Origin of the sequence: Nonomuraea sp. NPDC049750 (genome assembly GCF_040659625.1) — a bacterium.
Taxonomy (GTDB): Bacteria; Actinomycetota; Actinomycetes; order Streptosporangiales; family Streptosporangiaceae; genus Nonomuraea.
This window is the reverse complement of sequence record NZ_JBFANB010000019.1, coordinates 1-115,343: the sequence shown is the minus strand read 5'-3', so window position 1 is coordinate 115,343 and position 115,343 is coordinate 1. Positions and strand designations below refer to the sequence as shown.

At 69.4% G+C, this 115,343-nt stretch carries 97 protein-coding genes, 2 pseudogenes and 1 riboswitch (1 of these 100 running past the window's edge); of the genes and pseudogenes, 46 read left to right on the top strand and 53 right to left on the bottom strand.

The features are described 5' to 3' along the window. From AB0J16_RS38265 to AB0J16_RS38255, 3 genes are all read right to left on the bottom strand, one after another. On the bottom strand, positions 1 to 6,851 hold the 5' portion of the coding sequence (locus tag AB0J16_RS38265) for an RHS repeat-associated core domain-containing protein (protein WP_358549099.1). The gene continues 2,047 nt to the left of window position 1, outside the view; 6,851 of the gene's 8,898 nt are visible here — the first part of the coding sequence; its start codon is at positions 6,849 to 6,851; its stop codon lies beyond the left edge, outside the window. Further along, positions 6,848 to 7,363 (bottom strand): hypothetical protein, encoded by a 516-nt coding sequence (locus AB0J16_RS38260; protein ID WP_358549096.1) that lies wholly within the window; start codon positions 7,361 to 7,363, stop codon positions 6,848 to 6,850. Before AB0J16_RS38260 ends, AB0J16_RS38265 begins: the two co-directional genes overlap by 4 nt. A gap of 730 nt (positions 7,364 to 8,093) precedes the next feature. Next, complete coding sequence (locus tag AB0J16_RS38255; protein WP_358549093.1) at positions 8,094 to 9,290, bottom strand: ISAs1 family transposase; 1,197 nt, start codon at positions 9,288 to 9,290, stop codon at positions 8,094 to 8,096. A 231-nt stretch (positions 9,291 to 9,521) separates the two neighbouring features. Here AB0J16_RS38255 and AB0J16_RS38250 point away from each other — a divergent pair. The 5 genes and pseudogenes from AB0J16_RS38250 to AB0J16_RS38230 form a co-directional block, all read left to right on the top strand. Next, positions 9,522 to 9,886 (top strand): annotated as a pseudogene (locus AB0J16_RS38250) (helix-turn-helix domain-containing protein); the annotation flags it as partial. A gap of 406 nt (positions 9,887 to 10,292) precedes the next feature. After that, the gene (locus AB0J16_RS38245) at positions 10,293 to 11,408 is read left to right on the top strand and encodes a substrate-binding domain-containing protein (protein WP_358549090.1); all 1,116 of its coding nucleotides are present in this window, start codon (positions 10,293 to 10,295) and stop codon (positions 11,406 to 11,408) included. 73 nt (positions 11,409 to 11,481) lie between these two features. Continuing rightward, positions 11,482 to 12,234: an ATP-binding cassette domain-containing protein gene (locus tag AB0J16_RS38240; RefSeq protein WP_357940942.1), complete on the top strand. Its 753-nt coding sequence runs from the start codon at positions 11,482 to 11,484 to the stop codon at positions 12,232 to 12,234. Beyond that, on the top strand, positions 12,231 to 13,493 hold the full coding sequence (locus tag AB0J16_RS38235; protein ID WP_358549087.1) for an ABC transporter permease: 1,263 nt from the start codon (positions 12,231 to 12,233) through the stop codon (positions 13,491 to 13,493). The genes AB0J16_RS38240 and AB0J16_RS38235 overlap by 4 nt, the downstream gene beginning before the upstream one ends. 35 nt (positions 13,494 to 13,528) lie before the next feature. Then, complete coding sequence (locus AB0J16_RS38230; protein WP_358549084.1) at positions 13,529 to 14,734, top strand: ROK family transcriptional regulator; 1,206 nt, start codon at positions 13,529 to 13,531, stop codon at positions 14,732 to 14,734. Here AB0J16_RS38230 and AB0J16_RS38225 read toward each other — a convergent pair. Then, the gene (locus AB0J16_RS38225; protein ID WP_358549081.1) at positions 14,731 to 15,510 is read right to left on the bottom strand and encodes a neutral zinc metallopeptidase; all 780 of its coding nucleotides are present in this window, start codon (positions 15,508 to 15,510) and stop codon (positions 14,731 to 14,733) included. The genes AB0J16_RS38230 and AB0J16_RS38225 overlap by 4 nt on opposite strands. 142 nt (positions 15,511 to 15,652) lie before the next feature. After that, positions 15,653 to 16,504 (bottom strand): neutral zinc metallopeptidase, encoded by an 852-nt coding sequence (locus AB0J16_RS38220; protein ID WP_358549079.1) that lies wholly within the window; start codon positions 16,502 to 16,504, stop codon positions 15,653 to 15,655. A gap of 142 nt (positions 16,505 to 16,646) precedes the next feature. Between AB0J16_RS38220 and dxs the strand changes: the two genes are divergently transcribed. Together dxs and AB0J16_RS38210 are read left to right on the top strand one after the other, a co-directional pair. Then, positions 16,647 to 18,527: a 1-deoxy-D-xylulose-5-phosphate synthase gene (dxs, locus tag AB0J16_RS38215; protein WP_358549304.1), complete on the top strand. Its 1,881-nt coding sequence runs from the start codon at positions 16,647 to 16,649 to the stop codon at positions 18,525 to 18,527. 87 nt (positions 18,528 to 18,614) lie between these two features. Continuing rightward, positions 18,615 to 20,081 (top strand): amino acid permease, encoded by a 1,467-nt coding sequence (locus tag AB0J16_RS38210; protein ID WP_358549076.1) that lies wholly within the window; start codon positions 18,615 to 18,617, stop codon positions 20,079 to 20,081. 27 nt (positions 20,082 to 20,108) lie between these two features. On the opposite strand, the gene AB0J16_RS38205 is transcribed toward AB0J16_RS38210, so the two are convergent. The 4 genes from AB0J16_RS38205 to AB0J16_RS38190 all read right to left on the bottom strand — a co-directional run bounded on the left by AB0J16_RS38205 (position 20,109) and on the right by AB0J16_RS38190 (position 24,052). Further along, entirely contained in the window at positions 20,109 to 20,501 is a 393-nt protein-coding gene (locus AB0J16_RS38205; protein WP_358549073.1) for an SSI family serine proteinase inhibitor, read from the bottom strand. Positions 20,502 to 20,606: 105 nt separating this feature from the next. Then, positions 20,607 to 22,700, bottom strand: a complete 2,094-nt coding sequence (locus AB0J16_RS38200) for a 3-hydroxyacyl-CoA dehydrogenase NAD-binding domain-containing protein (protein ID WP_358549070.1) — start codon at positions 22,698 to 22,700, stop codon at positions 20,607 to 20,609. Next, positions 22,697 to 23,881, bottom strand: coding sequence for a thiolase family protein (locus AB0J16_RS38195; protein WP_357940958.1), 1,185 nt, complete (start codon positions 23,879 to 23,881; stop codon positions 22,697 to 22,699). The genes AB0J16_RS38200 and AB0J16_RS38195 overlap by 4 nt, the downstream gene beginning before the upstream one ends. A 39-nt stretch (positions 23,882 to 23,920) precedes the next feature. Further along, entirely contained in the window at positions 23,921 to 24,052 is a 132-nt protein-coding gene (locus tag AB0J16_RS38190) for a hypothetical protein (RefSeq protein ID WP_358549067.1), read from the bottom strand. Positions 24,053 to 24,793: 741 nt separating this feature from the next. Here AB0J16_RS38190 and AB0J16_RS38185 point away from each other — a divergent pair. The 5 genes from AB0J16_RS38185 (at position 24,794) to AB0J16_RS38165 (ending at position 31,990) form a co-directional block, all read left to right on the top strand. Continuing rightward, complete coding sequence (locus tag AB0J16_RS38185; RefSeq protein WP_358549064.1) at positions 24,794 to 25,966, top strand: hypothetical protein; 1,173 nt, start codon at positions 24,794 to 24,796, stop codon at positions 25,964 to 25,966. A gap of 104 nt (positions 25,967 to 26,070) precedes the next feature. After that, positions 26,071 to 27,063, top strand: a complete 993-nt coding sequence (locus AB0J16_RS38180) for a LacI family DNA-binding transcriptional regulator (RefSeq protein ID WP_358549061.1) — start codon at positions 26,071 to 26,073, stop codon at positions 27,061 to 27,063. Between the two features lie 122 nt (positions 27,064 to 27,185). Then, positions 27,186 to 27,962, top strand: coding sequence for a sugar phosphate isomerase/epimerase family protein (locus AB0J16_RS38175; RefSeq protein WP_358549059.1), 777 nt, complete (start codon positions 27,186 to 27,188; stop codon positions 27,960 to 27,962). 3 nt (positions 27,963 to 27,965) lie between these two features. Further along, positions 27,966 to 29,234, top strand: a complete 1,269-nt coding sequence (locus tag AB0J16_RS38170) for an alkaline phosphatase family protein (RefSeq protein WP_358549056.1) — start codon at positions 27,966 to 27,968, stop codon at positions 29,232 to 29,234. 86 nt (positions 29,235 to 29,320) lie between these two features. Next, entirely contained in the window at positions 29,321 to 31,990 is a 2,670-nt protein-coding gene (locus tag AB0J16_RS38165) for a PEP/pyruvate-binding domain-containing protein (protein ID WP_358549054.1), read from the top strand. A gap of 88 nt (positions 31,991 to 32,078) precedes the next feature. Here AB0J16_RS38165 and AB0J16_RS38160 read toward each other — a convergent pair whose 3' ends face one another. From AB0J16_RS38160 to AB0J16_RS38140, 5 genes are all read right to left on the bottom strand, one after another. Continuing rightward, positions 32,079 to 33,008: a sugar phosphate isomerase/epimerase gene (locus tag AB0J16_RS38160; RefSeq protein WP_358549051.1), complete on the bottom strand. Its 930-nt coding sequence runs from the start codon at positions 33,006 to 33,008 to the stop codon at positions 32,079 to 32,081. Beyond that, positions 33,005 to 34,132, bottom strand: a complete 1,128-nt coding sequence (locus AB0J16_RS38155; RefSeq protein WP_358549301.1) for a DUF993 family protein — start codon at positions 34,130 to 34,132, stop codon at positions 33,005 to 33,007. Before AB0J16_RS38155 ends, AB0J16_RS38160 begins: the two co-directional genes overlap by 4 nt. Positions 34,133 to 34,161: 29 nt before the next feature. Then, a complete protein-coding gene (locus tag AB0J16_RS38150; RefSeq protein ID WP_358549049.1) occupies positions 34,162 to 35,307 on the bottom strand; it encodes a Gfo/Idh/MocA family oxidoreductase in 1,146 nt (381 codons plus the stop codon). Positions 35,308 to 35,379: 72 nt separating this feature from the next. Then, a complete protein-coding gene (locus AB0J16_RS38145) occupies positions 35,380 to 36,606 on the bottom strand; it encodes a ribonuclease D (protein WP_358549046.1) in 1,227 nt (408 codons plus the stop codon). A gap of 45 nt (positions 36,607 to 36,651) precedes the next feature. Next, positions 36,652 to 37,248 carry a DUF3000 domain-containing protein gene (locus AB0J16_RS38140; RefSeq protein ID WP_225289305.1) on the bottom strand — a complete coding sequence of 199 codons (597 nt, stop codon included), beginning with the start codon at positions 37,246 to 37,248 and terminating at the stop codon, positions 36,652 to 36,654. Positions 37,249 to 37,828: 580 nt separating this feature from the next. On the opposite strand from AB0J16_RS38140, the gene hemE reads away from it, so the two are divergent. Beyond that, positions 37,829 to 38,851, top strand: coding sequence for a uroporphyrinogen decarboxylase (gene hemE / locus AB0J16_RS38135; protein WP_358549043.1), 1,023 nt, complete (start codon positions 37,829 to 37,831; stop codon positions 38,849 to 38,851). An 18-nt stretch (positions 38,852 to 38,869) separates the two neighbouring features. Here hemE and AB0J16_RS38130 read toward each other — a convergent pair whose 3' ends face one another. Next, complete coding sequence (locus AB0J16_RS38130; RefSeq protein WP_358549040.1) at positions 38,870 to 39,817, bottom strand: DUF4349 domain-containing protein; 948 nt, start codon at positions 39,815 to 39,817, stop codon at positions 38,870 to 38,872. Between the two features lie 127 nt (positions 39,818 to 39,944). On the opposite strand from AB0J16_RS38130, the gene hemG reads away from it, so the two are divergent. The 5 genes from hemG (at position 39,945) to AB0J16_RS38105 (ending at position 45,893) form a co-directional block, all read left to right on the top strand. After that, positions 39,945 to 41,360: a protoporphyrinogen oxidase gene (hemG, locus tag AB0J16_RS38125; protein WP_358549037.1), complete on the top strand. Its 1,416-nt coding sequence runs from the start codon at positions 39,945 to 39,947 to the stop codon at positions 41,358 to 41,360. After that, positions 41,353 to 42,054: a hydrogen peroxide-dependent heme synthase gene (gene hemQ, locus AB0J16_RS38120; RefSeq protein WP_358549034.1), complete on the top strand. Its 702-nt coding sequence runs from the start codon at positions 41,353 to 41,355 to the stop codon at positions 42,052 to 42,054. Before hemG ends, hemQ begins: the two co-directional genes overlap by 8 nt. Positions 42,055 to 42,600: 546 nt before the next feature. Then, positions 42,601 to 43,368 (top strand): hypothetical protein, encoded by a 768-nt coding sequence (locus AB0J16_RS38115; protein WP_358549032.1) that lies wholly within the window; start codon positions 42,601 to 42,603, stop codon positions 43,366 to 43,368. Between the two features lie 469 nt (positions 43,369 to 43,837). Then, positions 43,838 to 45,067, top strand: a complete 1,230-nt coding sequence (locus tag AB0J16_RS38110) for a transposase (RefSeq protein ID WP_358549029.1) — start codon at positions 43,838 to 43,840, stop codon at positions 45,065 to 45,067. Position 45,068: 1 nt separating this feature from the next. Next, entirely contained in the window at positions 45,069 to 45,893 is an 825-nt protein-coding gene (locus AB0J16_RS38105) for a patatin-like phospholipase family protein (RefSeq protein ID WP_358549026.1), read from the top strand. A gap of 289 nt (positions 45,894 to 46,182) precedes the next feature. On the opposite strand, the gene msrB is transcribed toward AB0J16_RS38105, so the two are convergent. Together msrB and folP are read right to left on the bottom strand one after the other, a co-directional pair. Continuing rightward, a complete protein-coding gene (msrB, locus tag AB0J16_RS38100; protein ID WP_225289313.1) occupies positions 46,183 to 46,584 on the bottom strand; it encodes a peptide-methionine (R)-S-oxide reductase MsrB in 402 nt (133 codons plus the stop codon). A gap of 680 nt (positions 46,585 to 47,264) precedes the next feature. Further along, the gene (folP, locus tag AB0J16_RS38095; RefSeq protein ID WP_358549024.1) at positions 47,265 to 48,050 is read right to left on the bottom strand and encodes a dihydropteroate synthase; all 786 of its coding nucleotides are present in this window, start codon (positions 48,048 to 48,050) and stop codon (positions 47,265 to 47,267) included. 776 nt (positions 48,051 to 48,826) lie between these two features. On the opposite strand from folP, the gene AB0J16_RS38090 reads away from it, so the two are divergent. The 4 genes from AB0J16_RS38090 to ligD all read left to right on the top strand — a co-directional run bounded on the left by AB0J16_RS38090 (position 48,827) and on the right by ligD (position 61,040). Next, positions 48,827 to 52,318 (top strand): LamG-like jellyroll fold domain-containing protein, encoded by a 3,492-nt coding sequence (locus AB0J16_RS38090; protein ID WP_358549021.1) that lies wholly within the window; start codon positions 48,827 to 48,829, stop codon positions 52,316 to 52,318. A 34-nt stretch (positions 52,319 to 52,352) separates the two neighbouring features. Continuing rightward, positions 52,353 to 59,411, top strand: a complete 7,059-nt coding sequence (locus AB0J16_RS38085; RefSeq protein ID WP_358549018.1) for a polymorphic toxin-type HINT domain-containing protein — start codon at positions 52,353 to 52,355, stop codon at positions 59,409 to 59,411. After that, entirely contained in the window at positions 59,408 to 59,794 is a 387-nt protein-coding gene (locus AB0J16_RS38080) for a hypothetical protein (protein ID WP_358549015.1), read from the top strand. The genes AB0J16_RS38085 and AB0J16_RS38080 overlap by 4 nt, the downstream gene beginning before the upstream one ends. 238 nt (positions 59,795 to 60,032) lie before the next feature. Continuing rightward, a complete protein-coding gene (gene ligD, locus AB0J16_RS38075) occupies positions 60,033 to 61,040 on the top strand; it encodes a non-homologous end-joining DNA ligase (RefSeq protein WP_358549012.1) in 1,008 nt (335 codons plus the stop codon). A gap of 46 nt (positions 61,041 to 61,086) precedes the next feature. Here the strand turns inward: ligD and AB0J16_RS38070 are convergent, their stop codons facing one another. Together AB0J16_RS38070 and AB0J16_RS38065 are read right to left on the bottom strand one after the other, a co-directional pair. After that, complete coding sequence (locus AB0J16_RS38070; protein ID WP_358549009.1) at positions 61,087 to 61,938, bottom strand: alpha/beta hydrolase; 852 nt, start codon at positions 61,936 to 61,938, stop codon at positions 61,087 to 61,089. Next, positions 61,913 to 62,401, bottom strand: coding sequence for a hypothetical protein (locus AB0J16_RS38065; RefSeq protein ID WP_358549006.1), 489 nt, complete (start codon positions 62,399 to 62,401; stop codon positions 61,913 to 61,915). The genes AB0J16_RS38070 and AB0J16_RS38065 overlap by 26 nt, the downstream gene beginning before the upstream one ends. 311 nt (positions 62,402 to 62,712) lie before the next feature. Between AB0J16_RS38065 and AB0J16_RS38060 the strand changes: the two genes are divergently transcribed. Both AB0J16_RS38060 and AB0J16_RS38055 read left to right on the top strand, forming a co-directional pair. Then, a complete protein-coding gene (locus AB0J16_RS38060) occupies positions 62,713 to 63,210 on the top strand; it encodes a hypothetical protein (RefSeq protein WP_358549003.1) in 498 nt (165 codons plus the stop codon). Positions 63,211 to 63,287: 77 nt separating this feature from the next. Next, positions 63,288 to 63,962, top strand: coding sequence for a class F sortase (locus AB0J16_RS38055; protein WP_358549000.1), 675 nt, complete (start codon positions 63,288 to 63,290; stop codon positions 63,960 to 63,962). Here AB0J16_RS38055 and AB0J16_RS38050 read toward each other — a convergent pair. The 3 genes from AB0J16_RS38050 to AB0J16_RS38040 form a co-directional block, all read right to left on the bottom strand. Then, entirely contained in the window at positions 63,959 to 66,055 is a 2,097-nt protein-coding gene (locus AB0J16_RS38050; RefSeq protein ID WP_358548998.1) for an acyl-CoA dehydrogenase, read from the bottom strand. The genes AB0J16_RS38055 and AB0J16_RS38050 overlap by 4 nt on opposite strands. Before the next feature lie 101 nt (positions 66,056 to 66,156). Beyond that, positions 66,157 to 67,353, bottom strand: a complete 1,197-nt coding sequence (locus AB0J16_RS38045) for a TDT family transporter (RefSeq protein ID WP_358548996.1) — start codon at positions 67,351 to 67,353, stop codon at positions 66,157 to 66,159. Positions 67,354 to 67,489: 136 nt separating this feature from the next. Continuing rightward, entirely contained in the window at positions 67,490 to 68,497 is a 1,008-nt protein-coding gene (locus AB0J16_RS38040) for a GlxA family transcriptional regulator (RefSeq protein ID WP_358548993.1), read from the bottom strand. Positions 68,498 to 68,579: 82 nt separating this feature from the next. Between AB0J16_RS38040 and AB0J16_RS38035 the strand changes: the two genes are divergently transcribed. Next, a complete protein-coding gene (locus AB0J16_RS38035) occupies positions 68,580 to 69,101 on the top strand; it encodes a helix-turn-helix domain-containing protein (RefSeq protein WP_358548991.1) in 522 nt (173 codons plus the stop codon). Positions 69,102 to 69,502: 401 nt separating this feature from the next. On the opposite strand, the gene AB0J16_RS38030 is transcribed toward AB0J16_RS38035, so the two are convergent. Both AB0J16_RS38030 and AB0J16_RS38025 read right to left on the bottom strand, forming a co-directional pair. Continuing rightward, positions 69,503 to 70,759, bottom strand: coding sequence for a helix-turn-helix transcriptional regulator (locus AB0J16_RS38030; RefSeq protein ID WP_358548988.1), 1,257 nt, complete (start codon positions 70,757 to 70,759; stop codon positions 69,503 to 69,505). Between the two features lie 660 nt (positions 70,760 to 71,419). After that, entirely contained in the window at positions 71,420 to 72,211 is a 792-nt protein-coding gene (locus tag AB0J16_RS38025) for a type II CAAX endopeptidase family protein (protein ID WP_358548985.1), read from the bottom strand. A gap of 127 nt (positions 72,212 to 72,338) precedes the next feature. On the opposite strand from AB0J16_RS38025, the gene AB0J16_RS38020 reads away from it, so the two are divergent. Both AB0J16_RS38020 and AB0J16_RS38015 read left to right on the top strand, forming a co-directional pair. Next, positions 72,339 to 73,478: a sensor histidine kinase gene (locus AB0J16_RS38020; protein WP_358549298.1), complete on the top strand. Its 1,140-nt coding sequence runs from the start codon at positions 72,339 to 72,341 to the stop codon at positions 73,476 to 73,478. Next, on the top strand, positions 73,475 to 74,107 hold the full coding sequence (locus AB0J16_RS38015) for a response regulator transcription factor (protein ID WP_358548982.1): 633 nt from the start codon (positions 73,475 to 73,477) through the stop codon (positions 74,105 to 74,107). The genes AB0J16_RS38020 and AB0J16_RS38015 overlap by 4 nt, the downstream gene beginning before the upstream one ends. A gap of 8 nt (positions 74,108 to 74,115) precedes the next feature. On the opposite strand, the gene AB0J16_RS38010 is transcribed toward AB0J16_RS38015, so the two are convergent. The 6 genes from AB0J16_RS38010 to AB0J16_RS37985 all read right to left on the bottom strand — a co-directional run bounded on the left by AB0J16_RS38010 (position 74,116) and on the right by AB0J16_RS37985 (position 79,742). Further along, positions 74,116 to 74,994: a tetratricopeptide repeat protein gene (locus AB0J16_RS38010; RefSeq protein WP_358548979.1), complete on the bottom strand. Its 879-nt coding sequence runs from the start codon at positions 74,992 to 74,994 to the stop codon at positions 74,116 to 74,118. Positions 74,995 to 75,011: 17 nt separating this feature from the next. Continuing rightward, the gene (locus AB0J16_RS38005; protein WP_358548976.1) at positions 75,012 to 76,451 is read right to left on the bottom strand and encodes an aldehyde dehydrogenase family protein; all 1,440 of its coding nucleotides are present in this window, start codon (positions 76,449 to 76,451) and stop codon (positions 75,012 to 75,014) included. 119 nt (positions 76,452 to 76,570) lie between these two features. After that, the gene (locus AB0J16_RS38000; protein ID WP_358548974.1) at positions 76,571 to 77,035 is read right to left on the bottom strand and encodes a hypothetical protein; all 465 of its coding nucleotides are present in this window, start codon (positions 77,033 to 77,035) and stop codon (positions 76,571 to 76,573) included. 109 nt (positions 77,036 to 77,144) lie between these two features. Next, positions 77,145 to 78,080 (bottom strand): hypothetical protein, encoded by a 936-nt coding sequence (locus AB0J16_RS37995; protein ID WP_358548971.1) that lies wholly within the window; start codon positions 78,078 to 78,080, stop codon positions 77,145 to 77,147. Next, on the bottom strand, positions 78,077 to 78,403 hold the full coding sequence (locus AB0J16_RS37990; RefSeq protein ID WP_358548969.1) for a hypothetical protein: 327 nt from the start codon (positions 78,401 to 78,403) through the stop codon (positions 78,077 to 78,079). The genes AB0J16_RS37995 and AB0J16_RS37990 overlap by 4 nt, the downstream gene beginning before the upstream one ends. Before the next feature lie 25 nt (positions 78,404 to 78,428). Next, positions 78,429 to 79,742 (bottom strand): transposase, encoded by a 1,314-nt coding sequence (locus tag AB0J16_RS37985; protein WP_358548966.1) that lies wholly within the window; start codon positions 79,740 to 79,742, stop codon positions 78,429 to 78,431. Positions 79,743 to 79,795: 53 nt separating this feature from the next. Here AB0J16_RS37985 and tnpA point away from each other — a divergent pair, with 53 nt between their 5' ends. Beyond that, complete coding sequence (gene tnpA, locus AB0J16_RS37980; protein ID WP_358548964.1) at positions 79,796 to 80,173, top strand: IS200/IS605 family transposase; 378 nt, start codon at positions 79,796 to 79,798, stop codon at positions 80,171 to 80,173. Between the two features lie 331 nt (positions 80,174 to 80,504). Beyond that, positions 80,505 to 81,212: a peptidoglycan editing factor PgeF gene (gene pgeF / locus AB0J16_RS37975; protein WP_358548961.1), complete on the top strand. Its 708-nt coding sequence runs from the start codon at positions 80,505 to 80,507 to the stop codon at positions 81,210 to 81,212. Between the two features lie 235 nt (positions 81,213 to 81,447). On the opposite strand, the gene AB0J16_RS37970 is transcribed toward pgeF, so the two are convergent. Continuing rightward, positions 81,448 to 82,662: an MFS transporter gene (locus tag AB0J16_RS37970; RefSeq protein WP_358548959.1), complete on the bottom strand. Its 1,215-nt coding sequence runs from the start codon at positions 82,660 to 82,662 to the stop codon at positions 81,448 to 81,450. 73 nt (positions 82,663 to 82,735) lie between these two features. Between AB0J16_RS37970 and AB0J16_RS37965 the strand changes: the two genes are divergently transcribed. Then, on the top strand, positions 82,736 to 83,578 hold the full coding sequence (locus AB0J16_RS37965) for a LysR family transcriptional regulator (RefSeq protein ID WP_358548957.1): 843 nt from the start codon (positions 82,736 to 82,738) through the stop codon (positions 83,576 to 83,578). 73 nt (positions 83,579 to 83,651) lie between these two features. Then, positions 83,652 to 83,939: pseudogene (locus AB0J16_RS37960) on the top strand (transposase family protein); the annotation flags it as partial. An 80-nt stretch (positions 83,940 to 84,019) separates the two neighbouring features. Here the strand turns inward: AB0J16_RS37960 and AB0J16_RS37955 are convergent. From AB0J16_RS37955 to AB0J16_RS37945, 3 genes are read right to left on the bottom strand one after another with little or no spacing between them, the layout of a single operon-like run. Beyond that, positions 84,020 to 84,373, bottom strand: a complete 354-nt coding sequence (locus AB0J16_RS37955) for a hypothetical protein (RefSeq protein WP_358548955.1) — start codon at positions 84,371 to 84,373, stop codon at positions 84,020 to 84,022. Between the two features lie 26 nt (positions 84,374 to 84,399). After that, on the bottom strand, positions 84,400 to 85,608 hold the full coding sequence (locus AB0J16_RS37950; RefSeq protein WP_358548953.1) for an ATP-dependent DNA ligase: 1,209 nt from the start codon (positions 85,606 to 85,608) through the stop codon (positions 84,400 to 84,402). Next, a complete protein-coding gene (locus AB0J16_RS37945; RefSeq protein WP_358548951.1) occupies positions 85,605 to 86,327 on the bottom strand; it encodes a pyrimidine reductase family protein in 723 nt (240 codons plus the stop codon). The genes AB0J16_RS37950 and AB0J16_RS37945 overlap by 4 nt, the downstream gene beginning before the upstream one ends. A 224-nt stretch (positions 86,328 to 86,551) precedes the next feature. Between AB0J16_RS37945 and AB0J16_RS37940 the strand changes: the two genes are divergently transcribed. After that, entirely contained in the window at positions 86,552 to 86,956 is a 405-nt protein-coding gene (locus tag AB0J16_RS37940) for a hypothetical protein (protein WP_358548948.1), read from the top strand. A 191-nt stretch (positions 86,957 to 87,147) separates the two neighbouring features. Here AB0J16_RS37940 and glgX read toward each other — a convergent pair whose 3' ends face one another. Next, a complete protein-coding gene (gene glgX / locus AB0J16_RS37935) occupies positions 87,148 to 89,253 on the bottom strand; it encodes a glycogen debranching protein GlgX (protein WP_358548946.1) in 2,106 nt (701 codons plus the stop codon). A gap of 33 nt (positions 89,254 to 89,286) precedes the next feature. Next, a complete protein-coding gene (locus tag AB0J16_RS37930; protein WP_358548943.1) occupies positions 89,287 to 89,712 on the bottom strand; it encodes an OsmC family protein in 426 nt (141 codons plus the stop codon). A 153-nt stretch (positions 89,713 to 89,865) separates the two neighbouring features. Here AB0J16_RS37930 and AB0J16_RS37925 point away from each other — a divergent pair, with 153 nt between their 5' ends. Next, on the top strand, positions 89,866 to 90,423 hold the full coding sequence (locus tag AB0J16_RS37925; RefSeq protein ID WP_358548938.1) for a sigma-70 family RNA polymerase sigma factor: 558 nt from the start codon (positions 89,866 to 89,868) through the stop codon (positions 90,421 to 90,423). After that, entirely contained in the window at positions 90,423 to 91,319 is an 897-nt protein-coding gene (locus AB0J16_RS37920) for a maleylpyruvate isomerase family mycothiol-dependent enzyme (protein WP_358549295.1), read from the top strand. The genes AB0J16_RS37925 and AB0J16_RS37920 overlap by 1 nt, the downstream gene beginning before the upstream one ends. Before the next feature lie 175 nt (positions 91,320 to 91,494). Here the strand turns inward: AB0J16_RS37920 and AB0J16_RS37915 are convergent, their stop codons facing one another. Beyond that, a complete protein-coding gene (locus AB0J16_RS37915) occupies positions 91,495 to 92,841 on the bottom strand; it encodes an ankyrin repeat domain-containing protein (protein ID WP_358548936.1) in 1,347 nt (448 codons plus the stop codon). A 128-nt stretch (positions 92,842 to 92,969) separates the two neighbouring features. Between AB0J16_RS37915 and AB0J16_RS37910 the strand changes: the two genes are divergently transcribed. After that, positions 92,970 to 93,674, top strand: coding sequence for a DUF1707 domain-containing protein (locus AB0J16_RS37910; RefSeq protein ID WP_358548933.1), 705 nt, complete (start codon positions 92,970 to 92,972; stop codon positions 93,672 to 93,674). Here the strand turns inward: AB0J16_RS37910 and AB0J16_RS37905 are convergent. Then, entirely contained in the window at positions 93,657 to 94,067 is a 411-nt protein-coding gene (locus AB0J16_RS37905) for a nuclear transport factor 2 family protein (protein WP_358548930.1), read from the bottom strand. The genes AB0J16_RS37910 and AB0J16_RS37905 overlap by 18 nt on opposite strands. Before the next feature lie 86 nt (positions 94,068 to 94,153). On the opposite strand from AB0J16_RS37905, the gene AB0J16_RS37900 reads away from it, so the two are divergent. Then, positions 94,154 to 94,714, top strand: a complete 561-nt coding sequence (locus tag AB0J16_RS37900) for a TetR family transcriptional regulator (RefSeq protein ID WP_358548927.1) — start codon at positions 94,154 to 94,156, stop codon at positions 94,712 to 94,714. A 3-nt stretch (positions 94,715 to 94,717) separates the two neighbouring features. On the opposite strand, the gene AB0J16_RS37895 is transcribed toward AB0J16_RS37900, so the two are convergent. The 5 genes from AB0J16_RS37895 to AB0J16_RS37875 form a co-directional block, all read right to left on the bottom strand. Continuing rightward, positions 94,718 to 95,512, bottom strand: coding sequence for a sirohydrochlorin chelatase (locus tag AB0J16_RS37895; RefSeq protein WP_358548924.1), 795 nt, complete (start codon positions 95,510 to 95,512; stop codon positions 94,718 to 94,720). Positions 95,513 to 95,535: 23 nt separating this feature from the next. Beyond that, positions 95,536 to 96,264, bottom strand: a complete 729-nt coding sequence (locus AB0J16_RS37890) for a phosphoadenylyl-sulfate reductase (RefSeq protein WP_225289346.1) — start codon at positions 96,262 to 96,264, stop codon at positions 95,536 to 95,538. Continuing rightward, positions 96,261 to 96,431 (bottom strand): Insertion element protein, encoded by a 171-nt coding sequence (locus AB0J16_RS37885; protein WP_358548921.1) that lies wholly within the window; start codon positions 96,429 to 96,431, stop codon positions 96,261 to 96,263. The genes AB0J16_RS37890 and AB0J16_RS37885 overlap by 4 nt, the downstream gene beginning before the upstream one ends. Beyond that, positions 96,428 to 98,101: a nitrite/sulfite reductase gene (locus AB0J16_RS37880; protein WP_358548918.1), complete on the bottom strand. Its 1,674-nt coding sequence runs from the start codon at positions 98,099 to 98,101 to the stop codon at positions 96,428 to 96,430. Before AB0J16_RS37880 ends, AB0J16_RS37885 begins: the two co-directional genes overlap by 4 nt. 108 nt (positions 98,102 to 98,209) lie before the next feature. After that, a complete protein-coding gene (locus AB0J16_RS37875) occupies positions 98,210 to 98,293 on the bottom strand; it encodes a putative leader peptide (protein ID WP_311132608.1) in 84 nt (27 codons plus the stop codon). A gap of 242 nt (positions 98,294 to 98,535) precedes the next feature. Here AB0J16_RS37875 and AB0J16_RS37870 point away from each other — a divergent pair, with 242 nt between their 5' ends. From AB0J16_RS37870 to glyA, 6 genes are all read left to right on the top strand, one after another. Then, entirely contained in the window at positions 98,536 to 99,312 is a 777-nt protein-coding gene (locus AB0J16_RS37870) for a TIGR03084 family metal-binding protein (RefSeq protein WP_358549292.1), read from the top strand. 33 nt (positions 99,313 to 99,345) lie between these two features. Beyond that, complete coding sequence (locus tag AB0J16_RS37865) at positions 99,346 to 99,720, top strand: YccF domain-containing protein (protein WP_358548915.1); 375 nt, start codon at positions 99,346 to 99,348, stop codon at positions 99,718 to 99,720. Between the two features lie 90 nt (positions 99,721 to 99,810). Next, a complete protein-coding gene (locus AB0J16_RS37860; protein WP_358548912.1) occupies positions 99,811 to 100,716 on the top strand; it encodes a YihY/virulence factor BrkB family protein in 906 nt (301 codons plus the stop codon). Between the two features lie 14 nt (positions 100,717 to 100,730). Beyond that, positions 100,731 to 101,606, top strand: a complete 876-nt coding sequence (locus tag AB0J16_RS37855; RefSeq protein WP_358548909.1) for a serine/threonine-protein kinase — start codon at positions 100,731 to 100,733, stop codon at positions 101,604 to 101,606. Further along, on the top strand, positions 101,554 to 102,168 hold the full coding sequence (locus tag AB0J16_RS37850) for a hypothetical protein (protein WP_358548906.1): 615 nt from the start codon (positions 101,554 to 101,556) through the stop codon (positions 102,166 to 102,168). Before AB0J16_RS37855 ends, AB0J16_RS37850 begins: the two co-directional genes overlap by 53 nt. Before the next feature lie 45 nt (positions 102,169 to 102,213). Continuing rightward, positions 102,214 to 102,295, top strand: a riboswitch (ZMP/ZTP riboswitch). Between the two features lie 25 nt (positions 102,296 to 102,320). Then, the gene (gene glyA / locus AB0J16_RS37845; protein ID WP_358548903.1) at positions 102,321 to 103,574 is read left to right on the top strand and encodes a serine hydroxymethyltransferase; all 1,254 of its coding nucleotides are present in this window, start codon (positions 102,321 to 102,323) and stop codon (positions 103,572 to 103,574) included. A gap of 96 nt (positions 103,575 to 103,670) precedes the next feature. Here glyA and AB0J16_RS37840 read toward each other — a convergent pair whose 3' ends face one another. The 6 genes from AB0J16_RS37840 to AB0J16_RS37815 form a co-directional block, all read right to left on the bottom strand. Then, on the bottom strand, positions 103,671 to 104,954 hold the full coding sequence (locus AB0J16_RS37840; RefSeq protein WP_358548901.1) for a hypothetical protein: 1,284 nt from the start codon (positions 104,952 to 104,954) through the stop codon (positions 103,671 to 103,673). Next, a complete protein-coding gene (locus AB0J16_RS37835) occupies positions 104,951 to 105,955 on the bottom strand; it encodes a serine hydrolase domain-containing protein (RefSeq protein ID WP_358548898.1) in 1,005 nt (334 codons plus the stop codon). The genes AB0J16_RS37840 and AB0J16_RS37835 overlap by 4 nt, the downstream gene beginning before the upstream one ends. Beyond that, entirely contained in the window at positions 105,952 to 106,191 is a 240-nt protein-coding gene (locus tag AB0J16_RS37830) for an IclR family transcriptional regulator C-terminal domain-containing protein (protein ID WP_358548895.1), read from the bottom strand. The genes AB0J16_RS37835 and AB0J16_RS37830 overlap by 4 nt, the downstream gene beginning before the upstream one ends. A 280-nt stretch (positions 106,192 to 106,471) precedes the next feature. After that, the gene (locus tag AB0J16_RS37825; protein ID WP_358548892.1) at positions 106,472 to 107,773 is read right to left on the bottom strand and encodes a CHRD domain-containing protein; all 1,302 of its coding nucleotides are present in this window, start codon (positions 107,771 to 107,773) and stop codon (positions 106,472 to 106,474) included. Between the two features lie 169 nt (positions 107,774 to 107,942). Further along, complete coding sequence (locus tag AB0J16_RS37820; RefSeq protein WP_358548889.1) at positions 107,943 to 108,665, bottom strand: zf-HC2 domain-containing protein; 723 nt, start codon at positions 108,663 to 108,665, stop codon at positions 107,943 to 107,945. Continuing rightward, entirely contained in the window at positions 108,662 to 109,210 is a 549-nt protein-coding gene (locus AB0J16_RS37815) for a sigma-70 family RNA polymerase sigma factor (RefSeq protein ID WP_357941099.1), read from the bottom strand. Before AB0J16_RS37815 ends, AB0J16_RS37820 begins: the two co-directional genes overlap by 4 nt. Before the next feature lie 297 nt (positions 109,211 to 109,507). On the opposite strand from AB0J16_RS37815, the gene rsgA reads away from it, so the two are divergent. After that, positions 109,508 to 110,605, top strand: coding sequence for a ribosome small subunit-dependent GTPase A (gene rsgA, locus AB0J16_RS37810; protein ID WP_358548886.1), 1,098 nt, complete (start codon positions 109,508 to 109,510; stop codon positions 110,603 to 110,605). Positions 110,606 to 110,622: 17 nt separating this feature from the next. After that, positions 110,623 to 111,252 (top strand): phosphoribosyltransferase family protein, encoded by a 630-nt coding sequence (locus AB0J16_RS37805; RefSeq protein WP_358548883.1) that lies wholly within the window; start codon positions 110,623 to 110,625, stop codon positions 111,250 to 111,252. 180 nt (positions 111,253 to 111,432) lie between these two features. Here AB0J16_RS37805 and AB0J16_RS37800 read toward each other — a convergent pair whose 3' ends face one another. Continuing rightward, entirely contained in the window at positions 111,433 to 111,909 is a 477-nt protein-coding gene (locus tag AB0J16_RS37800) for an ATP-binding protein (RefSeq protein WP_358548881.1), read from the bottom strand. A 131-nt stretch (positions 111,910 to 112,040) separates the two neighbouring features. Here AB0J16_RS37800 and AB0J16_RS37795 point away from each other — a divergent pair, with 131 nt between their 5' ends. Together AB0J16_RS37795 and AB0J16_RS37790 are read left to right on the top strand one after the other, a co-directional pair. Further along, positions 112,041 to 112,928 (top strand): helix-turn-helix transcriptional regulator, encoded by an 888-nt coding sequence (locus tag AB0J16_RS37795; RefSeq protein WP_358548878.1) that lies wholly within the window; start codon positions 112,041 to 112,043, stop codon positions 112,926 to 112,928. A gap of 116 nt (positions 112,929 to 113,044) precedes the next feature. Further along, positions 113,045 to 113,278 carry a DUF397 domain-containing protein gene (locus AB0J16_RS37790; RefSeq protein WP_225289364.1) on the top strand — a complete coding sequence of 78 codons (234 nt, stop codon included), beginning with the start codon at positions 113,045 to 113,047 and terminating at the stop codon, positions 113,276 to 113,278. Between the two features lie 300 nt (positions 113,279 to 113,578). Here AB0J16_RS37790 and AB0J16_RS37785 read toward each other — a convergent pair whose 3' ends face one another. From AB0J16_RS37785 to AB0J16_RS37775, 3 genes are all read right to left on the bottom strand, one after another. Beyond that, a complete protein-coding gene (locus tag AB0J16_RS37785) occupies positions 113,579 to 113,890 on the bottom strand; it encodes a WhiB family transcriptional regulator (RefSeq protein WP_080036407.1) in 312 nt (103 codons plus the stop codon). Positions 113,891 to 113,991: 101 nt separating this feature from the next. After that, entirely contained in the window at positions 113,992 to 114,861 is an 870-nt protein-coding gene (locus AB0J16_RS37780) for a sucrase ferredoxin (protein ID WP_358548875.1), read from the bottom strand. A 106-nt stretch (positions 114,862 to 114,967) separates the two neighbouring features. Beyond that, entirely contained in the window at positions 114,968 to 115,237 is a 270-nt protein-coding gene (locus tag AB0J16_RS37775; RefSeq protein ID WP_358548872.1) for a glycerol-3-phosphate dehydrogenase C-terminal domain-containing protein, read from the bottom strand. Positions 115,238 to 115,343 lie beyond the last annotated feature (106 nt).

Sequence of the window (115,343 nt, the reverse complement as noted above, 5' to 3'; positions counted from 1 at the left end):
TCCTTGGTGAGCCGGTTCAGGTCGTCGTAGCTGTAGGTGCGGCGCGCACTGTTCGCGCCGTAGGTCATGCCGGTCAGGCGATTGGCCTTGTCGTAGGTGTAGTCGATGGTGGTGGCGGAGACGGGGTCCACCGATTGGGTGAGCCGGTCGCCGTTGTCCCAGGTGAAAGTGGAGGTGCCGGTGCCGTCGGTGCGCTGCACGAGCCTGTTGTCGGCGTCGTAGGCGTAGACGTTGAGGTCACCGGCGACGGCGCTGCTGGACTTGAGCAGTTGGCCGCGGTCGTTGAAGGTGAAGGTCAGATCGTCCGCGGTGATCATCTGCCCGGCCTGGTCATAGCCGAACGTCTTGGTCTTGGTCGCGACCTCTGCGCCGGCGCCGGTCTGCTTGATGAGCCGGTTCAGTTCATCGAAAGTGCGCTCGACCCGTACCCCGCCGGGGGCCACGCTGACAGTCGCGTTGCCGCCCGCGTCGTAGGTGAGGGCCCAGGTGCGGTCCTTCAGATCGGGGTGCTGGGCGGTGGCCGGCTCGGTGACCGTTTCCACCAGCCCGAGGCTGTTGTAGGCAGTGAAGGTGGAGTGACCGCGCCCGTCAGTGACGCGGGTCTGCGCGCCGGTGGCGTCGTAGCCGAAGCCGGTGGTGATCTGCTCGGTCGCGGAGACCGGCTCGACCAGCTGGGTCAGGCGGTTGGCCGCGTCGAAGGATCGGGTGACGGTGTGCCCCTCACCCGAGGTGCTGCTGATCGAGTTGCCTGCCAGGTCGTAGCCGGTCTTCCGGGTACGCAGCACCGTGCCGTTGGCGTCCAGTTCGCGGGTTTCCGTCTCACGGCCGGCCAGGTCGTAAAGGGCCTGGGAGGTGAGCCCGAGTGCGTTGGTGGTCGTGGTGGGCCGTCCGGCCAGGTCGTAGCCGAAGGTGGTGGCGTTGTCGAGCGCGTCGGTGTGTTTGATCAACGCACCGGTCGCGTCGTAGGCGCGGAGAGAGGAGTCACCGGTGGGCCGGGTGCTCTTGGTCAGGCGCCCCGCGTCATCGTATTCCTGGTTGGTCACGTAGATGCCCGGTGTCGGCTTGCGCTCGATGGTGGACAGCGTGATCTGCCGCCCGAGGTCGTCGTAGGTGGCCTCGGACCGTGCCCCGTTCGGGTCTACGGTCCATAACGATTCACCGAGGAGGTCATAACCGAACGTCCACGTCCCCGCCGCGGCTCCGTTCGCGGGCGGATCAGTGATCTTCACCTTGTGGCCCAGCACGTCGTAGAGGGCAGTCGTGATCTGGCCCCGGGGATCGGTCGCCTTGATCATCTGACCGGCCGCGTCATATTCCGCGGTTGCGGTCGGGGTGATCGGCTGTCCGCCGGACGGGGTGTAGGCCGGGAGGGCCTGCATGGTCACGCGCCCGGCCCGGTCGTAACTCACCGTACTGGTGCGGCCTGCGGGATCGACCTGGTGGGTGCGTTCGCCGAAGCTGTCGTAGCCCAGCTTGGAGGTGGGTCGTTCAGTGACGGCGGCGCCGCCATTGCGTTCCACCTGGACGGCGGGGAGCTGCAGCCGCACCGGCAGCCTGGCCGCGTTGTAGGTCACACTGGTGGTGAAGTCGGCCGCGTTGGCGCCCGTGGCGTTGCCACGCGGGTCGGTCATCGCGGTCACCAGTCCCCGATCGTCCACTGTCAGCGTGGTGATCAGGTCGTCGCCGTCGTTGTGGACAGTCTGCCGGATCGGCTGGTCCAGCACGTCGTACTCATATTCGGAGACCTCGCTCCGGCTGGTACCCGCGCCGGTACGTGTCGCCTTGATCGCGTTGTTGTTCGCGTCATAGACGAAGCTGATCTTGCGCGCCAGCGTCTGTGGGTCCACCACCTGCGAGGTGGGACGCCCGGCCGCGTCGTAGGCGACATCGGTGCGCAACGTGCCGCCATCAGTAGTCTGCCGGGTCACCTGTGCGGCCGCATCGTACACCCGAGATTCCAGCACGACGTCCCGGCCGGTGGCAGAGCCGTTCAGCTTGGCGCCCTTGGCGATCTCCTCGAAGGGCAGGTTGTCGGCGTAGTAGGTGTAAGCGGTGGTGCGCCCCATCGCGTCGGTCTCGGACGCGAGCCGGCCCGCCGGGTCGTAGGCGGCCGACTTCACCACCACGTCAGTGGCCGGCTGCGGGGAGAGAGGGCTGCCCGTCCACCCCTTCAACACCGTGGTGGCAAGCTCGCCGCGCGGCGTGTAGGTGTAAGCCAGCGTGGCACCGCGTGTGTCAGTGGACGTGACCTTCAAGCCCTTGGCGTCGTAGCCGAACCTCGTGACCCCGCCTTCGGCGTCGGTGACCGTCTCCTGCCGGCCGTAGGCATCGTAGGTGTAGGTCGTCGTCCGGGCCGCGTCGCCGCCCGTCAGGTCCGCGTTGGTCTCGGTCAGCAGCAGCTCGTCGGCGTCGTAGGTGGCCGAGTACTTCAGCGTGTGGGTCTTGCCGTCGACGTCGTTCTTGACCTCGGGGCTGGTCTTGGACAGCAGCTTGCCCAGACCGTCGTACGTGGTTGTGGTGGTCACTCCTTCGGGGTACGCCTTGGAGATCTCGGTGGTCGAGATCATCCGGCCGAGCGCGTCGTAGGTGTTCTTCCTCACCAGCCCGGACGGTAGCGTCTCGCTGGCCAGGTCACCGGCGGCGCTGTAGGCGTAGACGGTCTCGTTGCCCTTGAAGTCCTTGTCCGACTTCACCAGTCCCGCCGGCATGGTCCCGCCGCCGACCGCGGGCTCGCTACCGTCGGTGTACGTCTTGCTCGTGCTGCGCCCGGCCGGGAAGTCTTCCGTGGCCGGAGTGATGGTCTTGATCTCGTCACCGAACTGGTTGTACGCCCACGAGGTCATGTAGGTCTCATCGCTTGCCGAGGCCGATCGGCCGTCGCGCTGGCCGATCTTCGAGTCGTTGCGCGGGTCGAACGGCTTGTCGATGTCGAGGAAGTAGTTGTAGTACTCCGTCGAGCAGTTCGCGCCGGCCGTCCGGCAGGTCTTCCTCGACAGCTGGTTCCCACGGGAGTTGTAGGTCGCCTCGGTTACGTTGCCATTCGGGTCGAACACCTTGGCCGGATATCCGCCTACGTCGTAGGCCCACTTCGTGGTCGCGCCGACCTGGTCGGTCACCGAGACCTGCCGGTAGCCACGCTGCGCGTCGGCGACATAGGTGACGACGCCGTTGTGCGGGTCGGTCACCGTCACGGTGGCGAAGGTGGAGATGGTGGTCTGCTTGGCGTACACCGGGTCCGAAAGCTTCCACGTGCCGCCATTGGCGTCGGTGTGCGTCACCAACCGGCCACCATCGGCGTTGTAGACGTTGACCGCCCACGCTCGCCCTGACGGCTTGGTCACCTTGGTCAGCTGCGGCTGCGGCTTCCCCGCTGCGAAGTGCCGCCGTACGGCCGTCTCGCCCAACGGCTTGCCGTAAATCGCGACCTCGTCGATGTCGCCGTTGAACGGGAATAGCGCGGTGCTGGTCGTGGTGGACGGCCAGGCCGTGGAGGCGTACCCGGAGCCGATCCGGGCCTCCACCATGTCACCGTGCTGGATCTCCCCGGCCAGCGTGCCCGCCGCGGCACCGTCCAGGTACAGCGTCTGGGTGTGCTCGGCGGGGGCCGTGCTCGAGGCGGGTTTGGTCTCCACCGACGACAGCACCACATGGTGCCAGGCTCCGTCGTTCACGACGCCGGTCGAGGTGATCGGGGTGTGCGCGACAGTGGACTGGCCGGTGAAGAACTGGCCGCGCAGCTTGCCGTCGGTGCCGACGTACATCGCCGGGATGAACTCCGACGGCGTGCTGTCACCCGAGCTCTGCATCCCGATGACCGTGCCGGACGCGGTGGTCCTGAACCACGCCTCCACGGCCAGGTCGCCGCCCTGACCGCTGATCGCGTTGCGCGGCAGTTGCACGAAGGTCGAGGTCGTCGCTCCCTTGAAACGCATCGCGGTGTCCGGCGATCCGGCCAGTGCGCCCGGCACCTGGGCGCCGAGGTCGGCCGGGGTGGAGCCGTTCAGCTTGGCCTGCTCCTCGGTGATGTTCCAGCCCGCCGCGCTCGCGACGGTGGTGCCCGTACGGGTCTCGCTCTCGTTCAGCCGGTAGTAGTACTCCGGCCCCGAATCGGTGACCACGCTCTTGTACCGGGAGGCCGTGCCGTACCCGTAGGTCGTGCAGGCCGTCGCCGAGGTCGGCGGGCACATCTTGACCAGTTGATCGCCCTCATAGGTGTAGGTCCAGGTCAGCGGGTTGCCGTCCACCGGGTCGGTGGACACGCTCGCCACGTGGGCGCCTGCCCAGGTGAACGTCAGCGACCTGCCGCCCGGTGCGGTCACCTTGGTCAACTTGCCGCCACCGTCACGGCTCAGCTCCTGCGCCCGCCCCCGATGGTCGGTGATCTTGGTGAGGCGGCCGGACGCGTCGAACCAGTAGGAAGTGGCCGACTTGTCCATCAACCGCCAGCCGCCCGCCTGCTCGGCGGCCATCGTCGCGAACGTCCCCGACGGCGGCGCGTACGAGCCGTTGGCCGTCGGAGCGAAGCGCAGCTGCTCCCCGCTGGGATAGGTCACCAGCAGACTTTCGGTGGGCTCCACCTCGATTCGCATGTCCCATCGGGTCGTCCAGCCGGAGCCGAACATGCCGTCGGTGCGCGGGTCAAGGCTGTTGTACGTACGGCTGACCGACAGCGGCGGCCCCACCGTTGCCACCGAAGCGTCCGTCACCTCGTGCGCGTAGTTGCCGGAAACGTGGTTGAACTCGCGGTCCTGCGTGCCACCGGCCAGCAACCCGTTGATGTTCGCCTGCTCCGGTACCAAAGTGAAGGTCCGCCAGGAGGATGTGACCGTGGTGTAGGTGGTGGCGGCCTTCGCCATCCACGAGTACGTCTCGCCCCACTTCAACCGCTCGTCGACGACCTGCCAGGCACCCGCCGTGGTCCAGTCCTCGGTCTCGGCCGCGGAGTCCTTGCACCAGCGCCAGTTCGGTGCGCTGCCCGCGCAGATCTGGAACCAGTACTTGACCTCGCCCTTGTTGAAGGGCCGCGCGTTCGCCGACAACACCGGCGTCAACGAGCCCACCTGGCTGTTGTTCGCCGGGGAGAACGACTCGAACGGCAGCGCCGCCACGGTCGCGTACACCCAGTCCGACCAGGGACCCGACACTCCCGAGGTGGTCGTGGCCCGTGCCCGCCAGCGGATGTGCCAGCCGTCGGTCAGCTTGTCAGCCGGTACGGCCGCCCAGGCGTTGGTGCCGGAGGCATACTCCTTGTCCGAGGAGCCCGACCAGATCAGGCCAGTGCCCTCGTCACCGGTGGCCGGGTCGTGCTCCACCTCGACATTGAGCTTGCTGGGCCGGTTTTCTGGATCGGTCACCTTGGCGTACATCCATGGCGTCAGCGACTCCGCGGTCCACGACGTCGTGCCGCGAATCGCCGGGTTCATCCCCAGGCCGTCGATGCTGGGCTTGCGGAGGTCCACCACGGCGTTCTGCCAGGGGGACCATGTGCCTTCCGCGCCGGCGGTGGTGATGCCGCGTACTCGCCAGCGGATCTTCATGCCGTCTGTCAGTTTCGTGGCTGGGATCTGTATCCAGGCGTTGCCGCCGGAGGCGTAGGAGGTGGTGGCCTTGCCGGACCAGATTTGGCCCGTACCCTGCGCAGGGACGGCCGGGTCGTGCTCGATCTCGGCGCCCAGCACCAGCTTCGATCCGCCGGCGTCGGTCACCTTCGCATAGAGCCATGGTGTGGCTGAGGCTAGTGTCCACGAGTCAGTGCCGCGGGTGGCGGGCACTGCGCCCAGGCCGTTACCCGCTGTGCCGCTGACCGTTACGGTGGACTCCTGCCATTCCGACCACGGACTGGCCACTCCGTCAGCGGTGGACGCCCTCACTCGCCAGCGGATCAGCCAGCCGTCTTTCAGCTTGCCGGCCGTCACTGCGGGGGTCTGCAGCCAGCATGTGCTGGTCGGGTAACAGCCGCTGGATGACAAAGAACCTGAGCCGGACCAGATCAGGCCCGTGCCCTGCGTGGTGACCGAAGGGTCGTGTTCGACCTGTGCCTCCAGGCGCAACGGGCGCGACTCCGGATCGCCGCCGTAGGCGTAGAAGGTCGGCTGCGTTGACGGCAGCGTCCACAAACCGGCCACCTGCTGTCCTGGGGAGGCCGACATCTCTGACACCACTGGCTTGGAGGTGTCCACTCGTCCGGCCTGCCATTCCGACCACGGACTGGCCACTCCGTCAGCGGTGGACGCCCTCACTCGCCAGCGGATCAGCCAGCCGTCTTTCAGCTTGCCGGCCGTCACTGCGGGGGTCTGCAGCCAGCATGTGCTGGTCGGGTAACAGCCGCTGCTGGACATCGCGCCGTTTCCGGACCAGATCAGCCCCGAGCCCTGGCCCGCTGCCGACGGGTTGTGCTCGACCTCCGCCTCCAGCCGCAACGGGCGCGACTCCGGATCTCCACCGTAGGCGTAGAAGGTCGGCTGCGTGGACGGCAACGTCCACAAACCGGCCACCTGCTGTCCTGGGGAGGCCGACATCTCTGACACCACCGGCTTGGAGGTGTCCACCCGTCCGGCCTGCCACTCCGACCACGGGCCCGACACCTGGCTGGAGGTGGACACGCGCACGCGCCAGCGGATCAGCCAGCCGTCCTTGAGCTTGCCGGCCGTCACTGCGGGGGTCTGCAGCCAGCATGTGCTGGTCGGGTAACAGCCGCTGCTGGACATCGCGCCGTTTCCGGACCAGATCAGCCCCGAGCCCTGGCCCGCTGCTGACGGGTCGTGTTCGACCTGTGCCTCCAGCCGCAACGGGCGCGACTCCGGATCGCCGCCGTAGGCGTAGAAGGTCGGTTGGGTGGACGGCAGCGTCACAAACCCGCCACCTGCTGGCCGGGAGAGGCCGACATCCCCGACACCACCGGAAGCGCGGCGGCCGTGACAGCCTGCGTCCGGGTTGCCTTCGCATCGTCCTGTGCCGCGCTTCCCCGGGAGACCTTGTGCAGGCCGGCGCTCTCAGCGTGAACACGGGTCTGTCGTCCATTGTTCGTCGCTTGTGCTGATCCGGCGGCGTCGGGGGACGATTCCCAGGGCAGCGGCGGCGGGGTGTTCAGCCCGTCCGTGGCCGGCTCGTCCACCATCTCGCGCGGCTGCTCCAGCGGAAGCGAGCCCTTGGGCCGCTTCTTGCCAGCGTCCTTCGTCTTGTCCTCGATCTTCGGCTGAGTGGCGGCCGGGTCGACGAGGTGCGGCAGGTTCGCCGCGGTTCCGGAACCCTGGACGGGGGCGGCGTCGGCGGAACCTGAAGCTGGTGAGCCGGGAATCGCCAGCCGGTTCGGCGACGGGTCCACGACGATCGCCTGTGCCTGCAGCCCGAGAATCCCCGGCATGAGGATCATGGTCACGACCACGGCGAGGCGGCTCAGCCACCTCGATGGTCCACCCCGCCCGGTACTGAGCCGAGTCCGACCCAGCACACCCGCACCCGTCTGAGCACGCTGCATGGCCACGCCCACACTCCCCGTAGACCGGGCGCATCCCCGTAAGCGCCGCATAAAGAACACCACAGATATACACAGACAAGACGAACCATGAATAGATCTTGACAAGGTGATCACTGTTGGTGCAGTAGGCCGACAATTTGCAGCGCCAAAGGTGATTCGGGCAGCTCACACGTATGAGGCCAAAACGGAGATGTGACGTAGGTCACACGGGAAGTTTGAATTACCCAAAGGGGCATGCAAATTCTGTAGCTTCCTCGTCACAATGCGTCTCGTATGGTCGGTACTCTTGCCGGCGGCAGGCATCCCAAGCCGGGCCGATGCCCCGCCGAACAGGCAAAGAAGCGCATCACGTCATTCCGCTAAAAAGCGACTGGGGGCGTTCGCGTCGAGATCAATAGCATTCGGTCCCTGCCTTTACCGGCTGCTCGTGGCGAGGGCGTGGCCGATCATCTCCGCAGCATGAATGGTGATATGAGCAGGTCAGGACCGTGATTGAATTCCTGTGATGTTGCGCGGCGCCACCGTACCGCCTGCGCGCAGTTGATTGTCTAGAGAGAAGAAAACACAGGCAGTTAACCATTTGAATGGACAAGCTGTTGGCAGGGCTGAAGCGTTCTCACGTGGTGAGACCGAGTAGCTGAAGACCGTCGGCGGGATGGCTGCGGTAATGGTCGGTGGCGGCGGCAATGTTGGTCCAGCCGATGAGGCGGGTCAGGCCGATGGCCAGGTTGCGGAGGCTGGCCAGGATCCGGGGCGCGGCGCCGGTGCGGACCTTGCAGGCATCTTCGCGGTAGGTGACGTCGCGGATGTGGTGCAAGGCCTCGATGCCCCAATGTCCGCGGATCAGAGCGGCGAGTTGGGTGTGGGCGACCCGACCGGGCGGCAGGCTGGTGATGGCGTAGATCGTGACGATGGTGGTCTTGCCGGTCCGGTGGTGGGTGCGGCGGCGTTTGACCTGGATGGCCTGTAGTGCGTGAGGGAAGGGCAGGTGGGGGCGGACGGTGCAGATCTTCATGCGGCGGATCTCGCGGCGGCCGTGCCCACGCTCATCGGTGCGGTCGTTGAGGATCGCTTCGCGCCAGGGTAGGGATTTGAGCCTGCGGTGGAGGGAGGGCTGGTTGCCTTTGGCGATGAAGAGGAAGTGACCGCCGGCGGCGACGATCTGCCGGGCGTGGTCGTGCTGGGTGTGCAGGGCGTCGGCGGTGATGACCATGCTGGACAGGTCCAAGCCGCCCAGGAGGGGCGTGAAGGCGGGGATCTCGTTGCTCTTGGCCTCGACCTGGCGTTGAGCGAGCACGATTTGGGTGTCGTGACGGACAGCGGCCAGCAGATGGGTGACGTCGTCGCTGGTGCGGCTGCCGCGGAGTGTCTTGCCGTCCACGGCGAGGCCGAGTAGGGGTGTTCTGGCGGTCGCGGTTGTATCCGTGGTCGCCTGAGGCGGGTGGCAGGTGGTCAGTGCGGCGAGGTAAGCGCAGGTCGCAACGTCGAAGGTGTCGCCATCCAGGCGGGCCAGTAGTCGTCCCAGGGTGCTGGAGGCCAGGCGGATGGTGGTCGGGAGGCCGAGCTTGGCGCGTAGGGCGGGGTCGTATCCGGCGATGAATCGGGTGATCTTCGTCAGAGATGTCGCTCCGCCGAGCACGGCGAGCAGGGATAACGCGAGCAGGGGACCGAGTCGGTAACGGCGTCCTCGGCGGCTGCGTGGGTCGGGGACGGCATCCAGCACTGCGGCCAGGGTGGGTAGGTCGGAGGTCGGGTCGGCGAAGGGGACGTGCTCCAGGTGGCGGGAGAGCACGTCGATCGTGGATGATGGCACGCGAACGCGGCCCCTGTTCTTGATCGACTGGCTTAGACACCGACGATCATGAGGGGTCGCGTTTGTCATCTCCGCGCCGGGGCGCCCTCAACCACCTGTCCGACCCAGGGGTGCAGCCGTCTCACCAGTCGAGAACGCTTCGGCCCTGAAGCTGTTGGAGCGGCAACTTGGCCCTGGACAACGGAGGCCAGAAGATCGGGAAGGTGTCATGGACCCGATCCTGCGGTCCCGGTGGAGGGTTGGGCGGTGATCCGCCGGTTGCCCGGGCCGAGGGTATGCCGATCAAGGCGATCGCGCGGCGTCTGGGCATCGCCAGGAAAACGGTGCGGCGCGCATTGGCGGCCGAGAAGCCGCCGAAGTATCGGCGGCCGGGCAAGGGCTCGATCGTGGACGCAGTGGAACCGCAGATCGGACGGCTGGTGCGGCATGGCCGGACATGCCGGCGACGGTGATCGCCGAGCGGATCGGCTGGCGGCGGTCGCTGACCGTGCTCAGGGGCTGCGTCCGGCAGTTTCGGCCGGGGTTCCGGCCTGCCGGTGCTGGTCCCGGTCTGCGGCTACGCGCCCTGGCTGCTGGCCTGGATGATCCCGTCGCGGGCGGTTCTGGACACTTGTCCATGACGACCTCATCCTCGATCTTCAGCAGGGCGCTTGGATGGCTTCTGGCGGTGGCCGTTCGATCTGGGCGCGAAGATCGGGTTTTGTGTAGACGATCCAGGCTCGTGACGGGTACCTGCCTGCGCGGCCAGTCGGTCGGCTCGGGCGTCGGCGGGACGCGGGGTGGCCGGCTACCGCTCTGGGGGTGGCCACCCTGCTGCTCCCACTGGCCATCTATCGCTCACACGCTCAGCGGACGGTGAACTTCCGATGTCAGGCGCGTTTCTAGATTGTTATCCGCAACAACAAACTCCCCCCTCCATAGGTCTTCCAAAGCAGGCCGTCCCGGAATACGTTGCCGCAAACAACATTCATCCGGGCCCTCCGGAAGAAAGGACCCTGCACTATGCGCAAGGGGATCCTCAGCCTGACCGCCGCGGCCGCCGTTCTAGCCCTCGGTCTCACCGCCTGCGGGGGCAACAGCGGTCCGACCTCGTCCACGTCTTCCGCGCAGAGCACACAGAGCTCGCAGAAGGCCGGCAAGATCGGCGTCATCCTGCCCGACAGCAAGTCCTCGGCCCGCTGGGAGACGGCGGATCGCAAGTACCTGGAAGAGGCGTTCAAGGCCGCCGGGGTGGCCTACGACATCCAGAACGCCCAGAACGACAAGACGGCCTTCCAGACCATCGCCGACCAGATGATCACCAACGGCGCCACCGTGCTGATGATCGTCAACCTCGACAGCGGCACCGGCAAGACGGTCATCGACAAGGCCAAGTCCCAGGGTGTGGCGACCATCGACTACGACCGGCTGACGCTGGGTGGCGGCGCCGCCTACTACGTGAGCTTCGACAACACCAAGGTCGGCACCCTGCAGGGCGAGGGCCTGGTCAAGTGCCTGACCGACAAGAAGGCCAGCAAGCCGATCATCGCCGAGCTCAACGGCTCGCCGACCGACAACAACGCCACCCTCTTCAAGGCCGGGTACGACGGCGTGCTCAAGCCCAAGTACGACTCGGGCGACTACGTCAAGGGCCCCGACCAGTCCGTGCCCGACTGGGACAACGCCCAGGCCGGCACCATCTTCGAGCAGATGCTGACCAGCGCGCCGAAGATCGCCGGTGTGCTGGCCGCCAACGACGGTCTCGGCAACGCCGCCATCACGGTGCTGAAGAAGAACAACCTCAACGGCAAGGTCCCGGTGACCGGCCAGGACGCCACGGTCCAGGGTCTGCAGAACATCCTGGTAGGCGACCAGTGCATGACCGTCTACAAGGCCGTCAAGAAGGAGGCCGACGCGGCGGCCAAGCTCGCGGTCGCGCTGGCCAAGGGCGAGAAGCCCGCGGCGAGCAGCAGCGTCAAGGACCCGCAGACCAACCAGGACGTGCCGTCCGAGCTGCTCGACCCGCAGCCGATCTACCTCGACAACGTCAAGGACGTCGTGGCGGACGGTTACGTGACCAAGGAGGAGCTGTGCACCGGCGACTTCGCCGCCAAGTGCACCTCAGCCGGCATTCAGTAGGAAAGTAAGAAAGCAGAACCGGGTACGGCCGCGACCTACACAGGGCGGCCGTACCCCTCCCCAAGGGAGCCTCATGACCCCCCTGCTCGAAGTGCGCGGGATAGACAAGAGCTTCGGCCCGGTACAGGTCCTGCATGACGTCACCTTCGCCGCCAACCCCGGCGAGGTGACGGCCCTGGTCGGCGACAACGGCGCGGGCAAGTCGACGCTGGTCAAGTGCATCGGCGGCATCTACCCGATCGACGGGGGCGACATCCTCTTCGACGGCCGCCCCGTCCAGGTGCACGGCCCGCGTGACGCCGGTGAGCTGGGCATCGAGATCGTCTACCAGGATCTCGCCCTGTGCGACAACCTCGACATCGTCCAGAACATGTTCCTCGGCAGGGAACGCCGCAGCGGGCTCGTGCTCGACGAGGCGTCGATGGAGGAACTGGCCACACAGACGCTCGACGGACTGTCCGTCCGTACGGTGAAGTCCATCAGGCAGCAGGTGTCCAGCCTGTCCGGCGGTCAGCGCCAGACGGTGGCCATCGCCAAGGCCGTCCTGTGGAACAGCAAGGTCGTCATCCTCGACGAGCCGACGGCCGCCCTCGGCGTCGCCCAGACCGCGCAGGTGCTGGAGCTGGTACGCCGGCTCGCCGACACCGGCCTGGCCGTCGTTCTCATCTCGCACAACCTGAACGACGTCTTCGCCGTCTCCGACCAGATCGCGGCGCTCTATCTCGGCAGGATGGCCGCGCAGGTCAGGACCGCCGACGTGACGCACGCGCAGGTCGTCGAACTGATCACATCCGGCCGGAGCGGAGACCTGGGGATCGCGCAATGAACAAGGTCAAGGAACTCCCCGGCGAGGCGATCGTCACCGCGACGCGGTCGCCGTCGATCGGGCACAGCGTCACCGCCTACATCGAGCGGGTACGCGGCGGCGACATGGGCGCGCTGCCGGCCGTACTCGGCCTGCTGGTGCTCTGCACCGTCTTCGCCATCGCACGTCCCGCCTTCCTCACGGCGATCAACGTCGCGAACCTGTTCACCCAGGGCGCCGCGGTCACGGTGATCGCGATGGGCCTGGTGTTCGTGCTGCTGCTCGGCGAGATCGACCTGTCGGCCGGTTTCGCCAGCGGCGTGTGCGCGGCGGTGCTCGCGGTGACGCTGACCAACATGGGCCTGCCCTGGTACGTCTGCGTGGGGGCGGCGATACTCACCGGCGTCGTCATCGGCACCGTGCTCGGCACACTGGTGGCCAAGGTGGGCATACCGTCCTTCGTGGTGACACTGGCCGCCTTCCTCGCCTTCCAGGGGCTGGTCCTGGTGCTGGTCGACGAGGGGACGAACATCTCGATCCGGGATTCCGTCATCGTCGCCATCGCCAACAAGAACCTGCCGGTCTGGCTCGGCTGGGCGCTCTTCGCGGCCTGCGTGGCGAGCTACGCGGCCCTCCAGCTGTTCAGGGCCCGCAGGCGGTCCAAGCGCGGGCTGGTGGCCGACCCGATCTCGCTGATCGCCGCCCGCGTGGGCGCGCTGACGATCATCGGGGGCGTCCTCGTCTACGTGCTCAACCTCGAGCGCTCCCGCAACCCGGCCATCAGCTCGCTCATGGGCGTGCCGATCGTGGTGCCGGTGATCCTCGTGCTGCTGGTCGTGTGGACGTTCGTGCTCCGCCGTACCGCGTTCGGCCGGCACATCTACGCGGTCGGCGGGAACGCGGAGGCGTCCCGCAGAGCCGGTATCAGCGTCGACCGGATCAGGATCAGCGCGTTCGTGATCTGCTCCGCGATGGCCGCCGTCGGCGGCATCGTCGCCGCCTCCCGGGCCAGCTCGGTCGACCCGAACACCGGCGGCAGCTCCGTGCTGCTGTACGCGGTCGGCGCCGCGGTGATCGGCGGCACCAGTCTGTTCGGCGGGAAGGGGCGGGTCCTCGACGCGGTACTCGGCGGCGCCGTGGTCGCGGTGATCGAGAACGGCATGGGCCTGATGGGGTACGGTGCGAGTGTGAAGTACCTGGTCACGGGGTTCGTTCTGCTCCTGGCCGCGGGTGTCGACGCTCTGGCGCGCAAGCGGGCGGCAGCCGCTGGTCTAAGGTGATCAGCGACTCTCACCCCTTTAAGGAAGCCCAGACGATGCGTGCCGGTCCCTCCCAGGAGGACATCAGGCGTCACAACCTCGGCGCCCTGTTGCGACACGTCCATCTGGGCGGGCCGACCTCGCGCGCCGAGCTGACGTCGAAGATGGGCCTCAACCGCAGCACGATCATGGCGCTCACCTCCGACCTCACCGCGGCCGGGCTGGTACGCGAGGAGCTGCCGCGCGAGACCGGCCGCGCGGGCCGCCCCTCGCTCGTGGTGCGTCCCGAGTCGGCGCGGGTCTACGTGTTCGCCTTCGACGTGGGCCCGGACCGGCTGGCCGTCGCGCGGGTCGGGCTGGGCGGGGTGATCCTCGACCGCAGGGAGGCCGTACGGTTGCGCGGCCCGTTCGAGCTGGAGGAGCTGGCCGGGATCCTGGCCGGCTTCGCCCGGCAGATGCGGCGCAAGACCAGGGCCGACACGGTCTGCGTCGGCGCGGCCGCGGCGGTCGCCGGCGGGGTGCGCAAGGGCGACGGCATGATCAGGTTCGGCCCGAACCTCGGCACCGAGGAGGTGCCGTTCGGTGAGGAGCTGGGCCGCAGGCTGGGCCTGGGCCTGCCCGTGAGCGTGGGCAACGACGCCAACCTGGCCGCGCTGGCCGAGCACAGCCGCGGCGTCGGGGCCGCCGTCAGGGACCTGATCTACCTGCACGGAGACGTCGGCATCGGCGGCGGGATCATCGCGGGCGGTCACCTGCTGGGCGGTCACGACGGCTACGGCGGCGAGGTCGGCCACATGGTCGTCAACCCCGGCGGGCGGGCCTGCGGCTGCGGTTCGCACGGCTGCCTGGAGGCCGAGGTGGGGGAGCGGGCCCTGCTGGAGACCGCCGGCCGGCTGGCCGGCGAGCAGCACGGCAGGGACGCGGTGCGCGCCGTGGTCGACGCCGCCGACCGGGGCGACATCGTGGCCCAGGAGGCGCTCAAGAAGGTCGGCGACTGGCTCGGTGTGGGCGTCGCCAACCTGGTCAACATCTTCAACCCGGAGATGGTCATCTTCGGCGGGATGCTGCGGGAGATCTATCTCGGTGCGGCCGCTCAGGTACGCACCAGGCTGACGCTGCACGCGATGGCGCCGCAGCGAGAGAAGCTGCGGCTACGCACCTCGGCCCTGGCCGACGACGCGACGCTCGTGGGCGCGGCCGAACTGGCCTTCGCCCACGTGCTCGCGGACCCGCTGGAAGTGCTGGCCAGGGCCAACGCTTAGGAGACCCGGCTCTTCGACGCGGTCCAGGTGTTGCAGTACCGGGCCGATCCGCCGCTGTAGCCGCGGTCCTGCCAGTAGGCGAGGTTGGCCGGCTTGCCGTGGACCTTGCTCTCCCCGGCCCTGCTCACGGCGTCGGTCCACTCGTCCCAGGTGATGCCCGGGTCGATGGAGTCGAGCGTGGAACTGTAGAAGACGCCGGCGAAGCACTCGGCCTGCATCTCCAGGCGGTGGCTGAGTATCGTGCGCGCGCTGCCTCCGGCTCTCCAGTAGAGCCTGTTCTGCTCGTCCAGCATGCCGCTGAGCTGCTGCACGTGGTGGCCCCACTCGTGGGCGACGGAGTGCGCGATGTTCATCCGGAACGGGTCCTGCAGGTCCCGCTTCATGATCCGGATGGCGATCGTCCGTTGCGCCGGGCAGTACTGGGCGCCGTTACTGGTGATCTTGCCGCAGACCGATCCGCTGCCGGTCGTGATGGCGATCTTCGGAGGGCTGTAACGCAGCCCGGCGGCCTTGAACCTGGTGGCCCAGAAGGTGTTGGCGCACCTGGCCATGGCCCGGTGGAAGGTCTTGAGTGAGGCGGCGCTGCCCTTGCGGATCGCGGGGATCGCGCACGACTGCGGCGACGGGGTGCCGGACCGATAGATCTTGTTCTTGGCCAGTACGGCGGGCGGCGCGATCTGCGCGACCTGCGGGGCCGTGGTCTCCGCGTTGGCCGTGCCAGATAGGGCCAAACCCACGACCATGCCGACAGATGCGGCGATAAGGGGTATACGCACGATCGCGGATACTAGACCACTAGGTGAGGCCCTGTTCGCGAGACCTGTGCTTTGTCCGGAAAGCGCAATGCGGCCGCGCCGTAGGGCGCGGCCGCATCACAGCGGGAGAACGTTCAGAGTGGAGAACGTTCAGAGTGGAGAACTAGGCGACGGTGCGCGACGACGCGGCCCAGGTGTTGCAGGAGCCGGGGGACGCCGAGCCGTAGCCGCGGTTCATCCAGTACGCCTGCGACGGGCCACGGCCGTGGTCGTTCTGCGGCCAGCCCTTGGCGCCGTTCTTGCGGAACCAGTTGACGGTGTAGTCCCACTCACCCGAGTCGACGGGCAGCGTGCCCTCGACCGTGCGCATGAAGACCGAGGAGAAGCACTCCGCCTGCAGCTCCGAGCGGCGCGAGAGCGCGAGCTGGCCGGACCTGCCGCTGGAGTTCCTGGCGGCCCAGTAGTAGTTCCAGATGCCCGACATGTTCTGCACGTGGTGGCCGTACTCGTGGGCCATCAGCCGGGTGATGCCCAGCGCGAACGGCTGGCGCAGCTGAGACTTGGTGATCAGCATGTACATCGTGCGGTCGGTCGAGCAGTAGATGCCGTCGGCACCCGTGCTCCACGGGCCACAAGGGGTGCGGACCTTCCTGGTGATGATGCGCAGCCGCGGCTTGCTGAAGGAGAGGCCGGCCTTGCGGAATTGGGTGGCCCAGGAGCGGTTCAGGCAGTTCGTCACGGTCGAGAGGAAGCGCTTGTACGCCGTCGTGCTGCCCTTGGGCAGGTTGCCGGGCGAACAGTTGGAGCTGGCGAGCCGTCCCGTCCGGTACAGCGGGCTGGCCGTCGCGGCGGCCTTGCCGCGAGGGGGCGCCGCCTGCTGAGCGGCTGGCGGAACGACCTGCTGACCTGCGGAGACCGGCTTGACATCGGCTGTCGCCGTTCCCGCGCCGGCCAGCGCGATAACCGCGCCTGCGGCCACAAGGGACGACAGCTTCTTCATGGGGAGAGTGTTCATAGTGAAGGAAAGACTAGGTCAAGATCGGACATATGTGGGTGGATTTGACTCTATGGAGCTCGATGGAGTCAGCAAGGCAGGCACGAACTAGACTCGATCGGGTTAGCGCACAGGAGCAGAGGGGATCGCATCCGTGAGCGGGTTGCTGGGCTCGGTAAAGGGACCACACGACGTCAAACGCCTGGATGCAGAGGAGCTGCCGCAGCTAGCGGCGGAGATCCGTGACCTGCTCGTCGACTGCTGCGCCCGGTTCGGCGGCCATCTCGGCCCCAACCTCGGTGTGGTGGAGCTCACCATCGCGCTGCACCGCGTCTTCGACTCGCCGGGCGACCCCATCGTCTGGGACACCGGGCATCAGTCGTATGTTCATAAATTGCTCACCGGCCGGGCCGCGGGCTTCGGCGCGCTGAAGCAGGAGGGCGGCCTGTCCGGCTACCCGAGCCAGGCCGAGTCCGAGCACGACTTCGTCGAGAACTCCCACGCCTCCACCGCGCTGTCCTACGCCGACGGCCTGGCCAAGGCGTTCAAGCTGCGCGGCGAGCACGACCGCACGGCCATCGCGGTGATCGGCGACGGCGCGCTGACCGGCGGCATGGCCTGGGAGGCGCTCAACAACATCGCGGCGGGCAAGGACCTGCGGCTGGTCATCGTCGTCAACGACAACGGCCGCTCCTACTCGCCGACGATCGGCGGCCTGGCCTCCCACCTGTCCTCGCTGCGGGTCAACCGCCGCTACGAGGACATGCTCGAATACGTCAAAGACAAGATCGGGAACGTTCCCGTGCTCTACGACGCGCTCCACGGCATCAAGAAGGGCGTCAAGGACGTCCTGGCCCCGCAGGTCATGTTCGAGGACCTCGGCCTGAAATATGTCGGGCCGATCGACGGCCACGACGAGCAGGCCATGGAGGCGGCGCTGCGCAAGGCCCGCGACTTCCGCGGCCCGGTCATCGTGCACGCCCTCACTCAGAAGGGCCGCGGCTACTCGCCGGCCGAGAACCACGACGAGGACCAGTTCCACTCGCCCGGCGCCTTCGACCGGGCCACCGGCGCGGAGAAGCCCAAGGGCCGCATCTGGACCAACGTGTTCAGCGAGGAGCTGGTCAGGCTCGGCAAGGACCGCGAGGACCTGGTCGCCATCACCGCCGCGATGCTCCACCCGACCGGCCTGGCCGCCTTCGCCGAGGCCTACCCCGAGCGCATCTACGACGTCGGCATCGCCGAGCAGCACGCCCTGACCAGCGCGGCCGGGCTGGCGCTCGGCGGCATGCACCCGGTCGTCGCCGTCTACGCGACCTTCCTCAACCGGGCCTTCGACCAGCTGCTCATGGACGTGGCCCTGCACCGGCTGCCCGTCACCGTGGTGCTCGACCGGGCCGGCGTCACCGGCGACGACGGCGCCAGTCACAACGGCATGTGGGACCTGTCGATCCTGCAGGTCGTCCCCGGCCTGAAGATCGCCGTGCCGCGTGACGGTGAGCGGCTGACCGAGCTGCTCGGCGAGGCCGTGGAGGTCTCCGACGGCCCGACCGTGCTGCGCTTCCCCAAGGGCCCGGTCGCCGAGCCGATCGAGGCCGTCGGCAAGCTGGGCACGATGGACGTGCTGCGCGCGGGCGAGCCCGACGTGCTGCTGGTGGGTGTCGGCCCGATGGCGCGGATCTGCATGGACGCCGCCCTCCTGCTCGACGCGCAGGGCATCTCGGCGACCGTGGTCGACCCGCGCTGGGTCAAGCCGCTCGACGAGGCGCTCGTGGCCGCCGCGAGCGCCCACAAGCTGGTCGCCGTCGTCGAGGACAACGGCCGCGTGGGCGGCGTCGGTGACGCGGTGTCCCGCCTGCTGCGCGACGCCGACGTGGATGTGCCCGTACGCGGCTACGGCATCCCGCAGCGCTTCCTCGACCATGCCAAGCGGGCTGCGATCCTCGGCCAGATCGGGCTGACCGGCCAGGACCTGGCGCGCGAGATCACCGAGGCGATCGCCAAGCGGAGCAGCCCCATCGAGAGCCAGTCCGCGCCGCACTGACCGGCGGCTGAAGCCCGCGCCGGGCTGATCGCCCTGGTCACCCCCCGGACAGGCATGATCACCCAGAGGTGTGGGAAGACGCTGGGTGTGGACATCTTTCGCACCAAGAGCGTCGAGCAGTCGATCCTCGACACCGAAGCCCCCGAGCATCGGCTGCGAAAGCGACTGACCGCCGTCGACCTCACGGTCTTCGGCATCGGCGTCATCGTCGGCACCGGCATCTTCGTCCTCACCGGCCGCGTGGCCAAGGAGACGGCCGGCCCGGCGGTGGCGCTCTCCTTCGTCGTGGCCGCCGTCGTCTGCGGCCTGGCGGCGCTGTGCTACGCGGAGTTCGCCTCGTCGATCCCCGTGGCCGGGTCCGCCTACACCTTCTCGCTGGCCACGCTGGGCGAGTTCCCGGCCTGGGTCATCGGCTGGGACCTGATGCTGGAGATGGCGCTGGCCGGGGCGGTGGTGGCGGTCGGCTGGTCGGGCTACTTCGCGTCGCTGATGTCCTCGGTGGGCCTTGAGCTGCCCGCGTGGATGGCGGGGGAGAGCCCCCTGGTCAACCTGCCCGCGATGGTCATCGTGCTGATCCTCACCGGCGTCCTGACCGCCGGGATCAAGCTGTCGTCGCGGGTCAACCTGGTCATCGTCACCATCAAGGTGGCGGTGATCCTGCTCGTCATCGTGGCCGGGCTGTTCTTCATCAACTCGGCCAACTACTCGCCGTTCATCCCGCCGCCGGTGTCCACGCCGGGGGTTGAGGGGTTGAAGGCGCCGCTGATCCAGGTGCTGTTCGGCATCACGCCCGTCGCCTTCGGCGTGATCGGCATCTTCTCGGCCGCCGCGATCGTGTTCTTCGCCTTCATCGGCTTCGACATCGTCGCCACCGCCGCCGAGGAGACCATCAGGCCGCAGCGCGACCTGCCGCGGGGCATCATCGGCTCCCTGGCCATCTGCACCGTCCTGTACGTCGCGGTGTCGCTGGTCGTGGTCGGCATGCAGCGCTACGACAAGCTGAGCGAGAAGGCGCCGCTCGCCGACGCCTTCACCGCGGTCGGGCAGTCCTGGGCGGCCACGCTGATCAGCATCGGCGCGATCGCCGGCCTGACCACCGTGGTGATGATCCTCATGCTGGGTCAGAGCCGGGTGCTGTTCGCCATGTGCCGCGACGGGCTGCTGCCGCGCGCGCTGGCGAAGGTCCACCCCAGGTTCGGCACGCCGGCCCGGCTGACGATCATCATCGGGCTGGTCACCACGCTGCTGTCCGGGTTCATCTCGCTCGGCGCGCTGGCCGAGCTGGTGAACATCGGGACGCTCTTCGCGTTCGTGGTGGTCTCGGCCGGTGTGATCGTGCTCCGTCGTACACAGCCGGACCTGCACCGGGCCTTCCGTGCGCCGATGGTGCCGCTGCTGCCGATCCTGTCGGTGCTGGCCTGTCTCTACCTGATGCTCAACCTGCCGGTCGAGACGTGGCTGCGATTCCTGGTGTGGCTGATCATCGGTGCCGTGCTCTACTTCGCCTACGGCTACCGCCACAGCCGGGTCCAGGTGACCGGCCCGAAGGGGTAGGCGCCCGGGGCGCCCACCCCTCGGCGGTCAGGCGGCCGGCGGTCTGACGGTGAAGACCGCTCCGCCCGCCGCCTTCATCCGGCAGGAGTTGGAGAAGACGTACGTCCATCGCAGCGATGTCCCGCGCCACTTGCCCACCACCACGACGGTGTGCGGCTGGTACTCGTCGGTGCACACCGGATTGGGCACCACGTTCAGCTTGCTCGGGTCGCCCTTGACCTTCCGCAGCAGGTCGCAGGCCGCGGCGGGGGTGGGGTGGCTGCCGCCGTCGGGGTCACAGGTGAGGGTGGCCCCCTTCGGCAGGCCGTCCACCACGACAACGATCTTCAGTGTCGACTTGGGGGCCGTTTCGGCGAGTGCGGGGGTCGCCGTCACCAGCGCGGCTGCGCACAACGCGATCGTGCCGACTGCTCTCATCATGGATCTTCTCCGTTCGTAGCGCGGCGAACACGCTACGTGACGGATCGCCGGACCTTGGGAGGCCCGCCGGACGGGCCTCCCAAGATTCGGTCAAGCCGACCCGTCTCAGGCGGGCACGGAGGCGGTGCCGGGCGGGAGGAAGCGCGGCTGGGCCAGACCCGACCTGTCCAGGTACGGGGTGATCCCGCCCAGATGGAACGGCCAGCCCGCGCCGAGGATCATGCACAGGTCGATGTCCTGCGCCGCCGCGACCACGCCTTCGTCCAGCATGATCTGAATCTCCTCGGCCAATGCCCGCAGCACGCGCAGTCGTACCTCGGCGGCGGTGGAGGCTGCCGAGCCGCCCGCGAACAGCGCCACCGCCTCGGGGTCGAGCGAGAAGTCGGGCAGATAGACGCCCGGCTTGCCGGAGGCGACCAGCTTGGCCATGTTCGCCGAGACGCCGAAGCGCTCGGGGAAGGCCGCGTGCAGCGTCTCGGCCACGTGCAGGCCGACGGCCGGCCCCACGAGCTGGAGCAGCGCGAACGGCGTCATCGGCAGCCCGAGGTCGTCGAGCGAGTGCTCGGCGACCTCCAGCGGCGTGCCCTCGTCGACCGCGGCGATCACCTCGCCCATGAACCGGGTGAGCAGCCGGTTCACCACGAACGCCGGAGCGTCCTTCACCAGCACCGACGACTTCTTCAGCGTCCGGCCCACGGCGAAGGCGGTGGCCAGCGTCGCGTCGTCGGTCGCGGGCGCCTTGACGATCTCCAGCAGCGGCATCACCGCGACCGGGTTGAAGAAGTGGAACCCGACCAGCCGCTCCGGACGCTCCAGCGCGGCGCCCATCTCGGCCAGCGAGAGCGAGGAGGTGTTGGTCGCGAGCACGCAGTCAGCCGAGACCACCGCCTCCACCTCCGCGAACACCTGCCGCTTGACCGACATCTCCTCGAAGACCGCCTCGATGACGAAGTCGGCGTCGGCGAAGGCATCCTTGGTCAGCGAGCCGGTCACCAGCCCCTTGAGCCGGTTGGCCTGGTCGGCCGAGACGCGGCCCTTGGCGAGCAGCTTGTCGACCTCGGCGTGCACGTGCCCCACGCCCTTGCCGAGTCTGCTCTCGTCGAGGTCGGTCAGCACGACCGGCACCTCCAGACGGCGGGCGAACAGCAGCGCCATCTGCGAGGCCATCAGCCCCGCGCCCACCACGCCGACCTTGGTCACCTTGCGGGCCAGCGCGGGGTCGGGGGCGCCCGCCGGGCGCTTGGCCCGCCGCTGCACCAGGTCGAAGGCGTAGAGCCCGGCCCGCAGCTCGTCACCCATCAGCAGGTCGGTCAGCGCCTCGTCCTCGGCGGCGAAGCCCTCGTCGCGCGCGGCAGTACGGGCCAGGGAGATCAGGTCGAGCGCCCGGTAGGGCGCGGGGGAGGCGCCACGCAGCTTCATGTCAACCAGGAAACGCGCGTCGGCGACCGCCTTGTCCCAGTCATCGTCCGCGTGCGAGTCGCGCGCCACGACAGTGTCGCCGGTGAGCACCCGGGCGGCCCAGCGCAGCGACTCCTCCAGGAAGTCGGCCGGCTCGAACATCGCGTCGGCGACGCCCAGCTCGAACGCCTGGGCGCCTTTGAGCATCCGGTTCTGCGACAGCGGGTTCTCGATGATCAGCTTGATCGCACGGGCCGGGCCGATCAGGTGCGGCAGCAGCTGCGTACCGCCCCAGCCCGGCACCAGCCCGAGGAAGCACTCGGGCAGCGCGATGGCCGGGACACCCGAGGAGATCGTCCGGTAGGTGCAGTGGAGGGCCACCTCCAGGCCGCCGCCCATCGCCGCGCCGTTGACGAACGCGAACGACGGGATCGGCAGCTCGCCCAGGCGGCGGAACACGTGGTGCCCCAGCGCGCCGATGGCCCGCGCCTCATCGCGCGAGGCCATGGTCGTCGCGCCCTTGAGGTCGGCGCCGACCGCGAAGATGAACGGCTTGCCCGTCACGCCCACGGCGGCCAGGTCGGTGCGGGCGGCGATCTCGGACAGCGCGCCGTTCAGCGCGAACAGCCCATGCGGGCCGAAGGTGTTGGGCTTGGTGTGGTCGAAGCCGTTGTCGAGGGTGATGAGCGCCATCGTGCCGGCCCCGCCGGGCAGCTCGACGTCGCGGACCAGGGCCTTGGTGACGACTTCGCCGGTGTCGCGCTCGGTCAGCAGCGAGCGCCAGGTGTCGAGGTTGCTCATGCCAGGTTCTCCCAGATCACGGTGCCGCCCATGCCCATGCCGACGCACATGGTGGTGATGCCATAGCGAACGTCGGGGCGCTCGCCGAACTGCCGCGCGAGCTGCGTCATCAGCCGCACGCCCGAGGAGGCCAGCGGGTGGCCGAAGGCGATGGCGCCGCCGTAGGGGTTCACCCGCGGGTCGTCGTCGGCGATGCCGAAGTGCTCCAGGAAGGCCAGCACCTGTACGGCGAAAGCCTCGTTGATCTCGAACAACCCGATATCGGAAATATCGAGATTTGCCAGGCGGAGCGCCCGCTCGGTGGACGGGATCGGACCCACGCCCATCACCTCGGGATCCACCCCGGCGAAGGCGTAGGAGACCAGCCGCATCTTCGGTGCCAGGCCCAGCTCGGCGGCCGTCTCGGCGGCGGCCACGACGCAGCCGGTGGCGCCGTCGTTGATGCCCGAGGAGTTGCCCGCCGTGACGTTGCCGTGGGCGCGGAAGGGCGTCTTGAGCGCGCCCAGCCCGTCCAGCGTGGTGCCGGGGCGCGGCGCCTCGTCCTCGACCGCCAGGCCCCAGCCCCGCTCGGCCGTCCTGATCGCCGTGGGGACCAGATCGGGCTGGATCCGGCCGTCGGCGTACGCCTTGGCCACCTTCTCCTGCGACAGCACCGCGTAGGCGTCGGCGCGGTCCTTGGTGATCGTGGGGAAGCGGTCGTGCAGGTTCTCGGCCGTCATGCCCATGACCAGGGCGCTCGGGTCGACGAGGCGCTCGGACAGGAACCTCGGGTTCGGGTCGACGCCCTCGCCCATCGGGTGGCGGCCCATGTGCTCGACACCGCCCGCGATGGCCACGTCGTACGCGCCGAACGCGATGCCGCCCGCGACCGTGGTCACCGCGGTCATCGCGCCCGCGCACATGCGGTCGATCGCGTAGCCGGGCACGGTCTTGGGCAGCCCGGCCAGCACCGCCGCCGAGCGGCCGATGGTCAGGCCCTGGTCGCCGATCTGGGTGGTCGCGGCGATCGCGACCTCGTCCACGCGCTCCGGCGGCAGCCCCGGGTTGCGCCGGATCAGCTCGCGGATGACACGGACGACCAGGTCGTCCGCGCGGGTCTCCGCGTACATGCCCTTGGGCCCCGACCGGCCGAAAGGTGTGCGTACGCCGTCGACGAACACGACGTCACGAGAGGAAGGCACGGATTCGCTCCTCGTTGCTCGGCAGTTACCGCGCCTATGCTACTCGTCAGTAACCACGCTGCGGACGAGGTCCGTGCCCGCCGCCGTGCCCGCCGGCAGCCGGCGCCTCAGTGACCCGGCTATCCCGTCGGCGAAGCCGTACAGGCCCGCCTCGCGGAACGGGCGTGGCACCGTACAGCGTCGCCGCCCGCCCGCGGCCGACGAAGAGCCTTCTGAGCGCCCGCGGCGGCGTCCTGGGCGGGCTGGCGTACAACTCAGCGTTCGCGTCTGCCTACGGCCCGCACGCGCGCCCCAGACGGTCTGGGTGAGCGTCGGCGCGGCGAGGGAAGAGCGTGAGCGCGAGTACGGCAGGCGGCAGGCTCTGTCCGCGCGCCGGGACCCGTTCGGCGAGCGATGGGGAGGAGGCGATCGGCGCGAGCGATCCGGGGGCGTGAGGATTGGGGGGAGGCGATCGGCGCGAGCGAGTCGGAGAGCGTGACGATCGCCGGCGGGCGCGCGGCGCGCGCCCGCGCGCGCAAAACGGTCAGCGCCGGGGCGCCGGGAGGGGGTGTGGTCTCGGTCGTAGGGGTCATGATCTCGTTACTGCGCGTGACCGCGTCCTGAGTTCCGGTCTTTTGGGTGGAGCTCCCGATTGGACCGAAACTCCAGTCCTGATCGAGATCAGCGCCGTCATGCGCGGCCTTTGCTGGCTTTAGGTGGGCCGTGTCCCATTACCGTGCGTATAGGGCTGGAGCAGGTGCGTGGTCATGTGCAGGCAACCTTCGGGCATACCCCTCGGGGGGTCTGCCGAAACGGGAGATAAGAGTTGTGACACCAGCTTATTTATGAGCATCCTGTGAAATTTCCGGACAAGTGGTGGAGAAGTCTGTTAGGAAGGGTCGCGGTCCAGATTCGTATTAGAGAGGTTCCATCGTGGCGCGCGACGAGAACGACAGGCCATATGAGGATGGGCAGGGCAGGTCGGCGAACCCGGAGCTGACCGGCGACGTTCTGTCTCCGCGCTGGAGCACGGACGACACCGACGAGCAGCCGGCCATTGTGGTCTCGGGCAATGAGACCTACATTCTCCCGCCGGACAAGGGCGCGCCCGAGTTGTACATCCCGCCGTCCGAGGGGCAGCACCGCGCGACGGGCGCCGAGGGTGAGCTGTACACGGGTGACCCGGCCAGCGGCCCCCTCTACGGGGATTCGCTTTACACGGGTGGTGACCAGCTGTACGCCGGTGACGCGCCCAGCGGGCCGCTTTACACGGGCGATGTGCAGAGTGGGCCGCTCTACTCCGGTGACACCGGCGAGCCGCTCTACTCCGGTGACACCGGCGTGCCGCTCTACACGGGCGACGCTGAGAGTGGGCCGCTTTACCCGGGCGACGCGCCGAGCGGGCCCCTTTACACCGGTGACCAGCCGAGTGACGCCTACCTCCCGCTCGACAAGAGCTACGGGTCCTCCTACGACGATGACGAGCCCGCGGAGCCCAAGCGCGGCTTCCTCGGCTCCGGCTGGACCGACGGCTCCCAGGGGGGCGGTCACCAGGCCGAGGGCGACAAGGAGGTGCGCCGCCGTACCAAGGTGCTGCTCATGGCGGCCGTCGCGGTCGTCGTGCTCGGCGCGGGGGCCGGCTGGATGCTGACCGGTACGTCCTCCGACGACCCGTGCCAGAGCGGGAAGTGCGCCAGCGCCGAGCAGGTGAGCGCGCCGGCCGCCTCTCCCACGGACTCGGAGCCGACCGACGCCGAGGAGGAGGCCACCGACCCCACGGAATCGGACTCCCCGGAGCCGACCGCGTCGGCCACCGCCGCCCCGTCGCCGACCGCCGCCCGGGTGCGCGCGACCCGTACCCCCTCGCCGCGGGCCACCCGCACGCGCATCGGCGAGCCGACCGCCAAGCCGAGCACCCGGGCCACCAGGGCGACGCAGGACACGATCAAGGACACGGACACCGGCACCACGCAGAAGCAGGCGACGCAGGAGCCGCCCAAGGAGACCAGCCAGCCGACGCAGGCGGTCCAGCAGACGCAGGCTCCGGTGCCGGCTCCGACGGAGACCAAGAAGGGCCTGTTCGACATCCTGTTCCCGTGGGGATGAAGTCCTTCGGCGGTGACTTCCTGTCGCGCCGGCCCCGAGACGTGTAAGGATGCGGACCCAGGTGCCGGTCTGGCACACTGGGAAACCGCTTTCCGGGAGGTCTCGTGGTCACGCTGGAAGACGTCGCCAAGCAGGCGGGCGTCTCACTCGCCACCGCCTCGCGGGTGCTCAACGGCAGCACCCGCCAGGTGGGCGCCGACCTGCGGGCCCGCGTCGAGCGAGCCGCGTACGAGCTGGGCTACCGCGCCAACATCGCGGCGCAGACACTGGCCCGCGGGGCGAGCAACGTCATCGGCATCGTGGTCCACGACCTGACCGACCCCTACTTCGCGGCGCTGGCCGACGGCGCGATGCGGGCCGCGGCCGGCGAGGGCCTGCTGGTCATGGTGGGCACCACGCACCGCGACCCCGAGCAGGAGATCGCCTACGTGGCGACGCTCAACGCCCAGCGCGTACGCGCCGTGCTGCTGGTCGGCTCCCGCGTCGCCGACCCTGAGGTCACCGAACGGCTCCGCGTCGAGCTGGACCGCTACCGGGCCAGTGGCGGGCGGGCCGCGTGTGTGGGCCAGGACCTGCTCGGCGTCGACACGGTCGCGCCCGCCAACCACGAGGGCGCCGCCGCCCTGGCCCGCTCGCTGGCCGGGCTGGGCCACACCCGCTTCGCCGTACTGGCCGGGCCGCCGCGCCTGATGACCGCCCGCGACCGCTGCGCCGGGTTCGTGTCGGCGCTGGCCGAGCTCGGCCTGCCGGAGCCGCGCGTCATCGAAGGGCCCTTCGACCGCGACGGCGGCTACCGGGCGGCCCAGGAGACGGGGGACGCGACGTGCGTGTTCGCCGTCAACGACGTGATGGCCGTGGGCGCGCTCGCCGCCTACCGTGAGCGGGGGATCCGGGTGCCGGACGAGGTGTCGGTGGCCGGCTTCGACGACATCGCGACGCTGCGCGACCAGGTGCCCGCGCTGACCACGGTACGGCTGCCGCTGCAGGACATGGGCGCCCGCGCGCTTGAGCTGGCCCTGGCGGCGGAGGAGGAGCCGACGGTGGAGCAGGTGCCGGGTGAGGTGGTTTTGCGCGAGAGCGTACGGGCGCTGCGCTGAGCTTCGCCATACAGGGCGTGGACAGGGGCGCTTCCGCAAGGGACGCGCCGTACAAGGCGTGGTCAGGGGCGCTTCCGAAGGGGAGGCGCCGCACAGGCGGGACGGTCGCTCGGGAGGGCGTTATGAAACTGGCGGTCAGCACGCTCGGGATGCCGGGCGACGGGCTCGACAGGGCGATCGAGGTGGCGACCGCGCAGGGTTGCCAGGGCCTGGAGCTGCGGTTGCACCCCGATACCGGCGTACACCGGGGTCTGTCGGCGGACGAGCGGTCGTCGGTGCGGCAGCGGGTCGAAGCCGCAGGTCTGGAAATATCGGCTCTCGCCGGATATGTCGGCGTATGTGAGCCGGGCCCTGACGAGCCCGTCGTCGAGGCGCTCGTTGCGGACCTGACGCTCGCGGCCGACCTCGGCGCCCCGGGCGTCCGGGTGTTCCCGCGTGGCGAGGACCCTTCTATCGGAGCGCGCAGGCTCAAAGCGGTCTCCGCCACGGCCGCCGGACTCGGTCTGCGGGTGCTCGTCGAGACGCACGACCAGATGGCCACCGGCGCGGCCGTCGCGCGACTGCTCGACGAGGCGGCCTGCCCGGAGACCACCGGCGCGCTCTGGGACGTGCTCCACCCTTGGCGCCACGGCGAGTCCCCGGCCGACACCCTGGCCCTTCTCGGCCCGCACCTCGCCTACGTCCAGGTCAAGGACGCGGTCTCCGCCCAGGACACCACGCCGGTGCCGATGTGGAGCGGCACGGTGCCGCTGGACGAGTCCGGTGAGCTGCTGCGCTCGTGGGGCTACTCCGGGTGGGTGTCGCTGGAGTGGGAGCGCACCTGGTATCCCCAGGTCGCACCGGTAGAGGAGATACTGCCTGGGGCCGCGGAGTGGGTGCGGCGTTTCAGGAGGGAGTAATCAGTGACGAGCGACCCGGTGAGGGACCCAGCGAGCAATCCGGTGGGCAACCCGGCGAGCGACTCGATGACGGACCCAGCCAGGGGGCCAGTGAGCGACAAGGTGCTGGTGGTCGGTATGGACGGCCTGCGCTTTGACCGGCTGGTCGCGCTGGAGCCGCCGGTGCTGAGCGGGCTGATGTCGGCGGGGGCGTATGGGACGAGCCTGCTCCCGTACGGCGAGGCCGCCGCCCCCCGTACCGAGTCCCCCGGCGAGATCGTCCCCGAGGGCACCGCCGCTTCGGGCGAGGGAGCTGGCACTTCAGGCGAAGACATCACCTCGGGTGAGGACACCGCCACCTCGGGCGGGGGCGCTGGCAGTTCGGGGGAGATCTCCTCCAGCAGTGCCGCTTCGGACCTGGTCTCCTCCAGGCGGGTCATCAGGTCGCGGACCGATTCCGGGCCGGGGTGGTCGTCCATCGCCACCGGGGTGTGGCCCGACAAGCACGGCGTTGTGGACAACGCATTCACCAGCCCCCAATTCGCGAAATATCCTGACTTCTTGACGCGCGCCAACACGGCCCGCCCCGACCTGACCACCGCGGCGTTCTTCTCCTGGGCGGCGCTGGCGGACCACGGCGCGTTCGGCCCGGCCATCGGCACGCGCCTCGCCCTGGACGGCTACGCGATCACCTGGCCGACCGCCGACAAGCAGGTAACCGCGGCCGCCGAGAACCACCTCGCGAACACCGGCGCCGACCTCACCTTCGTCTACCTCGGTGAGACCGACGAGGTGGCCCATGACCTCGGCCCGCACTGCCCCGAGTACACCGAGGCGCTGCACACCCAGGACGCCTACCTCGGCCGCTTCCTCGACGCGATCCGGGACAGGCCGACGTTCGCCGGCGAGCGCTGGACCGTGCTGGTCACCACCGACCACGGTCACGTCGACGAGGGCGGCCACGGCGGCACCTCCATCGAGGAGCGAACGGTCTTCGTCATCGCCGCCCGCCTGAACATGGACCTGGGCGGCACAGATCTCAGCGGCACAGACCCCAGCGGCCTGGAGCTGGACGGCGCGGAGTTGGGCGGCCCGGACCTTAGGGGCATGGACCTCAGAGGTGCGAACCCCGGAGGCGCGAATCTGGGTGACACGGACCTGGGCGCCGGCGAGCTGGGCGGTCCCGGCCTCGGCGGCCCGAGGCTGGTGGACGTCGGCCCGACCGCGCTGGCCCTGCTCGGTATCGAGCCCGACCCCGCCTGGGGCCTCGACGGTGTGCCGCTGGAGGTGTGAGCGACGCCACTGTTCATCAAGTGTTGAATTCTTTGCCGTAAAGCGTGAAACTCATAACGAGACGCTGAACGGTGGGAGTACACCCGATGACGACGGCACTGGACTTTTCCGACATCGACGGCGGCATGCTGGCCGAAGTCGGTGGCAAGGCGGCCAACCTCGGTGAGCTGACCCGGGCCGGGCTCCCCGTCCCGCCTGGCTGGGCACTCACCACCGAGGCGTACCACGAGGTGGCACAGGCGGCGGGCCTGGACGACGTCATCGCGACCGGCGGCCCGGGCCTCGCGGAGGCCGCCAGGACCCGGCTCCTGGGGGCCCCGATCCCCGGAGCCGTCGCGCGGTCGATCCGCGAGGCGTACACCAGACTGAGCCAGACAATGCACCAGGACGCGGCGCCGGTCGCGGTGCGGTCCTCGGCCACGGCGGAGGACCTGCCGTTCGCCAGTTTCGCCGGTCAGCAGGACACCTACCTCAACGTCGTCGGCGCCGACGACGTGCTCGACGCCGTACGCCGCTGCTGGGCCTCGCTCTGGACCGACCGCGCCGTCGCCTACCGCGACTCCAACGGCATCGACCACGCCTCCGTACGGCTGGCGGTGGTCGTCCAGGTCATGGTCGACGCGCGGACGGCCGGCGTACTGTTCACCGCCAACCCGCTCACCGGCCGCAGGCACGAGGCCGTCATCGACGCGAACCCCGGGCTCGGCGAGGCCGTGGTCTCCGGCGCCGTCAACCCCGACCGGTTCGTCGTCGACGCCGCGAGCGGCGAGATCCTCGACCGGCACGCGGGCGACAAGCGGCTGACGATCCGCGCCCTGCCCGGCGGCGGCACGGAACGCGTCGAGTCCGCTCACGACGGCTTCTGCCTGACCGATGAGCAGGTACGCGACCTGGCCGCGATTGGCACCCGCGTCGAGGACCACTACGGCGCGCCGCAGGACACCGAGTGGGCCATCGACGCCGACGGCGCGCTCTGGCTCACCCAGGCCAGGCCGATCACCACGCTCTACCCGCTGCCCGAGACCACCAGGCAGGGCCTGCGGGTCTACTTCTCCATCAACGTCGCCCAGGGCGTCATGGGCCCGCTCACCCCGATGGGGCTGTCCGCGTTCCGACTGCTCAGCTCGGGTGCCGCCGGGGTGTTCGGCTATGGCCCGGCCAAGGCGCGTGATGGCGCGGCGTTCATGTTCGAGGCGGGGGAGCGCGTCTGGCTGGACCTCACCACGGCCCTGCGCAGCCGCATGGGCCGGGCGATCATGCCGCGCGCCCTGCTGATGGGCGAGGCCAGGGCCGGGGCGGTGCTGACGGACCTGTTCGAGGAGCCCCGGTTCTCGGTGATCCAGACCTCGCGCCGGCCGTTCTTCCGCGCGGTGGCGCACTTCGCCCGTCGCGTACACGCCCCGAAGCGGCTGCTCCAGGCGCTGACCCGGCCCGATCGGGCGATCGCCTACACCAGGCGGATGGGCGACGAGCTGGACCGGCGGCTGCGGGTGCCCGGCTCCGCCACGCCCGTCCAGCGGCTCGACCACGCGGAGCGGATGCTCAGCACCGCGTTCCCGGCGATCGTCTCGCTCATGCCGATCGCGGTCGCCGGTTACGGGCTGTTCGCGCTGGCCTCGAAGCTCTCCGGCCTGTCCATGAGTGACATGCAGGACGTGCTCCGCAGCGTCCCCAACAACCCGACCACCGAGATGGACCTCGAACTCTGGGCGCTGGCGACGCGCGTCGAGCCGGAACCGTTCAGGAACGAGCCGGTGAGTGAGCTCGTACGCCGCTTCAGGGCCGGCGAGCTGCCGCCGAAGGCCCAGCAAGGGATCACTGCTTTTCTGGATAAGTACGGGCATCGCGGCATCGCCGAGATCGACCTGGGCGTCGCGCGCTGGTCGGAGGACCCGACACACATCCTGGGCGTCCTGGCCAACTACCTGCGCATGGAGGGCGGCGCCGACCTCGCGCCCGACGCGCTGTTCGCCAGGGGAGCGGCCGAGGCCGAGGCGGCCGTCGCGCGGATCGTGGCGACCGCTCGCCGCAAGGGCGCGCTCCGGGGGGCTGTCGCCCGGTTCGGGCTGCGGCGGACCCGGATGTTCGCCGGGGTACGCGAGATGCCGAAGTTCTACCTGGTGAAGACCCTGGCCGCGATCCGGCGGAGTCTGCTGGTCGTCGGCGAGCACCTGGTGACCACCGGCGTGCTGGACGCGGCGGACGACGTGTTCTACCTGCGGATCGAGGAGGCGCGGTCGGCCCTGGACGGGGGCGACCTGCGTACCACGGTGATCGAGCGGCGGGCGGCCTACGAGCGGGAGTCACGCCGCAGGCACGTGCCGAGGATCATGCTGTCGGACGGCACCGAGCCCGAGGCTCTGGCGGCCCCCGCGGCGGCCGGTGCGCTGATCGGCAGCGCCGCCTCCGCGGGCACGGTCACCGGCCGCGCCAGGGTGGTGCTCGACCCGGTCGGGGCGCACCTGGAGCCGGGCGAGATCCTGGTCTGCCCGTCGACCGACCCCGGCTGGACGCCGCTGTTCCTCACGGCGGGCGGGCTGGTGATGGAGATGGGCGGCGCCATGTCGCACGGCGCGGTGGTGGCCCGCGAGTACGGCATCCCGGCGGTGGCCGGCGTCCCGGACGCCACCCACCGCATCGTCACCGGCCAGGAGATCACCGTGAACGGAGCCGCGGGCACGGTGACGATCACCGAGGCCCCGGACCCGGCTGACGAAGCCGCGGTACGGGACGAACCGGCCGCCAGCCCGGCCTGACCCGGAGAGGCGGCGCGGGACGAACCGGCGGCCAGCCCGGCCTGACCCGGTCGGGGTCAGGAGCGGCGGCACAAGACGCCCGGCCGGGTCAGGCGGACACCACCTGGGCGTAGCGGTGCTTCATGGTGGCCACGATCTCGTCCGGGTCGGCGGCCCAGACGTCGGCGTTGAAGATCTCCACTTCGACGTCCCCGGTGTAACCGGCCGCGGCCACGGCGCGGGTGATCGGCGGGAAGTCGATCACCCCGTCGCCCATCATCCCCCGCCCCAGCAGCACGTCCGCCGGAAGCGGCTGCAGGTAGTCGCACACCTGGTACGACGCGATCCGGCTGCCGGCCCTGGCGATCTCCTCGAACAGCCGCGGGTCCCACCACACGTGGAAGGTGTCGACCACCACCCCCACCTGCTCCTCCGGATACGGCAGACACAGGTCGACCGCCTGGGCCAGTGTCGACAGGACGGCCCGGTCGGCGCAGTACATCGGATGCAGCGGCTCCAGTGCCAGCTTGACGCCCCGCTCGCCGGCGTACGGGGCCAGTACCTCCAGCGCCTCGGCCACCTGCTCACGGGCCCCGGCCAGATCACGCGAGAACGGCGGCCCCGCGCCGTCGAGGTCGGCCGGCAGCGGTTCACCCGGCCGCACGACCGGCAGCGGTTCGCCGGGCCGTACACCCGGCAGGCCGCCGACGACCATGACCAGGCAGGCCGCCCCCAGCTCGGCGGCCTCGTCGATGGCCCGCCGGTTGTCGTCGAGCGCCGCCTGACGGGCCGTCCCGCCTAGTGCCTGGCCGCTCGTGCCGGGGGCTGGGTCGGCGGGGGCAGTCAGGAAGCCGCCACGGCAGAGCGACGACACGCGCAGCCCGGCGTCGCGGACCAGCTTGACGCTCTCGGCCAGCCCCTGCTCCGCCACCTCCTCACGCCACAGCCCCACGGCCTCCAGGCCGTGCCGTACGCAGCCCTCGACGGCCTCCGCCACCGACCACCGTTTGGTCGTCCGCTGGTTCAGGGAGAGGCTCACAGCCCGTTCACCTCCAGCAGCGCCTTCATCTTCCGTACGGCCAGCTCCTGGTCGGCCAGCAGCCCGGCCTGGTCGGCCAGGCGGAAGACCTCTGACAGGTGGACCAGCGAGCGGGCCGACTGGGCGCCGTTCACCATGGCGAACGCGTCCTGGTGGCCGTTCAGCCAGGCCAGGAAGACGATGCCGGTCTTGTAGTTGTACGTCGGCGTCTCGAAGATCTTCCGGGACAGCGGCACGGTCGGCGCCAAGATCTCATCGTAAAGTGCGAGATTTCGGGCGGCCTCCGCGCCGGTGCTCTGTTCGGCGGCATCCAGCGCCCGCAGGGCCGCGGCCGCCGCCGGCGCGATCGCGTCGAAGATGCCCAGCAGCGCGTGCGACCCCGATTTGATCAACGACGGATAGTTGAAGTCGTCGCCGGTATAGAGCCTGACTCCGGCGGGCAAGGCGGCCCGCAGGCCCACCTCGTGCTCCTCGTCGAGCAGCGACACTTTCACGCCGTCCACCTTCGAGGCGTGCGCGTGGATCAGCTCCAGGAACGACTCCGTGGCCGCCGCCACATCGGCGGAGCCCCAGTATCCGGCCAGCTGCGGATCGAACATCGGGCCGAGCCAGTGCAGGATCACCGGCCGCTCGGCCAGCCCGAGCAGCTCCCCGTACACCTGGTGGTAGTCCTTGGGCCCGCTCGCCACCCGCGCGAGCTGCCGCGAGGCCATGATGATCGCCCCGGCGCCCGCGGCCTGCACGGTCTCCAGCTGCTCGGTATAGGCGGCGGTGATCGCGCCCAGGTCGGCGGCGTCGGGGGCGTGGTCGGTGCCCGCGCCGCAGGCCACCAGCGCGGCGGGGTCGCCGAACGAGCGGGCCTCGGCGGCGCTGCGCCGGATGAGCTCCTTGGTGGCGGCCCAGTCCAGGCCCATGTTGCGCTGGGCGGTGTCCATGGCGTCGGCGACGCGCAGGCCGTACGACCACAGGTGCCTGCGGAACCGGAGCGTGGCGTCCCAGTCGACGGCGGCGGGGGAGCCGGGCGTGTTGTCGCCGAGCGGGTCGGCCACCACGTGCGCGGCCGCGTACACGACCCGGCTCGACGCCGGGGCGTCGACGACGGGCCAGGTCACGGGCTCGCGCAGCGCGTACGCGCCGCCGGGCAGGTCGATGATCACAGGTGCGGCACCTCGATCCGGCGGCCCTCGGCCGAGGAACGCAGGCCCAGCTCGGCCAGCTGCACGCCGCGCGCGCCCGAGGCGAAGTCGTTCGGGAACGGCGCGTCCTCGCACACGTGGCGGACGAACCCCTCCCACTGGATCTTGAAGCCGTTGTCGAAGTCGGCGTTGTCCGGCACGTCCTGCCAGCCCTCGCGGAAGCGGGCCGTGGCGGGCAGGTCGGGGTTCCAGACCGGCTTGGGGGTGGCTGCGCGGTGCTGGAAGCGACAGTTGCGCAGGCCCGCGACCGCGCTGCCGTGCGTGCCGTCCACCTGGAACTCCACCAGCTCGTCACGGTTGACGCGGACGGTCCAGGAGGAGTTGATCTGGGCGATCACGCCGCCGGCCAGCTCGAAGATCCCGTACGCGGCGTCGTCGGCGGTGGCCGCGTAGGTCTTGCCCTGCTCGTCGACCCGCTGGGGAACGTGCGTCACGGCCTTGGCGTAGACGGACTCGACACGGCCGAACAGGTTCTCCATCACGTAGTGCCAGTGCGGGAACATGTCGAGCACGATGCCGCCGCCGTCCTCGGCCCGGTAGTTCCACGACGGCCGCTGGGCCTCCTGCCAGTCGCCCTCGAACACCCAGTAGCCGAACTCGCCCCGGACTGAGAGGATCTGGCCGAAGAAGCCGCTGTCGATGAGCCGCTTCAGCTTGAGCAGGCCCGGCAGGAACAGCTTGTCCTGCACCACGCCGTTCTTGACACCCTTGGCCTTGGCCGCCTCCGCCAGCGCGACCGCCTCCTGAACGGACTCGGCCGTGGGCTTCTCGGCGTAGATGTGCTTGCCGCCCTCGATGGCCTTGAGGACCGCCTTCACCCTGGCGCTGGTGACCTGGGCGTCGAAGTAGATGAGGTTGTCGTCGTCGGACAGCGCCGAGTCGAGGTCCGTGGTGTAGCGGGAGATGTGGTGCTCGGCGGCGATCCGGGAAAGCTTGTCCGCGCTCCTGCCCACCAGGACCGGCCTGAGCTTGACCCGGCTGCCGTCGGACAGGACGACCCCGCCCTGCTCGTTGATGGCCAGGACCGATCGGACCAGATGCTGGCGGTAACCCATCCGGCCGGTGACGCCGTTCATCACGACGCCAATGGTGCGCACGCTCATGAGGATCCTTTCGCGGAAAGCGCTTTCCCGAACGGTAAGGCCGCCCCCGTGGGGGCGTCAAGTGGGCCGTACCTAGAGCTCGCCCTTGCTTTCCAGCCGGGCCAGCGCCTTGGCGAGCGGATGGGCGGTGAGGGAGAGCTGCCATTCGCGGGCGCCGAGCCCGCGCAGCCGGTCGGTCACGGTCTCGTCGGTGATCTCCACCGGCGGCTCCCAGGTGAGTCTGCGGACCGCGTCGGGCTGCAGGAGATTCTCCGTCGGCATCCGATGCTCGTCGGCGAGCGCGGCCACGACGGCGCGCGCCGCGGCCAGCCGCTTGGCCGCCGCAGGATCGCGGTCGGCCCAGCGGTTGGCCGGGGGCGGCCCGTCGCCGGGCGTGCTCGGCTGCGGCAGCTGGGACTCGGGCAGCCCGCGCGCCCTGCTGACCGCGGCCAGCCAGTCGGTCATGTGCCGGCGCGCGCTGCGACCGGTGAACGCCGAGATCTCGGTGAGCGCCTTCTTGGTGCGCGGCACCTCCAACGCGGCCGTGACGATCGCCGAGTCGGGCAGCACCCGGCCGGGCGCCAGGTCGCTCTCCTGGGCGATGCGGTCGCGCATGGTCCACAGCTCCCGCACGATCGCCAGCGCCCGCATGTTGCGCACCTTGTGGATGCCCGACGTACGCCGCCACGGATCGGAGCGGGGCACCGGCGGCGGGGTGTTGAGCACGGCGGCGAACTCCTCGCGCGCCCACTCCAGCTTGCCGCTCTCCACCAGCTCGCCGTGGAGCACGTCGCGGAGCTCGACCAGCACCTCGACGTCGAGCGCCGCGTAGCGCAGCCAGTCTTCGGGCAACGGCCTGGTCGACCAGTCGGCCGCCGAGTGGCCCTTCTCCAGCCGCAGCCCCAGCACGGTCTCGACCATCGTGCCGAGCCCCACCCGCTCGTAGCCGAGCAACCGGCCCGCCAGCTCGGTGTCGAACATGTCACGCGGCCTGAACCCGACCTCCAGCAGGCACGCCAGGTCCTGCGACGCGGCGTGCAGCACGATCTCCGCGCCCGAGACGGCCTCGTCCAGCTCCGACAGGTCGGGGCAGGCGATCGGGTCGATCAGCGCGCTGCCCGCGCCCGCCCGGCGCAGCTGCACCAGGTACGCGCGGTTGCCGTAGCGGTAGCCGGAGGCCCGCTCGGCGTCGACGGCCACGGGACCAGAGCCCGCCCGGAAGGCCGCGACGACGCGCGCCAAAGAGGCGCCGTCTTCGACGACCGCCGGGATGCCCTCGCGTGGCTCCAGCAGTGGGACGACGGTTCGTTCTTCTGTCATGAGATCACCGTTCTCATGACGCTTGTGCGGTATTGACTGGTGCCCTCACTTCGTACGGTCACTCTCCGGATCTTCACGTCGGCGTGGCATGGCGGCCACGTCGGGAGGGAGCGGCGGGATCCCCGCCGCCAGGCACATGAGGTCACACCAGGCTGCGACATGGCCGGAGAGATCCTCATGCGCGGGCGACCAGGACGCCCTCAGCTCTAGCTCGGTGGTGACCGGGTCTTCGGCCTTGTTGCCGAATCCCTCGGACACGGCTCTAGTCACGGTACCGCCAGCGGCGGAGTAGTCGGCCTGATGAGCCTCTAGCGCTTCGGTGAGCCAGCTCCACGCGACGGGGCCGAGCAGGGGGTCGGAGGTGATCTCCGGCTCCATGTCGGCCCTGACATAGGCGACCAGCCGGAACGGACCCTCCCAACCGCGCTGGCCGTCGGGGTCGAAGAGCAGGATCAGCCTGCCGACCGCGAGTTCGTCGTCCTCGCGGTAGACCGAGGCGCCGATCGCGGCCGAGAAGGGGGCCAGCCGCTGGGGCGCGGGCAGGTCTTCGAGCTCGATCTCCGGCCTGACCTCGGCCTGGCGCAGGCTGTCGACCGCACGCCTGAAGGAGGCGGGGGCCGGCGGCTGCTCACCGAGGGTCATAGCCGAAGCGTAGGTCGAAGACGGGCGGAAGGGGACCACGGGGGTGCTCATAGTTCGCGATCAAACCGATGCCATAGCCAGCTGACGGACCGGCAGGGTGATCCCGCCCAGGACGATCGCGTGGCCGCAGTCGACACAGGCCCACTCCGGACACTCGCCCGGCTCGTGCCCATCGAGACACGGAGGCTGCTCGAACAGCCGCATGCCGGCGCAGGGAGCGCAGTGCTCACTGCGGTGTTCTGGGGAACCCCACAACGCGGTCATCGCACCGGAGCCTTTCTTCGGGTCGTCGCTCCGACGTTGGCACGGCACGCTGACAATTCGCCGCAACGCGCTCGGCGTGTCCCGAAAGTGGATGCTGAATCGATGCCGCGCGGTGGCTTGGCCAACTTTTGGTCCAGACGAGACCGGCTTTCTGGTCGCCCATGGGGTGTGTTCGACCCGTGTGGGGCGCCGATGCCGAGCCGACCGGTAAACATCCATCTGGCTATCTGATCATGATTTTGGTCATTCAATGCATACTTTTCCGACACGTCGCGCCGGTGAACGGACCGGCACGAGGTCATGGGACCCTTGAGAGGTGAATCTCGCCGACTCAGCGTTCCTTCGCGCCTGCCGCCGTCAGCCCGCACCGCACACCCCCGTCTGGTACATGCGGCAGGCCGGGCGGTCGCTGCCCGAATACCTGAAGGTTCGCGAGGGCGTGCCCATGCTGACCGCGTGCGCGACACCCGACCTCATCGTCGAGATCACCCTGCAACCCGTCCGCCGCTATGGCGTCGACGCGGCCATCTTCTTCAGCGACATCGTCGTGCCGCTCAAGGCCATCGGCATCGACCTCGACATCAAGCCGGGAGTCGGCCCGGTCGTGGCCGACCCCATCCGCGACGCCGCCGGAATCGACGCGCTGCGCCCGCTGGAGCCCGGCGACGTCCCCTACGTGAGCGAGGCGATCCAGGCACTGACCGGCGAGCTGGGCGCCACGCCGCTGATCGGCTTCGCGGGCGCGCCCTTCACGCTCGGCTCCTACCTCATCGAGGGCGGGCCGTCCAAGAACCACGACCGCACCAAGGCCATGATGTACGCCGAGCCCGCGCTGTGGCACGCGCTGATGGACCGGCTCAGCGCCATCGTCCTGGAGCACCTGCGCATCCAGGTCCGGGCCGGGGCGTCGGCCGTCCAGCTGTTCGACTCGTGGGTGGGGGCGGTGGCCCCCGAGGACTACCGCGAGTTCGTCCTGCCCCACACCCGCCGCATCTTCGACGGCCTGGCCGACCTCGACGTGCCGCGCATCCACTTCGGCGTGGGCACCGGCGAACTGCTGGGCCTGCTCGGCGAGGCCGGGGCCGACGTGGTGGGCGTCGACTGGCGGGTGCCGCTCGACGAGGCCGCCCGCCGCGTGGGGCCGGGCAAGGCGCTGCAGGGCAACCTCGACCCCGCCATCCTGCTGGCCCCGTGGGAGGTCGTCGAGCGCAAGGCGCGCGAGGTGCTGCGCCGGGGCGAGGCGGCCGAGGGCCACGTGTTCAACCTCGGCCACGGCGTGCTGCCCTCGACCGACCCCGACCAGCTCATGCGGCTCACCGATCTGGTTCACGGAGCCTGAGTTCCAGCTCGGGCTCGTTCACGAAGCCTGAGTCTCCACGGGGGTCGCCGCTGCTGGGCGGGCCGGGCGGCGCCGCCGTGCCAGGACGACCGTCAGAACGATCACCGGCACGACCACGATCATCCAGGGCAACAGCACCCCGACGACCGTCAGCGCGACCTTCACGGCCCCGACCAGGCCCCTCCAGCCCGACTTCAGGCCGCCGAGGAAGCCTGCGGGCTCCTCAGACGGCTCGTTCACGACCGCGACGGGGCCGACCAGCCGGAGCGTGAGCGTGGCCATGCCGACCTGGGTGGCCAGCTCCTTCTGCTGTGACTGCAGCGACTCCAGGTCCGCCTCGCGGTCGGAGATCTCCCGCTCGACCTGCAGCACCTGGCCGATCGTGTCGGCCTTCTTCAGCAGCGTACGCAGCGAGTCGAGCGCCTGCTGCGCCGACTTCAACCGGCTGTTGACGTCGGCCACCTGCAGCGTGACGTCCTGGGTGCCCTGCTGGACCGACAGCTGCTTGCCCAGGTTCTTGCCGAGCGCGGCGAGCACCTCGCCGTAGCGGGCGGGCGGGATCTTGAACTCCAGCAGGGCGCTGGCCTCGCTGCCCTCGGCCGAGTTCGACTCCTCTTTCGACAGGTAGCCGCCGGCCGTGGTGACGATCTGCTTGGCCTGGAGCGCCGCTCCCGTGACCTCCTTGGCGCGTACGGTCATGCTCGCCGTGTAGATGACCTGGCGGTCCTGCTGGGTGACCTTGACCTTCGAGGCGATGTTCTCGACGGACTTGGGGGCTTTTCGTTGCGGGGTGGAGGCGCTGTCCTGGGCGGCCTTCGACTCTGTCTGGCCGGACGCCGCTTCAGGCGCCACCGCCGGGGCCCCGGCCTGGCTGGACTGAATGTTCGACTGGCCACCGCCGCAGCCGGACAGGACCAGGATCGCGCAGGCGGCTGATAACGCGACGCCGTACCGGAATCTCTCCATGCACCTAAGACGGGCGGTGGCTCCGGCGGGTTTGACCACGGGCGTCACGGTCAGGTCACATGCTTGATCCAAAAGTGGGTTCCCCCGGGGGGCTGGGCGAGCGCCACAGACGGTAGCGTCGGGAGGCGTGGCAGGGAAACAAGCGCACGTGGTCGTCATCGGGGGCGGGATCTCCGGCCTGGCCGCGGCGTGGCACCTCAGACAGGGCGCGGGCGAGCGCGTGAAGGTGACCGTGCTGGAGGGCAGCCCGCGCATCGGCGGCAAGCTGCTCGTCTCCGAGGTCGCGGGCATCGACGTCGACGCCGGCGCGGAGTCCATGCTGGCCAGACGGCCCGAGGGCAAGGAGCTGGCCAAGGCCGTCGGGCTCGGCGACGACCTGGTGGACCCCGGCACCACCCGCGCCGCCGTCTACAGCAGGGGCGCGCTGCGGCCGATGCCCAAGGGGCAGGTCATGGGTGTGCCCGCCGACCTGATGGAGCTGGTCAGATCCGGCATCGTGTCGCCCGGCGGGCTGGCGCGCGTGCCGCTGGACCAGATCCTGCCCCCCACGCTGGTACGCACCGACGTCTCCGTCGCCTCCTACATCAGGGCCAGGATGGGCGGCGAGGTGCTCGAGCGGCTGGTCGACCCGCTGCTCGGCGGCGTCTACGCGGGCCGGGCCGAACGGCTGTCGCTGGAGGCCACGATGCCGGCGATCGCCGCCGCCGCGCGCTCCGAGCGTTCGCTGCTCGCGGCGGCCAGGCAGATCGTGGAGGAGGCGCCCCGCGACGCGGGACCCGTCTTCACCTCGCTCAGGACCGGGATCGGCAGCCTGCCGGATGCGGTCGCCAAGGCGTCGGGCGCCGACATCAGGACCGGTGTGACCGTACGCGAGCTGCACCGGACCGAGCACGGCTGGCGGCTCGTGACCGGCCCCGTGCCGCGCCCCGAGGTCATCGAGGCCGACGCGGTGATCGTCGCCGCGCCGGGGCCCGCCGCCGCCAGGCTGCTGCGCGCCGAGGCGCCCAAGGCGGCGATCGAGCTGGACCGCATCGACTACGCCAGCATGGCCATCGTCACCCTCGCCTACGCCGTCGACGCCTTCCCCACACCGCCGACGGGCAGCGGCTACCTCGTCCCGCCGGTCGAGCGGCGGCCGGTCAAGGCGGTGACGTTCAGCTCGGTCAAGTGGCCGCACCTGGCCGGCGATCTGGTGGTGGTGCGCTGCTCCATCGGCCGGATCGGCGAGGAGCAACTGCTCCAGCGCGACGACTCCGAACTCGTCTCCCTGGCCACGGCCGAGATGGGCGACGTCATGAGCGTACGCGGGCTGCCGGTCGACACCCGGGTCTCGCGCTGGGGCGGGGCGCTGCCGCAGTACGACGTCGGCCACCTCGACCGGGTGGCCCGGATCCGCGCGGCGGTCGCCGTACAGCCCGGACTGGCGGTGTGCGGGGCGGCCTACGACGGGCTCGGCATCCCCGCGTGCGTCTCCACGGCCCGCACGGCGGCGGCCCGAATTCTGGACCACCTCTCGCCGGAAGGACAATGGACCCATGACTGAGGGCGCACCGCGGCCGAAGGCCCGCGATCTGAACCAGGTGATCCGCTACACGATGTGGTCGGTCTTCAAGGCCACCGACCCCTGCCCCGCCAACCGTGACAGCATGACCGGCGAGGTCACTGAGCTGCTCGAACAGGCGGCGCTGAAAGACGTTGTGACCCGCGGCCTCTATGACGTGGCGGGGTTCCGGGCCGACGCCGACTACATGTTCTGGTGGCACGCGCCGACGGCCGAGGACCTCCAGGACGTCTACTCCCGTTTCCGCCGCACCGCGCTCGGCCGCCACAGCGCGCCGGTCTGGTCGGCGATGGCGCTGCACCGGCCGGCCGAGTTCAACAAGTCCCACATCCCGGCCTTCCTGGCCGAGGAGGAGCCGCGCGCGTACGTCAGCGTCTACCCGTTCGTCCGTTCGCTGGAGTGGTACCTCCTCGACGACGCCGAGCGGCGCTCGATGCTGGCCGAGCACGGTCACATGGCGCGTGACTACCCGGATGTCCGCGCCAACACGGTGTCCTGCTTCGCCCTGAACGACTACGAGTGGATGCTCGCCTTCGAGGCCGACGAACTGCACCGGATCGTCGACCTGATGCGCCACCTGCGGGGCGCCAAGGCCCGCGAGCACACGCGCATCGAGGTCCCCTTCTACACGGGCGTGCGCAAGCCCGTTCAGGAGCTCATCGCGGCGCTTCCGTAACACCAACCTCCCTGTTCACAGGCGCCCCATGTTGGGGATCCAACTGAATTGATCTACCGCTTCTTGCCACAATCGTGGGAATCCCTTACCTGTGCGGGGCCGAGGGTGTCACGTTCCAAGGGGGCGGGCCGGGTGCGGCGGTCGGAAGGGCACACCTCTGGGCGACACGCGGCGGATCGTGATGATCTACGGATCAAGCCGGGACGGCAGCGGTCGGACGCGCCTGCGCTGGGATGGGGGCGGTCCGATGCGCCTCCGTCGGGTCGAGAGCGGTCCGACACACCTGCGTCGGGTGGGGAGTGGTTCGACGCGCCTCCGTCAGGACGGGGGCGGTCCGATGCGCCTTCGCCGGGTCGGGAGTGGTTCGACGCGTCTTTGCCGGGCCGCCCGGAGCGACGCGGGGAGGCCCGGCAAGCGCCCGGCCACGGGTCGCCGGGGAGCTCGCCGCGCAGGTCACGGCATGTCGGGCGGCGGCGTCGTACGAAGGCTCGGCGGCCGTGGGTCTTGGGGTTGTCGGCGGGGGCGTTGGTGCTGGCAGGAGCGACCTTGGGGCTGCTGGGCACGGACGACCTGTTCGCCGGTCCACTCGCTGGCCCGCTCGCCGGTGGCCTGACGGCCCGATCGGACGCGAGCGGAGGTGCGGACACCCGTGCGGCCGCGGACCCGAGCCCGCGTGAGGGTACGAGCTCAGGTGCGCACAGGGGAGCGGGAAAGCATGGCCAGGCCCTCGCGGAGGGCGGCGCGACCCGCATCCCGATGAGCGTCACCCCCACCCCACTGGGCGGAGGCGCGCAACGTTCAGGCGGTTCGACGCACGACACCCCGGCCTCGAAGGCCCCTCCGGCCGGCGCCACGCCGGGCTCCGTGACGGGGAGCGACCCCCAGGCCGAAGCGCCCGCGGACAGCGGCACCGTGGATCCGTCGGCCGTCGATTCGTGGCTCGGAGATTCGTCGACCGGGGACGACGGGTCCGACTACAAGGCGGATGGTCCCTCGATGCACACCGACCAGAAGGCGGCCGAATACTTCCGCACGCACTGGCCCGCGGACGACAAGGCATCCAAACGCCTCAAGGACATCCGCACCATAGGCGGATATCTCCGCCTATACACCGACCTTCCAGAGTCGGCCGGAAATTCCAGCCAAGCCATCACGCTGTGCGAACGCGGCCTGCAGTACCTGAGGGAGAGCGGCGAGACGAACCCGATCATCTTCGTCCAGGCCAAGTTCGGTGAGAACGGCAACCCGGTCCTGGCCAACATCCTCGGCCCCACCGACAAGACCTGCCGCGTCACCCACCCCGAACCCGACTAATGCGACGCCCATGAACGCTCGCCGGGTATCCGTTCTTCCGCCCTCCTTTGGAGGGGGCGTCTCTGCCTTGGGGGCCTCGGCCGTGATGGGCAGGTGTCTCTCCCCTGGGACCTCTGCCACGACGGGCGGTGTTCCATCTCACCCCCGGAGGCGTTTGTCTCCCCAGGGACCCCAGCTACGACGGACCGTCACAAGAGACTGAAACGGTCGCGTGACGAAGCCCCGCCCAGGGAACCATTGCTGGGTGACCCGGCCATCCCCACCAGGAAGACGATCGACTCGCGGCCGGTTGGGAATTACAACGAATTCGGTAGCGAGCGAGGGGCCTTCATCTGAATGGTGGCGCGGAGACCCGGTCCTTCAGGGCTAGGAGGAAGCGCCACCCCTCCTCTCGAAAACAGTATGGAAAGACTCTGTCACGTTCGGTTGCATGTGCGGTGGGTGATGATCCTGTGACAGGAGGTGTGCGATGGCGATCCGCCGCTCCGCCACCAAACGCCACGGCCTGCCCACCATCGTGCAACTGCGGCTCATGCCCGCCCCGGCTCAGGCTGAGGCGCTGGCCGCAGCGGTGCTGTTGTGCAATCAGGCGGCGACCGTCGTCTCCCGGCTGGCCTGGCAGCACCGCACTTTCGCTGTGGTGGAGTTGCATCGGCTGGCCTACTACGAGGTGCGCGGGCAGGTGGCCGGGCTGGGCGCGCAAGCGGCCGTGCGGGCGATCGCCCGGGTCGCCGGCGCCTACGCCAACCGGCGCGCCAGCAAGAAACGCGCCCACATCTTCCGCGCCCACGGCGCCGTCCCCTACGATGCCCGTCTGATGAGCTTCAACCGTGACGCCCGCATCGTGTCGCTGTGGACCCCCACCGGCCGCGTCACCGTCCCCTACACCGGCCGACCAGAAGACCTCAAAGCCATCGAGGCGCTGCCGATGGGGGAGGCCGACCTGATCTACCGTCGCGGCCGGTGGCTGCTGCAGGTCGCGCTCACCCTGCCCACACCGGCGGTGCGTGAGCCGGTCGGCGGCTTCGTCGGGGTGGATCAAGGAGTGGCGAACCTGGCGGTCACCTCCGACGGCGCGGTGCTGCCCGGCCCAACACTGCCGGGGCCGATCGGCGGCAACGGCCATGTCCGCACCCTGCGCGAGCGGCGGCACCGCCAACGCCGCCGGTTGCAGGCGAAGGGCACGTCTGCGGCTCGGCGGGTGCTGCGCCGTCTGTCGGGTCGTGAGCACCGGATGATGACCGACCTCAACCACCAAATCTCGACGTTTGTGGTGCGTGAAGCCGAACGCACCGGCCGCGGCATCGCCCTGGAAGACCTGCAGGGCATCCGCAGCCGGGTAAGGGCTCACCGGCTCCAGCGGCGCACCCTGCACAGCTGGGCGTTCGCCCAGCAGATCACCTTCACCCGCTACAAGGCCGCCCGAGCCGGGATCGCCTTCGTCCTGGTCGACCCCGCCTACACCTCCCAGGCCTGTCCAGAATGCGGGCACATCAGCAGGGCGAATCGACCCGCGCGGGGACGGTTCGTCTGCACCAGGTGTGGCCTCGCTGGGCACGCCGACCACATCGCAGCCCGCAACATCGCCACACGCGGCATAGCGGGCTGGGCTGCCATCAACCAGCCACACGCTACCGGCCTCCCCTCACCCAGACGGGACCGCGAGAGCAAACCCCCAGCTTCAGCTGGTGGTAGTTGATATGAGCGAGATCAAGCGGGCACTGGTGATGGGCGGCGGCGGGGTCGCCGGGATCGCGTGGACCACCGGCGTGCTGGCCGCCCTGGCCGCCGGGGGAGTGGACGTGGCCGCCTCCGCCGACAAGGTCATCGGCACCTCGGCGGGATCCGTCGTCGCCGCGCAGGTCACCAGCGGTCTGTCGCTGCCCGGCCTCCTCGAACGCCAGACCGACCCCGCCCTCCAGGCACCCGAACTCCCGAGTGGCGTCCCCCTGGACCAGGTGTGGGCGACCATGCAGGAGGTCTACGAAAGCACGGAGGACCCGGCCGAGCAGCGGCGCAGGTTCGGCGCGCTGGCCCTGGCCGCCGACACCGTCGGCGAGCCCGAACGCCGCCGGGTGATCGAGGGGCGCCTGCCCGTCCACACCTGGCCGGAACGCGACCTCGTGATCGTGGCCGTGGACGCGGTCACGGGCGAGCCCGCCCTGTTCGGGCCCGGCTCGGGCGTGGCGCTGGTCGACGCGGTCGCGGCGAGCTGCGCGATTCCGGTCATCTGGCCGCCGGTGACGATCGACGGCGTGCGTTACATCGACGGCGGCATGCGCTCGATGACCAACGCCGACCTCGCCTCCGGGTACGACCGGATCCTCATCCTCGCCCCGATGCCCGAGCTCGCCTCCGAGCCCGCGGTGACAGGCGGGAAGGTCGAGGTGATCGAGCCCGACGAGGCGTCACAGGCGGCGGTCGGCGCCGACCCTCTCGACCCCGCCGTGCGGGGCGCCAGCGCCGAGGCCGGCTACGCCCAGGGCACCGCCCTCGTCGCCCGCGTCGGCGCGCTATGGACATGACCGTCCGCCTCGCCGCCCTGTGGGCACGACCGCCTGCGTCGCAGCGTCGCGGACATGACCGCCTTCGTCGGCCGCGTCGCCGCGCTGCGGACATGACCGAACTCGTGCTCGTCCCTGGCCGCCGGGAGAGCTAGCGCACGCGTGTGCGGGTCTTGAAGCACACTTCGCACCGCTGGGTCACGACGCGGCCGATGGCCTCGATCGTGTGCCAGCGGTGACGAAGATGAACAAGATTCACAGCGGAGTACTTACCCGCTCCACGCGCTCGATACGCGGTGTCGCCGGTCGTTCACGCGCTGGGTTCGAGCCGCAAGGACACGGAGTTGATGCAATAACGGTCGTCCGTGGGCGTGGCGTACCCCTCGCCGTGGAAGACGTGCCCCAGATGAGAGTCGCACCGCGCGCAGCGCACCTCGGTACGCACCATGCCGTGGCTGGCGTCCTCGATCAGCCGCACCGCGTCCGAATCCGACGGCTGGAAGAAGCTCGGCCACCCGCAGTGCGACTCGAACTTCGTGTCCGACCGGAACAACTCGGCCCCGCACGCCCGGCAGGAGTAGACGCCCTCGGTCTTGGTGTCGACGTACTCGCCGGTAAACGGACGCTCGGTGCCCGCCTCCCTGAGGACGTGGAACTCGTCGGGAGAGAGCTGGATCCGCCACTCGGCATCGCTCTTGACCACCTTTTCCATGCTTCCAGCGTACGAGATCCGGCAAAAAGAGATCTCCGTTGGGTGAAGCATCCCTTCTGGGGCCAATCTGCGTCTTTGACGACAAGGGGGTGTCATCACCTCCTGCCCAGAGGTGAGATCACTCGCCGGATCGCCTGCGCGGCACAGCCCACGCCCGTGCTGGCGCCGCCGGCGATCCGAAGACCGGCCGGGTGGCGCGCCAGCGCCCGGAACGGTGGCGAGTGATCTTTTGGTCCGTCCCGTCGAGCGCCGGTCCCGCCACCGCGCCCGCTCCGGGCCGGACCACCTCACATCAACATCATTGGTCTCTTTACGGCAAGCACGGTCAGCCCCGGTCGCCGCAAGGGGCGGGGCATGGGCCAGCCGTCCGGTTCCGTGGGCGCGCGTAGGGCGTCACCGAGATGTGGTCGAACGTACCGGCACGAACGGCATCACGGCAGCGTGCCCTGGAGCAAGTTTCCCGAGCTGAGCACCGCCGTGTCATCTCGCTTTTAAGGCTTTTTGGGAGACCCCACGGGCCGGGCGCCGCACTGCGTGCCGTTGGCCCGCTGGACTCGCCGAGCCCACGCACCGGCCGGGCGCCTCAGCAAACGTCCGCCAAGCCACCGGCCCAACTCGCTTGACGCTCGCCCTTCGGGTGCCACGCATTGGGCGGGCGGCTTGGCTTCCGTCGCCCAGATTTACGCCAAACCGAGCAGTGATTCCGCCGCTCTCATCGCAGTGACATTCCCGGCGACATCATGGACTCGCACGACCCGCGCGCCCTGATGAACGCACATCGTGTTCGCCGCGATCGTTCCCGCCTTCAGTGCTTCGCTGTCTCGTGCTACCCCGAGGCTTTCCCGAATGAAATGCTTGTTGCTGCACGCCACGAGTACGGGATATCCGAGCGCCGCGATCTCTCCCAGGCGGCGGGTTATCGTGTTCGAGTGCTCGGTGTTCTTGTTCAGGTCGTGCCCCGGATCGATGAAGATCTTCTCCGGTTTGATGCCATGTCCAACCGCGGCGTCCGCCCGTTCGCGAAGGAATTCCGTCACCTCGCTGACGACATCCCCATATTGGGGGCTCGCCACCACCTCTCCCGGCCCGCCGATGCTGTGGGTAATGACAACGCTCATCCCCGTCTCGGCGATAAGGCTCGCCATCCCCGGCGAACGGAGCCCGTTCGTGTCATTGATCACATCGGCACCCGCTTTGTAGGCCGCCTCCGCGACCTCCGGCAGGTGAGTGTCCACGCTGATCACGGCGTCGCTCTTCTCCCGAATGCCCTTGATCACCGGCACCACTCGGTCCATCTCTTCCGCCCCCGACAACGGTGGCTGATCAGAGCGGAACGCCCGGCCCCCTACGTCAAGCCATTCCGCGCCATCCCGTAGCGCCCGCTCCGCCGTCGCGATCGTCTCACCAAGCTCCATCGACCGATTCGGATCCAGGCCCGAGTTCGGCGTGCGATTCACAATGCCCATCACGACTATGTGTCGCGCTAGATTGAATTCTCGCCGTCCCACTCTCCGTATCGGCGCGATGAGCTTGGGGTGGTACATCTGCATTACGTTCAACTCCGTCTGAAATTAATGATCCAGCGCAGCGCCATGAAGGGGCTGATGGATCCCAGCCCGATCAAAACCACGTTGCCTGCTGCCAGCCCTTTCTTCATCGCTCGCCTCAGTCGCTACGTCACTCGCGGTCGTAGTCCAGCGCGGCCGGGTACCGTCCGTGGATCTCCACCACCATAACTTCAACATCGACCTTGAGCGACGGCCGAACTACGTGCGCGCCTCATCGTCAAATTTCCCTTATCAGGGCGGCTACACCGCTGCGCCGCGCGGACACGCGGCCTGGGGGCCGGTCTCACACCTTCGGCCGCACCGTCGCCGGCCGAACTCATACACCGCTCCCGTGGACGCGACCTGGGCGCCGCTACAACCCCTGCGGTACACGCGCGGCACCATACCGCAGAGGTTTACCTCGCTGGCGTGGCCGGACGCGGTACGTCACCGGCATACCGGGCCGACCGGCCTGTCCCGTGTACGGCGAAAGTGAGACAAGGACCGCGCGGCCGTACGGCGAACGTTTAGGCGATCTTCATCCGTCGGGTTGACGCCCTGATTTCCGACTCTTTCTATAAATGGTCCCGGCACTCTCGGGATGTGGCGTGCGGGCATCGGGACGGCACCCGTCCTCTGGCGCGGCGGAACCGACGAGTACTCCGCGCACTTTCGCAGATCCTCTGGAGGGCCCGATGCGCCGTTCCCCCCGCGGGGCAGTTCTCGCCGTGGTCATGTCGCTGCTGGCCGGTACGTTCGGTCCCCCGGGAACCGCGAGCGCCGCGGTGGCGGCCAGGGGCGAACCGCCGGCACAGAGCGAGCCGGCACAGAGCGAGCCGGCACAGAGCGAACGGGAGGCCCTGGACCAGGCCCGGAGCCAGAAACAGCACGTCGAGGTGCTGTCCCTGCGTACGGAGAACCGCCAGGTGTTCGCCAACCCCGACGGCTCGTTCACCTCGGAGACCTCGGCCCTGCCCGAGCGGGTACGGCGGGGCGCCGGCTGGGCCGACGTCGACCCGACGCTGGTCTTCGCGGCGGACAGCACTGTGCGGACCGTGGCGACCCCGCTGGAGATGACCTTCTCCGGCGGCGGGACGACCGCGCTGGCCACCATCGGGACGGGCGGGCGTTCGGTCGCGATGACCTGGCCGGGGACCTTGCCGAAGCCGGTGCTCGAGGGGGGCACCGCGACATACGGCGAGGTGCTGCCAGGCGTCGATCTGAAGGTGACCGCGTCGGTAACCGGCTTCTCCGAGGTACTCGTCGTCAAGAACAAGGCCGCCGCCGCCGACCCCGCGCTGGCGAAGCTCACCTTCGGCATGCGCTCGAACGGGCTGGCCGTGCGCGAGACGGCGACCGGTGGCCTGAGCGCCGTGACCGAGACGGGGACGGAGCTGTTCCACGCGCCCCCGCCCCGCATGTGGGACTCCTCAGGTACAGCTTCCGGGCCGTCGCCGCTGGTGGCCGGGCCGAAACGGGAGGGCCGGCAGGCGGTCATGGCTGTGGACGTGACCCGGGACCGTATCGCGATCACGCCGGACAAGAGCCTGCTCACCGGGCCCGGCACGACGTATCCGGTGTACATCGACCCGCAGTGGTCGGGATCCAAGCTGGCCTGGACGTATGTCGACAAGTCCTATCCCGCTCAGGAGTACTGGAACTCCAGCCACATGGCGGAAGCGGGTGACTACGGCGGCGGGGTCAAACGGTCGTTCTTCCGGATGGACTCCAACAACGTCAACGGCAAGCACATCCTCAAGGCGACGTTCCGGATCACGCAGATCAAGTCCTGGGGCTGTACCTCCGACCCGCAGGCCGTGCAGCTCTGGCTGACCGGCGGCATCTCCAAGTCGACGAACTGGAGTCACCAGCCGTCCTGGGCCGACTGGCAGGACAGCGTCTCCTCCGACGCCGGTTACAGCTCTTCCTGCCCGGACAAGGGCATCGAGTTCAACGTGACCGGCGCGATCGTCAAGGCCGCCAAGTCGGGCTGGTCGAACACGACGTTCGGGCTGAAGGACTACGACGACACCGGCAGCAGCGTGTGGGGGTGGAAGGGCTTCAGCTCCTCGCCGAAGCTCGTCATCGACTACAACACCCCGCCGTCGGCGCCTTCGGGCGTGGGCACCTATCCGGCGACGCCCTGCGTCACGGGAGCCGCCCGGCCGGCGGTCAACGCCGGTGACGTGGAGAACCCGCTCCAGCTGAAGGCCCGGATCTACGACCCGGACAAGGCGAACGACGGGGTGCGGGCGGAGTTCGTCATGCACCGCTACAACGCGGGCACCGGCGCGTGGGACGACATCACCTCGACGCTGCCCGGCGGCGGGAAGACCGCCTACAAGTACACCACCTCGGCGACCGACCACTCCATCAAGCTGGCCAAGCTGGTCACCGGGCAGAGCTACTCCTATCGGGTGAAGGCCTACGACGGCACCGACTCCAGCGGGTGGAGCAAGTGGTGTGAGTTCACGGTCGACACGGTGGACCCGGCCAAGCTGCCGAAGGTGAGTTCGGCCGACTATCCAGCCGGCACCCCTGACGACTGGCAGGGCGGCGTGGGCTGGGCGGGCGGCTTCACGCTGGCTCCCGGTGACGGCGAGAGCGACGTGACGGCCTTCAGGTACGCGATCGATGATCCGGCCGAGGCCACCCCCGCGACCCAGGTGTCGATCCCGGCGGGCCAGACCTCCGCCAACGTGCGGGTCGCGCCCCGCCACGACTGGCTGAACGCTCTGTACGTCTACCCGGTCGACCGGGCGGGCAACGTCGGCAAGACCCCGGCCGTCTACTCCTTCTACGTCAAGGCCGGATTCGACCCGGTGGGGCACTGGCGGATGGACGAGGGCGGCGGATTCACGGCCGGTGACTCCTCGGCGACGCCGCACCCGGTGACGTTCGCCGGCGGCGCGAGCTGGGCCGGGGGCCGCGTGGCCGGTGGGGTGCACTTCGACGGCGCCACCGGCTACGGCAGCACGGACGGCCCGGTGGTGCACACCAACAGGAGCATGAGCGTGGCGGCCTGGGTGCTGCTGTCGGACAAGAGCAAGAACTCCACCGTGGCCAGCCAGTCCGCCACTTACTCCTCGGGCTTCCAGCTCTACTATTCCTCCGGCTACAAGCGGTGGATCTTCAACAAGTACAACGCCGACACCGGTAACGAGTCCATCGTCCGCGCGGTGAGCGACACCGAACCGGTGACCGGCATCTGGACGCACCTGGTCGGCGTGTGGGACGCGCCGCACCGGCAGCTTCGCCTGTACGTCAACGGGATGCTCCAGTCGGCGCCCGCCGCCTTCCCCTACACCCCTTGGGACGCCACCGGCGCGCTGCAGGTTGGACGCACCCAGTGGCACAACACCTTCATCGAGAACTTCGCCGGTGACATCGACGAGCTGAAGGTGTGGAACCGGGAGCTGTCCGACGACCCGCGCACGGTCAACGACCCCGCGCTCGGCAACGAGATCGCCGCCATGGCCAAGCAGCCGCCCATCCAGCGTGGCTGGTGGAAGCTGGAGGAGGGCACCGGCACCACTGCGGCCAACTCCTCCGACGGCCGCTGGCCCGCGACGCTCGGCGGAGCCGCCGCATGGTCCGACGACGGCTTCGACGGCGGCGGCGCGCTGAGCCTCGACGGCGCCACCGGCTACGCGGCCACGCCGTCGGCCCCGATCCGTACCGACCACAGCTACGCGGTGACGGCATGGGTACGTCTGGCCGGCGACGACACCTGCGTGCTGCCCGATCACGTGATGACCGCCCTCAGCCAGGACGGCACCCGCAACAGCGGCTTCTACCTCGGCTACCGGATCTTCACCGAGAACGGCGTCAAGGTGCCCCGCTGGTCGTTCTCCACGACCCCCGCCGACAACGACAGCTCGGGTATGACGCACGCCACCTCGGCCGAGCCGATCGACTGCTCGGTGCTCAGCACCTGGACGCATCTGGCCGGGGTGTACGACGAACCCGCCAAGCAGGTCCGGCTCTACGTCAACGGACAGCTCACCGACCAGCGTCCCGTGACCGGCGCCTGGGCGGCCGGCGCGCTGCAGATCGGACGGGGCAAGTACCGGGGCGCCGCGGTCGACTTCTTCGGCGGAGACGTGGACGACGTCCGCGCCTACACCGGCACCCTGACCGACCGCCAGGTGATCAACATCGCGATGAACCTGCCCATCGACGGCTGACCGTCCCATGCTCGCGAACCTTCGGAGGAGAGCCGTGCTCGGTTCGAGACGAGGCTTACCCCATCTCGCCGCAATCCTGGCCGTCGTGGTGCCGGCCACGTTGATCAGCCCGATCGCCGCCCAGGCGACCGGCGACCCGGGCTGGCACCAAGCCCAGGAGCAGCATGCCGTGCCCGGCCATACCGTCAAGGCACGCGGGCCCTTGACGGACCCTGGGGCCAGGTACGACCTGAAGGGGGCGCCGGCCGTGTCCTGGCCGGCGCCAGGCACGGCGATGGTGAAGCTGCCGGCGCCGGCGGACGGCACACCCCCTGGCGTCACGAACAAGGCGACACCGGACGCCGCGCGGCAGGCGACGACACCCGCGACGACTCCCGCGACGACTCCCGCGACGACTCCCGCGACGACTCCCGCGACGGCGACCGTGCCGGGCGGTGCCGGGAGGGTGCGGGCCGGGGGACTGCCGATCTGGCTGGGCCCGGCCACGCCGCTCTCCCAGGAGAACGGCAAGGTAGCGGCCGACGTCGCCCTTCCCGAGGTCCAGGTACGGACGCTGGACGCGCCAACGGCAGGCAGGTCGCGGATCAACGGGCTCGGCATCCGGCTCACGCCCCAGAGCACGCCGTCCGCCACGGCTCGCCTGGCCGTCGAGGTGGACTATTCGGGCTTCCGGTACGCCTTCGGCGGCGACTGGGGCTCGCGGTTACGCCTGGTCAAGCTGCCGGTATGCGCGGCCACCACGCCAGAGCGGCCCGAGTGTCAGACGCGTACACCGCTCCCCACGCGCAACGACGTCAAGACGGGCCGGCTGGCCGCCGACGTCGCCCTGGCGGCGGGCGCGACCACTGTGGCGGCCGAGGCCGCGCCGTCCGGTCCGGCGGGCAGCTACGAGGCGACGTCCCTGTCGCCGTCGGCGACCTGGAGCGTGAGCAACCAGAGTGGCGCGTTCTCCTGGTCCTACCCCCTGCGCCTGCCGCCGACCCCGGGCGGGCCGACGCCCAATATCGGGTTCGCGTACTCCTCGGGGAGCATCGACGGCCGGACGGTCGCCACCAACAACCAGGCGTCCTGGATCGGCGAAGGTTTCGACTACTGGCCCGGTTTCATCGAGCGCCGCTACAAGGCGTGCGCCGACGATGGCGTGACGCCCAAACGCAACGACCAGTGCTGGGGCAACTTCAACGCCACTTTGTCCCTGAACGGCCAGGCGACCGAGCTGGTCCTAGACGACGCGACCAATACCTGGCAGCCGAAGGAGGACGACGGCTCCAAGGTCGAGAAGCTGTCGGGCGCCGACAACGGTGACAACGACGGTGAGTACTGGCGGGTCACCACTCCCGACGGCACGCAGTACTACTTCGGCCAGAACCACCTACCCGGCTGGTCGAGCGGCAAGGCGGAGACCCGGTCGACGTGGACGGTCCCGGTGTTCGGCGACGACGACGGCGAGCCCTGCCACAAGGACTCCTTCTCCGACTCTTGGTGCCGGCAGGCGTGGCGGTGGAACCTCGACTACGTCGTGGACCCGCATGGCACGGTCAGCACCTTCTGGTACGGCCAGGAAGGCAACTACTACCGCCGCGACGTCACCACCCTGACCGACGGCGTCCCGAACGGCACCCCCACCTCCTATGACCGGGGCGGCTACCTCAAGCGCATCGACTACGGGCAGCGCTCGGACGCGATCTTCTCCTCCTCGGCCCCGGCCCAGGTCGCCTTCGACGTCAAGGAGCGGTGCATTCCGACGTCGTCCTTCGACTGCGCGGCCGACAAGTTCACCAAGGACAACGCCAAGTACTGGCCGGATGTCCCCTATGACCAGAACTGCGACTCCGGTGAGAAGTGCATCGACAAGTACTCGCCGACCTTCTGGACGCGCAAGCGGCTGGCCGCCGTCACCACGCGGGTGCTGTCGGGCGGCTCGTACAAGGACGTCGACACCTGGACCCTCGACCAGCAGATGCGCGCGCCCGGCGACGGCACGGCGGCGGCGCTGTGGCTGGCCGGGATCCAGCACACCGGGAAGTTCGGCGGGACGGCGTCCCTGCCGCCGGTGAGGTTCGCCGGTGTGCAGCGGCCCAACCGGGTCGACGCCCTGGAGGGACGGCCGCCGCTGACCAAGTGGCGCATCTCCGCCATCGACAACGAGACCGGTGGCGCCCTGTCCATCACCTACTCCGACGAGGACTGCAAGGCCGGGAACACCCCCGAGCCGGACGCCAACACCCGCCGCTGCTACCCGCAGTACTGGTCCCCGGAAGGCGCCACCTCGCCGAAGATCGACTGGTTCCACAAGTACGTGGTCACCCAGGTCCAGCAGATCGACCGGACCGGCGGCGCGCCCGACGTGCTGGAGACCTACGAATACCTCGGCGGCGGCGCCTGGCATCACGATGACGACGACGGGCTGACCAAGGAGAAGTACAAGACCTGGTCGCAGTGGCGCGGCTACGGCAAGGTGCGGGTGCTGCGCGGTGCCCCAGGGGAGCAGCGGTCCAAGGCCGAGTTCACCTACTTCCGCGGCATGGACGGCGACGAACTGTCCGGCGGCGGCACCCGCGACGTCAAGGTCACCGACTCCGAGGGCACCGCCGTCGACGACGCCGAGCCGCTGCAGGGCCAGGTCCGCGAGGAGATCCGCTACGACGGTCCGGCCGGGGCCGCCATGACGGGCACGATCAGCGGCTACTGGACCAAGCAGACGGCCAAGCGGGTCCGTTCCTGGGGTACCACCACGGCGACCATGGTGCGGGGAGACAAGGTACGTTCCCGCACCGCGCTGGCCGCCGGCGGGTGGCGGCGCACCACGACCGACACCGACTTCAACGCCGACGGCCTGCCCACCCAGGTCAGCGATCTCGGCGACGACGCCACCGCCGACGACGACAGCTGCGTGCGTACCACCTACGCCCGCGACGCCGCCCGATGGCTGCTCTCCTACGCCACCCGAGTGGAGACGGTGACCAAGGCGTGCGCCGCCACGCCCGACCGTCCCGACGACGTGGTCTCCGACGTGCGCAAGTACTACGACGGCAAGGCGTACGGCGTGGCCCCGTCCAAGGGCGACGTGACCAGGACCGAGAAGCTCGGCTCATGGAACGGCGGCCCGCAGTACGTCACCGCCGGCTCCACCACCTTCGACCTCTACGGCCGGCCGCTGGTGGTCACCGATCCCAACGGCACCACGACCAAGACCTCCTACACCCCGGCCACCGGGCTGGTCACCGCCAAGCAGGAGACCAACGCGCTCGGCCACGTCACCACGACCGAGATCGAGCCGGCCCTGGGACTGGCCACCGCGACCAGCGACGCCAACGGAAGGCGCGCCGAGCTGGTCTACGACCCGCTCGGCCGGTTGACCGGCGTCTGGCTGCCCGGCCACGCGAAGGCGACGTACCCGTCGGCCCCGAACATGAAGTTCGGTTACCAGATCCGCACCGACGGGCCGACCACTGTCTCGACCTCGACGCTGCGTGACGACGGCACCACTTACACCACCGGCTACGCGCTCTATGACGGTCTGCTGCGCGCCCGTCAGACCCAGCAACCGGCCCCCGGTGGTGGCCGGATCGTGGGCGACACCCTGTACGACACCCGCGGGCTGGTCTACAAGACCAATGAGGACTACTACACCGAAGGGTCGGCGGGCAGCACGCTGTGGGTCCCGGCCAGCGACGACGACGTCCCCGGACAGAACGTCACCGTCTACGACGGCATGGAGTGGGCCACCGCGCAGATCTTCCGCAAGCGCGGCAGCGAGCAGTGGCGCACCACCACGATCTACGGCGGCGACCGCATCAGCGTCGATCCGCCCGCCGGCTCCACCCCCACGACCAAGATCGTCAACGCGCAGGGCGAGACCACCGAGGTCCGGCAGTACAAGGGCGACGGCCCGACCGGCGACTACGACGCCACCAAGTACACCTATACGCGCGCCGGGCAGCCCGCCACCATCACCGACACGGCGGGCAACGCCTGGACCTACCACTACGACCTGCGCGGCCGCATGACCCAGGTCGACGATCCCGACAAGGGCCCCGCGACGCTCACCTACGACGACAAGAGCGACCTGCTCAAGACGGTCACCGACGCGCGCGGCTCCAGCCTGTTCTTCACCTACGACGCCCTCGGCCGCAAGACCGCCGAGTACGCGGGCACCTCCGCCGCCGGCACCAAGCTCGCCGAGTGGACGTTCGACACGCTGCCCGACGGCACCTCGGTCAAGGGCCAGCCGATCTCCGCCACCCGCTACGTCAAGAACGCCACCACCGGCGCGCTGGACGCCTACACCAGCGCGGTGACCGGCTACGACAACGCATACCGGCCCACCGGCACCCAGACCGTGATCCCGGCCGCCGAGGGCGGGCTGGCCGGCACGTACAAGACCACGACCGACTACAACCCCGACGGCACCGTCCACCGCGCCGTGCTGCCCGCCGCCGGGGGCCTGCTCGGCGAGACGATGCTGTACGGCTACGACGACCTCGGCAACCCGACCACCATGCGCGGCCTGACCAACTACGTCACCTCGACGACGTACGGCAAGCTCGGCCAGGTCCTCGACATGACGATGAGCACGGGGCTGAAGCGGGTCAAGCAGACCAACTTCTACGAGGAGGGCACCAACCGGCTCACCCGCTCCCTCTATGAGAGAGAAACCGCGCCCATCTCCGTCGCGGACACCAACTACACCTACGATCCATCGGGCAACATCACCAAGATCGCCGACACACCGTCCGGACAGACGCCCGACGTGCAGTGCTTCCAGCAGGACTACCTGCAGCGTCTGACCGACGCCTGGACGTCGACCAACGACTGCGCCACCGGACCCTCCCAGGGCATCGTCGGCGGACCGGCGCCGTACTGGCAGTCCTTCAAGTACGACGTCGTCAGCAACCGTACTCAGGAGGTCGACCACCAGGCGACGGGCGACCTCACCAAGACCTACACCTACGCGGGCGCCGGCAAGCCGCAGCCGCACACGCTGACCTCCGTCGCCTACAAGGGCGGCACGCGTGACGGCGAGATCGACACCTATACCTATGACAAGGCCGGCAACACCACCGAACGCGGTTCAGGACGCTTGCTGGAGTGGGACGTCGAGGGCCACCTGGCGAAGTCGACCGACCCCTCCGGCGTCAGCACGTACCTCTATGACGCCAACGGCGAGCGGCTGATCCGCCGCGACCCATCTTCCACCACCCTGTACGTCGCCGGCATGGAGATCCGGCTCGACAGCAAGACCGGCGCCAAGAGCGCGACCCGCTACTACACCTACGCCGGTGAGACCATCGCCACCCGGACCAACAAGGGTGTGACCTGGCTCGGCGCGGACCACCACGGCAGCGCGGACACCTCGATCGCCGACACCGACACCCAGATGGCGACCCGCCGCCGCTTCACCCCGTTCGGGCAGGAACGCGGCACCCCTCCGTCGTCCTGGCCGGGCCAGCAAGGCTATGTAGGCGGCATCATCGACGAGGCCACGGCGCTCACTCACCTCGGCGCCCGCGAATACGACGCCGAGACGGGCCGCTTCATCTCCGTCGACCCGCTGTTCAACGCGGGTGATCCGCAGAGCTGGAACGGTTACACCTACTCGGACAACAACCCCGTCAACATCAGCGACCCCACCGGACTGGACGGACCGCTGACCGGAGACACCAACTGCTACTACTCCGGAAAGTGCGGCGGCGGGGGCGGCGGGGGCGGGGGCGGCGGTGGTGGTGGGGGTGGCGGCGGTGGCGCCTACCCGCCGCCGCCTCCTCCGAGCAACCCGCCCCACTGCGGCCGCTGGAGCTTCGGCTGCAAGGCGAAGAACTTCTGGAACCAGCACAAGGCCACCATCGTCAACGTCACGGTCGCGATCGTCGTCACGGCCGGATGCGAGGTGGCCACGGGAGGCGTCGGCAGCATCGGCTGCGCCGCCGCCGGAGGAGCGGCCGGCAACCTGGCGGGCTACCTGGTCTCGACGCCCCGTGACGAGTGGAGCGCCGGAGGCGCGGTCAAGGCCGCCACGGTCGGAGCCGTCACGGGCGCGGTAGGCGGCGCGGTCGGCAAGGGAGTGGGCGCGGCACTCGGCAAGCTCGCCACCACGGCGACGGGCAGGACCGTCGCGGGGGCGGTGGGCAAGGCGGCAGGAAAGGCCAAGGCCGCCCTGGGACGTGGCGGCGGCGCGGCGGCGGAGGACGCCGGAGCGGCAGGCGGCGCCGCGGGACGCACCGCCGGCAAGGCGGCAGGCAGACCCAAGGCGTCCTCTGGAGGCCGCCCGAGCTGCAACAGCTTCATCGCCGGCACCATGGTCAAGCTCGCCGACGGCACGTCCAAGGCGATAGAGAAGATCAAGCCCGGTGACAAGGTCCTCGCCACCGACCCGATCACGGGCAAGACCGCACCGAAACCGGTTCTCGCCGCCTTCTCGGGCGTCGGCTACCTCAGCCTGATCCAGATCACGGTCGACACCGACGGCAAGAAGGGCGACGCCACCGGCGTCATCCTCGCCACCGAACACCACTTGTTCTGGGACACCAAGGACCGCGCCTGGGTCCGCGCGGACCAGCTCACCAAGGCCGACCACCTCCGCACTCCCAACGGCACGGCCGTGTCCGTCGTCGGCACCAACCGGCAGCAGCGCCACCCCACCGTGTTCGACCTCACCGTCGCAGACGTTCACGCCTACTATGTAGTCGCCGGGGAAGCCCCAGTCCTGGTTCACAATACGAGCGGATGCTTCACATTCCGGAGCCCCAATCCGAATCACCCGCCCAACCAGGCGGCGATGCAGGCAATGCGGAAGCAGCCGATCGACGACTGTGCCGTGGACTGCTCTGACATCGCACAAAATCTTCTCGAGGCCGCAGGTGGTAACGGCAAGATAGTCGCGTTCCGCGGGCCGGGTGAAACGCTGGTTACGCCGGAGGGCAATGGCACGGTCGAATACACCTTCCATCATGTCTACACTGACGGGAAGTATGCCTATGACCCCCGGCTCAGCGCTGAGGCGATTCCATGGGGTGACTATATGAAAACCATGAAGTCGCTCAATCCAGGTCTCAGGTACGGTCCGCCAGGGTTCGACGGGCCTTTCTCATGATCGACTCCACGGATGTGCTCGACGCCTTGAGGGCACACGGGACCGTGCAATGGGCAAGAATTTCCATCGGACGCGATCCACTGGACTCGCTCGTGCGGGTGCCGATGATCTCGTGGCGTTATGCTGACCGCCGGGATTTCCTGCGGGAGAGGATCCTGCTGGCCGTCGGCTCATTCACGGGAAACGTTGAATGGCGGGCGGAGCTGTCCGGCAAGAATTGGGTGCTGTTGCCAGAGCGGCTGGATCGGGAATTCAAGCGGGCCCCGGCGGGATACACGGGCGTCTTGTCGGATCTCAAGCACTCCGATCAAACCTTTTGCCTCCGCGCGACAGAGGACCTCGAGATTCTGCTGGACAAGATCAAAAGGATCGAGAGTGCCTGATCGGCTTCCAGGGTGGCGGAGGTTTCTGGGAACCGGTGGCCCCGGCTCGGCCGTTCCACGCGGGCGGTCGTGCCGTCACGTCACGGTGCCTGGCCACCTCCACCGGAGGAGCGTTTCCCTGGACAGGCGCCGGCCCCGTGCGGTGGGTGGGGCTCACCGTGCCTGCCGTACAAGATCGTCAAGAGAATGAGGTACGGCGCGCAGGCGATCTCCACCGGAGGCGCGTTAGGTTGGGGGCATGGCGTCACCGTTTGTTGAGATTGAGGTGGGGGAGCGGACCGTTAAGGTCACAAATCCCGACAAGGTGTATTTCCCGGAGATCGGGGCGACCAAGCGCGAGCTGGTCGAGTACTACGTGAGCGTCGGCGACGGCGCGTTGCGGTCGCTCAAGGATCGGCCGACCAACCTGAAGCGTCACCCCGACGGCGTGCACAGTCCGGCGATCTACCAGAAGCGGATGCCGCCCAAGCATCCCGACTGGCTCGAGACCGTGACCGTCACGTTCCCCAGCGGGCGCAAGGCCGACTCCCTGCGCGTCACCGAGGTGGCCGCCATCGCCTACTGCGCCAACCTCGGCACCATCGACTTCCACCCCTGGCAGGTGCGCGCCGCCGACACCGAGCATCCCGACGAGCTGCGCATCGACCTCGATCCGCAGCCCGGCCTGGAGTTCGACGCCGCGCGGAAGGCCGCGTTCCTGACCCGCGAGGTGCTGGACGAGCTGGGGATGACCGGGTTCGTGAAGACCTCGGGCAATCGCGGCGTGCACATCGCCGTGCGGATCGAGCCGCGCTGGGACTTCGTCCAGGTGCGGTACGCGGGCATCGCCCTGGCCAGAGCCATCGAGGCGCGGGACCCCGGCCTGGTCACGACCGCCTGGTGGAAGGAGGAACGCGGCGAACGGGTCTTCATCGACTTCAACCAGAACGCCCGCGACCGCACCATAGCCAGCGCCTACTCCGTCAGGGCCAGACCGGACGCCACCGTCTCCACCCCGCTCACCTGGGACGAGCTGGCGGACGCCGACCCGCGCGACTTCGACATCCGTACGGTCCCGGCCCGCTTCGCCAAACTGGGGGACGTCCACGCCGCCATCGACGACCAGGCGTACTCGATCGAGGCCCTGCTCGACCGCTACGAAAGCGACGAACGCGGCGACATGCCCTATCCCCCCAACTACCCGAAGATGCCCGGCGAGCCCAAGCGGGTGCAGCCGAGCAAGGCCAGGGACAGCGAGCAAGACTGATCTGTCGACGCCCCCGAGACGGCGGCCTTCCCGGAGTCCTGCGGATTCACGCTCGCGGCGCGCTGCCTGGACTATCGGCCGTGAGGAAATCTGTCACGAGCGCGGCGACCGCCTTCGGCTGCTCGGCGAGCATATTGTGGCTGGCATCCAGCTCTTTGACCTGAATATTGGACGGCACGTCGGCGAGGTCCCGGCGCACCCCTCTTCTGAAGGCTTCCATCAATTCCCCGCCCGACAGCCCCGGCGGGTCCTGGGTCGGGATCACCACCAGCGCGGCACAGGTGACCTGACGCAGCAGCGGAATCGTGTCGCGGAACTCCGGCGTGTATCGCACCGCTTCGAGGAGTGCCGCGCTGGGCCGGGCGTAGGTTTTCCCGTCCTTCTCGGTGAGAGCCCTCGTAGGGAACATCGCCTGGAACTCGGCGGACAGCGGTTGGCCCATGTTCGCGGCCTGCGCGTCGAACATGGCCTTGAGTTTCGCCAGTTCCTGGTCCCTCGCGGCCGGATCCATCCCTGGATAGTTGCCGGGGTCGTTCTCGGCGGATCGCAGTCCGTCCAGGTTGACGATGCCCGGGCAGCCGGGATGGCGCCGGGCCCAAAGTACGGCGAGCATTCCGCCCAGCGAGTGCCCGACTATCGCCGGGTTGCCGAGGTCGAAACGCCGCACCACGGCCTCGATGTCGTCCAGAACTCTTTCCCACTCCCACGGCCCATCGCCGGACAGGCCGTGGCCCCGCAGATCCATGGCCACGGCCCGGTGGTCTCCAAGTTCCAGCGCGTCCCAGGCTTCCAGGGTGCCGCCGAGCCCGTGGAGAAGAAGCACGGGTTCGCCGTCCCCGCCTAAGTCCCGCGCGGCGAGGGGTATTTCGTGTTCAGTGATGGTCACGTCGTGCGGCATAACGCTCCTGAGGTTGGTTCAGTCGTTCGTGTATGGATTCTGTGGTCACCCCGCCGTCGGGATGCCGGTCGAGCTTCGCGCGTTTGACGAGGTCGTGAACGCCCTGCCGGGTGATGCCCAGCATCGCCCCCGCCGTGGCGAACGGCACCGCGGTCTTGCCCGGGTGGCCCACACGTCTGGCCACCGTCCGGCCGAAGGCCGTGCGCCACCACTCGTCGGGTGGATCGAACGGACCGTCTCCGGGAAAGACCGCCGCGATCAGCCGCGCTGCCGTATGAACCGCGAGCCGGTCGTTGGGTCCCAGCAACTGCGCGGCCCAAACCTCGGCCTCGATCCGCAATCGACCCCTGACCGGACCCACCTGTTCGTCCGAGCCGAACAGGATCTCCAACGGATCGACGATCCGCCGGTCGATCAGTCTGACCAGCTCACCAGCCAACGCGACGTGCTCGTCCGTACTCACTTGACGCACGATAGCAAGTACTTGCTATCGTGCGTCAAGTACCAATCGCGAAGCCGCTTCCGCTCACTGATCCGGCGGATATGAGTTGGCTCCTGTCCGCAGGAGGTCGGGTATGTGCGCGGTGGGTGCGGTCGTGGTCCCGTTCGGGCTGTGGTCACTGCGTGTAGGTCGCTCCTGCGGTTTTCTGGGAGCGGGAAAACGCAGAGTAAGTGACTGATTTCACTTCGGTCACATTACTTGACTCTTGGTCTAATAATTCGCGAGGCTCTCTTTCTATCTCGGGGCGTGACAACCGATTCGGGAGCCTTGTTATGACAAGAGCGCGACGTCTCGCAGCCGCCGGAGCCTTGGCGGCCTTCGTGGTCGGGGGCGTGAGCATGGTGGCGGGCATCGGAACCGCTTCGGCCACCACGCGGGACGAGCCGAACACGGGTGCCACCTGCCTGCTGCCCATCCTGCCGTGCGAGGTCCAGCCGTCGCTCGCGGTGCCCGACCTGCCCATCCCCAACCCGCTCGACAGCTGGTCCAGCGCGCCCGCGACGGACGACTCGTGGTCGCCGCCGCCCGAAGAGCCGGCTCCCTCGAAGGAGCCCGATCGGCCGTGGAAGCCGGCCGACGAAGAAGAGCACCGGATGCCGCAGGGCCATCCCGAGACGGGCGGTGGCGGGCTGGTGCCTGAGCCGCCAGTGTGGCCGTTCGCGGCGGGCGGCGTCGCGCTGCTGGCCGGGGCCGGGCTGACCGGGTTCGCCGTGCGGCGCGGCAAGGGCGACACGGACGCGGAGGAGATCGCGCACGCCCCCCAGCGCTGAAGCGGCCGGTGCAGAGGATGGCGCGGGCGGCCCAACGCTGAAGCGGCCGATGGCATGGGAAACGGGGCGGTGAGACGGTGGCTGGCTCGAAGCTGATCTGGGCCGGGGCGGGTGTGGTGTCGCTGGCCGGGGTGCTGCTGATCGGGTTCGGGATCAACGGCTTGCTCGGCGACGGCGCGTCCGAGCCCGTGGCGGCCGCCGGACCCCAGGTGCCCCACGCACTCAAGGCCACGAGCCTGCCGTCCCTGAACGTGCCGCTCGACAAGGTCGCCAAGCCGATGAAGGCCGCGCGGCCCACGGCCGTCTACATCCCCTCGATCGGCGTGTCGGCGCCGCTGATGGAGCTCGGCCTCGACGCGGCCGGGGCGATCCAGAACCCGCCCTTCGACCCGCCGAACCTCGCCGGCTGGTACCGCTACGGCGCCGTCCCCGGCGGGCGCGGCGCCGCCGTGATCACCGGCCATCTCGACACGAAGAGCGGCCCGGCCGTGTTCGCGAGACTCAAGAACGTCAGGCGCGGCGAGCAGGTGCAGGTGCTGCGGGCCGACCGGTCCGTGGCCGTGTTCGTGGTGGACCGGGTCGAGCACACGCCGAAGAAGAGCTTCCCCACCAAGAAGGTGTACGGGAAGATCGACTATCCGGGGCTGCGGCTGGTGACCTGCGGGGGGACCTTTGACCGGCAGGCCCACAGCTACCGGGACAACACCATCGTGTTCGCCCACCTCGCGGCGCCGTACCATCTCAAGAGCTAAGGGTCGCGGGGCAGGCCGAGGGCGCGTTCGGCGATGATGTTCAGCTGGACCTCGGCGGTGCCGCCGCCGATGGTGAACGCCCTGGTGGTCAGGATGGTCCGTGACCAGCGGGCGTTCGACGGGTCGAGCGACCAGCAGTATTCGGAGACGGCCTGGGCGTGGCGCATGCCGAGGAGTTTGCGCACGCTGGGGGCCGTACCCGGGTCGGTGCCCGAGAGCTGGGAGAGCGTCACGCGCAGGCCGAGCGCCGAGATGGCCTGACCCTCCGCCCAGAGGCGGCCGGCCTGTTCGCGCTGGGACTGCCGCAGGTCGGGCAGCTTGCCGACGAGTTCGATCATGTCGGTGTGCTGGGAGCCGGGGCCCCAGGAGTCGCCGAGCGCGACCCGTTCGTGCGACAGCGTGTCGCGGGCCACTCGCCAGCCGCCGTCGACCTCGCCGACCACCAAATCATCGGGTACGAACACGTCGTCCAGGAACACCTCGTTGAAGATCTCCTCGCCGTTGATCTCCTTGAGCGGCCGGATGGTGATGCCCGGCGTGGCCATGTCCACCAGGAAGTAAGTGATGCCCTGGTGCTTGGGCTTCGAGGGCGAGGTCCTCGCCAGACATATCCCGAAATGTGCGTACTGGGCGAGGGATGTCCAGATCTTCTGGCCCGTCAGGGACCAGCCGCCCTCCACCCGGGTCGCCCTCGTCGACAGGCTCGCCAGGTCGGAGCCCGCGCCCGGCTCGCTGAAGAGCTGGCACCAGACGATCTCGCCGGTGAACGTCCTGGGCAGGAAGTGTTCGGCCTGCTCGCGGGTGCCGTACTTGACGATGGAGGGCACGGCCCACGCCGCTATGCCGAGGTTCGGGCGGCCGAGGTCGCGGAACTCCTGGTGGATGATCACCTGCTCCAACGGTGACGCCGCCCGGCCCCACGGCTTCGGGAGGTAAGGCATGATCCACCCCTCCCGGGCGAACCTCCCCAGCCTGGCTTCCCGCTCCAACGCCCGCAGGGACGCCGCCTCTGCCCAAATCGTGTCGCGTACCTTCGCCGCCTCCTCGGGCAGATCAGGCTCCAGGCGCCGCCGCACCCCTGACGCGGCCAACTCGGCCACCTTCTCGGCCCACACGCCCGGATCGTTGGCCAGCATCCTGTCGGACAGGGCCCGGCGGTAGTAGCGGTGCGCGTCGTGCTCGTAGGTGTAGCCGATGCCGCCGAGAACCTGAATCGCGTCGGCGGCGCACCGTACGGCCGCGTCGGGGCCCAGCACCGCCGCCACCCCGACCGCCAGCCGCGCCTCATCGTCAACCGTCCACAGTCCGGTACGACTCGGGGCCGGTCCGCTCGTGACCCGCTTACGACCGAGGGTCGGCGCGGCGGGGACCGCCTCGTCCATGGCCCTGGCCGCGTCCCAGACGGCGGCGCGTGCCTGCTCCAGCGCCACCAGCGCCGCCGCCACCCGGTGCTTGACCCCCTGGAACTGCCCGATCGGCCGCCCGAACTGCTCGCGCGCCTTGGCGTACTCGGCGGCCGTCTCCACGGCCCACGCCGCCACCCCGCACGAGTCCGCGCCCAGCAGTACGGCGGCCACCTCGCGCACCGGTACGACGCCGAGCGGCCGCTTCCGCATCCCGGCGAACCCCACGATCGAGCACACGGCCCGGTCGAGGTCCACACTGTCGAACGGCTCGGCGGTGACGTCCTGCCACTCGAACAGCGACCACTCCCCGTCCCCGACCGGCAGCAGGAAGACGTCGGCCTTGGAGGAGCCAAGGGCGAGCAGCGCGTCGCCGTCGGCCGTACCGTGCAGGGCGACCGCCGCGCTGAGCGACCCGTCGGCGAGGCCGCCGAGCAGGTCCTTCGGTCCCCGGGACCGCGCCAGCACCGCCGAGGCGAGCACGGTCGGCAGGTAGGCGCCGGGCACGCGCCGCTCACCGAGCACCTCCAGCGCCACGGCCAGCTCAAGCAGCCCGTAGCCCTGCCCGCCGTACTCCTCGGGCAGGTGCAGCCCGAGCACGGCCTGTGCGGCCAGCGCCGTGGACCGCTCGGCCTGCCCGCGTACGGAGGCGGCCAGCGCCCGGTGTTCCTCGGTCAGCCCGATGCCCATGCGACCGAATCTAGAAGCCAGGTGGGTGGATCTCCAGAGGTCAGAGGCAACAGATCACGCACAGTCGGCGTCGTGCTACGCCGGCCGCGATCCGCGGGAGCCTACCGCATGGGGTCCGCAAACAGCGCCGCCCGCCTCTCCGGCCTGCCCGCGTGCGCGGCGGTGTGGCGCAGTGAGCGGCAGGCCACCACGACCCACGCGGCGACGAGCAGCGCGTAGAGGACCACGGCGACCCAGACGAACATTTGCGAGCCGGTACGGGCGGCGAGGGCCCCGGTGCCGGTGACGCAGGCACCGAGGGGGAAGATGAAAGACCACCAGGTGGCCGCGAAGGGTAGCCCCGCTCGAAACTCCCGTACGGTCAGCGCCGCGGCGAGTGCCAGCCACAGCATGGCGAAGCCCCACACCCCGACTCCGCACAGCAGCGCGATGACCGCCGCGCCGTGCGCGTACGGCTCGGGCAGCGCGCTCGGCGCCGCTGTGGCCAGCGCCCCCAGCCCTGTCACGACCTGGCCCAGCGCCCCCAGGCCGATCCACACCGTGGGGACCATCGCACCACTGGGCGCGTCATGGTGCACCAGGCGGCTGTAGACCATGGCCAGCACCAGCAGTGCCGCCACCAGGCCGAGCCCGAACATCGCGTAGCAGCCCAGCAGCAGGGCCAGTCGCAGCTGTCCGGCAGGCGTGTGCGGGATGAGCAGCGCGCCTGTCGTGGCCGAGACCAACGGTGGTACCACCGGCATCAGCCAGCCACCGAACGCCGCGTCCGGTGCGAAGCGGTGCCGGGTGACCATCAGGTACGGCACCGTACAGGCCGTGGCGAGACCGAGTGCGGTGCCGAGCGACCACAGCGCCCAGTCCACGTTCAGCGCGGCCTGCGCCCCGATCACCGGCTGACCGAGTTGCGGTGCCCCGGCACCCACCGTGAGCAGCGCCACGGCCGGCGCGCCGAAGAATTGAGCGTGCATCGGATCCGCGGCGTGCAGGCGCAGCGCCCGCTGCCAGACGTAGCCGACCGTCAGCACGACGAGCAGCAGGCCGGCCCCCGACCAGACCACCGTGGCGGCGACCAGCAGCCCGGGAAAGCTTCGGGGTAGGGTGACCGCCGCGTTGGCGACGATGCCGGTGCCCATGACGGCCGCGAACCAGTTGGGGCCGAACAGCGCACGACCTGTCGCGTTCGCCCTGGGCAGCGAGGGGCGGCCGGGGTCCACGTCGCCCTCGGTCTGGATGGCTCGGGCACTGCTGGGGTGGGATGTCACGGCGTAGAACGCCTCGTTCCTCGTCTGGGGAATCACCGTCGTGAACCGGCCGGCCGGAGGGCCCCAGCCCAGCACATCGCGGGCCGCGGCCAAGTCCGTCGGCCCGTTGGCTTCACGGTATGGCGGCCGCCCGTCGCCGGCGGATAGCAGCGTGTGCCACAACGCCCTCACATCAGGACATGCCACGGAGCGGGTCCGCCACTCCGGTGGTGTGGAAACGCGCCCGGAACACGCCTGGAGTCACCTTGAGATTGCGGACGAATGCTCTGCGTAGTGACTCGGGGGAGCCGAACCCGGTGCGGCGGGCGATCACCGCCATGGGATCGTCGCCGGTCTCCAGCATCGCCTGCGCCGCTTCCAGCCGGATCTGCTCCACGTACCGGGCCGGTGTCGTGCCCATCTCGTCGTAGAAGAGCCGGGTCACGTGACGGGAGCTGATGCCGGCTCTGCGAGCCATGGCGGACAGGGTGTGGGTGGCACCAGGGTCTTCCGCGACGGCGTCCAGCACCCGGCGGAGCATCTCCTGGCGAGTGTGCGGAGCACGGGCGCGCACGCTGAACTGGGACTGCCCGCCGGGCCGTTGCATGAAGACCACCATGTCCTTGGCCACCGCGCGGGCCACTTCGGCTCCACAGTGCTGTTCCACGAGAGCCAGTGAGAGGTCGATGCCCGCGCTCACCCCGGCCGAGGTCATCACCTTCCCGTCCTGGACGAAGATCGCGTCGGACTCGACCTGGACGGCGGGGAAACGCAGGGCGAGATCCCGTGAGTGGCGCCAGTGGGTGGCGGCGCGACGGCCGTCCAGCAGGCCGGCGGCGGCCAGCAGGAAGGCGCCGGTGCAGACAGAGACAGTACGACGAGAGTTCGCGTCGAGCCTGCGCACCATGTCCAGCAGCGCGTCGTCCCTGATCAGCTGGTCCCAGCCCGGACCTCCGGGTATCACCAGGACGTCGCTGGTCTCATGCGCGCCCTCGATGGCCATGTCGACGCTGAGCCGGGTGCCCGCCGAGGTCGTCACCTCGTTGCCGTCGGCCGACACCAGGTTCAGCCGGTAGTGGCCGCCGAATTCGTTCGCCGAAGTGAACACCTCGATCGGACCGGTCACGTCCAGCAGTCGGGCTCCGGGAAAGACGAAGATCGTGACGAGGAGTGAGCCGGTTCCGGCGTGTCTGGGGTTCATCGGATGCCCTCCGGACCTGCGATGCGGTGTCGCCGATGTTAGGCGTAGTGAGTTCGTAAAACAAACCGACTACGATCGCGGTGTGACCGATGTCCAGCCACGGGCCTGCCCCATCGCCGGGACCCTCGACCTGGTAGGAGAGCGCTGGTCGCTCCTGGTATTGCGTGAGGTGTTCATGGGCGTCCGGCGCTACGCCGACATCCGCGCCAACACCGGAGCGCCGCGGGACGTCCTCACCAAGCGACTGAGGTCCCTGGAGGCCGCGGAGATCCTGGAGCGCCGCCCGTATCAGGACCGCCCTCCCCGCTCCGAGTACCACCTGACGGCCGCGGGGCAGGCGCTGGAGCCGGTGCTGATCGGGCTCCGGGAATGGGGCATCCGGCACCTCCGGAACCCGCCGCCTGCACCGCGGTTCCTGCACACGTGCGGCGCCGAGGTGCAGACGCGGATCGTCTGCGCGGAGTGCGGCGAATCGCTTGAGGGAGGCGGACTGGTGACCGTGCCGCAGGAGGCGGACCGTCCAAGGCTCACTCATCCCGCGCCGTCGGCTGCTGGGGCCCCGCTGCCGGACATGACGTCGGCGATCACCTCGGACAGCGGATGATTCGCGCGTAGATCGGCATACCGCAAGGCCACCCGGCGAGCAGCCCGGACGGGTTCGGCAGCGGGATGCCAGGCGTAAAGCACGCGCCTGCGCCGGGTGTCCCATCCCGTACGCCACCAGTAGCGTTCACCGTCGCACCAGACGACCAGGCCGACCCACACCGACACGAGAGCCATCCCGTAACCCTCGTGAACATCAGCGTGGATACCCAGCGTTTCAAGCTCATCTCTGAGCTGCTCCGCGGCGGCGGGGGCCTGGCTGCCGGAGCCGGAGTTCAAGGTTTCCGGGGGAGTGGCTGACATGCCACCAAGCATCACGGAGAGTTACGTGCCACTCCAGGGACGTGATGTGGCACATGGAGACCCTCCGAGCGACACCTGCCACACTTGGTGGCACTTCGATCAGGACTCGACACCCAGGAATGTCGCGATCTCGGCCTGGTCCGCACGAAGTGCCCGCGATCTGTCCTCAATGAGCTGATCCACGACACGTCGGGCGAACGACTGATACTTGAGCCAGTGCGGCACCCGAGTCCGTAGGTCGTGAAGTATCGCCCAGGACTCCGCCGCGTTCCGTGCGGAGGCGTTGGCGCTGGCGACGTCGAGCATGTAACGGTGCTTCGTGCTGCTGGACAGCCGGTTCGACAGCCGTACGGTGTTGTGGATCTCCAACGCCCGTGAATGGTCGCCACGCACCACGGCGTACTCCACAGCCTTGATCTGGATCAGCTCGGGGGAGAAGCCGGCGAAGGTCGATGCTCCTCGTGCTGCCCACAGCGGCGGAGCTTGGAGCTCTTGTTCGCTGATTCGGTGCGCACCCGCTTGCGCGAGTGTGAGCATGTCATCGGCTTCGTCGCCCTGGTTGTTCCGTACGGCTGCCGCGGAGGCCCACAGCAGTAGCCATCCCCACGTGGCGAACTCGGCCGGATTCCCGGTCGAGAAGCGAGGCTCGATCGCCTGCGCCGTCGAAAGCGCCGCACGCCGGGAGTCTTCCAAGCGCCCCTCACGGAGAAAGAGCCAGCACTCGTTGAAGACGTGCCACGCGGCCAGCAACGCGTCATCGGCCAGTTCCGCGTGCGCGATGCCTTCGGTGATCGCCTGATAAGCGAGGTCGTACTGCTGAAGTTGAATCAGTGCCTGCGCGGAGAACTGGAAGGTCTGGGACAGCAGCGTTCTGGCCGCACGTTCCGACGGTGCATCATTCGCTTCGGCCACCAAGGTCATCGCTTCCAGAAGCAGCGAAGGGATGGTCTGCACCACCGCGCGGTAATCGTCCTCGCGGTACAGCCCGTTGGCGGCGAGGAAGGACGCCCGAACGGTCTCGTACGTGACCGGCCCGTCGAGATCAGGCATGTGGACGCCTGTCAGACCGCGTATCGGCTGGAGAGTGCGCCGCAGGGCGAAAAGATCGGCGTGCACACTTTCGTCCTGGGGCGACACCGGTTCCGGCGAAGGCCGGAACAGCTCTGAGGTCCGCACGTCCAACGCCTGCGCCAGCTTGCGGAGGGTGGAAACCCGAGCGCTCTTGCGGTCGTTCTGTTCGAGCTTGCGGATCGTGGACACGCTGACGCCCGAGCGTTCTTCGAGTTCTTCCTGGGTGAATCCCTTGCTCACCCGGATGCGCGCCAAATTGTCGCCCAGCGCTGATTCGGTCGCCATATCCAGAACACCTCTGGGGGTTGTGGGGCCTTCTCTGAGAGTAGCCGCCTGGAACCGGTCTCTTGCGGCGAATCGGCGCGGGGACGCAGCGCTTTGCCAGCCTCCTCGACAGATGATCTACTTTGCCCCATGGGGTTACATCGCTCGATTCGACCATCCAGGAGGCTCTGCACAGCGAGTGCCTTGATGGTCTTGGCATGCAGTCTGATCGGCTGTAGCCCCGTTTATGAGGGCATGTACGGTGGCGGCCAGGAATGCGTAGACCGGGCGAACCGGGAGAACGCTCTGTATCTGAAGGCGGTCGGGGCCGTTCTGCCATCGGGCAAGCGTGTGAGTGTTGACGAATGGAACGGATGCGACTCCGCCAACAACGGTGCCGCACTGTCCGTTCTGGTGAGCCCGGAACTTCGACGTGATGAGCTGCGGAAGGCGTTCGTCGAGGCGGGGTGGTCGCCCGCCTCGCAGGCATGCGCTCCAAGCTGTACGGAATTTCAGCTTGTCGACCAGGTGGGCCAGAGGCTCATCGGGATCGCTTTCGAAGAGATCACTGACACTTCTCCAAAAGGCCAACGAGAGGGCTTGTCGGTCAGCGTGGCCGCGGCTGACTCCTGCTGGGACGACCGCGGGTACAGATGCGGCTAGGCGACATCCGTTGCTTGATCAGCCCGATGGGTCGAGCAAGCGTCCGGAACCGCGTGCGGGACCGGACACCCGGCCGCGGCCAGCCGGGAATTTGAGCACCAAGATGGCGGCCAGGACGAGAGCGGCGGTCTGAAGGGCGAGTTGCACCCCATAGTTGATCTCTTGGGTGGGGAACGCGCCGCTGCTCACGTAGATCGACGTATGCACGCCCACCGCCATCCACACCGCTCCCGTTCGCGCCCGGGCCGCCCCGCACAGTAGCCCGAGCGCGGTGGCCTGCACGACAAAGAGGATCTTCTCCGCGATCCCCGAGGCGGGGCTGCTCGACAGGATGTGGATCGCGCCGAAGGACAGCGTGGTGATCGCCAGAACGGCGCGGGGCCCGAGCCGGTCGGACAGCGTGTCGTACAGATGGCCCCGGAACAGCAGCTCTTCCGGGAACGAGGCCCTCAGCATGATCAGGACGATGGCAAGAGGCAGCATGAGGGGCGACTCGATCGCCGGCGGTTGCCAGGTCGCCGCGCCCGCCCAGACGGACACGGCGTTGCCCGCGAGCAGGGGGGCCAGGCCCACCGCCATGCCGAGCAGCGCTTGGGGTAGAGCCCGCCACGTCAAGGTCATCCCGAGGCCGGACCACGGGCGATGGCTCACGAAGCGTCGATAGACGTACAACAGGAGGAGCACCAGCACCGTGATCAACGGCGCCAGGGCTTGTGAGCCGTCGAACAGGACGTTGCCGATCGCGGCGACTCCGAAGATGGCCGCGAACAGCATCGCGATCGTGACAAGGACAGCACCGAGGTTTCGCATGGCGGCACGCTAAAACCCGCTCGTCAGTGCGCACATCGAGCATGGGGTAGATCCGGGCATGACCGAAGTACCGTGTCGCTGGGGGGATGTCGCGGGGGTGGACAGCCGCGTAGGGTCCCCAGATGTGATGTTTCGCGACCCCGGTCGGCCTGCCCTGCTGTCGGTGGTGTTCTGGTCGGTCTTCGCGACGGTCCTGGTCGGCGGCGTCGGGGCCGCCGTGGAATCCACCACCGGATCCGCCGCCGGATGGCCGCGCCTCGGGCTCTTCGCCGCTCTGATGGCGCTGGTGGCGGCGCTCTGGCTGGTCATGCCGTGGAGCCCCGACGCGAGCCCCGTGCGCAAGCTGGCCGCCCCGGGGCTCCTGGTGGTGATCTTGTTCGTCGGTCAGTTCCTGAGCGGGTGGCACATCGCGCTGGTGTTCGTCGCGATGGTGAACCTGGCCTTCGTGTACGACATGCGCCGCGCCATCGTGATCACGGCGATCTACCTGCTCGCCGTGGGCGCGTCCATCCTGGTGCTGTTCGGCGCCACTTGGCGCGAAGCGCTCGACCAGGTCATGCCGATGACGCTGCTCGCCGTCTTCTCCCTGGCCATGACCTCCGCCCTGCTCGAGGCCGGCCGGCAGCGCGCGGCGGCGCAGCGGCTGATCGAGCGGATCAGGGAGCTGGCCGTGGCCGAGGAACGCGCCCGGATGGCCAGGGACATGCACGACTCGATCGGGCACCAGCTCACCGTGATCAAGATCAACCTGGAGAACGCCGAACGCTACCGGGAACGGCGTCCGGACCTGATCTGGGAAGAGGTAGGCCAGGCCAAGGAGATGACCGTGCGGGCACTGGCCGAGACGCGGCGCTGGGTGCGCGCGCTGCGCCCCCTCGCGCTGGACGGCCGGCTCGGCAGCGCCGCGCTCGGCCAGCTGGCCCAGTCCTTCGAGGGCACCGGCATCGAGGTCGGCTTCACGGTCGACGGGCTCGAACGCCGCATCGACCCCGACTCCGAGCTGGTCCTCTACCGCGTACTCCAGGAAGGGCTCACCAACGCGCTGCGGCACGCCGAGGCCCGCCGGGTGCGTGCCCGCCTGAACTTCGGCGAGGATCGGGTGGTGCTGACGATCGACGATGACGGCAAGGGTACGGCGCGCGCGGCCGGGTTCGGCCTGTCCTCGCTGGCCGAGCGGGTGCGGGCCGTCGGCGGCAGCTTCCTGGCGGCCAACGCCCGCGACGGCGGGTTCGAGCTGCGGGCCGAGGTGCCGGTGGCCCGGTCATGATCCGCGTACTGCTCGTGGACGACCAGGAGCTCATGCGCCGTGGACTGCGCAAGCTGCTGGAGATCGAGGACGGGATCGAGGTGGTGGGCGAGGCCGCCGACGGCCGGGAGGCACTGGCCGCCATGCCGGACTGCGCCCCCGACGTGGTGCTCGTCGATGCCAGGATGCCGCGGATGGACGGGGTCGAGCTGACCGCCCGGCTCGCCGCCGAGCACCCGGGCGTCGCCGCGCTGGTGCTCAGCACCTTCGAGGAGGACGCGTACATCTTCGGCGCGCTGCGCGCCGGAGCCCGCGGCTACCTGCTGAAGGACTGCTCGCCCGAGGAGCTGGTCGACGGCATCCGCAAGGCGTACGAGGGCGAGACCGTGCTCGACGGACCCGTTGCCGCCCGGCTCGTGGCCGAGCTGCGCGGGCAGCCGCGCGAGCCGAGCCGCTTTCGCGGCCAGGAGCTCCTGTCGAGCCGGGAACTCGAGGTGGCCAGGATGATCGCGGTGGGTGCGGCCAACCGGGAGATCGCCGCCCGGCTGTTCATCACCGAGGGGACGGTGAAGAACCATGTGTCGAGCATGCTGCGCAAACTGGGCCTACGCGACCGCACCCAGCTCGCACTGCACCTGTCCAGGTCGTAAAGGGCCTTTCAGGAGTCGCCGAACTCCAGATCCAGCGCCCGGGTGAAGTCGGCCACCGCCTCCTCGTGCCGCTCCATCTCCTGCAGGACCTCGCCCCGCACCCGGTATGCCCAGATGTAGTCCTCGTCCAGCTCGATCGCCCGGTCCAGGTCCTTCACCGCGCCCTCGTTGTCGCCCATCTCGCTGAGCACCGCCCCACGGCTGCCCAGCGCCCGGTCGTTGTCCGGGTCGAGGTCGATGGCCCGGTTCAGGTCGGTCAGGGCCTCGTCGTAGCGGTCGACCATGCGCAGCGCCTCACCGCGCCTGCTGAACGCCCGTACGTACTCGGGCTCCACCTCCAGCGCCCGCGTGTAGTCGTCGATGGCCTCGGTGTACAGGTGCATGCGCTGGTAGAGCTCGCCTCTGGCCAGCCATGAGTACGCCAGTTCCTCGTTCAGGGCGATGATCTTCGCGTGCTCCTCCAGCGCCTCGTCCAGGCGGCCGAGATCGGCGAGGGTGTCCGCCTTCGCCTCCAGGATCCACAGCGATTCGGGCGAGAGGGTGAGCGCGTGCTCGAAGTCGGCCATGGCCTCCTCGAAGCGGCCGAGCGAGGCATACGCCTGGCCGCGCGAGCCCAGGGCGTACCCGCTGTCCGGCTCCAGCCGCAGCGCCTCGTCGAAGTCGGACAGCGCGGCCTCGTAGCGCTCGATGATCCGGTGGCTCTCACCGCGCAGCCGCCAGGCTCGGGCATTGTCCGGCACGAGCGCGATCGACTCCGTAAGATCGGCGATGGCGGCGTCGTGTCTCGACAGCGCGATGTACGACTCGGCCCGGCTGCGCAGCACCGAGGCCCGAGACTGTGCGGCAGCCTCGGAAAGCTCCGGCTTTTCGTTGATCCCCTCGCTCATGATGAGAATCTATCTAACTAAATCTGGATGATGGCCGCCTTCTCCCGGGTGTATTCGAGGACCGAGTCGTGCCCGTAGCCGCTGTCCTTCACGCCGCCGAACGGTAGCCCCGGCGGCATCTGCCGGAAGGTGTTCACCCACACCGTCCCGCTGCGCAGATCGCGGACGAACCGGTGGGCGCGGCGCAGGTCACGCGTCCACAGACCGGCCGCCAGCCCGTACGGCGAGTCGTTGGCGATCGTCAGCGCCTCCTCGTCCGTCTCGAACGGGATCGCCACCGCCACGGGCCCGAAGATCTCCTCCTGGCAGATGCGCAGCGCGTTGTCGCCGGTCGTGTAGAGGGTGGGCGCCACCCAGTAGCCGCCGGGCAGATGTGGCACCACCTCGGCGCCCGCCCGGCCGCCGAACACCAGCTCCGCGCCCTCCTTCTCGGCCACCTCCAGGTAGGAGAGGACGCGCTCGTACTGGCCGGCCGACACGATCGGGCCCATCGTGGTCGCCAGGTCGAGCGGGTCGTCCAGAATGAGGCTCTCCGCGATCTGCCGGGTACGCTCCAGCACCTCGTCCCAGACGGACCGGTGGATGAGGATCCGCGAACCGGCCACGCAGACCTGCCCGGCGTTGCCGGTGAAGATGGAGTTCACGGTGATGCCCTGGGCGGCCGCCTCCAGATCAGCATCAGGAAAGACGATATTTGGCGACTTGCCGCCTAGTTCGAAGGTCATCGGCTTGAGAGAGTCGGCGGAGGCCCGGGTGATGGCCTGACCGGTGGCCGTCGAACCGGTGAGGCTGATCTTGCCGACGCCCCGGTGCCGTACGAGGGCGTCGCCCACCTCCTCGCCCAGGCCGCTGACGATGTTCAGCACGCCGGGCGGGAACACCTCCGCCAGCAGTTCGCCCAGCCGCAGCACCGACACGCTCGCCTGCTCGGCGGGCTTGACGATGACCGTGTTGCCGGCCGCGAGGGCGAAGGCGGCCTTCGCGGAGAACGTCGAGATGGGGGAGTTCCACGGGATGATGCAGACGGCCACGCCGTACGGCTCGCGCCGCGTCAGACCGAGTGCGTCGGGCCCCAGGATGACGGTGTCGCCCTTGACCGCGTCCAGGCACTGGCCCGCGGCGAGCTGCCACAGGTGCGCCATGCCCGGCAGGTCCTTCTTGAGCGTGTCGCGCAGGATCCTGCCGTTGTCGCGCGTCTCCAGCCTGGCCAGCTCCTCGGCGTGCTGGACGAAGAGCTCGGAGACCTTGCGCAGGAAGTGCGCCCTGCCCAGCGCCGGCATGGCCGACCAGCGGGGGAACGCCTCCTGGGCGGCCGCCACGGCCGCCTCGGCGTCCTTGGGGCCGCTCGCCGGGATCCTGGTCCACACCTCGCCGGTGGCCGGGTTGACGGAGTCCATGGTCTTGCCGTCGACGGCCGGGACGAGCTTGCCGCCGATCAAGTTGCGATAGTCAGCCACGTGGCCAAGCATATGCTTGCTTGTCTCGCACCGGCTAGCGGGCACTGCGGTGCGCCGGGTGCCCATCGTGATCGCAGAAGCTGCTGTGACCACGATGGGCAGGGTTTGGCGACCGGCGCTCAGCCGTCGATCCGGCTGATGGTGTACATCTGCGGGGTGGCGCCGAGCTGGGCGCGCAGTTGCTGGCCGCTGCCCACGTTGGAGGCGGGCTTGTGGTCGCTGATCACTACCGGCCGTGCGTCTTGCCACCATTCGCATTGGTCGCCGCCGCCCACGAACCTCCACCGCTGGCTGGAGGAGCCTACGGCGCAGACGTAACCGTCGCTGGAGTCCAGCCAGTAGCCGGCGTAGGGGCCGTCGTCGATTTTCATCAGGCAGCTCCAGCCGCCGTCCTCCTCTTGACCGTCTACCACGCGGAAGCGCGCCTGGGCGGAATCGACGGCGCCCCAGCACAGCCACTTGGTGTCCACCAGACGCGAAGGGTGGCCGACGGCGGACTGTGTGCCGTACGCGAAGTCCAGCCGGCTCTGGGGGTGTAGCTCCGTGCCCCGGTAGATGGAGAACCGTCCTTGTGGAAGTCCCATAGATTCCTCGCTAGCTACTTTGTGCATTCATTCATGTTCAGAGAGTAGCTACCCAGGATCGGAACGGGCCGCACCCAGGCGAGTGGGGCAAAGTGCCAGGTGGCCGTCATTATGGCTGTGGGATGCCGAGGTCCGAGGGGGATTGGGCCGAGGTGGAGGGCTTGGCGAGGTCGGGGTCGAGTTGTTCCAGCAGTCGCTGGACCAGTGCCGCTCGGCGTACTCGCTCCCGGCCCAGCTCGCGGGGCACCGCGCCGAGGTGGGCGCCGGACGGGTAGATGTTCGGCGCGTTCCGCAGGCCCATCTTCAGGTAGACCGGGGCCGTCGCCCGGACGATCTCCACCGCCTCGTAGAAGCGGACGAATCCGCCCTGGTCATCGGGTACCTCCAGATACAGGTCGATCGGCAGGCCGGTGGCGGCGCGGATCTCGGCCAGGTGCGGGACGGTCAGGTCGGTGCCGACGTTGAGCGTGCTCGCGCCGAGCCGTTCCAGGATCGTGGCGGTGGGGCCGTTGGTGAGCGGCAGGAGCACCGAGGTCTTCAGCACCAGGGAGGACGGGAGCGCGCCGTCGGCCTTCATCGTCGTGAGCACCTCCAGCGTGCCGAGATCGCCGACGAGCAGGCTGCGGATGCCCAGCTCGCAGGCCCGCAGCGCATCGGCCACGCAGGCGGCGACCATCGCGTTGCCCCTGGCCGCGGCGCCGACCGCCTGGGTCACCTTGGCCTGGCCGCCGGTGTCCCAGGCGGCGCGCGGGCCGAGGAACAGGTTGATCTCGATGCCGCGCTCGGCGCCGATACGCGCCATGCGGGTGATCTCCGCGTCCGACAGCATCATCACGCCGCTGCCCTGCGAGGTCCGGTGCACCGGTACGTTCAGGAGGTCCCCCTCCGCGACGACGGCCTCCAGGACCTCCGGCCCCTCCACGCTGGGAATCTCGAACCGGTACGGAGCGCCGTCCGCGAACCGGGACACGGAGGGCGCGGGGGCGGTCACCACCGGATGTCCCAGGCGAGCCATCAGGGCGTGCAGGTCGGCAAGGGTGGTCATCGGCTCTCCTTGAAGATGATCTCGGCGTGGCCGAGAGTGGTGCGGCGGCCCTGGTCATCTTCGCCCCATAGTTCGAGCTCCGCCCGCTCGCCGTCGGCCGAGACTACGCGGCCGCGGCAGGTGTGCGGGCGGTCGCGGAAGTCCATGCCCCGGTAGCTGACCTCCAGTACGGTCAGGCGGCCGCGCCCGTTCAGCCATCGCGTGACCAGCCGGCCCCGGTAGGCGGCCTTGAGCAGGCCGTGGACCGCCAGGTCCGGGTGGCCGAGCGCGTGGGCGAAGTCGAGTCGAGGTCGTAGTGCATGTCTTGACGTGCTCCTCCACATAAATTATGGAGGGTTCCTGTGCTGCTTACGCAGCAGCTCGCGGCGCGGGTGCGGGCGAGGCTGTGGGACAGGATGCTTGACGCTTCACCGGCCCCGCTATCGCGGAGTCTCCACGTCCTGTGACCGCCCGTCCGGCGGCAGAGTTGTACCGATGAAGCTGGTTTCTGGCGGCGTTGGTATCAGCGTTGCCGATCCATCCGCACGCCAGGTTCTTGCACGCGAACCGCGACTGCGTTTCGCGTGATCCTTTCGTGGTGGTGTGGCAGCGGTGGCACTCCTGGCTGGTGCCGCGCGGGTCGACCTTGGCGACCAAGCCGCCGCGGTCGGCGGCCTTGTAGGTCAGCAACTCCACCGTCCGGCCCCACGCCTGACCCGCGATCGAGCGGTTCAGGCCCCGCTTCTGGGCGACGCCACGCCCCGGCTGCTGCATGGTCCCGGACGCCGAGGCCATCATGTGGGTGATGTTCAGGTCTTCGACCACGATCGCGCTGAACCGCCGCGCGAGGTCGGTCGTGCGCTGGTGCTGCCAGTCGACGGCTCGGCGCTTGGCTGTCGCGCGGAGCCGGGCGATCTGGTCGTAGGTGCGGCGTTCCCGGTTGGAGACCGGGTCGCCTTTGCCGCGGCTGGCACGCTGACGGGCGCTTTTGCGCTCCAGACGCAACAGCCGCTCGCGCTGCCCACTGGACAGCCACGGGCCGTGCCGAAGGTGTCCTCCGGTGGACAGGGCCAGGGGGACCGCGATGCCCCGGTCCATGCCGGCCTTCGGCCCGGTGTGCGGCACGGGGGCGGCGACGAGCAGTTCGGTACGGAAGGCGATGGTCCACCCGTGGGCTTGTTTCACCAGGCGAGCCCCGGTGATCCTGCCGTGAGGGCCGCTCTTGGTGAGGCCGGGCAGGTCTTTGGTCCACCGGAACTTCACCCGCCCGAGTTTGGGCAGGTTCACCGCGCCCCACCTGCGGTTGATCCTGGCGATCTGCAGGTCGCGGGATTGGGGGACGTCCACGGCCATCCGAGACCGCAAGCGGTCCTTGAACGTCGGGCGTTCGGCCGGGTGGTCGGGGTTGAAGAAGTTCGCCCACGCCTGCCGGTAGATCTTCAGCACGGCCTGCGCGGCCTGAGCGGGCAGCAGCCCCATCCACCCGATCTCATGGCGGGCCTGCCGAATCGCCGCGTCGCACTCCTTCAAGGACGCCAACCGGCCCTGACGGAAGGTCGCGAACTCATGAAGCAGGTTCCACACGGCACGCGCGGTGTGGGCTTGGCCGTCCAAGACGGCTGCCTGCCGCTTGTCCAACGCCAAGCGCGCCACGTGCGCACGAGTCCGCTTCACCTTCTCCACGCACTGATCATATCGTTTGGTTTATGTCACCGCGATGAAATTCGAACCCCGAGGTGAGAAGGGGGCGACATGTCGTCTATAACCTCCATGCTCATGTGGTGCTCGTGACAAAGTACCGGCGTGGGGTGTTCACCGACGAGATGCCGATCCGCGGCGACCAACTCATGCGCCAGGTATGCGCCGACTTCGAGGTCGAACTGCGCGAGTTCAACGGCGAGCACGACCGCGTCCACCTGCTGGTCCACCACCCAACCAAGGTCGCCCTGTCCAAACTCGCCAATTCGCTGAAAGAGGTCTCGGCCCGGATACTTCGCAAGGAATACAGCGTGCTCGGACATTTCTGGTCTGGCGCCTATTTCGCCGGGTCGGTCGGCGGGGCGCCGCTCACCATACTCACGGAATACATCGAGCAGCAGAAACAACCTGTCTGAGTGAAACTGCCGACAAACCTGAAAGATCAGGGCACCCTCGCGCCCTGGCGGGCACTCCCATATGAGCCTTCACCCCCGGCGTGAACACCGGAGCACTGGCCCACATTCTGGTAGAAGTCGCCCGAGGCGCCAGCGTACTCCACGAGCCTGTGCAGCGTGGTGGTCTCCGTCAGGGGTGGGATATTCGTCATGAAATGGCCAAACACAAACCCTACTGGCAGGGACACTGACGGGACCACCAGCGGTGGAGCCTCGGCGGGCCGTGCCATCGGCTCGGCGGGCGGGCCCGTCAGGAGGCCGGTCGTCGGCGGCCGGGGCCTAAGATCGGAGTATGGAGCTGGCCCCCGGAGTGCACGTCGCCATCACCGATCGCCACGGGGGCGTGAGCGCCGCGCCATACGCGTCGCGCAATCTTGGCGGGCTGGTCGGAGACGACCCCGAGGCGGTGCGCGCCAACCGGGCGGGTGTCGCGGCCGAGCTGGGTGTGCGGGCCGTCGTGTTCATGCGGCAGGTCCACAGCGCCGACGTCGCCTACGTCAGCGAGCCGTTCGGCGACGACGCGCCGCCGCTCGACGGCGTCTTCACCACCGAGCCACGGCTGGCACTCGCCTCGCTGGGCGCCGACTGCCCGGCCGTGCTCGTCGCCGACCCGGTCGCGCGCATGGTGGCCGCCGCCCACTCCGGCCGTCCGGGCACCGAGGCGGGCATCGCGACCGCCCTGGTCGAGGCGATGACGGCCAAGGGCGCGGCACCCGCGCGCATGGTGGCGCTCATCGGACCCGGCGCGTGCGGCCGCTGCTACGAAGTGCCCGCCGACCTGCGCGAACGGGTCGCGTCCCGGGTGCCGGAAACTTGGTCGACCACCTCGTGGGACACCCCCGCGTTGGACCTGCGGGCGGGCATCGAGGCTCAGCTGCGTACGGCGGGCGTCGCCGACGTACGACACGACGCCCGGTGCACGATCGAGTCGCAGGAGCTCTACTCCCACCGGCGCGAGCAGCCGGGCGGCCGCTTCGCCGGCCTCATCTGGCTCACCTGACCGCCGCCGCCCACCAAGCCCCTCACCGCTCTGGGACCTGCACCTCCCCGGAGATCTGCGCCCTGCCCGAGCCCTGCGCCCCTTGGGACCCGCACCCCCTGGGACCCGCACCCCTTGGGACCCGCACCCCCTGGGACCCGCACCCCCTGGGACCTGCGCGGCCGAGGGCCATGTTGTGGAGGTGTGCAACGCCGAGCATGGCCTGAGAAGGCCCAGCCACTGGACGGCAGGCAGATCATCGCGTGTCCGAGGCCTCGATGAAGCTGGAATCGCTGCGCACCGACCGCGTTCGGTTGGGTGAGCACCGGGACAGCAGCCATCCCATCAGCGCGGCGGCGAGGCCGGCCAGGCCGGCCGCCGCGAAGCCGCCTGCCGGTCCGGACGTGTCGATCACCCCGCCGACGATCGGGACGCCGAGGGCGAAGCCCGCGCCCAGCGCCGAGGACTGCAAGCCTGTCGCCTCACCGCGCACGCTCGCGGGTGCGAGCCGGCTCACGGCGTCGGACAACGCGGAAAGAGTCGGTGCGGCAAGCAGCCCCGCGCCGCAGCCTGCCACACACAACCAGCGCCAATCGTGGGCCAGTCCGGCGGGAATGGTTACCAGCCCGAGCAGGCCGAGCAACAGCCAGGTGGGCAGCGGTCGCGGGAGCGCGCCGTACAGGAGCCCGCCGGCGATGGAGGCCGCGCCGTACACGGCCACCACGACGGCGCCCCAGGAGACCTGACCGGCTTCCTTGAGAGTGGCCACGATGGCCAGGTCGGTACCGTTGAGCACGATCGTGGCGCCGAACGCCATCACCAGCACCGCGATCATTCTCGGGCCCAGCCACTCTCGGCGACGGGGGCGGTCGGCTGGGTCGGCCGGCGCCTCGTCCTCAGCCCGCAGCGGGGGGTTGAGCAGGGCGATCCCCGCTCCGCCCGCCACGATCGCAGCGCCGACGCCCCAGGCCACCACGCCGGAGGGCAGTTGTGCCGCGCAGAGGATCACGATCGGCGGGCCCACCATGTAGGACAGCTCGCCCTGTACCGCTTCCAGCGCGAAGGCGGCCCGGCGCTGTCCCGCCTTCGTCATCGCGGCGATCGCCTGCCTGGTCACCATCGGGGCCGGCACCATCAGCAGACCTGCTGTGAAGGCGGCGGCCAGCAGGGTCGTGTACGGCAGTACCGCGACGCCCAGCCAACACGCGACCTGAACCACGACGGTGATCAGCAGCACGATACGCGCGCCTCGCCGGTCGATCATGCGGCCCAGCAGCGGACCGCCCAGCGCCAGACCGGCGGTCATGGCCGCCGCGGCTCCTCCCGCTGCCGCGTAGCTCATGCCCAGGCCCAGAACGACGTACATCGTCAGCGCCATCCCGGAGGCCGTGATCGCGGTGCGGGCGAGCAGCGAGACGCCTAGCAGCGATGCCATCCCGGGCACGGCGAGCACCTGCCGGTATCGAGTCACCCGCGTGACGCTAGCTCCCATCATCTGGCAATAGGAAGTAGCCATATGATTGGAGCCGATATAATGAATTTTTATGGCCAGGGATCTAGAGATCGCCCTGCTGCGGTCGTTCGTCACCGCTGTGCGGGCGGGCAGCATCAGCCGCGCCGCAAGCGCGCTGGGGCAGAGCCAGCCCGCGCTCAGCCAGCAGTTGCGCAAGCTTGAGAACACCGTCGGCAGCCCCCTGCTCCTCCGGTCCACGACCGGCGTCTCGCCGACCCGCGCGGGTGACGAACTCCTGCCATACGCGGAGCGCATCCTCTCGCTCTCCGCGCAGGCACTCACCGAAGCCGGCCGCGCACTGACCGGCCACTGCGGCGTCGGGTTGCTCGAAGACCTCGCCGCGTCCCAGCTTCCGCAGGCCCTCGCCGACCTCGCCCGGCTGCATCCAGGCGCGACGCTTGAGGTGCTCAGCCTCTCCGGCGACGCGAGGCGCGAGGCGTACGACGCGGGACGCGTCCAACTCGTGCTCGACGAGGCGGCGGACGTCCCCGGCCGGCCTCGCTGGACGGTGCGCCGACCGCTGGTCTGGGCGGTTGGCCAGGGTGTGGACTTGGCTGCCGATCCGCTACCCGTGGTGCTGTTCTCGGGCCCGTGCACATGGCGTGCGTCGGTGCTGGAAGGGCTGGAAGCTGCCGACCGCCGCTGGCGGGTGGCGTTCGAGAGCAACAGTCTCGTCGGTGTGCTCGCCGCGGTGCGGGCCGGGCTCGGCGTTACGGCGGTGCTGCCCGGGAATCTCGAACCGGCCATGGCGTGCCACGACGCGGACGCCCTGCCCAGCCTGCCGGACATCGAACTCGGCCTGGCCAGGCACCCGCGGACCGAAGGCGATCCGCTGGTCGATGCCGTGGAGACCGCGCTACGACGCATGGTCTGAGCGGCGCCGCCCTCTGCCCGTCGAGTGCCGCTCGAATCTGACCGACCCCCTCGGTGCCCAACCGCCGCCCGTCGAGTCAGGTGTCGACCGGGCCTGCCATGGTGTTCCCACCCTCGCTGATGGCGGCTACCAGGGCACCGGGCTGCTCATCCCGCACCGCGAAAGACGAGGCCAACAGCGTCTGAGTCCGCAGCAGGAGGCCGAAAACGCTGTCCACCGTCGGGCCCGGGCACGTGTCGAGCATGCCCTGTCGCGCCTCAAGAACTGGAAGGTCCTGCGGGACTGCCGACTCAAGGGCAACGGCGTTCACCTGGCCATGCTCGGCGTTGCACGCCTTCACAACATGGCCCTCACGGGATAACCCCAACTCCATACGGGACAACTTCTGCACCCGGGAACGGCCGGGCAGGACCTACGCCCGGCATGGGCCGGGCGGCTGGGTCAGCCCTTGCCGTTGCCGTTGCCGGAGAAGATCCCGTTGACCACGATGATCGCGAACCAGATCGGCGCGATCACCCACATCTCCTTCTGCCCCATGATCACGGCCAACGTCAGGATCGTGCCGAGAGCCATCGAGACGATCGCCAGAGCCAGCCGTTGGCCGTCGGCCGGCCGCTGCTGTTGCTGCTTGGCCTTCTTGCCCTTGGGATCTGCGGCGGCGAGCCGCTCGTCGACTCGCCGGTCGACCTCCTGCCCCATTTTGTCGAGGAACGACTCGACTATCGCATCCTCGAAATCGGGACCGAGGTCCCGTCGGGCGCCCACCGCCGCCCGCAGCTCATCACCGGTACTCATATGTCGAGATATAACGGGATAAAGGGCTATCGGGCAAGGATATCGTCAAGGTTGTACAAAACCGGCCTCTCTAGCTGCTCATACGTACACGATTCCGGCGTGCGGTCCGGCCGCCACCGCCGCCACTGCGCGGTGTGTCGAAACCTGTCGCCTTCCATCTGGTCATAAGCCACCTCGATCACCAGCTCCGGCCGGAGCGGGATGAACGACAGGTCCTTCTTGGCGTTCCAGCGCGACACCGCGCCGGGCACCCGCTGCCCGCCGGTGGCGGGTCCGGCCGTCGGCTGCCCGACGGTGGCCGCCGCCTGCTCGGCCCAGTGGCCCCAGGGATGCTCGCCCAGCTCGGCGACGTACGGCTTGAGCTCCTCGACCAGCTCGGCCCGGCGCGCCATCGGGAACGACGCCGCCACGCCCACGTGATGCAGCCTGCCGTCGTCGCCGTAGAGGCCGAGCAGGATCGAGCCCACGATCGGCCCGGTCTTGTGCTCACGGTAACCGGCCACCACCACGTCGGCGGTGCGCTCGTGCTTGACCTTGAACATCGTGCGCTTGTCGGGGATGTACGGCTGGTCGCCGGGCTTGACGATGATGCCGTCGAGCCCCGCCCCCTCGAACATCTCGAACCACTCGCCCGCCTGCTCGGTGTTGGTCGTGACCGGGGTCAGCCGGATGGACCTGCCCTTCTCCGGGAAGATCTGCTCCAGCCGCGCTCGCCGCTCACTGAACGGCGCCTCCATCAGCGACTCGTCGCCCAGCGCCAGCAGGTCGAAGGCCACGAAGGACGCGGGCGTCCGCTCCGACAGCATCGTGACCCGCGACTTCGCCGGATGGATGCGCTGCTGCAGCGCGTCGAAGTCGAGCTGTGACCCCTGCGGCAGCACGATCTCGCCGTCGACCACGCACCTGTCCGGCAGCTCCGCCCTGACCGCCTCGACCAGCTCGGGAAAGTATCGGGTGAACGGCCGCTCGTTGCGGCTGCCCAGATAGACCTCGTCACCGTCGCGGAACACGATGCACCGGAACCCGTCCCACTTCGGCTCGTAGAACAGCGTGCCGTCCTGCTGGGGCATCTTCTTGACCGGCTTGGCCAGCATCGGCGCCACCGGCGGCCGCACCGGCAGATTGGGCACCGGCTCCGGCTCTTCTGCTACCGGCGCTTCGACCGGTGCTTCGACCGGTTCCCCGGCTGCCGCCTCGACCGGTGCCTCGGCGGGTGGTTGGGTGGGTTCGGTCATGTCGTCGACTCCCTCGTGTACTTGCAGAAGAGGACCCCCTCCTCCTCCAGCACCTGGCTGAGCCGCAGCTCGACCTGTGCCGCCTCGCCGTTGAGAATGCGCGCCGCCCCGCCCCCGACCAGCAGCGGGCTGATCGACAGGCAGAGCTCGTCGATCAGGTCGGCCGCCGCGAGCTGCCCGTTGAGCCGGGGGCCGCCCTCGCACAGGATCTGAGTCAAGCCGCGCTCGTGCAGCTCGCGTACGGCCACCGACATGTCGACCTGGTCGCCGCCCGCCACCACGACGTCGGCCACCTGGGCGGCCTCGGCGCGGAGCTCGGCGGGCGCGGCCTCGCACGTGATGACGATCGTCTTGCTCACGGCCTCGGTGAACAGCGGACTGCCCAGATCGAGGTCGAGCCGGCGGGTGACGACCGCGAGGGGCGGAGCCGGCGGCCGGTCCCCCCGCAACTCCTTCCAGGAGTCACGTGGCTTGACCGCGCCGTACCCCTCGGTACGCACGGTCGCGGCGCCCGCCATGACCACGTCGGCCAGCCCGCGCAGGATCCGGAAGATCCGCCGGTCACCCTGGCTGGACAGCCCACCTGACAGGCCCTTCAGCCAGGCGGCTCCGTCGGCGCTGGCGACCATGTTGAGGCGCAGCCACGGCCGGTCCGCCGGGTAGGCGTAGGCCTGCTGAATGTCTGGATCGTCCTGAATGTCGGGATGGATGCGACGCACTCCTCTACCTTGGCACACGCCTCCGACAACCAGCCGACGAAGGACCCGCGACGACGGCGCCGCGGCCCAGACCGGGCACTCGACGGCGGCGCTGCGGGCCCAGACAGGGGGACTGGCCGCCCGGACTGCGCCCAGGGATAGCACTTTGGCGTATCTAGGGACGTACGCAGCGTGACGCGCATAACGTGGCGGCAGGGGAATCGGGCACTTGAGGGGAGAGCCCAGTGGGGTTGGTCGCCGCTGTTACATGGCTGTTCACCGCGCTCGTGGGGATCTACCTGCTCTACCTGTGGCTGTCGGGGGGTGGGCTGCGGCAACAGGCGGCGAAGGTCACGCGCTTTCCGGTGGCGCTGATCTTCTCCCATCCGGTGCTGGGGGTCTCGGCGCTGGCCTGCTGGGTGGCCTTCCTGCTCACGGGCAACCGCGCGCTGGCATGGACGGCGTTCGGAGTCCTGGCGGTGGCGGCCCTGCTGGGCTTCGTGATGTTCACCCGCTGGCTAGGCGCGGGACGCCACGCACGGGGCGCGGAGCGACGCTTCCCGCTTCTCGCGGTGCTCCTGCACGGTTTGGCGGGCGTGGCCACATTCGTCCTGGTCATCCTCACGGCGAGCGTCGCGGGCCTGCTCTGAGATCCCGGCAGCCCTGGCGCTTTCCAGGGCGGCGGCGGCATGGGGTGCGGATAGGAAGGCCCCGGTCTCACCGTCTCGTCACGGCGCCGGGCCACCTCCACCGGAGGAGCGTCCCCCTGGACAGACGCCGACCCCGTGCGGCGGGTGGGGCTCACCGTGCCTGCCGTAAAGAAGGCTCGTAAAAACAGCCCTTAAGAAAGCGGACGCTGGAGCACATGCATGCTGCGGGCGGTCACCGTCACCTGGGAGGAACAGGCGTATTCGCCATCACAAACCCCCTTGTCGTCGGTGTCCAGGATCGGCAGCCAATGGTCGCCGAATTCACCGCCCGGCAGTGTGAACGTCATGTCCTCATGGTGGGCGTTGATCAGCAACAGGAACGAGTCGTCCACGATCCGCTCACCACGCGTCCCCGGCTCCGTGATCGCCTCGCCGTTGAGGTAGACCATCAGCGACTTGGCGTAGCCGATGTGCCAGTCTCCGGCCGTCATCTCCGTGCCGCCCGGCGTGAGCCACACCAGGTCGCGCCGGCCGTCGTCCGGGTGGCGGCCGTGGAAGAAGCGGCGGCGCTGGAAGACCGGGTGCTCGCGCCGCAGCCGCGACAGCTTGCGGACGAAGTCCAGCAGGTCGGACTCGGTGTGGATCTGCGACCAGTCGATCCAGGCGAGCTCGTTGTCCTGGCAGTAGGCGTTGTTGTTGCCCCGCTGCGTGCGGCCGAGCTCGTCGCCGTGGGAGAGCATCGGCACGCCCTGCGACAGGAACAGCGTCGTCAGGAGGTTGCGGCGCTGGCGGTGGCGGAGCCGGACGATCTCGGGGTCCTCGACGGGCCCCTCCGCGCCGCTGTTCCAGGAGCGGTTGTCGTCGGTGCCGTCGCGGTTGTCCTCGCTGTTGGCCTCGTTGTGCTTGCGGTCGTACGACACCAGGTCCGTGAGGGTGAAGCCGTCGTGGCAGGTCACGAAGTTGATGGAGGCGACGGGCCGGCGGCCCGAGGAGGCGTAGAGGTCGGCGGAGCCGGTCAGGCGGGAGGCGAACTCTGGCAGCGCCGAGTGGGTGCCACGCCAGAAATCTCGCACTATGTCGCGGTATTTCCCATTCCACTCCGTCCACAATGGCGGGAAATTTCCGACCTGGTAGCCGCCGGGGCCGACATCCCACGGCTCCGCGATCAGCTTCACCTGCGAGATGACCGGATCCTGCTGGATCAGATCGAAGAAGGCGCTCAGCCGGTCGACGTCGTGCAGCTCGCGCGCCAGCGCCGCCGCCAGGTCGAACCGGAACCCGTCGACGTGCATCTCCAGCACCCAGTAACGCAGGGAATCCATGATGAGCTGGAGCGCGTGCGGCGACCGGACGTTCAGTGAGTTGCCGCAGCCGGTGTAGTCGAGGTAGTAGCGCCGGTCACCGTCGTGCAGCCGGTAGTAGGCCGAGTTGTCGATCCCCCTGAACCCCAGCGTGGGCCCCATGTGGTCGCCCTCGGCCGTGTGGTTGTAGACCACGTCGAGGATGACCTCGATGCCCGCCTCGTGCAGCGCCCGCACCATGGCCTTGAACTCCAGCACCTGCTCGCCCCGCGTGCCCGCGCTGCTGTAGCGGCCGTGGGGGGCCAGATAGGCCATCGTGTTGTAGCCCCAGTAGTTGGTCAGCCCCCGCGCCACCAGGAAGTGCTCGGGCATGTACTGGTGCACCGGCATCAGCTCGATCGCCGTCACCCCGAGCGAGAGCAGGTGGTCGATGATCGCCGGGTGCCCCACGCCCGCGTACGTGCCGCGCTGGTCCTCGGGCACCGCCGGGTGGCGCATGGTGAGCCCCCGCACATGCGCCTCGTAGATCACGGTCTCGTGGTACGGAGTGCGCGGCGGCCGGTCGTTGCCCCATTCGAAGAACGGGTTGATGACCACATTTTTCGGCATGAAGGGCGCGCTGTCGGCCGAGTTGAGCCGCGTCGGGTCGGTGAAGTGGTACGGGAACAGCGATTCGTTCCACGTCAGATCACCGTCGATCGCCTTGGCGTAGGGATCGAGGAGGAGCTTCGCCGGGTTGCACCGGTGCCCGTGCGACGGCTCGTACGGGCCGTGCACCCGATAGCCATAGCGCTGCCCCGGCGCGATGCCCGGCAGGTAACCGTGCCAGACGAATCCATCGACTTCCGGCAGATCCACGCGTTCTTCGGAGCCGTCATCGTGAAAGAGGCATAGCTCAACTCGCTCGGCCACCTCGGAGAACAGTGAGAAGCTGGTGCCCACGCCGTCCCAGGTGCCGCCAAGTGGATAGGGCTCGCCCGGCCAGACCTCGCGCATGTGACCCAATTGTCGCACGCGATCGCGGTCCCGCTAGAGGAGTTCGGCGTTGAGGCTGATCGTCGTGCCCGTCAGCGCCTTGCTCACCGGGCAATTGGCCTTCGCGGTTTCCGCCGCCTCCTGGAACTGCTCGGCCGTGATCCCGGGCACCTGCCCCTTCACGGTGAGAACGATCCCGGTGATGCCCTCACCAGGCTGGAACGTCACGTCCGCGTTGGTCTCCAGCGACTCCGGGGGCGTGCCGGCGCCGGCCAGGCCGTGCGAGAGCGCCATCGAGAAGCAGGAGGAGTGGGCGGCCGCGATGAGCTCCTCGGGCGAGGTCTTGCCGCCGGCGTCCTGTGACCTGGACGCCCAGGTGACCTCGAACGTGCCGACGCCCGAGGTGTCCAGCGACACCGTGCCCGACCCGTTCATCAGCGCGCCCTTCCACTGAGTGGTGGCGGTGCGAGTGGTGGCCATAGTGGTTGCTCCCTCTGATCGTAGGAATTCCGACCCTATCGCGCGCCCGACAAAGTTCTGCGGCTCGGTCATCCGTGTGCACTTTTCCGGCGAATTAATGACATGCTCGGGTCGCGGCGCACCCGCCGCCTTGGTCCGGATCACGGGAGTGTGGTGCCAGTGGAGGCACCGTACGACGACCGCCTGCTGCATCAGCGGGTGGTCGGCGGCGACGAGGCCGCGCTCGGGGAGGTCTACGATCGGCTCTCCTCGCTGATCTTCGGTCTCGCCCTGCGTGTCACCAGGGACCGGGTGATCGCCGAGGACATCACGCAGGAGGTGTTCCTGGTCTTCTGGGAACGGCCGCTGGCCTACGACCCAGATCGTGGCACCCTGCGCGCGTGGCTCGCCACGATCGCCCATCGCCGCGCGGTCGACCACGTACGGGCCGAGGAGCGCAGGCGCGTCTCCGCGCTGGGCCCCCGCCTGTACGAACCCGAGCCCGCCAGGCTGGAGGACAACGTGCTCGCGGCCGACGAGGCCAAGCGGGTACGGCAGGCGGTGACGGCGTTACCCGACGGCCTGCGGGAAGCGGTCGAACTGGCCTACTACGGTGGGCGGACATACCGCCAGGTGGGCGAGGAGCTGGGCGTGCCCGAGGGCACGGCCAAGTCGCGGATCCGGCTGGCGCTACGCCGCCTGGCAGACGCGCTGGCAGAGGAAGAGGTGTGATGGAGCCCGTCGAGCGTCTCTACCTGGACGCGCTGATGGAGGACCCGGCCGTACCGGAACGTTCCCTGCGGCCCCAGCTCCTGGCCGGGGCCAGGGCCCGGCGCCGGCCCGCCGCGCCCACCGCCCCCTGGGCGCAGCCGTACGCCGGGCGCGTCGCCGCCATGGACGCGCTGCTCGCCTCCGCCGTGGAGGACGACTGGTCACGGGTCATCGTCGAGGGCTGGACGCTCCAGGAACTCGTCGCCCACCTCGCCGCCAAGGACGGCCTGCTGGCGGCCTCGGTCGGCGCCCCCGTGCTGGGCCCGGCCATCGGCGCGAACGACTCGCTCGGCCGAACCGCCGACGTCCAGAACTACGAGCGGGCCCGCAGCCCCGAACAGACCAGGCGCGACTGGCGCGCCCAGGCCGACGCCCTCTGCCGCCACCTGGCCGACCTCGACCCCGGCACCGCCGCGCACCTCGACGGCCTCGACGCGCCGGTGTCCGACCACATCCTGGCCCGGTGCCTGGAGACGTGGGTGCACGCCGACGACGCCGCCCGCACCGGCGGCCTCCGGCTGCCCGACCCGATCCCCGAGCACATCCACCCGACGGCCGACCTGTGCGCGCGGCTGCTGCCGTGGACGATGCTCCTGTCCGGCCTGGACGGCAGCGGGCGCACGCTCCTGCTCACGCTGACCGGGCCGGGGGGAGGGGAATGGCACGTTCCCCTCGGCGTGACGGACGCCGCCGACGGTGGCGGCGTCCCGGACGCGCACATCACGGCGGACGTGGTGGGGTTCTGCTTCCTGCTGGGCGGGCGGGGCGACCCGGGGTCCTTCCCCGCCGCCCTCGAAGGCGACCTCGCCCTGGCTCACGACGTCCTCAACACCGCCCCGGCCCTTTCGGGCCCCTGACGCCCGCTTCTCCGCAGGCGGTCAGGGCCGGGCCGGTGTCACCACGTCCCAAGGATCCGCGGCGTCAGGGCCGGGTCAGTGTCACCACGTCCCAAGGATCCGCGGCGTCAGGGCCGGGTCAGTGTCACCACGTCCCAAGGATCCGCGGCGTCAGGGCCGGGTCGGTGTCACGTCCCTACTGCGGCTGGGTCTGGGTGACCAGGTCCCTGGCGTACTCGTCGTCGCTCTCCGCCAGCACCCGCTTGACGCCCTGCTCGGCCCGCGGGTCGCCCCGCTCGGCGAGCCCGCGCGTGGCCTCCGCCACCGTACGGAAGTCGGCGTCGTCGAGGCGGTCGGCGAGTGCCTCGCGGATCTGCGGCGTGTCGGCCTTGAGCGAGGCCAGCCCGGCCGTGGCCCAGTCGCGGACCTCGGCCTCGTCGTCCCGCGTCATGCCGATCAGCAGCTCCAGCCCCTCCTCGTGGTCCGGCGGCAGCACGTCGGCCAGCGCGATCGCGTCGGTCATGGTGCGCTGGTGATCCGGACGGCCGATGATGTCGAGCACCTGCGGCAGCGCCCGGGGGTCGCCCTGGTGGCCGAGCGCGGCCAGCACCGAGCGGAGAACCTGCGCGTTGCCCTCCGTGGTGGCCATCTTCTGCAGCAGCGGCAGCGTCTGCTCAAGGTAGGGCTTGTCGTCGTCGGCGAACCCGAACTGGGCGATCGCGTCGACGCCGAACTCCCGCTCCCTGGCGTCCTCGCTCACGCACAGCCCGGCCAGCACCTCGTACGTCTCGTCGTCGGCCCGCTTGCCCAGCGAGTCGGCGACGATCCACCACGTCTCGGCGTCCTCGTCGGTGTCGCGGTGCGCCAGGGCCCGCGCCACGAGCTGGTCGGCCGGGGCGTAGACGCCGGTGACGTCCTCCAGCAGCGTCGCGATGGCGGCGTGGCCGCGCTGCGCCTGCACCTGCTCGGTCTGCTCGCCGTCGGGGGAGCGCCCGGCCACGGTGACGAGCTCGGTGCCGTCCTTGGCGAACTGGCGCGCCACGACGTACTCCCAGTCGTCCTGGCCGATCTGGTCGAGCAGCGCGCTCTCTAGATGCACGCCCACCCAGTCGACGGCGATCTCGTGCGGGGTGTCGCCGTCTCCGTCGTACTTGGTGGCGTCGGCCCCGCTGTCCAGCAACAGGCGTACGACGCCCAGGGCGCCGCGCCTGGCCGCCAGCGTGAGCGGCGTGTCGCCGACGTCGTTGGCGGCGTCGATCTCGGCCCCCGCCTCGACGAGCAACTCAGCCGTCTCGGCGTGTCCCTTGGCCGCGGCCCAGAGCAGCGCGGTCCAGCCGCCGCTCTCCCGGCCGTTGACGTCGGCCCCGGCGGCCAGCAGCAGGCCCGCGACCTCGGCCCGGTCCCAGGCGGCCGCCGCGCAGAGCGGCAACCCGTCTTCGTCGCCGGCGCTGGCCTGGTTAGGGTCGGTGCCACCGGCGAGCAGCTCGCTCACCTTCTCCGACTCGCCGTTCAACGCGGCCCGGTAGAGCTGTTCCTCATGCATGACTGGACCCTAGCTTGGATCGGGCTCCAGCCGTGTCAGCCCCTCGCAAGCGTGCTAGGCGGTTCGGACCATGACTGTTCCTTCTCCGGGAGGATCCCGATCGTCCAGAAACGCGATATGTTGCGAGTATGACTGACCCTGGCGAGGTTAGGGCCTCGGACGCCGAACGTGAAGCCGTCGTGGAGCAGCTCCGCGTCGCCTCGGTCGACGGGCGGCTGACGCTCGTCGAGCTGACCGACCGCACCGAGGCCGCCTACACCGCCTCCACGCACGCCGAGCTGGCCATGCTCGTCCAGGACCTGCCCGCCTCGGGCGCCGTGCCCGTGCCACCGGTCCATCAGGAGGGGCCCGCGCGCAAGCGGCGCTGGTTCGTCGGCGTCATGGGCGACTCCAAGCGGCGCGGCACCTGGCGGATCGACCAGGAGCTGGGCGCGGTCGCCGTCATGGGCGACGTGCTGCTCGACCTGCGTGAGGCCGAGGTCCGCACGAACATCGTCGACATCATGGCCGTCTCGGTGATGGGCGACGTGAAGATCATCGTTCCCGACGGCGTCAACGTGGACCTCGACGGCATGGCCATCATGGGCGACAAGCGGGTCGACGTCCTGGAGGCGGCACCGGGCACCAACGCACCGGTCATCCGGGTGCACGCGTACGCGGTCATGGGTGACGTGAAGGTGATCGGCGACTCCCAGGCGCAACCGCTGCGGCGCGGCCTGGCGGCATGGCGTGAGCAGTGGCGCATGCTGCACGGCGACGAGTGGCGCAGCATGCGCAGGCAGCTCCGCGACGACCACCGCAGCATGCGCCGCGATCTACGCCGGGGCTACTGACGAACCCATCACCGCCATCAACGGCAGCGGGTTGATGTAGTCGCGATAGTGCACGACAAGTCCGTCACGCACCCGGATCACGGCGATGACCCGCTGGGTGAACGGCGCGCCGGTGGCGGCGACGTGGCCATGGACGGTGTACTCGACGATGACCACCTCGGGATCGGCCGTCTCGTGGATCACCACATCGACGTGCCTCTCGAACTCGATCAGCCGCCCACCCGTGGCCATGAACGCCCGGATCTCGTCCCGCCCGTCGAGGGTCTCCGGGACGCCCTCGGGTCGATAGGGCCACTCGATGACCCCGTCGGGGGCCATCAGCTCAACGAACCCCTCCATGTCCGCCGACAGGCTCGTCTCCAGCACCCGCTCGGCCACCTCACGTGCGTTCACGGCCACTCCTCGTTCGTTGAACGTGCGTTCATTGAACAACCGTAGAACGAAGTCGGTGATTCGGTCAACGCCCGTACAATGAACCGGTGTCCGACGAGAAGCCGCGCCGCACCCGAGCCGAGCAGCGCCGCGAGACCGAGGCCCGCATTCTCGCCGCCGCCCGTGCCACCTTCGCCGAGCTCGGATACGAGCGCACGACGATCCGGAACGTGGCGTCCGCCGCGGGGGTCAACGCGGGGCTGGTGATGCACTACTTCGGCAGCAAGGAGGAGCTGTTCTCGCGCGCCGCCAAGCTGCCGGACGAGGAACTGCCGGTGGGGCATCCGGCGGAGGCCCTGCTCACCTCGCTGCGCCGGCGGCTCGACGACGAACCGGTCGCGTCACTCGTCGTGCTGCGTTCCGTGCTCACGCACGCGGAGGCGTCGGGGGAGTTCCGAGCGGCGGCGGCGACCTGGCTCGACCGGATGAGCGCGGCCATCCCGGCCGCTGACGCCGGGCTGCGGGCGGCGCTGATCAGCGCCATCATCAACGGGGTGGTGATCGATCGTTACCTGCTCAAGCTGAGCTCCCTGGCGGACGCGCCCGCCGACGACATCATCGCCCTCCTGCGGCCGTGCTTCGAAAGCTTGGCGGGCGAGACGCGCTGACGTCTACGAGGCCGCCGCACCGGCCGGGGCGCGGGCCGCGCAGTCATAGCGCTCCAGGAGCACCTCGGCCAGTTCGGGAGCCGGGCCGAGCACGTCGGCGACCACGTCGGCGCCCGCCTCAAGGGTGCTGCGCCGCACCTTGTCGGCGAAGTAACCGGGCGCCAGCAGGTACGGCGCGACGGCCACCCGGGGCGCGCCCGCCTCGCGGAGGAGCGCCACCGCCTGCGCGGGCGTCGGCTCGGCCGCCGACGCGTACGCCGCCGTCACCGCCCACCACCCTCCAGTGGTACGCGGGCCCGCGGACAGCCCGCGCGGGAAGCCCGTCGCCCGTGACCAGGAGCGCGCCATCCCGGAGACCACCGCGTTGGCCCGCGAATCACTCGAACCCGCCGACACGAGCACGACCGCCGTGTCCGGATCGCCCGGCGACACCCCGGCCTCCGCCAGCCGCCGTTCGAGCGTCGCCAGGAGCAGCGGGTGCGGCCCCAGCGTCGCGCCGTAGCGCACGCGCAGCCGCGGGTCGCGCGCCCTGGCCTCGTTGAGCGCCGCGGGAAGGTCCACCCGGCTGTGGTAGGCCTCGGTGAGCAGCAGCGGCAGCACCACGGCCGCCTCCAGCCCGCTCAGCGCCTGCCCCAGGGACGGGGTCGCGTGGTCGAGGTACGCCGTGCGCACCGGCAGTCCGGGCCGCGCCAGCCGTACCTCGTCGAGCAGGGCTTCCACGGTCGCGGCGGCGCGTGGATCGCGAGACCCGTGCGCCACCGCGACCAGTGGGATGTCCTGGCCCGTCCCGTCTGCCAACGGGACGGGCCACATGCTGGGGGTTACAGGTGAATGCCGCATTCGACCTTCCCCAGCCCCGCCCAGCGGCCGCTGCGCGGGTCCTCGCCCTCCGCGACCTGCCGGGTGCAGGGGGCGCAGCCGATCGAGGGGTAGTTGTCATAGTGCAACGGGTTGATCAGCACCCCGTTGTCGGCCATGTAGTTGTCGACCTCGTCCTGGGTCCACCTGGCGATCGGGTTGACCTTGACCATCTGCCGCTTGGCGTCCCACTCCACGACCTTGGTGTCGGCGCGGGTGCTCGCCTCGTCGCGGCGGATGCCGGAGATCCACGCCAGGTACGGTTCGAGCGCCCGGTTGAGCGGCTCCACCTTGCGCAGGTAGCAGCACAGGTCGGGATTGCGGCCGAACAGGCGCGGCCCGAGCTCGCGTTCCTGCTCCTCCACCGTGCGCGACGGCTGCACATTGATCACATTGACGTCATAGACCTGCTGGACCGCGTCACGGGTGCCGATCGTCTCGGCGAAATGGAACCCGGTGTCGATGAACAACACGTCCACCCCGGGCTTGACCCGGCTGACCAGGTCGATGAGCAGCGCGTCGCTCATCGAGGAGGTCAGGCACAGCCGGTCGCCGAACGTCGCCGCCGCCCACCGGATGATCTCGCGGGCGGAGGCGTCCTCCAGGAAGACCGCGGCGGACTCGACGATGTCCTGCAGGTCGAGCGCGCCGCGTTGCTCTCTTAAACCGACCTCGATGTCGACGAGTGTCATATCTTCACTCCGATTCCAAGAAACTTCAGCTTGAAGGCGCGGGCGCAGGACCGGCAGTACCAGCCGCCGTGCGCCGCGGGTTCGGGCGCTTCGGGGTCGCCCTCGTAGGGCTCGAGGTCCTCGTCGCCGCAGTAGGGGCAGTGGAAGGGGACGGCTCGCGTGGTCATCGCAGGTCCGCCTCGTCCGCTCGCTGCACCCAGTCGGCGAAGGCCTCGCCTTCCTTCTTCTGGGCGTCGTAGTGCGTCACGACCCGCTCGACGTAGTCGGGCAGGGCCTCGGCGGTGGTCTTGAGTCCGCGTACCTTCCTGCCGAAGCCGGGGTTGACGCCCATCGAGCCGCCCAGGTGGATCTGGTAGCCCTCGACCTGCTCCCCGTGCTCGTCCACGACCAGCTGGCCCTTGAGGCCGATGTCGGCGACCTGGATGCGCGCGCAGGAGTTGGGGCAGCCGTTGACGTTGATGGTGAGCGGCTCGGCGAAGTCGGGCAGGCGCCGCTCCAGCTCGTCGATGAGGTTGGCGGCGGTGGCCTTGGTCTCGACGATGGCCAGCTTGCAGTACTCGATGCCGGTGCAGGCCATCGTCTGGCGGCGGAACGTCGACGGGTTGACCTGGAGGTCGTTGGCCTCCAGCTCGGCGACCAGGGAGTCGACCTGGTCCGGCGCGACGTCGAGGATGACCATCTTCTGCTCGACCGTGGTGCGGACGCGGCCGGAGCCGTGCCGCTCGGCGACGTCGGCGATCACGTGCAGCTTGTCACCGTCGAGGCGGCCGACCTTGGGCGCGAAGCCCACGTAGAAGTTGCCGTCCTTCTGCGGGTAGACCCCGACGTGGTCGCGGCGGGAGCCACGGGGCGCCTGGGGCGCGGGCCCGTCGGGCAGCGCCTCCTTGAGGTATTCGGTCTCCAGGACTTCCCGGAACTTCTCCACGCCCCAGTCGTTGACCAGGAACTTGATCCGAGCGCGGTGCCGCAGCCGCCGATACCCGTAATCACGAAATATCCCGATCACACCGGCCCAGACGTCCGCCACCTGCTCCGGCCGGACGAAAACACCGAGCCGCTTGGCGAACATCGGATTGGTGGACAGCCCCCCGCCGACCCACAGGTCGTAGCCCTTCTCCCCACCGGGCAGCTCGACACCCACGAACGCCACGTCGTTGATCTCGTGCACCGTGCAGTGCGACGGGCATCCGCTCAGCGCCGACTTGAACTTGCGCGGCAGGTTGGAGTAGGCCGGGTCGCCGATGAACCGCTCGTTGAGCACGTGGATCTCGTCGGTCGCGTCCAGCACCTCGTCGGTGTCGATCCCGGCCAGCGGGCAGCCCAGGATGACGCGCGGGGTGTCGCCACACGCCTCGGTGGTCGACAGCCCGACCGCTTCGAGCCGCGCCCAGATGTCGGGCACCGACTCGATCTCGATCCAGTGCAGCTGGACGTTCTGCCGGTCCGTCAGGTCGGCGGTGCCCCGGCCGTAGTCGTTGGAGATCTCGGCGATGACCCGCAACTGCGGGATGCTCAGCTGGCCGCCGTCGATCCGCACCCGCAGCATGAAGTAGCGGTCGTCCAGCTCCTCGGGCTCCAGGATCGCGGTCTTGCCGCCGTCGATCCCGGGCTTGCGCTGGGTGTAGAGGCCGTACCAACGCATCCGGCCCCGCAGGTCAGCGGGGTCGATCGAGTCGAAACCACGCTTGGAGTAGATGTCGATGATGCGTTGGCGGACGTTGAGGCCGTCGTCGTTCTTCTTGTTCTCTTCATTCTTGTTCAGCGGCTCCCGGTAACCGAGAGCCCACTGGCCTTCGCCGCGCGGGCGTTTGTGATGCCGGCTGGCAGGGGTGCTCATTGCGCGTCCTTCGGTTCATGGGCGCGCGCAGGCTTCCTCCCGCCTCATCATTGAGGGCAGGGGTGAAGGAGGAGATTTGCGACGCGCGCAACGGAGAAAACGGGTGGGTTAACGGGCGTCGCAACAGATGGCACTGCGGACACGCTGAAGATCGACGTGTCGTCGACCGACAAGCATGGGGTCCGCTGGCATAGTTCGAAGATACGCTAGGTATCCGGTATGTCCAAGACTGGGTCCAGACTGTGGACGCTCTTCACCCCTGACGGGGCCAGTCCAGGTCCGACTCGGCCGGCTCCTCCGCCTGCTGGTGCTGGCAATCGCACCAGGATCCGCCGCGACATTCCTCGTGGCGCTTGTCCTTGCACTTCTCGCAGATCACCCTTGCATTATTCCTCGTAGAACCTTGTTCGGTTAGGCTGGCGCCCGTGGACCTCATGGGCGAGTTGCTGAGCGACCTGCGTGCGGAGACCGCGTCACTCGACGAGCTGTTACGGCCCCTGGAGGCCGGAGACTGGGAGCTCGGCACACCCGCCGAGGGATGGGCGGTGCGTGACCAGGTGAGCCACCTGGCCTGGTTCGACGAGGCCGCGCGCACCGCCGTGACCGATCCCGACGTCTTCCGGGCGGCGGCGGCGCACTTCACCTCCACCGATGACCTGGCCGCGGAGTTCCGCGGGCTCGCCCCCGACGAACTGCTCGAATGGTTCCGTACGGCTCGTGCCCGCAGCATCAAGGCGTTCACCGGGCTGTCCGCCCGTGACCGGCTGCCCTGGTACGGGCCCGACATGTCGGCCGCCTCCTTCGTCACCGCCCGGCTGATGGAGACCTGGGCGCACGGCCAGGACGTGGCGGACGCGCTCGGCGTCACCAGGGAGCCCACCCCGAGGCTGCGGCACGTGGCGATGATCGGGTTCAGGGCCATGCCCTTCGGTTTCGCCGTACGGAATCTGCCCCTTCCGTCGCGACCGGTGCGCGTGGAGCTGACCATGCCCGACGGGACGCCATGGACGGCGGGGCCCGAAGAGGCCGCCGACACGGTCCGCGGGCCGATGCTGGACTTCTGCCTGCTCGTCACCCAGCGCGTCCACCGCGACGACACCGACCTGGAGATCACCGGCGAGACCGCCCGCGCCTGGATGGAGATAGCGCAGGCGTTCGCCGGACCACCCGGTAAGGGTCGATCAGGGAAAGGCCAGGGGCATTCCCGATGATTTGAGAGGCAGCCCCGGTGACATGCTGTAAGCATGCGGACAATCCTGAACGTCATCTGGCTGATCTTCGCCGGTGTCTGGCTGGCCATCGGCTACGCGATCGCCGGCGTCATCTGCTGCATCCTGATCGTCACGATCCCGTTCGGCATCGCCTCGTTCAGGATCGCGGCCTACGCGCTCTGGCCGTTCGGCCGGACCGTCGTGCGCGACCCCGACGCGGGGGCGCTCTCCACGATCGGCAACGTCATCTGGCTCGTCTTCGCGGGCATCTGGCTGGCGGTCGGGCACGTGGTCACCTCGATCCCGTTGTTCCTCTCGGTCATCGGCATTCCGCTGGGCATCGCGAACCTGAAGCTCATCCCGGTTTCGCTGCTCCCGCTGGGTGCGCGCATCGTCGACGTCGACTAGGGCAGTGCCCGGGGGACGTAAGCTGTCCCGAAGAGTCACTGCTAATAACCGTTGGGTGCCATGACGTCCACCGATGCGCCTAGCCGGTCGATGAGGAGGCGACTCGCCTCCAACGCCCGTGCCAGGCTGAACTGGGTGCTCGACACGAACTCGTGGGCGACCGTCCGCGCGACCACGAACGCGGGAGTCACTTACCGCGTCACGGGCCTCGCGGGCGAGGCGGCCTTCTTCGCGCTGCTGTCCCTCCCGCCGTTCGTGCTGGGACTGATCGGGGTACTGGCCAAGCTCGGCACCTGGCTGGGGCCCCAGGTTGTCGTGCAGGTGAAGACCTGGGTGATCGACCAGGCCGGGCTGCTGTTCACCGACGACGCGGTGCACAAGGTGGTCAACCCGCTCATCACCGACGTCCTCAGCGACGACGCCAGCAAGGTGTCGATCATCTCGGTGGGCTTCCTGCTGTCGCTCTGGTCGGGCTCCCGGGCACTTTACGTCTACGTGGACCTCATCTCCGTCTCCTACGGGCTCGGCGAGGAACGCGGCATCATCAGGACCAGGCTGATGTCGTTCGGGCTCTACGTGATCGGGTTGGTCATCGGGATCATCGTGATGCCGGTGCTGGTCATCGGGCCGACGCTGCTCAAGGACGCGCTGCCGGGGGAGTACGGCGTCCTCGTCGACCTGCTGTACTGGCCGGTGGTGGTCATCGGCTCGGTGCTCTTCCTGACCGTGCTCTACCACGTGAGCGTGCCGGTCCGGACGAAGTGGTACCGGGAGCTGCCGGGGGCGATCCTGGCGCTGTTCCTGTGGATCGTTTGTGCCGCCGTGCTGCGGGCCGTGCTCGCGGCGTGGTTCTCGCCAGTGTCCGTCTACGGCTCGCTGGCCGCGCCCATCGCGCTGCTGCTCTGGCTCTACATCACCGCGCTCGCCGTGCTGATCGGAGCCATCCTGAACGCCGAGGTCGATCGGCTCTGGCCCGGCGCCAGTCGTACCAAATAGGGAATAATCCCCCAGTGGACGCACAGCGGAGAGTCGGTCCCTACACGCTCGTCAGGAAGCTGGGCGAGGGTGGCATGGGGTTCGTCTACCTCGCGGAGGACCCCACCGGCAGGCGCGTCGCGCTGAAGACGATGCGGCCCGAGCTGGCCGCCCGTGAGGAGTTCAGGCGCAGGTTCGGCAAGGAAGCCGAGGCCGCCAGGCGGGTCGCCAGGTTCTGCACCGCCCCCGTGCTCGACGCCGGGTTCGAGGGCGGGACCGCCTATCTGGTCACCGAATACGTCGAGGGCCCCGACCTGTCCGGCGTGGTCGTCCGGCAGGGGCCGCTGACCGGGTCGAACCTGGAGGCGCTGGCCGTCGGCGTGGCCACCGCGCTGGCCGCGATCCACCAGGCAGGGGTCGTGCACCGCGATCTGAAGCCGTCCAACGTGCTGCTCAGCGCGGTCGGGCCGCGGGTCATCGACTTCGGCATCGCCCAGCTCGCCGACGCCGGGGGAGCGCCCGTCACGATCGCCCAGAGCATGGGGACGCCCGCGTACATGTCGCCCGAGCAGGCCAAGGGCGAGCAGGTGACGTCGGCGAGCGACATCTTCTCGTGGGCCGCTCTGGTGGCGTACGCGGGCGTCGGCCGGCCGCCGTTCGGGTCCGGCGGGGTCGCCGAGGTCGTCTACCGGGTGATCAACCACGCGCCGGTGCTCGACGGGCTGGACGAGCGGATCAGGCCGCTGGTCGAGCGGGCGCTGGACGTTCGAAGGCCCGTCCGCTGGTCCGGAAGGTCTGTCCGGTGGGATGGTGGCTGGTTCGTCCGCCGGGGTGGTCAAGGGGCCGTCCGCTGGAGCCTTGGAAGGCCCGCCCGCTGGAGCGCTGGAAGACCCGTCCACTGGGGCCGGTGAAGGGCCGCCCGCCGGGACGGGTGAAGGGCAGTCCGGCGGGAGGCGGGCTTCTGGGCGGCGCCGTTGGCTGGGCCCGGTCGTCGCCGCCGCGCTCGCGGCCGTCCTCGGCGTGGCCGCCACGCTCGCCGTACTGCGCCCGTGGCAGGAGAGCGTCGCCGAGCCGGGCACCCCCGCCGTCACCCGCACGCTCGACGCCCTGGACACCACCTTCCAGGTGCGCATCGACTCCCTCGTGCGGCAGGGCACCACGGCGCGCCTGCAGTGGACGGTCAAGAACGTCGGCACCAAGAACGCGCCTCTGTACGACAGGTTCGGCGCGAGCGCCCTCGACAACACCGTGTCGAGGATCAGCATCGTCCCTCCCGGCGTGGGCAAGCCGTTGTACCCGGCCAGGAAGGACAACGCCTGTCAGTGCGCCGAGGTCCCCACGGCCTCGTTCGGGGGCGGTATGCAGCTTCAGCTCTGGGCCGTCTTCGAGGGCCTGCCCCAGGACGCGGAGCACGTGGACGTGAACCTCGGGCCGCTCGGAACGATCAAGAACGTGGCCCTCTCATCTGCCTGATCACCTGATCCGTGCCCGGTCCCCCCTGCCCGATCCGCTATCGTCTAGAACGTCGCGACTGGCGCGTTAGGTGGGGCGAACCACCAGGGAGCGGAAGGGCAGAAGGCCGTGCGCCTGGGTCTTCGCACATTGTCAACGATGACAGGAGAGTCATGAGTTCTCTCACAAGCGTGGACCCGCAGATCGCCGAGCTCATCAAGGCGGAGGAGCGCCGTCAGGCCGACACCGTCAAGCTCATCGCGTCGGAGAACTACGTGTCCAAGGCCGTTCTGGAGGCCACGGGCACCGTCCTGACCAACAAATACTCCGAGGGCTACCCCGGCAAGCGCTACTACGAGGGCCAGCAGGTCATCGACCAGGTCGAGACTCTGGCCAACGAGCGGGCCAAGGCGCTGTTCGGCGTCAACCACGCCAACGTCCAGCCCTACTCGGGCTCGCCCGCCAACCTGGCCATCTACATGGCCTTCCTGCAGCCGGGCGACACCGTGATGGGCATGGGCCTGCCGTTCGGCGGTCACCTCACGCACGGCTGGTCGGTCTCGGCCACCGGCAAGTGGTTCAACCCGGTCCGCTACGGCGTGCGCCAGGACACCGGCCGCATCGACCTCGACGAGGTCAGGGCGCTGGCGCTGGAGCACCGGCCGAAGCTGATCTTCTGCGGTGGCACGGCCATCCCGCGCACGATCGACTTCGAGGGCTTCGCCTCCATCGCCCGCGAGGTGGGCGCCGTACTCGCCGCCGACATCGCGCACATCGCCGGCCTCGTCGCGGGCGGCGCGCACCCGTCGCCGGTGGGCCACGCCGACGTGATCTCCACGACCACGCACAAGACGCTGCGCGGCCCGCGCGGCGCCATGCTCATGGCCACCACCGACGAGCACGCGACCGCGCTCAACAAGGCCGTCTTCCCCGGCCTGCAGGGCGGCCCGCACAACCACACCACCGCCGCCATCGCCGTGGCCCTGCACGAGGCGTCCACCGACGCCTTCAAGGCCTACGCGCACCAGGTGGTGACCAACGCGAAGGCGCTGGCCGAGGAGCTGTCGAGCCGCGGCTTCGACCTGGTCTCGGGCGGCACCGACAACCACCTCATCCTGCTCGACCTCACGCCCAAGGGCATCGGCGGCAAGCCGGCCGCCCAGGCGCTCGACCGCGCGGGCCTGGAGACCAACTACAACACGGTCCCGTTCGACACCCGCAAGCCGTTCGACCCGAGCGGCATCCGCATCGGCACCCCCTCTGTCACCTCGCGGGGGATGGGGCCGGGCGAGATGCGGCAGATCGGCGCGTGGATGGACGAGGTCGTCACCGCCCTGGCCAAGGGCGACGCCGAGCACGTCATCAGCCGGGTGCATCACGAGGTCAGCGAGCTGACCGCGCAGTTCCCGGCGCCGGGTCTCTCCTGATTTTCGTTACGGCAAGCCGCCCTCACCGCCACCCGCCGCACATGGCCGGGGGCCTCCAGGAGAACGGCCGCTGAGCCCGCACAGGGCTCGGCGCCGTTACGTGCGTGTCGTTGACCGGTGGCGCGGTTCGGTGGGCCGGAGGCGTCCCTCTCGGATGGTGGTCACCGGGAGGACGTGGTGAGTGGGCTCGCGGTGGGTTCCGCGAGAATCCACATAGACCCGCTCCGTCTCCCCAACCAGCCCAAACTCCGTTGCCCCTCCGGTCGGCCGGGACTCCGTGGCATCCCCAGTCAGTCGGAATACCGTGGCGTGGCGTATCGCGCCGTTGTCCGCCAGCCATTCCGAGTCCGGCGAGTCCATGCGCAGGACGCGGCGGGGTGCGGCGGTGACCGCCGTGATCGCGTTCTCCAGTGGCAGGCCGCAGGCCAGTAGCTTGGTGATCGTGGTGGCCAGGTCGTGGACGGGGCCGCCGATGTTGCGCACATGGATGTCGGTGCTGATCGAGTGCGGTGGGAAACCGGCGGCGATCGCGCGTTCGGCGACGTCGAAGCTGAAGCTGGCCGCGCCGTGGCCCACGTCCAGCAGCACGCCACGGTCGAGCGCGCGGGCCAGTGCGGGGACAGGGGTGCCGTCGGGTCGCCATGGATGGCCGGTCTTGCCGTGGTAGCAGTGGGTGATCACGTCGCCCTCGTCCAGCAGGTCGAGCACGTCCTCGATCAGCGGCGGTGCCTCGCCGACGTGCACCAGCAGGGGCAGACCCGCCTGCCGGGCGACGAGCCGGCCGAGCTGGAGCGGTTGCAGCCCCATCGCGCCCACGACCGCGCCGCTGGAGCGGACCTTCACGCCGCAGACCAGTCCCCGGTGCCGTTCGATGGCGGTCAGCGTGGCGTCCACGTCGATGAAACTCGGGTCGGCCGTTTCGCGTAGGTGAACGAGGCCGTATGAGCCGATGTTCATCCAGGCGCGTATTTCGGTCTCGGCGGCCGGGACGACATAGCGGGCCAGCCCGTCGATCGTGGCCTGGCCCGCGCTGCCCGCGTCGGCGACCACGTGCACGCCCTGGTCCAGGCCAGCCCGGTCCGGGGGCACGCTGATCACCGTCATCCCGTCGTAGACGTGGGCGTGCAGGTCCACCCAGCCGGGCCCGATCCAGAGATCCCCGGGCCGCTCCCGGGTCGGCTCCAGCACCAGCCCGGTGTCTCCCGGAACCAGCCGCACCGCCGCCGACGAACCAACCACCCGAAGCACACCGCCGATCCCGGCACCGCCCGCACCTGCGTCGCCGATCCCGAAACCGTCGGCCCCGGAACCGCCCGCACCTGCGTGGCCGAACCCCAAACCGCCGTTCCCGGAGCCGCTCACACCCCCGCCGCCGGTCATGCCAGGGCCTCCGCCACGGCCGCGTTGTGGAAGGCGCGGCGGATCCGGTTGATCGCGTCCGACCCCCGCCTCGGGTGCACCCGGTTGGTCAGCAGCACCACGAACACGTCCAGTTCCGGATCCACCCACAGGCTCGTCCCCGTGAACCCGGTGTGCCCATACGCCGCCGGGCTCAGCAGATCACCCCCGCTGCATCCGGGCCGCTCCCACCCTTCCCAGGCCAGCGCCCGGCCGCCGATTCGCGTCCGGGTCATCACCTCGAGCGTCCGGGCAGCCAGAAAGCCGCCGCCCCGGCACAGGGCCCGGCCCAGCCGCGCCAGGTCGTCCAGCGTGCCGAACAGCCCAGCGTGCCCGGCCACCCCGCCCAGCACCTCGGCGTTCTCGTCGTGCACGGTCCCTTGGACGATCCGGCCGCGCCACGGGCAGTCCTCGGTGGCGGCCGCACGCCGATGGTCGGGCTCGGGCAGCAGGAAGCGGGTCTCGTCCATGCCGACGGGCTCGGTCACCCGCTCCCGTACAAGCTGGTCGAGCGGTGTCCGGGCGGCCCGCTCGGCGATCAGCCCGAGGACCATGAACCCCTGGGAGCTGTACTCGAACCCGGGGGACGGACGCAACGGCAGCCGGGCCACCGCGGCGAGCAGTTCGTCGCGGGTCGGGTGGTCGCGGTAGAGCGGCTGCTGTCCGGGGATGCGTGAGGTGTGCGTCAGCAGCTCGAAGACGGTGATGCCGGACTTGTCGGTCGAGGCGTACTCCGGCAGGTGCAGCGCGATGGGGTCGTCCAGGGTCAGTTCGCCCGACTCGACCAGCGCCATGACGGCCAGCCCGACGATCGGCTTGGTGAGCGAGGCCAGGTCCCACAGGGTGTCGTCACCGACCGGGTCGCCGTTCCACGCCAGCGTGCCGAGGAGGCCACGCGAAACCGGGCCACTCGACCTGCCGTAGGCCCAGGCCGCGCCGGAGAATTCCCCGAGGGCGCGGGCCCGCGCGAGCACGTCCGTCATATGTTCCTCCCGATCGCCGCCGACACGCGGGCGGCGGCGGCCACCACCAGCGGTCCCAGCAGCGGCATGTCGTCCTGGCTCAGGCTGAGTGTGAGACCCGCGACGCTCACCGCGCCCACCGCCGTCCCACTCGCGTCGCGGACCACCGCCCCGACGCGGCGCACGTTCGCCTCATTCTCCTCCTTGTCGATCGCGTAGCCGCGTGAGCGTACCGCCTCCAGTTCCTGAAGCGGCAAAGCCGCCGCAGACCGGGGCTGAGGGCCGGGCATGAGGACGCCCCCCGTTCGGACCTGCTCCGGGCATGAGGACGCTCCGCCACAACGGACCTGTGGCGGGCATGAGGACGCCCCGCCGTACGGAGGGTTACGGCGGGGCGTCGGGTGCCTTCGGGGACGGGCCGGAGGTCCCCGGAGGCGGTGGCCGGTGGCGGGTGGCGCCGCTACCGGCCGGGGGCGGTCCTCACGGGCGGGACCGAATCGCCCGCTCGGACCTGCTCTTCAGTTGGTCTTAGGGCGATCAGCCGAGGAAGAGGTAGTCGGCCTTGTAGTCGACCTGGGTCTGGGCGCCGACCGTGCAGGTGCCCGCGGGAGCCACGCCGCCCTCGGTGTTGAGGCGCAGGATCGTGGTGGCGTGGGCCAGCAGGCCGGTGCTCTTGCCGGACTGGGTGGCGTCCAGGACCAGCTCGGGGATGTTGCCGTCACCGTTGGGGGTCTTGGTGACGACCGCTCCGCGCACCGCGCTGCCGTCTGGAGCGACCCACTGCGGCGGTCCCGCGGCCGGGGTCACGAAGGAGTGGTCGATGCCGCGCCGCAGCTTGGCCGCCACACCGTACTGGGTGAAGGCCGGGGCCGCGCCGGGCTGCTGGGTGCAGGCGTAGATCTGGGCGCCCTTCAGCACCTCGGCGGTGACCGCGCGGGGGTGGTCGAACGGGTCGCCGGACAGCTGGCCGCGTACCGCCCCGCCGTTGAACTCCGTGGTGTGCAGGTTGGTGTAGTACCGGCCGGGGTTGGCGGCGATGCGCTTGACGACCGGCGCGGCGACCTTGGCCTCACCCGCGACGCCCGTCAGGTTCGACGGCAGGCCCGCGGCGTCGGCGAACAGGTCGGCGACCACGTCGCCGTTCTTGCCGCTCGCGCCCTTGTGGATGTGGCCGTTGGTCACCGGGGCGAGCCCGGTCCAGAAGGCGGTGTAACCGATGACCGATCCTGTCGGGCGCAGCCACCAGGTGGCCTGGCCGTCCTGGTCGCCGCGCTTCTTGCCGTCGTTGGCGGGCACTTCCTTGGCGCCGTCGGCGCGGGCGGAGAGCGTGGCCTGGTTGCTGCCCTGCAGGACGCCGTTGATGTCGATCGGCTTGTTCAGCCGGTGGAACTGGCCGCGGACCGCGCCCTTGGGGTGGGCGGCGTCGTGCAGGTTGGCGTAGAAGCCGCCCGGGTCGTCGATCAGCGCCTTGACCAGCGCCGGGTCGGCGGTGACCGTGCCGGTCACGCCGAGCACGGTCTTGGGCAGCGGCTTGGTGAAGAACTCGAGCTTGACGTCGCCGTTGGCCCCCTTGGCGGCCTGGTGGATGTGCCCGGCGGTAGGTGAGTCGATCTTGTTCCAGCGAGCCGCGAAGGTGACCTCGTTACCGCTGATCTTGATGACGACGGTCGACCGGCCATCGGCGTCACCCTTGACGCCCACCTCGTTGGCACCGCGCAGGCCGGCGGCGAGGTACACGTCGTCACCGGAGGCCGAGACAGTCGCCTGAGCGGCGGTGACCGGAGCGAGAAGGCCGGTGGCGAGCAGCGCCCCGGACAGGGCGAGCGTACGAATCGACATGATGAAACCTCTTCAAGGATTGTCATTGGGGTTGGTACGGCAAGCAGTACGCGACCCGGCCCGAAGAGGTTCAACCGCTGAATCCGTAAATTTACATATAGGGAAGCGAGCGCAAAAAAGCCCTCCCACCTGTGGTGGGAGGGCTTCTGGGAGGTGAGTCCCGGGGAATTCAGGCTCTGACGGTAAGTAAAGTCTTACCAGAGGTGGTGACCACTTCGAAATGGTCGATGTCCTGGAGCTTCCACGGGCTGCCGCCGTGCATGTAGAGCGGATCGGGCGACCCGGGAACGCCGTATCCGGCGGGCGGCACCGACCAGCCCGTCATGATCCGCTTCTGGCCGGTCTTGGACACCGAGATCAGCTCGCATTCGAGCGGGCCCTTGATGCCCGAGAGCTTGAGCGCGGCATGTGTGCCCCAGCCCTTGGACTCCAGCACCAGCCCGCCGGTCACGCCGTCGGCGCCGACGCCCTCGATGGGCTTGCCGTCGGCGTAGAACTGCTCGGCCGGACCCAGATGCTGCGTGGGATGGCCCGCCGCCACGGGCGTCGCCGCGTCGCCGCCCCCGAGCTGGGTGCCGACCGCGAGCCCGCCGGCCACCAGCGTGACCGAGGCCGCCAGCCCGATCACGAATGTCCCCCGCCTCGACCGCCGGTCCTGCGCCTTCTTACGCCGGAGCAGGTCGATGACATCGGCCTGCCCGTAATCGGGAGGAGGGGGCTCTTCTCGCACCGGCCCGATCCCCGTCAGCACACTGGCCACTCCGGCCAGCTCTGACAGCTCCGCCCGACACGACGGGCAGAGGGAGAGGTGCGCTTCGAAGGCTAATCTGTCGTCGTCGTCCAGCAGACCGAGGGAGTAGGCGCCCACGTCCGTATGCTCGACTCTGTTCACGCCGTCACCCCTCTCTCCTGCAGTGCGACGCGCAACGCGCGGACCGCGTAGTAAACCCGGGACTTAACTGTGCCAACGGGAATGCCGAGCGCTATGGCAGCATCGTTGACCGACCGGTCTCGCAAGATCGTCTCGTTGAGGATCTCGCGGTGGGCCGGGGATAACGCCATCAGCGCCTCGGATACGACCACCTGGTGCAGCAGTCCCTCCATCTCGTCCGGCACGGGCATGCTCTCCAGCGGGCCGTCGCCTGATTCCGGCGGGCGGGCTTCCTTGCGCCGCCGGTCATCGATCACGATACGGCGTGCGACGGTGGCTAGCCAGGGCATGAGCGAAGCCGAGTCCGGATCGAGCTGCTCGGAACTACGCCAGGCGCGGATCATGGTCTCCTGCACGACGTCCTCGGCCCATTGCCGATCACCCGCCGTCAGCCGGATCACGAAGGCCAGCAGCGGCCGGTGGTACTCCCGGTAGAGCGTGGAGACGACCACTTCGTCATCCGGACGTACTCGTCTCATCCGGTGGCGTGAGCGTGGCTTGCCCATGGGGGCGGCTCCCTCGGCCGAGGGCGGGGGACACGTGCTGACTCGCATCATTCCCCTTTCAAAGTGCAGTCGGCAGGAAGTACGGACAGATTCCCTGGCGCGGTTCAACAGATCGGGAAGAAAGTCGTTGCGAACTCGCAGGAGGGATGCGTAGAGTCACTTCCCAGCTGCACCGAGAACTCGAGTGAGGAGGTGACGACCATGCGGGCTGTTCTGTTCGGCTTGCCGTCTGTCATCCTCCGGGTGCCTGCTTAGAGGTCACCCGGGGTCCTTCTCGACCACAAAGGTGTCACTCCGTTGTTCTCCACGCTTTTCCCGCTCGGCTGGACCGAATCCCGCGTCGCCGAGCTACCACTACACACCGTGCCCGCCCGCGTGTCCCGGGTCGATCGCGGCGCGGCCGAAGTGATCGCCGCCGATGGGCAGCATCACGTCAAGTACGGCGCGCGCGTCCGTAGGGCGTCCGCTGACGACCCGGTGGCGCTGCCCTGTGTCGGAGACTGGGTCGCGCTCAAGGAGCTCCCAGAGGGCCGTTACGAGCTCGACGCGGTCCTGCCGAGAAGCAGCGCCTTCGTCAGGGGCGGCGTCAGCCGCGACTCGCGCGGCGGCCTGTCGGGCGACGGACAGGGCCAGGTGCTCGCGGCCAACATCGACATCGTCTTCGTCGCGGAGCCGTCCATGCACGCCACGGACTTCGCCGACCTGGGCCGTATCGAACGGCTCGTCGCGCTGGCCTGGGAGTCGGGCGGCACGCCGGTCGTGCTCGTCACCAAGTCCGACCTGTTCGAACGCGGCCTCGACGACCTGCTCGCCGACGTACGCGTCGCCGCGCCGGGCGTCGACGTGCACGCCGTCTCCTCGGTGCTCGGCGACGGTGTCGAGCTCGTACGCGGCTACCTCGAAGGCTCGCGTACGGCCGTCGTGCTCGGCCCGTCGGGCGCCGGCAAGTCCACGCTCGTCAACGCCATGGCGGACGGCGAGGCGATGGACACCCAGCAGGTGCGCGCCGCCGACGGCCGGGGCCGCCACACCACCGTGCACCGGGAGCTGATCCCGCTGCCCGGCGGCGGCCTCGTCATCGACACGCCGGGCATCCGCCGCGTCGGCCTCTACGAGATGAGCGAGGGCGTCGACCTCGTCTTCTCCGACATCGAGGAACTGGCGGCCGGCTGCCGGTTCGACGACTGCGGCCACGAGAGCGAGCCCGGCTGCGCGGTGCTCGCCGCGCTGGAGTGCGGCGAACTCCCCGAGCGGCGGCTGATCAGCTGGCGCAAGCTCCAGCGTGAGGCCGCCTGGATGGCCTCGCGCACCGACGCGCGCCTCCGCAAGGAGCAGCAGAACAAGTGGAAGGTCATCCACAAGGAAATGCGGCGCACGGGCAGAAACCGGCCCTGACCGGGTAACACCACTGCATGGAGCTGCTGTTCGCGGACCGCGCGCAAGCGGGGGCCATGCTGGCGGGACGCCTGCTCGACGCGCAGGACCCGGTGGTGCTGGCGCTCCCGCGCGGCGGCGTGGCGGTGGCCGTGCCGATCCACCGCAGCGTCGGTGGCCGGCTCGACGTGCTGGTGACTCGGAAGATCGGCTATCCGCCGACGCCCGAACTGGGCGTCGGCGCGATAGCCGAGGGCGGCGAGCCGGTGTTCGACCTGCTGCTGCTGCGCCGGCTCGGGATGACGCCCGAGTCGGTGGCGGACGTGGTCGCGGAGGAGCGGCGCGAGCTGGCCCGCCGGGTCAAGGTCTATCGGGGCGACCGCCCGCTGGCCGATCTCGCCGGACGCGAGGTGATCGTGGTCGACGACGGCCTGGCCACCGGCGCCACCGCGCGGGCCGCGCTCCGGGCGGTCGGCGCGGCCAAGCCGGGCCGGGTGACGCTGGCCGTGCCGGTGGGCGCCCGCGACACCGTCGAGGCCATGCGCGAGGAGGCCGACGAGGTGGTGGTGTTGCGGGTCCCGGCGGATTTCCGGGCGGTGGGGCAGTGGTACGAGCACTTCGATCAGCTCAGCGACGCCGACGTGCTGGATCTGCTGGCGGGTGTCTGAGTGAGGGGTGTTTCGTCACGCGACCGTCTCGGGCTCTGTGACGGTCCGTCGGGGTTGGTGTCCCTTGGGAGGGATACCTCCTGCGGGGGTGAGGAGGAGGCCGGTCCGCAGAGGGCGGGGTCCCCTCGGGGAAGCGGACGAAGGTGGTCCGTTGTGGCCTGGGTCCCGCTGGGCGTGAGGTCAGTTGGAGAGTACGGCCCAGACGAGCTTGCCCTGGGTGCCGGGGGTGAGCCAGCCCCAGGTGGTGGTGAGGGCCTCTACCAGGCGCAGGCCGCGGCCGTATTCGGCGAAGACGTCGGTGGTGGGCGGGGCGGTCGGCGCGTGCCGGCTGTAGTCGCTCACCACGCACGCCACCTCGGGCCGCCGGCTCAGCAGCCGGAGCTGGATGGCGCCGCCGCCGTGCCGCATCGCGTTGGTGACGAGCTCGGAGACCACCAGCTGGGCGTCGAAGACCATGCCGTCGGAGCCCCACGAGGTGAGCGTCCGGTCGACGAACCGCCTGGCGGAGGCCACACAGACGGGCTCGAACGTGCTCAGCTCATGAAAGCGGAAGACCTCGTCACACGGACCGCGCCGCCCTTCGAGCAGAATGGGCAGCAGCCATTCGGGTGCCTGGGCACACGTGGCGGCTTGCGGCCGAGCGTCGAAAGTCGTCATCCTGGCCCCCGAAGCGCGGTCTAGGTGATCCAATGCCCATCTTTACGGCGTGTGCTTACCGATGCAAGACTTTTCGTGTTTTACAGATGCAAATAGCATCTGCACGTGCAGATGATCTGGGAGCGATGGGTGTGAGCGCACTGAGTGCGGAAGGGAATGTGGTCGGCTACTCGCCGGGAAGCCCGACGGTGCTGCGGATCCTGCTGGGTACGCAACTGCGCAGGCTCCGCACGGAGAAGCGTATCTCGCGGGAGGACGCGGGGTATGCGATTCGCGCTTCTCACGCCAAGATCAGCCGCCTGGAGCTCGGGCAGGTCAGCTTCAAGGAACGCGACGTCGCCGATCTGCTCACCCTCTACGGCGTCACCGACGAGGCCGAGCGGGCGCCGTTGCTGGAGCTGGCCCGGCAGGCCAACGCCCCGGGCTGGTGGCACAAGTACAGTGACCTGCTGCCCGGCTGGTTCGAGGTCTACATCGGGCTGGAGGGTGCGGCTTCGGTCATCCGTACGTATGAGAACCAGTTCATCCCCGGCCTGCTCCAGACGCCCGAGTACGCCAGGGCGGTGATCAAGCTGGCGCACGAGACGACTCCCGAGGGCGAGCTCGACCGGCGCGTGGCGCTGCGCACCAGGCGGCAGGAGCGCCTGGCCGGTGGCCGGCCGCTCAAGCTGTGGGCGGTCATCGACGAGGCCGTGGTGCGGCGTGCGCTCGGCGGCCGTGAGGTGATGCGCCGGCAGATCGAGCACCTGCTGGAGATGACGAAACGGTCCAACATCACCGTTCAGGTCATCCCGTTCGAGCGCGGCGGGCACGCGGCCGCCGGCGGGCCGTTCAGCATCCTGCGTTTCCCCGAGCGTGAGCTGCCCGACGTCGTGTACCTGGAGCAGCTCACGAGCGCCCTCTATCTGGACAAGCCGGCCGAGTCCGAGCATTACATGCAGGTCATGGACCGATTGAGCGTCCAGGCCGACTCCCCTGAGCAGACCAAACGCTTCCTGGAGCGCCTGCTGTCAGTGTGATCCACCCCATATCCGGGTTTTGGTCGTCCCCTATATGGTGATCTTGGCGATGCCGTAACGTGATCTCGCAACCACGGCTGCACGTGCATCCGTAAGCGCGCGAGGGAGCTTCCCCAATGCATGAGTTCCGCAACGGAACGCCCGCCGGTCGCCTTCCCGCCGTCTGGCGCAAGAGCAGGCGGAGCAACCCCAACGGCAACTGCGTCGAGGTGGCCGATCTGCCCACGGGAGAGGTGGCGATGCGTAACTCACGCTTCCCCGAGGGGCCCGCCCTGGTCTACACGCGGGATGAGATCACCGCGTTCGTGCTCGGCGCCAAGGACGGCGAGTTCGACGATCTGATCGTCTGAGGCTCTGATCGCCTGAGGCTCTGATCGTCTGAATCTCTGATCGTCTGAGCCAAGAGCCCCGAGCCAGGCGTAGCGCCGACCCAGAGCGGTCCAGCCCCGAAGCTCGGGAGACACTGATCCGGAAATCACTTCAGCCCGGCGTCACGGATGACGCCGGGCTGAAGCGCGTGCTGGGGGCTGAGGTCTTTGCCTGATCAAGCAGTTGCCCCGACCGGGTTCGCCGGAGCCTGGACTTGGCTGGCCAGGCCCCGGTTCATCGGGGCAACTGCATGATCACGCGGTGATCGCTGCCGGGTGGAGTCAGGCGGCGGAGATGCCGGCGCTGGCGGCGCGGCGCATGCGACGGCGACGCTCGGAAGCGCGCTCGTCCTCGTTCAGGCCACCCCACGTGCCGTACTTCTCCGGACGGGACAGCGCGTAGTCCAGGCACTCGTTGCGGACAGGGCACTGGGCGCAGATCGCCTTGGCCTTCCGCTCGCGCACGTCACGCTCGGGCTGCCGCTCCCCATCGGGGCCGAAGAAGAGCACGAGGTCCTCACCCCGGCACGCGGCATCATCCTGCCAACCCCAGCTGGGGCGCGGGCGGGCGAGCTGCCGACGTACCTGAGACATGAGAAAACCACCTTCGTGAGAGGTATTTCAGTAATTGAGCCGCATTGGACGTTTTCGGCGTCACTGTTCCAACGCAAAGGTGGGCCGTAGTGTTCCCGTGATCAGGTAAGGGCGGGCGTGGCGTACCGCACAGGCGTGAGCCTGTCCAGCGAAACCAGCCGGTAGGTGGTGATCTTCTCGGCGCAAGCCGTACCACACGGCGCTTGGAACACCGATGGCTCAACCACAACCTCGAACCGGACGTCGCCGCAGCGCACGATGGCTTCGGTGACGTCGCCGTCCGACCTGGAGGATTCCACGGCCACTGCGCCGACAGAACACTCTCCCGTATGGGTTCGGGCGAAGTGCTCGACGGCTTGCAATGGCTCAGGGATGCCTGCGCGTCCCCGGTAACGGTCGAGAATGATCTCGCCCGACCGGTACGCGTTAGCCGCTGCGATCGCAGCAGCCTGAGACATGCTGCCGTAGAAAATTCCGTGTGGCAAGCACACGAGGTTGGCGGCGTAGCGATCGCCGCCAACGTGTGACGTTTCCCATACTCTGTCCGGCCAGTTTTCGGCCAGGCTTCGAGCGATGGGTAGTCCAATGCGGGCGCAACACGCATTGCGCTTGGCGTGCGTGCAGACCAGAAATACCGGCTCGTCTTCAAGTATGCAGGACTCCGGGACCACTCCGGCCACCAGCGCGTCCAGGTCAAGATCCTCGGTACCTGCGATGACTCCGCTGGCCAGCCAGGGGTTGGGGCCCGTGGCGTAGCCCACTAGCACACGCAAGTCCTGCTCCTGTGGGCGGACCCGTCGGCCGGGGCGGCGGATGAGCTGGGCTCTGATGCCACGTTCTTGGGCTCGGCGCACGAGGTTCGAGATTTTTTCAGGAAGCTCGAAGGTTTCCAGATGTGACGGCCACGGCCCGTCGTACTCGACGAGTAGCCACAGCCGGGCCCCCACGGTGGCGCTGGCCAGATTCGGCACCCCGCCCGTGTGGCAGCCATCCGGATGCTCGCAACCCCTGGTCAACGCCTTTCTCCCCTCTTGCGAATTAGGTAAGACTAACCTAACGGTAAGAGGGATGTACGGGTTACCGACTGAAAGCCGCCCTGGCGGCCGGCAGCGCCGCCGCCCGGTCCTCGGGGACGAGACCGATCCTGGTCCTGCGGTCGAGGAGGTCGTCCGCGTCGAGCGCGCCCTCGTGGGCGACGGACCACAGCAGCTCGCCCACCGTGACGCCGAGGCCGACCTCCTCGGGATGCGCCCGGACGAGTTCGTGCACGGCCGCCGCCTCGACGCCGTGGCGGGCGACCAGCCGCTCGGGTGGGCGGCCCGCGCCCGCCCCGGTTCGCGGGGTCACGGCGCCGTGACCCCCCCCCCCCCCCACCACCCGGGGAAAGGCGGGAACCCCACCCCCCCCCCGGGCGGTACCCACCCCGATAGCGCCGACCACCCCGACCGCCCCC

What these genes read in the sequence shown, in the direction of transcription:
- AB0J16_RS37915 (WP_358548936.1), bottom strand. Translation starts at nt 92,841, where the DNA reads ATGCATGAGGAACAGCTCTACCGGGCCGCGTTGAACGGCGAGTCGGAG.
- AB0J16_RS37955 (WP_358548955.1), bottom strand. Translation starts at nt 84,373, where the DNA reads ATGAGTACCGGTGATGAGCTGCGGGCGGCGGTGGGCGCCCGACGGGAC.
- AB0J16_RS38235 (WP_358549087.1), top strand. Translation starts at nt 12,231, where the DNA reads ATGAACAAGGTCAAGGAACTCCCCGGCGAGGCGATCGTCACCGCGACG.
- AB0J16_RS37880 (WP_358548918.1), bottom strand. Translation starts at nt 98,101, where the DNA reads ATGAGCACCCCTGCCAGCCGGCATCACAAACGCCCGCGCGGCGAAGGC.
- AB0J16_RS38010 (WP_358548979.1), bottom strand. Translation starts at nt 74,994, where the DNA reads ATGAGCGAGGGGATCAACGAAAAGCCGGAGCTTTCCGAGGCTGCCGCA.
- AB0J16_RS38260 (WP_358549096.1), bottom strand. Translation starts at nt 7,363, where the DNA reads ATGCCGGGGATTCTCGGGCTGCAGGCACAGGCGATCGTCGTGGACCCG.
- AB0J16_RS37885 (WP_358548921.1), bottom strand. Translation starts at nt 96,431, where the DNA reads ATGACCACGCGAGCCGTCCCCTTCCACTGCCCCTACTGCGGCGACGAG.
- AB0J16_RS37870 (WP_358549292.1), top strand. Translation starts at nt 98,536, where the DNA reads ATGGGCGAGTTGCTGAGCGACCTGCGTGCGGAGACCGCGTCACTCGAC.
- AB0J16_RS37995 (WP_358548971.1), bottom strand. Translation starts at nt 78,080, where the DNA reads ATGACCACCCTTGCCGACCTGCACGCCCTGATGGCTCGCCTGGGACAT.
- ligD (WP_358549012.1), top strand. Translation starts at nt 60,033, where the DNA reads ATGGCGTCACCGTTTGTTGAGATTGAGGTGGGGGAGCGGACCGTTAAG.
- AB0J16_RS37860 (WP_358548912.1), top strand. Translation starts at nt 99,811, where the DNA reads ATGAGGAGGCGACTCGCCTCCAACGCCCGTGCCAGGCTGAACTGGGTG.
- pgeF (WP_358548961.1), top strand. Translation starts at nt 80,505, where the DNA reads ATGGAGCTGGCCCCCGGAGTGCACGTCGCCATCACCGATCGCCACGGG.
- AB0J16_RS38145 (WP_358549046.1), bottom strand. Translation starts at nt 36,606, where the DNA reads ATGACAGAAGAACGAACCGTCGTCCCACTGCTGGAGCCACGCGAGGGC.
- hemQ (WP_358549034.1), top strand. Translation starts at nt 41,353, where the DNA reads ATGACTGAGGGCGCACCGCGGCCGAAGGCCCGCGATCTGAACCAGGTG.
- AB0J16_RS37825 (WP_358548892.1), bottom strand. Translation starts at nt 107,773, where the DNA reads ATGTCGATTCGTACGCTCGCCCTGTCCGGGGCGCTGCTCGCCACCGGC.
- msrB (WP_225289313.1), bottom strand. Translation starts at nt 46,584, where the DNA reads ATGGAAAAGGTGGTCAAGAGCGATGCCGAGTGGCGGATCCAGCTCTCT.
- AB0J16_RS38090 (WP_358549021.1), top strand. Translation starts at nt 48,827, where the DNA reads ATGCGCCGTTCCCCCCGCGGGGCAGTTCTCGCCGTGGTCATGTCGCTG.
- AB0J16_RS37950 (WP_358548953.1), bottom strand. Translation starts at nt 85,608, where the DNA reads ATGACCGAACCCACCCAACCACCCGCCGAGGCACCGGTCGAGGCGGCA.
- AB0J16_RS38240 (WP_357940942.1), top strand. Translation starts at nt 11,482, where the DNA reads ATGACCCCCCTGCTCGAAGTGCGCGGGATAGACAAGAGCTTCGGCCCG.
- AB0J16_RS38200 (WP_358549070.1), bottom strand. Translation starts at nt 22,700, where the DNA reads ATGAGCAACCTCGACACCTGGCGCTCGCTGCTGACCGAGCGCGACACC.
- AB0J16_RS38165 (WP_358549054.1), top strand. Translation starts at nt 29,321, where the DNA reads ATGACGACGGCACTGGACTTTTCCGACATCGACGGCGGCATGCTGGCC.
- AB0J16_RS38080 (WP_358549015.1), top strand. Translation starts at nt 59,408, where the DNA reads ATGATCGACTCCACGGATGTGCTCGACGCCTTGAGGGCACACGGGACC.
- AB0J16_RS37805 (WP_358548883.1), top strand. Translation starts at nt 110,623, where the DNA reads ATGGAGCTGCTGTTCGCGGACCGCGCGCAAGCGGGGGCCATGCTGGCG.
- AB0J16_RS37890 (WP_225289346.1), bottom strand. Translation starts at nt 96,264, where the DNA reads ATGACACTCGTCGACATCGAGGTCGGTTTAAGAGAGCAACGCGGCGCG.
- AB0J16_RS38000 (WP_358548974.1), bottom strand. Translation starts at nt 77,035, where the DNA reads ATGGGACTTCCACAAGGACGGTTCTCCATCTACCGGGGCACGGAGCTA.
- AB0J16_RS38220 (WP_358549079.1), bottom strand. Translation starts at nt 16,504, where the DNA reads ATGAACACTCTCCCCATGAAGAAGCTGTCGTCCCTTGTGGCCGCAGGC.
- AB0J16_RS37790 (WP_225289364.1), top strand. Translation starts at nt 113,045, where the DNA reads ATGCATGAGTTCCGCAACGGAACGCCCGCCGGTCGCCTTCCCGCCGTC.
- AB0J16_RS37840 (WP_358548901.1), bottom strand. Translation starts at nt 104,954, where the DNA reads ATGACCGGCGGCGGGGGTGTGAGCGGCTCCGGGAACGGCGGTTTGGGG.
- AB0J16_RS38110 (WP_358549029.1), top strand. Translation starts at nt 43,838, where the DNA reads ATGGCGATCCGCCGCTCCGCCACCAAACGCCACGGCCTGCCCACCATC.
- AB0J16_RS38230 (WP_358549084.1), top strand. Translation starts at nt 13,529, where the DNA reads ATGCGTGCCGGTCCCTCCCAGGAGGACATCAGGCGTCACAACCTCGGC.
- AB0J16_RS38140 (WP_225289305.1), bottom strand. Translation starts at nt 37,248, where the DNA reads ATGACCCTCGGTGAGCAGCCGCCGGCCCCCGCCTCCTTCAGGCGTGCG.
- AB0J16_RS37875 (WP_311132608.1), bottom strand. Translation starts at nt 98,293, where the DNA reads ATGCCAGCGGACCCCATGCTTGTCGGTCGACGACACGTCGATCTTCAG.
- AB0J16_RS38020 (WP_358549298.1), top strand. Translation starts at nt 72,339, where the DNA reads ATGTTTCGCGACCCCGGTCGGCCTGCCCTGCTGTCGGTGGTGTTCTGG.
- AB0J16_RS38070 (WP_358549009.1), bottom strand. Translation starts at nt 61,938, where the DNA reads ATGCCGCACGACGTGACCATCACTGAACACGAAATACCCCTCGCCGCG.
- folP (WP_358549024.1), bottom strand. Translation starts at nt 48,050, where the DNA reads ATGGGCATTGTGAATCGCACGCCGAACTCGGGCCTGGATCCGAATCGG.
- AB0J16_RS38130 (WP_358549040.1), bottom strand. Translation starts at nt 39,817, where the DNA reads ATGGAGAGATTCCGGTACGGCGTCGCGTTATCAGCCGCCTGCGCGATC.
- AB0J16_RS37800 (WP_358548881.1), bottom strand. Translation starts at nt 111,909, where the DNA reads ATGACGACTTTCGACGCTCGGCCGCAAGCCGCCACGTGTGCCCAGGCA.
- AB0J16_RS37865 (WP_358548915.1), top strand. Translation starts at nt 99,346, where the DNA reads ATGCGGACAATCCTGAACGTCATCTGGCTGATCTTCGCCGGTGTCTGG.
- AB0J16_RS38205 (WP_358549073.1), bottom strand. Translation starts at nt 20,501, where the DNA reads ATGATGAGAGCAGTCGGCACGATCGCGTTGTGCGCAGCCGCGCTGGTG.
- AB0J16_RS37835 (WP_358548898.1), bottom strand. Translation starts at nt 105,955, where the DNA reads ATGACGGACGTGCTCGCGCGGGCCCGCGCCCTCGGGGAATTCTCCGGC.
- AB0J16_RS37785 (WP_080036407.1), bottom strand. Translation starts at nt 113,890, where the DNA reads ATGTCTCAGGTACGTCGGCAGCTCGCCCGCCCGCGCCCCAGCTGGGGT.
- AB0J16_RS38175 (WP_358549059.1), top strand. Translation starts at nt 27,186, where the DNA reads ATGAAACTGGCGGTCAGCACGCTCGGGATGCCGGGCGACGGGCTCGAC.
- AB0J16_RS37910 (WP_358548933.1), top strand. Translation starts at nt 92,970, where the DNA reads ATGACTGACCCTGGCGAGGTTAGGGCCTCGGACGCCGAACGTGAAGCC.
- AB0J16_RS37920 (WP_358549295.1), top strand. Translation starts at nt 90,423, where the DNA reads ATGGAGCCCGTCGAGCGTCTCTACCTGGACGCGCTGATGGAGGACCCG.
- AB0J16_RS37965 (WP_358548957.1), top strand. Translation starts at nt 82,736, where the DNA reads ATGGCCAGGGATCTAGAGATCGCCCTGCTGCGGTCGTTCGTCACCGCT.
- AB0J16_RS37815 (WP_357941099.1), bottom strand. Translation starts at nt 109,210, where the DNA reads ATGGGCAAGCCACGCTCACGCCACCGGATGAGACGAGTACGTCCGGAT.
- AB0J16_RS38105 (WP_358549026.1), top strand. Translation starts at nt 45,069, where the DNA reads ATGAGCGAGATCAAGCGGGCACTGGTGATGGGCGGCGGCGGGGTCGCC.
- AB0J16_RS38060 (WP_358549003.1), top strand. Translation starts at nt 62,713, where the DNA reads ATGACAAGAGCGCGACGTCTCGCAGCCGCCGGAGCCTTGGCGGCCTTC.
- glgX (WP_358548946.1), bottom strand. Translation starts at nt 89,253, where the DNA reads ATGCGCGAGGTCTGGCCGGGCGAGCCCTATCCACTTGGCGGCACCTGG.
- AB0J16_RS38050 (WP_358548998.1), bottom strand. Translation starts at nt 66,055, where the DNA reads ATGGGCATCGGGCTGACCGAGGAACACCGGGCGCTGGCCGCCTCCGTA.
- AB0J16_RS38030 (WP_358548988.1), bottom strand. Translation starts at nt 70,759, where the DNA reads ATGGCGACCGAATCAGCGCTGGGCGACAATTTGGCGCGCATCCGGGTG.
- AB0J16_RS37930 (WP_358548943.1), bottom strand. Translation starts at nt 89,712, where the DNA reads ATGGCCACCACTCGCACCGCCACCACTCAGTGGAAGGGCGCGCTGATG.
- AB0J16_RS38150 (WP_358549049.1), bottom strand. Translation starts at nt 35,307, where the DNA reads ATGAGCGTGCGCACCATTGGCGTCGTGATGAACGGCGTCACCGGCCGG.
- glyA (WP_358548903.1), top strand. Translation starts at nt 102,321, where the DNA reads ATGAGTTCTCTCACAAGCGTGGACCCGCAGATCGCCGAGCTCATCAAG.
- AB0J16_RS38245 (WP_358549090.1), top strand. Translation starts at nt 10,293, where the DNA reads ATGCGCAAGGGGATCCTCAGCCTGACCGCCGCGGCCGCCGTTCTAGCC.
- AB0J16_RS38015 (WP_358548982.1), top strand. Translation starts at nt 73,475, where the DNA reads ATGATCCGCGTACTGCTCGTGGACGACCAGGAGCTCATGCGCCGTGGA.
- AB0J16_RS38040 (WP_358548993.1), bottom strand. Translation starts at nt 68,497, where the DNA reads ATGAACCCCAGACACGCCGGAACCGGCTCACTCCTCGTCACGATCTTC.
- AB0J16_RS38025 (WP_358548985.1), bottom strand. Translation starts at nt 72,211, where the DNA reads ATGCGAAACCTCGGTGCTGTCCTTGTCACGATCGCGATGCTGTTCGCG.
- AB0J16_RS37990 (WP_358548969.1), bottom strand. Translation starts at nt 78,403, where the DNA reads ATGTGGAGGAGCACGTCAAGACATGCACTACGACCTCGACTCGACTTC.